At 26.1% G+C, this 115,343-nt stretch carries 107 protein-coding genes, 7 tRNA genes and 1 other annotated feature (1 of these 115 running past the window's edge); of the genes, 8 read left to right on the top strand and 106 right to left on the bottom strand.

The genetic code is table 11. The features are described 5' to 3' along the window. The 4 genes from KMP12_RS01815 to prmA form a co-directional block, all read right to left on the bottom strand. On the bottom strand, positions 1-1,232 hold part of the coding region annotated (locus KMP12_RS01815) for an exonuclease domain-containing protein (RefSeq protein WP_215756027.1) (this coding region is incomplete at its 3' end). Its footprint begins 241 nt before the window's first position; 1,232 of 1,473 annotated nt are visible. A gap of 2 nt (positions 1,233-1,234) precedes the next feature. After that, complete coding sequence (locus tag KMP12_RS01810) at positions 1,235-2,404, bottom strand: CCA tRNA nucleotidyltransferase (RefSeq protein WP_215756026.1); 1,170 nt, start codon at positions 2,402-2,404, stop codon at positions 1,235-1,237. Further along, positions 2,385-3,677 (bottom strand): adenylosuccinate lyase, encoded by a 1,293-nt coding sequence (gene purB, locus KMP12_RS01805; RefSeq protein WP_215756025.1) that lies wholly within the window; start codon positions 3,675-3,677, stop codon positions 2,385-2,387. Before purB ends, KMP12_RS01810 begins: the two co-directional genes overlap by 20 nt. Positions 3,678-3,797: 120 nt before the next feature. Further along, a complete protein-coding gene (gene prmA / locus KMP12_RS01800; protein WP_252344657.1) occupies positions 3,798-4,730 on the bottom strand; it encodes a 50S ribosomal protein L11 methyltransferase in 933 nt (310 codons plus the stop codon). A 174-nt stretch (positions 4,731-4,904) separates the two neighbouring features. On the opposite strand from prmA, the gene uvrB reads away from it, so the two are divergent. From uvrB to KMP12_RS01785, 3 genes are read left to right on the top strand one after another with little or no spacing between them, the layout of a single operon-like run. Then, complete coding sequence (gene uvrB / locus KMP12_RS01795) at positions 4,905-6,878, top strand: excinuclease ABC subunit UvrB (RefSeq protein WP_371741369.1); 1,974 nt, start codon at positions 4,905-4,907, stop codon at positions 6,876-6,878. Positions 6,879-6,931: 53 nt separating this feature from the next. After that, positions 6,932-8,002, top strand: a complete 1,071-nt coding sequence (locus KMP12_RS01790; RefSeq protein WP_215756023.1) for a D-alanine--D-alanine ligase — start codon at positions 6,932-6,934, stop codon at positions 8,000-8,002. Between the two features lie 8 nt (positions 8,003-8,010). After that, positions 8,011-9,375, top strand: a complete 1,365-nt coding sequence (locus tag KMP12_RS01785) for a UDP-N-acetylmuramoyl-tripeptide--D-alanyl-D-alanine ligase (RefSeq protein ID WP_215756022.1) — start codon at positions 8,011-8,013, stop codon at positions 9,373-9,375. Between the two features lie 23 nt (positions 9,376-9,398). Here the strand turns inward: KMP12_RS01785 and KMP12_RS01780 are convergent, their stop codons facing one another. The 56 genes from KMP12_RS01780 to mutS form a co-directional block, all read right to left on the bottom strand. Further along, positions 9,399-9,776, bottom strand: a complete 378-nt coding sequence (locus KMP12_RS01780; RefSeq protein WP_371821645.1) for a GNAT family N-acetyltransferase — start codon at positions 9,774-9,776, stop codon at positions 9,399-9,401. Between the two features lie 23 nt (positions 9,777-9,799). Then, on the bottom strand, positions 9,800-10,522 hold the full coding sequence (locus KMP12_RS01775; RefSeq protein WP_215756021.1) for a type 1 glutamine amidotransferase: 723 nt from the start codon (positions 10,520-10,522) through the stop codon (positions 9,800-9,802). 4 nt (positions 10,523-10,526) lie between these two features. Next, complete coding sequence (locus tag KMP12_RS01770; RefSeq protein WP_215756020.1) at positions 10,527-11,837, bottom strand: MurT ligase domain-containing protein; 1,311 nt, start codon at positions 11,835-11,837, stop codon at positions 10,527-10,529. 13 nt (positions 11,838-11,850) lie between these two features. Beyond that, positions 11,851-12,561, bottom strand: coding sequence for a response regulator transcription factor (locus KMP12_RS01765; protein ID WP_215756019.1), 711 nt, complete (start codon positions 12,559-12,561; stop codon positions 11,851-11,853). Positions 12,562-12,586: 25 nt separating this feature from the next. Then, positions 12,587-13,312, bottom strand: coding sequence for a pseudouridine synthase (locus KMP12_RS01760; RefSeq protein ID WP_215756018.1), 726 nt, complete (start codon positions 13,310-13,312; stop codon positions 12,587-12,589). A gap of 45 nt (positions 13,313-13,357) precedes the next feature. Further along, a complete protein-coding gene (gene scpB / locus KMP12_RS01755) occupies positions 13,358-13,864 on the bottom strand; it encodes an SMC-Scp complex subunit ScpB (RefSeq protein WP_215756017.1) in 507 nt (168 codons plus the stop codon). Positions 13,865-13,877: 13 nt separating this feature from the next. Continuing rightward, the gene (locus KMP12_RS01750) at positions 13,878-14,567 is read right to left on the bottom strand and encodes a segregation and condensation protein A (protein WP_215756016.1); all 690 of its coding nucleotides are present in this window, start codon (positions 14,565-14,567) and stop codon (positions 13,878-13,880) included. A 12-nt stretch (positions 14,568-14,579) separates the two neighbouring features. Further along, a complete protein-coding gene (locus tag KMP12_RS01745) occupies positions 14,580-15,473 on the bottom strand; it encodes a tyrosine-type recombinase/integrase (protein WP_215756015.1) in 894 nt (297 codons plus the stop codon). Between the two features lie 14 nt (positions 15,474-15,487). Next, entirely contained in the window at positions 15,488-16,192 is a 705-nt protein-coding gene (locus KMP12_RS01740) for a YoaK family protein (protein WP_215756014.1), read from the bottom strand. A 15-nt stretch (positions 16,193-16,207) separates the two neighbouring features. Then, positions 16,208-17,092, bottom strand: coding sequence for an NUDIX hydrolase (locus tag KMP12_RS01735; protein WP_215756013.1), 885 nt, complete (start codon positions 17,090-17,092; stop codon positions 16,208-16,210). A gap of 115 nt (positions 17,093-17,207) precedes the next feature. Continuing rightward, on the bottom strand, positions 17,208-17,768 hold the full coding sequence (gene lepB, locus KMP12_RS01730; RefSeq protein WP_252344656.1) for a signal peptidase I: 561 nt from the start codon (positions 17,766-17,768) through the stop codon (positions 17,208-17,210). 55 nt (positions 17,769-17,823) lie between these two features. Further along, the gene (locus tag KMP12_RS01725; RefSeq protein WP_215756012.1) at positions 17,824-18,669 is read right to left on the bottom strand and encodes a patatin-like phospholipase family protein; all 846 of its coding nucleotides are present in this window, start codon (positions 18,667-18,669) and stop codon (positions 17,824-17,826) included. 125 nt (positions 18,670-18,794) lie between these two features. Further along, a complete protein-coding gene (locus KMP12_RS01720; protein ID WP_215756011.1) occupies positions 18,795-20,243 on the bottom strand; it encodes a DEAD/DEAH box helicase in 1,449 nt (482 codons plus the stop codon). Between the two features lie 377 nt (positions 20,244-20,620). Continuing rightward, the gene (locus KMP12_RS01715) at positions 20,621-21,139 is read right to left on the bottom strand and encodes a ClbS/DfsB family four-helix bundle protein (protein ID WP_215756010.1); all 519 of its coding nucleotides are present in this window, start codon (positions 21,137-21,139) and stop codon (positions 20,621-20,623) included. 253 nt (positions 21,140-21,392) lie between these two features. Next, positions 21,393-22,004, bottom strand: a complete 612-nt coding sequence (locus KMP12_RS01710; RefSeq protein WP_215756009.1) for an NUDIX domain-containing protein — start codon at positions 22,002-22,004, stop codon at positions 21,393-21,395. Then, positions 21,997-23,067 carry a signal recognition particle-docking protein FtsY gene (ftsY, locus tag KMP12_RS01705; protein ID WP_215756008.1) on the bottom strand — a complete coding sequence of 357 codons (1,071 nt, stop codon included), beginning with the start codon at positions 23,065-23,067 and terminating at the stop codon, positions 21,997-21,999. The genes KMP12_RS01710 and ftsY overlap by 8 nt, the downstream gene beginning before the upstream one ends. After that, positions 23,060-26,611, bottom strand: a complete 3,552-nt coding sequence (smc, locus tag KMP12_RS01700) for a chromosome segregation protein SMC (RefSeq protein WP_215756007.1) — start codon at positions 26,609-26,611, stop codon at positions 23,060-23,062. The genes ftsY and smc overlap by 8 nt, the downstream gene beginning before the upstream one ends. Positions 26,612-26,622: 11 nt before the next feature. Beyond that, positions 26,623-27,327, bottom strand: a complete 705-nt coding sequence (gene rnc, locus KMP12_RS01695; RefSeq protein ID WP_215756006.1) for a ribonuclease III — start codon at positions 27,325-27,327, stop codon at positions 26,623-26,625. 116 nt (positions 27,328-27,443) lie between these two features. Then, positions 27,444-27,519: transfer RNA gene (locus KMP12_RS01690), tRNA-His, on the bottom strand. A 24-nt stretch (positions 27,520-27,543) separates the two neighbouring features. After that, a tRNA-Asp gene (locus KMP12_RS01685) sits at positions 27,544-27,619 on the bottom strand. 32 nt (positions 27,620-27,651) lie between these two features. Then, positions 27,652-27,726 (bottom strand) — tRNA-Glu (locus KMP12_RS01680). A gap of 7 nt (positions 27,727-27,733) precedes the next feature. After that, positions 27,734-27,821, bottom strand: a tRNA-Ser gene (locus tag KMP12_RS01675). Positions 27,822-27,824: 3 nt separating this feature from the next. Further along, positions 27,825-27,898: transfer RNA gene (locus KMP12_RS01670), tRNA-Asn, on the bottom strand. 67 nt (positions 27,899-27,965) lie between these two features. Further along, positions 27,966-28,466, bottom strand: coding sequence for a PH domain-containing protein (locus KMP12_RS01665; protein WP_215756005.1), 501 nt, complete (start codon positions 28,464-28,466; stop codon positions 27,966-27,968). A 2-nt stretch (positions 28,467-28,468) separates the two neighbouring features. After that, entirely contained in the window at positions 28,469-29,932 is a 1,464-nt protein-coding gene (locus KMP12_RS01660; RefSeq protein WP_215756004.1) for a PH domain-containing protein, read from the bottom strand. Beyond that, entirely contained in the window at positions 29,922-30,404 is a 483-nt protein-coding gene (locus KMP12_RS01655; protein WP_215756003.1) for a hypothetical protein, read from the bottom strand. The genes KMP12_RS01660 and KMP12_RS01655 overlap by 11 nt, the downstream gene beginning before the upstream one ends. Positions 30,405-30,431: 27 nt before the next feature. Then, positions 30,432-31,055, bottom strand: a complete 624-nt coding sequence (locus KMP12_RS01650) for an MBL fold metallo-hydrolase (protein WP_215756002.1) — start codon at positions 31,053-31,055, stop codon at positions 30,432-30,434. A gap of 96 nt (positions 31,056-31,151) precedes the next feature. Further along, entirely contained in the window at positions 31,152-31,895 is a 744-nt protein-coding gene (locus tag KMP12_RS01645; RefSeq protein ID WP_252344655.1) for a zinc metallopeptidase, read from the bottom strand. 88 nt (positions 31,896-31,983) lie between these two features. Continuing rightward, on the bottom strand, positions 31,984-33,828 hold the full coding sequence (typA, locus tag KMP12_RS01640; protein WP_215756001.1) for a translational GTPase TypA: 1,845 nt from the start codon (positions 33,826-33,828) through the stop codon (positions 31,984-31,986). Positions 33,829-33,954: 126 nt separating this feature from the next. Continuing rightward, positions 33,955-35,181, bottom strand: a complete 1,227-nt coding sequence (pepT, locus tag KMP12_RS01635) for a peptidase T (RefSeq protein ID WP_215756033.1) — start codon at positions 35,179-35,181, stop codon at positions 33,955-33,957. A 4-nt stretch (positions 35,182-35,185) separates the two neighbouring features. Then, complete coding sequence (locus KMP12_RS01630) at positions 35,186-35,686, bottom strand: acyl-CoA thioesterase (RefSeq protein ID WP_215756000.1); 501 nt, start codon at positions 35,684-35,686, stop codon at positions 35,186-35,188. A gap of 23 nt (positions 35,687-35,709) precedes the next feature. Beyond that, complete coding sequence (locus tag KMP12_RS01625) at positions 35,710-37,425, bottom strand: phospho-sugar mutase (RefSeq protein ID WP_215755999.1); 1,716 nt, start codon at positions 37,423-37,425, stop codon at positions 35,710-35,712. A 23-nt stretch (positions 37,426-37,448) separates the two neighbouring features. Further along, positions 37,449-38,159 carry a purine-nucleoside phosphorylase gene (deoD, locus tag KMP12_RS01620; protein WP_215756032.1) on the bottom strand — a complete coding sequence of 237 codons (711 nt, stop codon included), beginning with the start codon at positions 38,157-38,159 and terminating at the stop codon, positions 37,449-37,451. A 124-nt stretch (positions 38,160-38,283) separates the two neighbouring features. Continuing rightward, positions 38,284-40,116 carry an acyltransferase family protein gene (locus tag KMP12_RS01615; protein ID WP_215755998.1) on the bottom strand — a complete coding sequence of 611 codons (1,833 nt, stop codon included), beginning with the start codon at positions 40,114-40,116 and terminating at the stop codon, positions 38,284-38,286. A gap of 11 nt (positions 40,117-40,127) precedes the next feature. Beyond that, positions 40,128-42,296: a Tex family protein gene (locus KMP12_RS01610; protein WP_215755997.1), complete on the bottom strand. Its 2,169-nt coding sequence runs from the start codon at positions 42,294-42,296 to the stop codon at positions 40,128-40,130. Position 42,297: 1 nt separating this feature from the next. Beyond that, positions 42,298-43,434: an alanine racemase gene (gene alr / locus KMP12_RS01605; RefSeq protein ID WP_215755996.1), complete on the bottom strand. Its 1,137-nt coding sequence runs from the start codon at positions 43,432-43,434 to the stop codon at positions 42,298-42,300. A 1-nt stretch (position 43,435) separates the two neighbouring features. Further along, on the bottom strand, positions 43,436-43,792 hold the full coding sequence (acpS, locus tag KMP12_RS01600) for a holo-ACP synthase (RefSeq protein ID WP_215755995.1): 357 nt from the start codon (positions 43,790-43,792) through the stop codon (positions 43,436-43,438). Between the two features lie 89 nt (positions 43,793-43,881). Beyond that, entirely contained in the window at positions 43,882-44,475 is a 594-nt protein-coding gene (yihA, locus tag KMP12_RS01595; RefSeq protein ID WP_215755994.1) for a ribosome biogenesis GTP-binding protein YihA/YsxC, read from the bottom strand. After that, positions 44,469-46,775 (bottom strand): endopeptidase La, encoded by a 2,307-nt coding sequence (lon, locus tag KMP12_RS01590; protein ID WP_215755993.1) that lies wholly within the window; start codon positions 46,773-46,775, stop codon positions 44,469-44,471. The genes yihA and lon overlap by 7 nt, the downstream gene beginning before the upstream one ends. A gap of 11 nt (positions 46,776-46,786) precedes the next feature. Further along, a complete protein-coding gene (clpX, locus tag KMP12_RS01585; RefSeq protein ID WP_215755992.1) occupies positions 46,787-48,004 on the bottom strand; it encodes an ATP-dependent Clp protease ATP-binding subunit ClpX in 1,218 nt (405 codons plus the stop codon). Positions 48,005-48,115: 111 nt separating this feature from the next. Continuing rightward, the gene (locus tag KMP12_RS01580) at positions 48,116-48,334 is read right to left on the bottom strand and encodes a hypothetical protein (RefSeq protein WP_215755991.1); all 219 of its coding nucleotides are present in this window, start codon (positions 48,332-48,334) and stop codon (positions 48,116-48,118) included. Between the two features lie 16 nt (positions 48,335-48,350). Then, positions 48,351-48,524, bottom strand: coding sequence for a DUF6501 family protein (locus tag KMP12_RS01575; protein WP_215755990.1), 174 nt, complete (start codon positions 48,522-48,524; stop codon positions 48,351-48,353). 9 nt (positions 48,525-48,533) lie between these two features. Beyond that, positions 48,534-49,994, bottom strand: coding sequence for a sodium/pantothenate symporter (gene panF / locus KMP12_RS01570; RefSeq protein ID WP_215755989.1), 1,461 nt, complete (start codon positions 49,992-49,994; stop codon positions 48,534-48,536). A gap of 1 nt (position 49,995) precedes the next feature. Beyond that, positions 49,996-50,235: a DUF997 family protein gene (locus tag KMP12_RS01565; protein ID WP_215755988.1), complete on the bottom strand. Its 240-nt coding sequence runs from the start codon at positions 50,233-50,235 to the stop codon at positions 49,996-49,998. After that, positions 50,228-50,842, bottom strand: coding sequence for a phosphatase PAP2 family protein (locus KMP12_RS01560; protein WP_215755987.1), 615 nt, complete (start codon positions 50,840-50,842; stop codon positions 50,228-50,230). Before KMP12_RS01560 ends, KMP12_RS01565 begins: the two co-directional genes overlap by 8 nt. A 2-nt stretch (positions 50,843-50,844) precedes the next feature. Further along, positions 50,845-51,921: an undecaprenyldiphospho-muramoylpentapeptide beta-N-acetylglucosaminyltransferase gene (locus tag KMP12_RS01555; RefSeq protein ID WP_215755986.1), complete on the bottom strand. Its 1,077-nt coding sequence runs from the start codon at positions 51,919-51,921 to the stop codon at positions 50,845-50,847. A 2-nt stretch (positions 51,922-51,923) separates the two neighbouring features. Beyond that, positions 51,924-52,421 carry a pantetheine-phosphate adenylyltransferase gene (coaD, locus tag KMP12_RS01550; protein WP_215755985.1) on the bottom strand — a complete coding sequence of 166 codons (498 nt, stop codon included), beginning with the start codon at positions 52,419-52,421 and terminating at the stop codon, positions 51,924-51,926. A gap of 1 nt (position 52,422) precedes the next feature. Further along, the gene (rsmD, locus tag KMP12_RS01545) at positions 52,423-52,977 is read right to left on the bottom strand and encodes a 16S rRNA (guanine(966)-N(2))-methyltransferase RsmD (protein WP_215755984.1); all 555 of its coding nucleotides are present in this window, start codon (positions 52,975-52,977) and stop codon (positions 52,423-52,425) included. 17 nt (positions 52,978-52,994) lie between these two features. Continuing rightward, complete coding sequence (locus KMP12_RS01540; RefSeq protein WP_215755983.1) at positions 52,995-53,234, bottom strand: DUF2129 domain-containing protein; 240 nt, start codon at positions 53,232-53,234, stop codon at positions 52,995-52,997. 12 nt (positions 53,235-53,246) lie between these two features. Then, positions 53,247-55,334 (bottom strand): polyribonucleotide nucleotidyltransferase, encoded by a 2,088-nt coding sequence (pnp, locus tag KMP12_RS01535; RefSeq protein ID WP_215755982.1) that lies wholly within the window; start codon positions 55,332-55,334, stop codon positions 53,247-53,249. Positions 55,335-55,493: 159 nt separating this feature from the next. Then, a complete protein-coding gene (gene hemW / locus KMP12_RS01530) occupies positions 55,494-56,651 on the bottom strand; it encodes a radical SAM family heme chaperone HemW (RefSeq protein ID WP_215755981.1) in 1,158 nt (385 codons plus the stop codon). Further along, positions 56,644-58,461, bottom strand: a complete 1,818-nt coding sequence (gene lepA / locus KMP12_RS01525) for a translation elongation factor 4 (RefSeq protein ID WP_252344654.1) — start codon at positions 58,459-58,461, stop codon at positions 56,644-56,646. The genes hemW and lepA overlap by 8 nt, the downstream gene beginning before the upstream one ends. A gap of 12 nt (positions 58,462-58,473) precedes the next feature. Further along, positions 58,474-59,265 (bottom strand): regulatory protein RecX, encoded by a 792-nt coding sequence (locus KMP12_RS01520; protein ID WP_215755980.1) that lies wholly within the window; start codon positions 59,263-59,265, stop codon positions 58,474-58,476. Further along, positions 59,252-60,172, bottom strand: a complete 921-nt coding sequence (miaA, locus tag KMP12_RS01515; protein ID WP_215755979.1) for a tRNA (adenosine(37)-N6)-dimethylallyltransferase MiaA — start codon at positions 60,170-60,172, stop codon at positions 59,252-59,254. Before miaA ends, KMP12_RS01520 begins: the two co-directional genes overlap by 14 nt. Before the next feature lie 21 nt (positions 60,173-60,193). After that, entirely contained in the window at positions 60,194-62,086 is a 1,893-nt protein-coding gene (mutL, locus tag KMP12_RS01510; RefSeq protein ID WP_215755978.1) for a DNA mismatch repair endonuclease MutL, read from the bottom strand. A gap of 24 nt (positions 62,087-62,110) precedes the next feature. Continuing rightward, positions 62,111-64,642 carry a DNA mismatch repair protein MutS gene (gene mutS / locus KMP12_RS01505; RefSeq protein WP_215755977.1) on the bottom strand — a complete coding sequence of 844 codons (2,532 nt, stop codon included), beginning with the start codon at positions 64,640-64,642 and terminating at the stop codon, positions 62,111-62,113. A 93-nt stretch (positions 64,643-64,735) separates the two neighbouring features. Between mutS and KMP12_RS01500 the strand changes: the two genes are divergently transcribed. Next, the gene (locus KMP12_RS01500) at positions 64,736-65,902 is read left to right on the top strand and encodes an FtsW/RodA/SpoVE family cell cycle protein (protein WP_215755976.1); all 1,167 of its coding nucleotides are present in this window, start codon (positions 64,736-64,738) and stop codon (positions 65,900-65,902) included. A 49-nt stretch (positions 65,903-65,951) separates the two neighbouring features. On the opposite strand, the gene KMP12_RS01495 is transcribed toward KMP12_RS01500, so the two are convergent. Genes KMP12_RS01495 through KMP12_RS01480 form a run of 4 tightly spaced genes read right to left on the bottom strand, consistent with a single transcriptional unit; the run spans position 65,952 to position 69,937 of the window. Further along, positions 65,952-67,013 (bottom strand): M42 family metallopeptidase, encoded by a 1,062-nt coding sequence (locus tag KMP12_RS01495; protein ID WP_215755975.1) that lies wholly within the window; start codon positions 67,011-67,013, stop codon positions 65,952-65,954. 16 nt (positions 67,014-67,029) lie between these two features. Beyond that, positions 67,030-67,305, bottom strand: coding sequence for a hypothetical protein (locus tag KMP12_RS01490; protein ID WP_215755974.1), 276 nt, complete (start codon positions 67,303-67,305; stop codon positions 67,030-67,032). A 14-nt stretch (positions 67,306-67,319) separates the two neighbouring features. Beyond that, positions 67,320-68,189 (bottom strand): 2-oxoacid:ferredoxin oxidoreductase subunit beta, encoded by an 870-nt coding sequence (locus tag KMP12_RS01485; RefSeq protein ID WP_215755973.1) that lies wholly within the window; start codon positions 68,187-68,189, stop codon positions 67,320-67,322. After that, a complete protein-coding gene (locus KMP12_RS01480; protein ID WP_215755972.1) occupies positions 68,177-69,937 on the bottom strand; it encodes a 2-oxoacid:acceptor oxidoreductase subunit alpha in 1,761 nt (586 codons plus the stop codon). Before KMP12_RS01480 ends, KMP12_RS01485 begins: the two co-directional genes overlap by 13 nt. Positions 69,938-70,074: 137 nt before the next feature. Between KMP12_RS01480 and KMP12_RS01475 the strand changes: the two genes are divergently transcribed. Continuing rightward, on the top strand, positions 70,075-71,328 hold the full coding sequence (locus KMP12_RS01475; RefSeq protein WP_371821644.1) for a replication-associated recombination protein A: 1,254 nt from the start codon (positions 70,075-70,077) through the stop codon (positions 71,326-71,328). A gap of 26 nt (positions 71,329-71,354) precedes the next feature. Here KMP12_RS01475 and prmC read toward each other — a convergent pair whose 3' ends face one another. The 20 genes from prmC to KMP12_RS01375 form a co-directional block, all read right to left on the bottom strand. After that, positions 71,355-72,197, bottom strand: coding sequence for a peptide chain release factor N(5)-glutamine methyltransferase (gene prmC, locus KMP12_RS01470; protein ID WP_215755970.1), 843 nt, complete (start codon positions 72,195-72,197; stop codon positions 71,355-71,357). Further along, positions 72,197-73,285, bottom strand: coding sequence for a peptide chain release factor 1 (gene prfA / locus KMP12_RS01465; RefSeq protein ID WP_215755969.1), 1,089 nt, complete (start codon positions 73,283-73,285; stop codon positions 72,197-72,199). The genes prmC and prfA overlap by 1 nt, the downstream gene beginning before the upstream one ends. Before the next feature lie 12 nt (positions 73,286-73,297). Beyond that, complete coding sequence (locus tag KMP12_RS01460) at positions 73,298-73,879, bottom strand: thymidine kinase (protein WP_215755968.1); 582 nt, start codon at positions 73,877-73,879, stop codon at positions 73,298-73,300. 70 nt (positions 73,880-73,949) lie between these two features. Further along, positions 73,950-74,195, bottom strand: a complete 246-nt coding sequence (locus KMP12_RS01455; protein WP_215755967.1) for a type B 50S ribosomal protein L31 — start codon at positions 74,193-74,195, stop codon at positions 73,950-73,952. Positions 74,196-74,483: 288 nt separating this feature from the next. Continuing rightward, on the bottom strand, positions 74,484-76,841 hold the full coding sequence (priA, locus tag KMP12_RS01450; protein ID WP_215755966.1) for a replication restart helicase PriA: 2,358 nt from the start codon (positions 76,839-76,841) through the stop codon (positions 74,484-74,486). Positions 76,842-76,859: 18 nt separating this feature from the next. Beyond that, complete coding sequence (gene coaBC, locus KMP12_RS01445; protein ID WP_215755965.1) at positions 76,860-78,029, bottom strand: bifunctional phosphopantothenoylcysteine decarboxylase/phosphopantothenate--cysteine ligase CoaBC; 1,170 nt, start codon at positions 78,027-78,029, stop codon at positions 76,860-76,862. Between the two features lie 14 nt (positions 78,030-78,043). Further along, a complete protein-coding gene (locus tag KMP12_RS01440) occupies positions 78,044-78,349 on the bottom strand; it encodes a DivIVA domain-containing protein (RefSeq protein WP_215755964.1) in 306 nt (101 codons plus the stop codon). A gap of 16 nt (positions 78,350-78,365) precedes the next feature. Then, complete coding sequence (locus tag KMP12_RS01435; RefSeq protein ID WP_215755963.1) at positions 78,366-79,112, bottom strand: RsmE family RNA methyltransferase; 747 nt, start codon at positions 79,110-79,112, stop codon at positions 78,366-78,368. A gap of 39 nt (positions 79,113-79,151) precedes the next feature. Then, positions 79,152-81,107 carry a fructose-1,6-bisphosphatase gene (locus tag KMP12_RS01430; protein ID WP_252344653.1) on the bottom strand — a complete coding sequence of 652 codons (1,956 nt, stop codon included), beginning with the start codon at positions 81,105-81,107 and terminating at the stop codon, positions 79,152-79,154. Positions 81,108-81,210: 103 nt separating this feature from the next. Further along, positions 81,211-82,509 carry an RIP metalloprotease RseP gene (gene rseP, locus KMP12_RS01425; RefSeq protein WP_215755962.1) on the bottom strand — a complete coding sequence of 433 codons (1,299 nt, stop codon included), beginning with the start codon at positions 82,507-82,509 and terminating at the stop codon, positions 81,211-81,213. A 20-nt stretch (positions 82,510-82,529) separates the two neighbouring features. After that, on the bottom strand, positions 82,530-83,306 hold the full coding sequence (locus KMP12_RS01420; protein ID WP_215755961.1) for a phosphatidate cytidylyltransferase: 777 nt from the start codon (positions 83,304-83,306) through the stop codon (positions 82,530-82,532). Continuing rightward, positions 83,296-84,060: an undecaprenyl pyrophosphate synthase gene (locus tag KMP12_RS01415; protein WP_215755960.1), complete on the bottom strand. Its 765-nt coding sequence runs from the start codon at positions 84,058-84,060 to the stop codon at positions 83,296-83,298. Before KMP12_RS01415 ends, KMP12_RS01420 begins: the two co-directional genes overlap by 11 nt. A 113-nt stretch (positions 84,061-84,173) precedes the next feature. Continuing rightward, on the bottom strand, positions 84,174-84,431 hold the full coding sequence (yajC, locus tag KMP12_RS01410) for a preprotein translocase subunit YajC (protein ID WP_215755959.1): 258 nt from the start codon (positions 84,429-84,431) through the stop codon (positions 84,174-84,176). A 65-nt stretch (positions 84,432-84,496) separates the two neighbouring features. Further along, positions 84,497-85,651, bottom strand: coding sequence for a tRNA guanosine(34) transglycosylase Tgt (gene tgt / locus KMP12_RS01405; protein ID WP_215755958.1), 1,155 nt, complete (start codon positions 85,649-85,651; stop codon positions 84,497-84,499). A 14-nt stretch (positions 85,652-85,665) separates the two neighbouring features. Continuing rightward, positions 85,666-86,691, bottom strand: a complete 1,026-nt coding sequence (gene queA / locus KMP12_RS01400; protein ID WP_215755957.1) for a tRNA preQ1(34) S-adenosylmethionine ribosyltransferase-isomerase QueA — start codon at positions 86,689-86,691, stop codon at positions 85,666-85,668. A gap of 42 nt (positions 86,692-86,733) precedes the next feature. Continuing rightward, positions 86,734-87,936 carry an FtsW/RodA/SpoVE family cell cycle protein gene (locus KMP12_RS01395; protein WP_215755956.1) on the bottom strand — a complete coding sequence of 401 codons (1,203 nt, stop codon included), beginning with the start codon at positions 87,934-87,936 and terminating at the stop codon, positions 86,734-86,736. Positions 87,937-87,942: 6 nt separating this feature from the next. Then, positions 87,943-88,221 carry a DUF1507 family protein gene (locus KMP12_RS01390; protein ID WP_215755955.1) on the bottom strand — a complete coding sequence of 93 codons (279 nt, stop codon included), beginning with the start codon at positions 88,219-88,221 and terminating at the stop codon, positions 87,943-87,945. 18 nt (positions 88,222-88,239) lie between these two features. Further along, entirely contained in the window at positions 88,240-88,431 is a 192-nt protein-coding gene (locus KMP12_RS01385) for a YqgQ family protein (RefSeq protein WP_215755954.1), read from the bottom strand. Between the two features lie 5 nt (positions 88,432-88,436). Continuing rightward, the gene (locus KMP12_RS01380) at positions 88,437-89,876 is read right to left on the bottom strand and encodes a rhomboid family intramembrane serine protease (RefSeq protein WP_215755953.1); all 1,440 of its coding nucleotides are present in this window, start codon (positions 89,874-89,876) and stop codon (positions 88,437-88,439) included. 40 nt (positions 89,877-89,916) lie between these two features. Then, positions 89,917-90,297 carry a PTS sugar transporter subunit IIA gene (locus KMP12_RS01375; RefSeq protein WP_215755952.1) on the bottom strand — a complete coding sequence of 127 codons (381 nt, stop codon included), beginning with the start codon at positions 90,295-90,297 and terminating at the stop codon, positions 89,917-89,919. A gap of 279 nt (positions 90,298-90,576) precedes the next feature. On the opposite strand from KMP12_RS01375, the gene KMP12_RS01370 reads away from it, so the two are divergent. Next, positions 90,577-91,818, top strand: a complete 1,242-nt coding sequence (locus tag KMP12_RS01370; protein ID WP_215755951.1) for an aminotransferase class I/II-fold pyridoxal phosphate-dependent enzyme — start codon at positions 90,577-90,579, stop codon at positions 91,816-91,818. A 135-nt stretch (positions 91,819-91,953) separates the two neighbouring features. Here the strand turns inward: KMP12_RS01370 and KMP12_RS01365 are convergent, their stop codons facing one another. The 16 genes from KMP12_RS01365 to purR form a co-directional block, all read right to left on the bottom strand. After that, the gene (locus KMP12_RS01365) at positions 91,954-92,157 is read right to left on the bottom strand and encodes a hypothetical protein (protein ID WP_215755950.1); all 204 of its coding nucleotides are present in this window, start codon (positions 92,155-92,157) and stop codon (positions 91,954-91,956) included. Between the two features lie 21 nt (positions 92,158-92,178). Then, positions 92,179-93,045, bottom strand: coding sequence for a polyprenyl synthetase family protein (locus tag KMP12_RS01360; protein WP_215755949.1), 867 nt, complete (start codon positions 93,043-93,045; stop codon positions 92,179-92,181). Then, entirely contained in the window at positions 93,035-93,235 is a 201-nt protein-coding gene (gene xseB / locus KMP12_RS01355; RefSeq protein ID WP_215755948.1) for an exodeoxyribonuclease VII small subunit, read from the bottom strand. Before xseB ends, KMP12_RS01360 begins: the two co-directional genes overlap by 11 nt. 14 nt (positions 93,236-93,249) lie before the next feature. Next, positions 93,250-94,500: an exodeoxyribonuclease VII large subunit gene (gene xseA, locus KMP12_RS01350; protein ID WP_215755947.1), complete on the bottom strand. Its 1,251-nt coding sequence runs from the start codon at positions 94,498-94,500 to the stop codon at positions 93,250-93,252. 1 nt (position 94,501) lies between these two features. After that, positions 94,502-94,897 (bottom strand): transcription antitermination factor NusB, encoded by a 396-nt coding sequence (nusB, locus tag KMP12_RS01345; protein WP_215755946.1) that lies wholly within the window; start codon positions 94,895-94,897, stop codon positions 94,502-94,504. Between the two features lie 9 nt (positions 94,898-94,906). Further along, the gene (locus KMP12_RS01340) at positions 94,907-95,245 is read right to left on the bottom strand and encodes an Asp23/Gls24 family envelope stress response protein (RefSeq protein WP_215755945.1); all 339 of its coding nucleotides are present in this window, start codon (positions 95,243-95,245) and stop codon (positions 94,907-94,909) included. A 111-nt stretch (positions 95,246-95,356) separates the two neighbouring features. Continuing rightward, positions 95,357-95,430, bottom strand: a tRNA-Asn gene (locus KMP12_RS01335). A 108-nt stretch (positions 95,431-95,538) separates the two neighbouring features. Then, a tRNA-Gly gene (locus KMP12_RS01330) sits at positions 95,539-95,612 on the bottom strand. 114 nt (positions 95,613-95,726) lie between these two features. Beyond that, a complete protein-coding gene (gene srtB, locus KMP12_RS01325; RefSeq protein WP_215755944.1) occupies positions 95,727-96,527 on the bottom strand; it encodes a class B sortase, LPKTxAVK-specific in 801 nt (266 codons plus the stop codon). Positions 96,528-96,573: 46 nt separating this feature from the next. Next, complete coding sequence (gene lplA / locus KMP12_RS01320; RefSeq protein WP_215755943.1) at positions 96,574-97,563, bottom strand: lipoate--protein ligase; 990 nt, start codon at positions 97,561-97,563, stop codon at positions 96,574-96,576. A 175-nt stretch (positions 97,564-97,738) separates the two neighbouring features. Then, entirely contained in the window at positions 97,739-98,626 is an 888-nt protein-coding gene (locus KMP12_RS01315) for a YidC/Oxa1 family membrane protein insertase (protein ID WP_252344652.1), read from the bottom strand. Between the two features lie 83 nt (positions 98,627-98,709). After that, a complete protein-coding gene (locus KMP12_RS01310; protein WP_215755942.1) occupies positions 98,710-102,450 on the bottom strand; it encodes a PD-(D/E)XK nuclease family protein in 3,741 nt (1,246 codons plus the stop codon). A gap of 82 nt (positions 102,451-102,532) precedes the next feature. Further along, complete coding sequence (locus tag KMP12_RS01305) at positions 102,533-103,507, bottom strand: DHH family phosphoesterase (protein WP_215755941.1); 975 nt, start codon at positions 103,505-103,507, stop codon at positions 102,533-102,535. Positions 103,508-103,523: 16 nt separating this feature from the next. After that, entirely contained in the window at positions 103,524-104,831 is a 1,308-nt protein-coding gene (locus KMP12_RS01300) for a DRTGG domain-containing protein (protein ID WP_215755940.1), read from the bottom strand. A 111-nt stretch (positions 104,832-104,942) separates the two neighbouring features. Then, a complete protein-coding gene (gene glmU / locus KMP12_RS01295) occupies positions 104,943-106,328 on the bottom strand; it encodes a bifunctional UDP-N-acetylglucosamine diphosphorylase/glucosamine-1-phosphate N-acetyltransferase GlmU (protein WP_215755939.1) in 1,386 nt (461 codons plus the stop codon). Then, complete coding sequence (gene purR, locus KMP12_RS01290) at positions 106,321-107,184, bottom strand: pur operon repressor (protein ID WP_215755938.1); 864 nt, start codon at positions 107,182-107,184, stop codon at positions 106,321-106,323. The genes glmU and purR overlap by 8 nt, the downstream gene beginning before the upstream one ends. 193 nt (positions 107,185-107,377) lie before the next feature. On the opposite strand from purR, the gene KMP12_RS01285 reads away from it, so the two are divergent. After that, positions 107,378-108,676, top strand: a complete 1,299-nt coding sequence (locus KMP12_RS01285; protein WP_215755937.1) for a hemolysin family protein — start codon at positions 107,378-107,380, stop codon at positions 108,674-108,676. 145 nt (positions 108,677-108,821) lie between these two features. After that, entirely contained in the window at positions 108,822-109,808 is a 987-nt protein-coding gene (locus KMP12_RS01280) for a hypothetical protein (RefSeq protein ID WP_215755936.1), read from the top strand. A 58-nt stretch (positions 109,809-109,866) separates the two neighbouring features. Here the strand turns inward: KMP12_RS01280 and rpmA are convergent, their stop codons facing one another. From rpmA to KMP12_RS01250, 6 genes are all read right to left on the bottom strand, one after another. Then, entirely contained in the window at positions 109,867-110,148 is a 282-nt protein-coding gene (rpmA, locus tag KMP12_RS01275; protein WP_215756028.1) for a 50S ribosomal protein L27, read from the bottom strand. Between the two features lie 2 nt (positions 110,149-110,150). Beyond that, complete coding sequence (locus KMP12_RS01270; RefSeq protein WP_215755935.1) at positions 110,151-110,483, bottom strand: ribosomal-processing cysteine protease Prp; 333 nt, start codon at positions 110,481-110,483, stop codon at positions 110,151-110,153. Between the two features lie 2 nt (positions 110,484-110,485). Beyond that, complete coding sequence (gene rplU / locus KMP12_RS01265; RefSeq protein WP_215755934.1) at positions 110,486-110,794, bottom strand: 50S ribosomal protein L21; 309 nt, start codon at positions 110,792-110,794, stop codon at positions 110,486-110,488. A 16-nt stretch (positions 110,795-110,810) separates the two neighbouring features. Further along, positions 110,811-110,883: a sequence feature (ribosomal protein L21 leader region), on the bottom strand. A gap of 54 nt (positions 110,884-110,937) precedes the next feature. Then, complete coding sequence (locus tag KMP12_RS01260; RefSeq protein ID WP_215755933.1) at positions 110,938-112,365, bottom strand: N-acetylmuramoyl-L-alanine amidase; 1,428 nt, start codon at positions 112,363-112,365, stop codon at positions 110,938-110,940. 2 nt (positions 112,366-112,367) lie between these two features. After that, positions 112,368-112,823 (bottom strand): D-aminoacyl-tRNA deacylase, encoded by a 456-nt coding sequence (gene dtd / locus KMP12_RS01255; protein ID WP_215755932.1) that lies wholly within the window; start codon positions 112,821-112,823, stop codon positions 112,368-112,370. Positions 112,824-112,831: 8 nt separating this feature from the next. After that, positions 112,832-115,015: a RelA/SpoT family protein gene (locus KMP12_RS01250; protein ID WP_215755931.1), complete on the bottom strand. Its 2,184-nt coding sequence runs from the start codon at positions 115,013-115,015 to the stop codon at positions 112,832-112,834. Between the last annotated feature and the right edge of the window lie 328 nt (positions 115,016-115,343).

The raw sequence follows: 115,343 nt of genomic DNA, 5'->3' as shown, positions 1-115,343 counted from the left end.
AAATTATCCCTAAGGTTTTTTATTTTTAAATTATTATATTTAGAATAAACTTTATTTAACTCTGTTAATATATCTTTAAAATATATTTCTTCTGCAAAAAGTTTTCTAATTTCTAATCCCATTATATGTTTATCGTCAAATATTAAATTACAATCTTCATATTCTTTTTCAATAATTAAATTTAATAAACTTTTATAGTTTGTAACTAAAAAAGACGTGCTTTTAGAAACTTCTAATGCTTTATTGTAATAGTAATTTTCTTTTTTATTTTTAGCTCTAAAATAATCAACTATTACTTTCTCATTATAATCTAAATTTAATTCTGATAAATCTCCCTGTTTTGTTTCTGCAATCCAAACTAATATTTTCATGTATAAAAGTTGATTAATATTAGTATTAAAATCATATTTTTTCTCTATATTATCCAAAAAATTCAAGTTAATATATTCTGAATAATTTTTAATTATTGTATATGAATTGCTATCTTTAATACATTTACTGATATATTTTTCTTCTGGAATAGATGTAATATAAAGATTTTTATTAGAAATATTATTACCACTTTTTATAATTATTTTTCTAAAGCTGATATTATTTACAATAAATAAATCTTCTTTATAATTATTGTCTATAAATATCCCCTTATAATTATTTATAAAAAAATACATATCATAAGAATAGTTTTTCAGCAAATCAATTATTTTTTGATAATTATTCATTGGGAATCTTGCTATTTTTTTTAATATCGTAAATAATAATTCATAAGTTACAAAAGCATCTGTATCTGCCCTATGATAATCTCCATTAGCATTTATTCCTAAATTTTCAGCCAACTCTGATAATTTATAGCTACTTAAGGATGGAAAAAATATTTTACATAAGTCTACCGTATCTATCATAGACTTAGGCTTGTAATATATATTCGCTTTTAAAAATTCTTCTTTTAAAATTGAATAATCTTGTAAAACTCCATGGCAAATTAAACTTGAATTTTTTAATTTGTCATATATTTCTTCTGCCAAATCAGAAAAGCTTTTTTGGTTTTCTAACATTTCATTAGTTATACCTGTTAAATTAACCAAAAAGGGAGATATTTCATTTTTAGGTTTAAAATAATAATTAAATTCACCTATAATTTTCAAATTTTTATCTAAATTTAAAATAGCTATTTGTATAATTTCTTTTTCTTCCGTAACTTCTATATCGACTACTGAAAAAGAAGTGTTTATCATAACTATAACCTCACTTCTTTTTTTATAAATTCTTTTATTTTTTCATTTTTATTTTCTAATATTCCATCAAGTATTGCATTTACTACTATCTTATTAATATCTTTTATCCACGAACCAGGTTTTTTATTTGGAAAAATTTGCATTATTTGTTTATTATCAATATCAATATCAGTAAATGACTTTATTGGTAAATTTATATTTAAAATATCTTCTTCTGTACAAAAATTATAAATTTTAATTATAAATAAAACATCTTCAATATTATTACTATAAAGTATATTTTTTAAAGGTGTATTTTCTTCAAACATTTCTTTAATAGTAATATAGTTTTTAATTTCCTTATACTCATCTTTAGATAATTTTAATTTTTTGACATCAGCAAATTCAATATTATTTTTATCTAACAAATAAAATATTGCCTGCTCAAATTTAAAACAACAAAAATCTGTATATTCTTTAACTTTATTGAAAAAAGGAATGTATTTATTTAATTCACTTTCTATAATAAGTTTCATAGCATGTTTATTTGCACATCCTTGAAATAATTTTTTAAATTCAGCAACTATACGCTCTATTGATATAAATTTTATTAATTCTTTATTTTTGCATATCGCTAAATATGTATCTTGGTCAATACTAAAATTTAATTTTGCAACAAATCTAAAAGCCCTTAACATTCTTAAAGCATCTTCATTAAATCTTTCATTTGCTTCATTAACAGTTCTTATTATTTTATTTGATAAATCAGATTTTCCGCTATACAAATCTAATAAATTTCCATTTTTATCCAGTGTCATTGCATTTATCGTGAAATCTCTGCGTTCTAAATCAGAAGGTAAACTTGTAATAAATTCTACATCTTCTGGAAATCTGTGCTGAATATAATTTTTTTCACTTCTAAATGTTGTTATTTCATATTGTTGCTTATTGAATATAACTGTAACTGTTCCGTGCTTTATACCCGTATCAAATGTTTTTGGAAAAATTAATTTTATTTCTTCTGGTTTTGCTGATGTTGTTATATCTATATCAGAAAATTTTTTACCCAATAGATAATCTCTAACGCAACCGCCTACAAAATATGCCAAGTAACCATGATTTTCTAAAATTTCTAAAATTGGTATTGCATTTGAAAAATTATCTTTAAAATTTTTATCCAAACACTCTTGCATATATTTCCTCTAAGCTAGATATATGATATTTATAATTAAAGCAATCTTCTAACTCTTCACTCGATAAATAAGACATTATTTCATTATCTTTTATTAGTAAATCTTTGAATAAAATTTTATTTTCCCAAGCATGCATTGCCTTAGGTTGCACAAGGTCATAGGCACTTTCTCTTGAAACTCCTTTTTCTATCAATTTAAGCATAATTCTTTGAGAAAATATTACGCCATAAGTTTTATTTATATTTTCTGCCATATTTTCTTCAAAAACTGTTAAATTACTTATTGTATTTATAAATCTTGTAAGTTGGTAATCCATAAGATTAGTTGCATCTGCTGAGATAATTCTTTCTGCTGAAGAATGAGAAATATCTCTTTCATGCCACAAAGCAATATTTTCAAATGAAGTAAGCATGTAACCTCTTAATACTCTAGCTAAACCTGACATATTTTCTGATGATATAGGATTTCTTTTGTGGGGCATTGCACTTGACCCTTTTTGCCCTTTTCTAAAAAATTCTTCGACTTCTCTAACTTCAGTTCTTTGCAAATGTCTTATTTCTACTGAAAATTTTTCTATACTACTAGCTATTAAAGCCAATGTAGAATAATAATGTGCATGTCTATCTCTTTGTAGTACCTGTGTAGAAATTTTACTAGAATTTATTCCAAGTTTTTCACAAACATAATCTTGTATATATGTCGGAATGTTGGCGTAAGTTCCAACAGCTCCAGATATTTTACCAGCTTCTACTTGTTTTGCTGCGATATTAAAACGTTCTAAATTTCTATTCATTTCTTCATACCACAAAGCCATTTTCAAACCGAAAGTTGTTATTTCTGCGTGAACACCATGAGTTCTACCCATCATAAATGTATTTTTATATTGATAAGATTTTTCTTTTAAAACCTCTATTAATTTTATTATTTTAGTTCTTATTATTTCATTTGCTTGTTTGTATAAATAACCGTAGGCAGTATCAACCACATCCGTAGAAGTTAGACCGTAATGAACCCATTTTTTTTCTTGACCTAAAGTTTCACTTGCTGCTCTTGTAAAAGCTATAACGTCATGTCTAGTTTCTCGTTCAATTTCGTATATTCTGTTAATATCAAAAGATGCTTTTTCACGTAATGTAGCAACATCTTCTTTGGGGATTTGTCCTAAGTGGCTCCACCCTTCACAAGCAAGTATTTCAACTTCTAACCAAGCCTTAAATTTATTTTCTTCTGACCAAATTTCTTGCATTTCTTTTGTAGAGTATCTTTCTATCATTTTAATTCTCCTTTTAAATCATCAATATACAAACTATTTTAACAGATATTTTCTTTTATTAAAACAAAAAATAAACAATTTAAGTATTTATTTTATTTTTCTATTTATATCGTACGAGTTTTATTTTGTGAATATTAAAGAATACCACTCATTATCACTTGTTTCTTCAAGTAATTTAAATCCTACCTCAAGTGCTTTTTTAATTAATTCTTCTTTCTTATCTTTGATAATTCCAGATGTTATAAAATATCCATCTTCTTTCAAAAGTTTATAAACGTCATTAAGCATTAATTCTATTATGTGGGCTAGAATGTTCGCCACTATAACATCATAACTTGCAGTTTCATTTTCTAGTAAATTAGCTGCTTCTACTTCTACCCTATCAGAAATATTATTTAAAGCAAAATTTTCTTTTGCAACATTCACAGCCATTTTATCTAAATCTACTGCCTTTAATTTTCCTTTTGTTAAATGGCTAGCTGCTATGGTTAATATTCCACTTCCACAACCAACATCTATTAAGTCATAATCATTTTTTACATACTTTTCTAAATTTTTTATACATAAAGATGTTGTTTCGTGTCCTCCAGTTCCAAATGCCATACCTGGATCAATATTTATAATAAATTTATTATCCGTATTTTTATATTCACGCCAAGTTGGAACTATTACAAAATTTTTTCCTATATCTAACACATCAAAATATTCTTTCCAAGAATTTTCCCAATCTGCATCTTGAATTATTTTAGTTTTAAAACTGTAAAAATTTCCAATATTTATAAATTCTGATAAATTGTTAATTTCTGTTTTTAAATTATTAAAAATTTCATCTGTAAAATTTAATTCATTTATATAGCCTTTGACAATAACTCCTTGACTAGTAAAATCTTTTTTCTCTACACCGACTATTGTTCCAAAATTATCATCTAAATTTTCTGATAAGATAGATGGGTCTTCTACATAAATACCAGTAGAATTATAATCTAATAAAATTGCTTCTATTATTTCGCTCGCTTCTTTTGTAGTATGTATACTAATTTCAATCCAATTCATTATAATTTTCTCCTAAACAAATAATATTAAAATTATAACATTAAATAGACTATTTTTCATAATATTATTTTAAATTCTTTTCATAGATTTAGATGTAATTTCATTATATAATTATATGTGAAAAAATTTTATTAATTTTAGGAGTTACTATTGAATAAAAAAAATTACGACTACATATTAAAAAGTAAATATTCTCCCAAAGGAGACCAAGTACAAGCAATAGAAAAATTAACAGCAGGAATTATTGATGGAGAAAAATATCAAACCTTACTAGGTGCAACTGGAACAGGAAAAACTTTTACCATATCCAATATTATTAAAAATACTGGCAAGCCAACTTTGGTTCTTGCCCATAATAAAACATTGGCTGGCCAACTCTATAACGAATTAAAAGCATTTTTCCCAGAAAATAGAGTTGAATATTTTGTTTCTTATTATGATTATTATCAGCCAGAAGCCTACGTTCCTTCAACTGACACTTATATAGAAAAAGATTCTTCAGTCAATGACGAAATAGATAAACTTAGACACAGTGCGACAGCTTCATTATTTGAAAGAAATGATGTAATAATTGTTGCAAGTGTTAGTTGCATATACGGTTTAGGTTCACCAGAGGAATATCAATCATTGCAACTTCATCTAAGAGTAGGAATGGAAATTTCAAGAAATAAAATATTAGAAAAATTAATTAGTATTCAATATATTAGAAACGACATAGATTTTTCTCGTGGTAATTTTAGGGTGCGTGGTGATGTTATAGAAATTTTTCCAGCTTCCAAAAGTGAAAATTCAATAAGAATAGAAATGTTTGGTGATGAAATAGATAGAATAAGAGAAATAGATTCACTAACAGGAGAAATTTTATATGAGATGGAATATGTAACAATTTTTCCTGCAAGTCATTTTATTGCTGGAGATGAAACTACCAAAGAAGCAATTAAAAGAATAAGAAAAGAGCTAGACGAGAGATTAAAAACATTAAAATTAGAAAATAAATTATTAGAATATCAACGTTTGGAACAAAGAACTAATTATGACTTAGAAATGTTAGAAGAAATGGGATTTTGTTCAGGTATCGAAAATTATTCACTTCATCTAACTTTAAGAGATATCGGTTCTACTCCCTACACTCTCTTAGATTATTTTCCTGATGATTGGTTATTAGTTATTGACGAATCGCACGTAACAATTCCTCAAGTTAGGGGTATGTACAACGGAGACCAAGCAAGAAAAAAAGTTTTGGTCGATTACGGTTTTAGATTACCATCTGCACTAGACAATAGACCCTTAAACTTTAAAGAATTTGAAAAAAAATTAAATCAAGTAATTTTTGTTTCTGCAACACCAGGAGATTATGAATTAGAAATAAGTAACAATATTGTTGAACAAATTATAAGACCGACTGGATTATTAGACCCGATTATAGAAATTCGTCCTGTAAGTAATCAAATCTTTGACCTAACTAAAGAAGCAGAAAAAATAATTAAAAATGGAGAGAAAATTTTAGTAACCACACTAACAAAAAAAATGGCAGAAGCCTTAACAGACTATTTAAAAGAAAATGGACTAAGAGTAAAATATTTGCATTCAGATATTAAAACATTAGAAAGAACAGAAATAATTAGAGATTTACGTTTAAATAAATTTGATATACTGATAGGAATAAATCTTTTAAGAGAAGGTTTGGACATTCCAGAAGTATCTTTGGTTGCAATACTAGATGCAGATAAAGAAGGATTTTTACGTGGCGACAAAGCTCTTCTCCAAACTATAGGACGAGCTGCAAGAAATTCTAACGGTCGAGTAATAATGTATGCAGATACTATTACTCGTAGTATGAATAAGGCAATCAAAGAAACTACAAGAAGAAGAGAAATACAAGAAGAATATAATAAAATTCATAATATTACTCCAAAAACAATTATAAAAGACATAAGTGATTCTATAGGAGTTAAAAAAGAAAAATACAATGACCTCGAAGAAAAAATTGATAAATCAAAAGATAAAACTACAATTTCTGACATTAAAAAATATTTAGAAGAATTAGAAAAAGAAATGTTTACTGCGGCTGGTAATTTTGAATTTGAAAAAGCTGCAGAAATTAGAGATAAAATATCAGAAACTAAAACTAAATATAGTATTGAATAATCTTATTATATGATATAATAACACTTACAACTATAAAAAATTAGGAGAATAAAATGAAAAAAGAAAATATAGCAATAATTTATGGTGGAAAAAGTGCAGAACATGAAGTTTCATTACTTACTGCAAAATCAATAATAAATGCAATTAATAAAGAAAAATATAATATTTCTCCAATATTTATTTCTTATTCAGGGCAATGGGCAAAAGGAAAAAATATTACTGAAGAAATTAAAGATGAAAAAACTTTAATATTTGATAATTTTAATGAAAATATTAGTGAACTACTATTTTATGAAAATAAGAAATATGAGGTTGTATTTCCTGTATTACATGGACCTAACGGAGAAGACGGAACTATACAAGGATTTTTAGAAATAATGGACCTTGCTTATGTTGGGAATAACGTTTTATCTTCAGCAACTGGCATGGATAAATCAATAATGAAAAAATTATTTGCTAGTGCCAACCTACCTCAACTTTCTTATTATGATTTTCTTGCAGTTGATTGGAAAAATAATAAAGAAGATATTTTAAATAAACTTGAAGATTTACTACCTTATCCTATGTATGTAAAACCAGCTAATCTAGGTTCGTCTGTAGGAATAAGTAAATGTAATAACAAAAATGAATTAATAGAAGGAATTAATTCTGCATTAAAATTTGATAGAAAAATAGTTGTTGAAGAAGGTCTTGTCGGAGCAAAAGAAATTGAAGTAGCTGTACTGGGTTATAAGGAAATAAAAGCAACAGAGCCAGGAGAAATAATAAATATATCAACAACTGAATTTTATGATTACGAAACTAAATATACAGACGGACAATCAAAAATGGAAATACCTGCACAAATTAACGAAGATTTTTATCCAATCTTTAAAGAAATGGCAGAAAAAGCATTTAGAGTTTTAGACTGTTCTGGACTTGCTCGTGCCGATTTCTTCTTAACAAAAGACAATAAAATATTTATAAATGAAGTTAATACTATGCCAGGCTTTACCCAATTTTCAATGTTTCCAGCACTATGGGCTAACATGGGAATTAAATATGCTGATTTAATAGAAGAAATTATAAAACTTGCAAAAGAAAGATATGAAGAAAGAAAAGAAATTCAAAACGAATGTAAGTAGGAAAAAATATGAATTATAGTCTTAACGAATTAAATACAATACTTAATTCAAATAAACTAAATATAAAAAATGATATTTTTATTAAAGGAATTGCCATTGACAGTAGAAAAGTACAAAAAGGAGATTTGTTTATTCCTTTTATTGGAGAAAATGTTGATGGACATGATTACATAGATACAGCATTTAAAAATGGTGCTAGTGCTTCTCTATCTATGAAAAAAAATATATCCACGAAAAATAATATTATTTTTGTTGAAGATAGTCTAGTAGCTATCCAAAAACTTGCAGAAAATTATTTAACAAAATTAAATGCGAAAGTTATAGCAATTACGGGTTCAAACGGAAAAACAACTACAAAAGATATAGTTTCAGAAATTCTATCATCTAAATATAAGGTTAACAAAACAAGTGGTAATTATAATAATGAATTAGGTCTGCCTCTAACTATTCTAGCAACACCAGAAGATACAGAAATATTAGTATTAGAAATGGGAGCAGATGGATTTGGACAATTAGAATTTTTATCTAAATTAACTCAACCTGATTTTGCTATAATAACAAATATTGGTGAAAGCCATATTGAATTTTTTAAAGATAGAAGCGGTATTGCAAGAGGAAAATTTGAAATTACTTCACATTTAAAAAAAGACGGTTTATTTATTTATAACGGTGATGAAGAGCTACTAAATAATATTGTAAAATCTAGTAAAATAAATTACATTTCTTGTGGTATAAACAGTAATAATAAAGTAATTTTAGAAAATTATACACAAGAAAATGATATTATAAGATTTAATATAAGTAATATAGATAGTGAATTAAAAACTAAATTAAAAGGAAAACATAATCTTTTAAATATTATGTATGCTAGTGTTATAGCTAAATCTTTAAATATTAGTGATGAAAATATAATTAAATCTATTGAAAATATAAAAACAATAACAAAAATGCGATTAGAAAACATAGATTATGGCAATAATTCTTTAATAATAAATGACGCATATAATGCCAGCCCTACTTCTATGAAAGCTGCAATAGATGTTTTAGAAGAAATAAACGGTTATTCTTACAAAACAACCGTATTAGGTGATATGTATGAACTAGGTAGTAACGAAATTAATTTTCACAAAGAAATAGGATTATATATTTCAAAAAATAAAAATACTACTATAAATAAAGTAATTTCTGTTGGGAAATTAGGAAAAAATATTACTGACACAATTGATAATAAAAATATAGAAATAAAAAGTTTTACAACTACTAAAGAAGTTGCTGAATACCTAAAAGAAAATAAGAAAACAAATGAAATTATTTTATTTAAGGCTAGTAGAGGAATGAAGTTAGAAACTGTAATAGAAGAAATAAAAAAATAGATTGATACTTATCAATCTATTTTTTATACTTTTGTTAGAAAAGAATTTTCAGATTTTTCAAAACCAATATTACTATAATAGTTAATTGCATTAGGAGCAGCTAATAATACTATCTTTGTATCTTTCATTAATTTATTTTTAACTTCTTCTATTAACTGTTTACCTATTCCCTTATTTTGATATTCAACATATACTGCTAAGTCAGAAATATAACAACAATAATAAAAATCTGTTACACATCTTACTATACCTACTAAATTTTGATTCAAATAAGCACCTATTAATAAATTAGAATTATCTAATATATTTTTTATTCTATTTTTATCATTTACTGGTAGTCTTTCTCTTAATGTTGACTTATTAAGAATTTCAATAAAATCTTCAACAGAAATTTTTTCGATTATTTTATAATTAACATTATTAATTACTTACCTCTTAACTTGTTTGCTATAAACTTATTAGCAGTTAATTCCACGTCATTATTTAATTCTAAAAATTCGTAAGTTCCATATTTATTGTCTAAAGCAGCTTTTATTAAATAATCTGTTACATTAGGATTTTTAGGTAGTATTGGACCATGAAGATAAGTTCCTATTAAATTATTATAAAGTAAGCCCTCTTTTTTGTCATGGTCATTATTTCCATAACCTACTATAACATTACCCAAGCTATTATAATTATGATATGTTCTTCCTCCGTGATTTTCAAAACCAACTATATCTCCAAACTTTTCAGATTCTAATAATATATTTCCAACAAGTCTTGGTTTATTTGCAAGAGATTCTGTATAAAAATCTAAAATATTTAATCCCGCTAACTTATTTCCATCAGCAGTTTTGTAATATTCACCTAAAAATTGATAACCTCCACATATAGTTAAGGCTGGTATACCATCTTCTATCGCTACTTTAAATTCATTTTTTATTTTTACAAATTGTTCAGTAGCAATAGATTGTTCCCTATCTGAACCACCACCAATAAAAAACATATCACAATTAGAAAGTTTTACTCCCCTCGTATCAGTAATATTTTCTACTTCTAAATTTATTCCACGCCACTCGCAACGTTTTTTTAATGAGATGACATTTCCTATATCTCCGTAAAGATTTAACTTGTCTGGCATAAAATGATATAATTTTAAGTTCATTATCTTACCTACTTTCTAATTCTTTTTGAGTTTCTACCAATGCGGTGTAATTAGGTATTACAATATTGTATTCACTATTGAGATTTTTTAATTTTTTAACAGCTAATTTAATATTTTCTTCTACAAAAATTTCTGTTTTTATATCAGCATATTTAATTCTTAAAGCCAAGTCTTTAGCCCTTTTACCAGCACAAATAATATTAGCAATATTTTGCTTTTTTAAAATTTCAAAATTTGAATCCCATATCCAAGAAATATCAAATCCATCTGCCCCATTATCATTTAATACAATAAGATAGTTTATAGCTGAATTTTTATTAATTGTATTTGCCATAGATAAAGATACATTCATACCTGCTGGATTTTTTGCTAGATTTATTAAAGTCATGGCTTCTTTGGAATTTTTTAAAATTTGCATTCTTCCGTTATTAGAAGAATAAGTTGAAATTCCTTTTTTTATTTCCTCTTCACTTAAACCTAAAACTTTTAGTGTTGCATAGGCTGAAATTAAATTATATATATTAAAATCTCCTAATTGATTAGTTGAAAATAGCCCTTCATTATTTATTGATAAATTTATAATCGGATTAACTTCTGCTAAAGTTACTTCGTAATCTGGCTCTACTCTTTTAAAAGAACAATTATCACAAGAATAATTACCTAATTGACTATAATTAATATGAGAATAATTTAACTTATTAGAACAAACAGGACAAAATTTTGATTCAGTAATTCCAATATCTTGAAATTTATATGCCCCATCTTTTATCCCAAAATAAACATTATTTTTCCCGTATTTTGATAATCTATTTACAAAAGGGTCATCGCTATTTAGAATTAACTGAATATCTTTGTCTTTAATTTCATCAGCTATTGTATTTATTAATGTATCAATTTCTCCAAATCTATCAATTTGGTCTCTAAAAAAATTATTAAATACAAATTTTGTAGGTATTATATAGTTCATTACTTTTTTTATTGAACCTTCGTCAATTTCAATAATGGCTATTTTTGTATCTGGTTTACTTTGAATTGCAAACGTAGATATTATGCCATCTAGCATATTTGCACCTTCAAAATTATTAATAATATTAAAGCCTGATTTTTTCAAAGTATGGCCTATTAAGTTAGAAGTAGTTGTTTTTCCGTTAGTTCCTGTAATAAATACTATTTCATTAAATTGATTTGATAGTTTATTTAATATATTTTTATCTAATTTTCTCAAAATTTTTCCAGGTAAATCCGTTCCTTTCTTACCAACAAGTATGCTAGAAAATCTTATTAATTTTGCTAATACACTATAAAATTTTATCATCTTAACTCCTTAATTAATTTTTACTAGAATCAAACATATATCCAGTTCCCCAAACCGTAACAATCATTTTTGAAACTGCAGGAGAGTATACATTAATTTTTTTTCTTATACGTTTTATATGAGTATCGACAGTTCTTAAATCGCCATAAGAATCATAATTCCATACTGCTTTTAATAATTCAGTTCTGCTATGTACTTTATCGGGATATTTAGATAAAAATATTAATAGTTCAAATTCTTTTGGAGTTAAATTTATTTCATAACCTGAAACAAAAACTTTATGAGAATTAACATCAATTATTAATTCATTAAATACCAATACATCTTTAACACTAAATTCTGGCATATAAAAAACACTTTTTTTCGTTCTTTGTAAAATTGCCTTAACTCTCAAAACTACTTCTCTTGGACTAAAGGGTTTAATAACATAGTCATCTGCCCCCATTTCAAAACCGTCAACCCTACTTTGTTCGTCTCCCTTGGCAGAAATTATTATAATTGGTGTAGCCTTAGTAGTTCTTACTTCTCTTAATATTTTTATTCCATTTAATTTTGGTAAATGAATATCTAACAGAATACAAGAGTAATCAACATTTTTTAATTTTTCCAAACCCACTTGTCCATCACAGGCTTCGTCGACTATGTACCCCTCTCTTTCCAGGTACATTGTTAAAAGTTTTCTTATTCTTTCTTCATCATCTATTACAAGTATTTTTTCTGACATATATTAGTTCTCCAAATTCAAAAAATTATCCGTTTTTAGCTTTATTTATTAGTGATTTTACTTCATGAATAGTTAATGGACGATATTCTCCTATTTTAAGTCCCTCTAAATTTAAGCCCTCTATTGCTACCCTTTTAAGTTTGATTACTTCATAACCTAAAGCTTCAAACATTTTTCTAACTTGTCTATTTTTACCTTCAAAAATAGTTACTTGAATAAGTGTATTGCTAGACTTGTTCTTATTTTTTACAATACTTACTTTGGCAGGAGATGTTTTATAATTATCTATTCTAACTCCAGATTTTAAAATTTTTATATGTTTTTCGTCTATTGAACCCTTAATTTTAGCAATATAGGTTTTACTAATCTTGTGTTTAGGATGTGTAATTAAGTTTGTAAATTCTCCATCATTAGTCATAAGTAAAAGACCTGAAGTATCATAATCTAATCTTCCAACAGGAAAAACTCTCTCTGAAACATTTGTGAAAAAATCTTTTACACATTTTCTATCTTTTTCATCAAACATTGAAGTTATAACTTTTTCTGGTTTGTAAAATAAATAATATCTTTTATTTTCTTTCAGCAGCCTAATTCCTTCAACAATTATTATATCGCTAGAACTAGCTTTAGTCCCAAGTTCTCTAACAACTTGTCCGTTAACTGTAACTTTACCATCTTTTATTAATTCTTCAGCCTTTCTTCTAGATGTATAACCAGAAGCCGCTATTAATTTCTGTAATCTTTCTTCCATTTTTTCCTCCTACTATTAAAATTATAATTTCTCATTTATATTTTCTTATATTTTAGGTAATTCTTCTATTTTTTCTAAACCAAATATATCTAAAAATAAGTCAGTCGTTTCATATAATTTTGGTTTTCCAATTTTATCTAAAGTCTTGTTTGAAAAAATAAGTTCTTTTTCCAATAAATTATAGAGCATGCTATCACTATTAACTCCTCTTATTTCATCTATTTGAGCTTTAGAAATAGGTTGATTATAAGCAATTATTGCTAGTGTTTCCAAAGCGGCTTTTGACAATTTAACTAAATTTTTAGAAGACAATTTTTCTTTTATGAATTTATAAATATTATCCTTAACCAACATTTTATAAACACCACCAAATTTTTTTATGACAAAAACTTTGGAATTTTTATTGTATTCATTAAGAAATATATTTAAAATATTTTCTGCTTCATTTAAAGTAATATCAGAGAAAATTGAATAATATTCTATGGATATCCCTTCATCGCCTTTTATAAAAAATAAGCCTTCTAATATTTCTTTTGTATTATCTAATAACATAAATTTATTTTTACTAAATATCTTTAGCCGCGATATATAGTTTTTCTCCTAACTCATTACAAATAATTAACTGTTCTCTTAACATATCTAAAATACAAATAAAAGCTGCGACTAATTCATCTCTAGTTTGAAAATTCAAAATAAATTTTTCAAATTCAAATTTACTATCGTAAGATTTTATTTTGAAAATTATTTCTTCTCTAATTTTTTCTATGGATATTTCTTTCCTATAACGTATATTTTCTTCTAATTTTCTTAATTTATTGGAATTTTCTAAGATGTTTTTAAAGGCTACATATAGCTTTTTAGCAGGCATATTCATTAATTTGGAATCTAACAAGATTTCTTCATTTTCTTTTTCTCCAAAATTATTTCTTATTTCCTGCATTTCAGATAAAATACTTTGAATTTCCTTGTAATTCTTATAATCTACAAGTTTCGTTACTAATTCTTCTTCAATATAGTCGGCTTCTTCATCTTTGGGTAGTAAACTTTTACTTTTAATAAGTATTAGTGTTGACGCCATAACAATATAATCTTCAGCATTTTCTAATGAAATTTCGTCTAATTGCTTAATATATTCTAAATAACTATCTGTCAATTTTTCTATGGGTATATTATGAATATCTATCTCCATCTTTTCAATAAGGTGAAGCAGTAAATCCATTGGTCCTTGGAAAACTTCTAATTCTACATTGTACATTAAATATATTTCCTAACTATTAATTCTATTTCTAGGATGATTTTTTATAATTTTATTTATCTTTGAACTTTTATTCATACTATCTAAATAATTTTTTAAACTTTGAATTGTGCTTAATCCCAAAAGTTCCCTTACTTCGTCTATTGATATGCCATCTTCTAGTAAATGAACTGCCAAGGAATTTCTAAAAGTTGTTGGATTAAGGTCTTTTGTAATTGAAATATCTTCCGCTCTTCTCTTGAAAATTTTCCAAAATCCCTGTCTTGTTAATTTATCTCCTTTTGAAGAAACAAATAAATATTCCATACTATCAAATTTTTTATTACATTCAAAAATATATTTATGCAAAGAGTTTATAGTTTCTTTATTAAGTGGTACAGTATGAATAATATCTTTTTGTCCCTTATATTTTAAATAGCCTATTGATAAATTTACATCTTCATACTTTAAATTTATACAATCTGTTGGTTTTATTCCTATTGCATAAACCAATTCAAAAATTGCCTTATCTCGTAATTCAATAAAAGTATTTCCCTTAAAATTCAGAATTTCACTTATTTCTTCCCTAGAAAATATCACTATTTCTTCTTCAAGTAAATTATTTTTTTTTACTGGTAAGTCAATCTTTATCTTATTTGCAACAAGATTTTCTTCGAATAAAAATTTATTAAACATATTTATAGATGAAACTATTCTTGAAATTGTTGAAATTGAATAATTTTCTTTTTTTAAAAATAATAAGTATTTTTTTACGTCTTCGCTATTTGTTGTAAAATTTTCCAGTATTTTTTTTAATGAATAATTATTTAATTTTGTAATATCCAATATATAAGAGTTTATAGTATTTTTAGACAAGGACTTATTTTCTAAATATGTTCTAAATCTATCGATTATTTTTACAGTCATTAGACCTCCAATTATTAATTTTTATTAAAAATATACTTATCGTGTATGGTTGAAATAAAAAGATTAAATAATAATATCAATATTGTTAATAGTATTGCCCTATGCCCAAAGATATTAGAAAAAATTCCTCCTACTATTACTCCAGAAAAGAAAAACAATATTATTACAAAATACAATATTGATTTATTTCTACTAGCTAATTCTTTTTTATAAAAATATCTAAACAAATGTTCACTAGCCGACCTTAAATTTCCAGTACAGAAAATACTAGCAAAGGGTATTTTATTTACAGTTCTAAAACTATCATACTGCATGGCACAAACAAATGAAATAATAAGTGGTCTTATATCAAAAACAATAATATTAGGTACTAAATATACAATAACTAATAATATGGTCTGAATGATTAAGGATAAATTAAGATACCTAGCAATAGATAAATTTGAATATTTTGTTACAATATATTCATTAAAAATAACACCCATAATAAAAAATAAAACTGGTGGTACATAGTTAAAAGAGGCTAAAAAATCTCCTTTTGCAATTTCTAAACCTATAAATATTAAATTTCCTGTTTGAGCATTAGCAAATATTCCCTTTGAATTTATAAAAGTATAAGCGTCAAAAAAACCTCCAACAAATGTTAATAATAATGCTACCAATATTTGTTCATTACTGGGTAAGTTTTTATTTAAAATAATTAAATTTTTTATTTGCATAATAGATTATTGACCTTAGTCAAAAATAACCTCCCATTCATCAACATTTTTATAACATTCAAAACACATTTCTATCTGCTCTTTTGTTGTTCTATTTTGTGAAAGTTCAGGTAATTCATTTAACGAAAAAAATCCAACAGATTCTGTTTCTGTATTTTCTAAAAAATTATGACTTAAATAATCACATAAAACAAAAATTTTCATCATTCCCAAAGGAAATGAATATTCATGATGCTTATTATAATTTAATAGAGCTATAACTTTTATAGGATTTACTACTGAACCAGCTTCTTCATAAGATTCCTTAATTATATTTTCCCTTAATGTTTTATTTACATCTTGGTAGCCGCCAGGTAAAGCCCACTTTCCATCTATTTTTTCTTTAACTAAAAGTATCTTATAATCTTTTATTATAACTGCCCTATTTTCTATTTTAGGAGTTTGATACCCTACTTCATTTGCAAAAAAATTTTTTACTTTTTTTATTGGAAGTTTATATTTATAACTTATCATTTCACAAGCTATTTCTCTAATTCTTTCTGCTCTTTCAATATCAAACTGATTTTTACTATATGCTAGAGTATTTTGTGCTAAAAACTGTAATTCTGTCGCCCAAGAAACTAGCAAATCTGATTTGTATATTTTAATAACATCTTCTAAAAACTTTATACATATAGAATTTTTAATGTCTAAAAATTCATAATCATTCAATATTAGAAATACACTTTGACAATTACTTGTTATTTTATCTTTATTTGCAGTTAAATATAGAGTATTTTTTATGGGGCTATCAATCCTATCTATATAATCAAAATTAATATTATTTTCTAAATAAAGATTTTTTATATTGTTGTCAATTATATCTTTTAATTCAATATCTATTAATAATTTTTTAAACATTAACTAACACCCTACTATAAAATTAATATAATATATATTTTACATTTTTTTATAATTTATGTAAACTCTAAACTATTTTTAAATAAAATAAAAAACGAGATTAATTCTCGTTTTATTAGAATGTTTTAACAGATGTAAATGGATAATATCTTAGCATAACTTTTCCTACGATAGTGTCTTTTTTAACAAAACCAAATGACCTACTATCTGTGCTGTTTGGTCTATTATCTCCCATAACAAAATATGAACCTTCTGGAACAGTTTTTGATTTCGTGCTTATTAAGTATTCAATATTAAAATCTAGCGTAAGATTCACATTCTTAGAATTAGATTTTAACTCTGATTTTTTTTTCTCCAAATATGGTTCTTCAAATTTTTCACCATTAATGTACAAAACATCATCTATAACTTCTACGGTATCTCCAGGAATACCAATTATTCTTTTTATATAATCATCTGTTTCATTAGCGTGAAAGACTATTACATCTCCTCTTTCATAATTTTTACTAACTTTATTTATAAGCACTTTATCACTATCTGCGAATGTGTAATCCATAGAATGCCCTTTTACTGTATAAGGTGCTGCTGCGTAAGTTGTAATTGCAAAATATAGGGATAAAGATACAATTACAACTAAAATCCACTCTAATATTTCTTTTAAAAATTTCACTGTCATTCCTCTTTTATATAAAATTTTACTTTCTAATTATACCACAGTATATAAATTATTACTACACATTTAAGTATTTTTTTAAATCATCCATAATATTTTCAGTATCAGAAAAACCTAAATTATAAATTTTAGTAATTTTTTCTACATCTTTTTCCAACCTTTTTACTTTTAAGTCATAAGAGGGTCTTATTACAAATATTTCCTTGTTTTTTTCTAATTCTTCTATCTTATCTAGTGAATTATTATATACTTTAGCTCTGTTAAAAATAGTTTCAGCTAATTTTCCATATTTCTTTTCTGCAATTTTAAAAAGTATTGGATTTTTTTTAGTAGATTTTCTATATTCATGTGGTCTTGTTAAAACTACAATAATTTTATCATAACCCATTTCTAACATTTTATTTATAGGGATACTATCAGCTATTCCGCCATCTAAATATTTTTTACCATTTATCTCAACTACTTGTGAGAAAAAAGGAAGGGCAGAACTTGCTCTAAAGACTTCCATTTGCTTAAAAACATCTTTTATTTTTATATATTCAGCTTCGCAAGTTTCGATATTTGTAACAGTAGCAAAAAAATCAATATTAGAATCTGCAAATTTTTCTTGATTAAAAACATCTAATTTTTGAGGTATAGTATAATATGCAAATTCTTTATTCACTATATTTCCAGTTTTAATAAAAGATTTTAAACCCATATACATAGGATGTTTTATGTATTTTGTATTGTAATTTAAGGCTCTTCCCCTCTGCTTAGAAACGTAATTGACACCAAAAAGTGAACCTGCAGACACACCTATAATGCCATCAACTTTTATATTATTATCTAAAAAAGAATCTAAAACACCAGCAGTATACATGCCTCTCATTGCTCCGCCTTCTAATAATAATCCTACTTTCATAATAATCCTTTAAAAAATAATTTTAAAGATTATTCTAACACAAAAAAATTTTTTATGTAAGAAAAAAATATTTCTTAAATATAAATTTTCTTTATATTAATAAAAAAATAAATAAAACAAAAGTTTTATTTATTTTGCATTCTCTTTCCTCTTTTATCAAAAAATTTTTTATCACTATATTTTTTAGTGTATTTTTTATTATCATTCTTTTTAGATTTTTTGTATGAAGAATTAAATTTTTTATTTTTTTGTGATTTTTTAATTAAAGGTTTTTCATAAGATAATTCAATATCTATATCTTTTTTATCGTTTAATAATTTATTTAGTAAAGTTGTTATAATTTTTTCTGAATTTCTTTCAGCAACTAATTTATTAGCTAAACTTGCTAAACTTGATGTATCTTTTTCTAAATCAACAAGAATTTCATCAAATAATCTATTGTGACGTGATTTTTTAATTTCATCTTTTGTAAATGGACGTAACATTTTTAATCTTTCGCCTTTCATATCTTCTATATCACGAAGATATGGCATTTCAACAGGATTTATAAATGTTACTGAAACACCAGATTTTCCTGCTCGTCCAGTACGCCCTATTCTGTGTGTATAACTTTCTGTATCTTGGGGAACATCAAAATTATAGACATGGGTAACATCCATTATATCAATTCCTCTTGCAGCGACATCAGTAGCAACAAGTATTTGCAGAGAATTATTTTTAAATTTTTTTAAAATTTCTAATCTCTTTGATTGAGTTATATCACCATGCAAGCCTTCTGCTAAATATCCCTTAGCAATAAGGGCACTTGATAGTTCATCTACTCTTTTTTTAGTTCTACCGAACACTATTGCAAGATTAGGATTATGAACATCTAAAAAACCTACTAATGTTGATAATTTTTCATTATCTTTTACTATGGTTGCAAATTCTTCTATATCTGGATTTAATTCTTCTAGGCTCATTGTTTTTATCAATTTATAATTATTCATAAATTGTTTTGATAATTCTTTTATAGCATCAGGCATGGTTGCAGAAAATAATAGTGTTTGATGGTTAGTAGAAATTTTTGATAATATGTACTTAACATCATCAATAAATCCCATGTTCAACATTTCATCAGCTTCATCTAAAACTAAGTGAGTTAGGTTGAGTAATTTTAAAGTCTTTCTGTTTATGTGGTCTATAATTCTTCCCGGTGTACCTACAAGAATTTGCGGAGAATTTTTAATATCTTTAATCTGTCTTTCGATACTTGTTCCTCCAAATATTATAGAAATTTTCAATTTTTTATTTTTTGACATTAATCTTAATTGTTCACCAACTTGTTGAGCAAGTTCTCTTGTAGGTGTTAGAATTAATGCTTGAATATCCTTATTGTTTTTGATAGTTTCTATTATAGGTATTCCAAAAGCTCCTGTTTTCCCAGAACCTGTTTGTGCTTGTGCCAAAACATCTATTCCAGATAAGACATAGGGAATTGTTTCTGTCTGTATTCCTGTTGGCTCTAAAAAACCCATATCTAGTAAAGAACTTATAGTTTCATTACTAATTCCTAAATCTTCAAATTTTGTCATCTATTTCTCCTTAGTTTCTTTTAATTCTGTACATATGTATTAATATAACTTTATAAGTATACATTATATTAATATATTTGTCACACAATATGGATATTAAAGCAAAAATCAAGTGTTAAAATTACAATATAATTTTCAATACAGCAATAAAATATTTTATTTTTAATCATTATATATAAGTATTCTAAAATAAAAATTTAAATACTAATTTTTTATAATAATAGATAAATAGATTTTTTCTTAAATAAAATATTTCAAAAATATTTATTTTTTTGAATAGTTTTATTTATAAACTATTTCTGCTTTTAATAACAAGAAACAGCAAATTAAAATTTACTGTTTCTTAAATTACTATATTAAATTAGATAAAATATTATTTATAAAACTACCTTCTTCCATTTTCTAATTTTTGTTCTAAAAGTCCCAAAAGGTGCAACAGTATTTACATGAATAAACTTATACACCTCCCACGTAGCTGTTTTTGTAGCTTCATCAGCCCACTTTCTCATATGGGGTTTAAATAATTCTTCATCACTTAAAGAATTAATCATTGCATAAATAGAATTAACATTTTCATTTAATTTATCTTTTAACTCCTGCAAAGATAAATGAGCATAAGTTTCGTTAAACCATTGATACAATTCACCAAGTTGATTCCATTTGAATTTATCAGAAGGTGTTTTTACTTTAAGTCCCTTTCTTTCATCTTCTTCCCATTTTAAAATTAGACTTGTCCAGCCAACTTGATAAGCAAGATTTTCTGCTGGCGTTCTATCTACTTCATAAACTCTCTTATCCTTTAAACTTTCTGGAATATTATCAAATTCTGAAATATACTTTTCAAATTTTTTATTTATTTCTGCTATAAGTTCTTCTTTATCTTTATATACTCGCAAAAAATCATCTCCAAAACTTCTAATTTTAATTTTACAATTACAATATTATAACATATTTAATTTTAGTTTGATATTTTAACTAGTTCAACTTTTCTTTTCTTGCTTAATATTTTTTATAAATTTTTAATTTGTTAAACTTATTTTATCTGAAATTTTAGAATAAAAATTATTTTATATTTTCTTAAATAAAATAAAAAGACAACCTTGCTGTTGTCTTTTTATTTTGTTATTAAATTATAGAAAGAAAATTTTCCTACATTATAGGTTTTAAAAATTCAGACCATGACTCATAATTTCCTATATTTTTCGCCTTGTCTGAATTTAACCATTCAACTAGCAGAGTATCATCTTCTGTAACATTTATTTTTTCTTTATCTACTTTGACGATATATACTAAGCCTATATGCACCTTACCTACTTCTTCTTTATCGTCATTTATTAAACCGATAAATTCTATATTATCTAACACTTCTTGAAAATCTATTCCAATTTCTTCTTCAACTTCTCTTGATGCATTTATTTTTAAAATTTCATCAATATTTTTTTCAGCAACATTATTCATATGCCCACCAATTCCAACTGATGATTTACCGTGTAGTCTTGCTTCTCCTCCACCAATAAGCCTAGTATAGACGAGAACATTACCTGTTTTTTTATCTTTAACCAAAGTATAACTAATTAATTGTTTATATGAAGGGTCTTCTTCCATATCTCCACGTCTTTTTACTTGATAATTAGAAAATGTTTTTCTTATATTGCTAACTTTCTCATCAGATTTTGGTATAAATCCATAAAAGTTATTTTTTTCATTATCAAAAATAATATTTCTTTCTACAACTAATATTTGTTCATCCCACTTACTCATTACTATCATCCCCTATTCCTTTTAAAGTTTCTTCATTTTCTTTATAAAATAATCCGTATATATATTTTTCTGGGTCAAATTCTTCTAAATCGTCAATATTTTCTCCTAAACCTACAAGTTTAACAGGAATATTTAACTCTTTCTTTATAGCGATAACTATACCACCCTTAGCAGTTCCATCAAGTTTTGTTAAAATTACCCCAGTAACATCACTTACTTCTTTAAAAGTTTTTGCTTGTAAAATTCCGTTTTGCCCAGTTGTTGCATCTATCGTTAATAAAACTTCATGTGGAGCATTAGGAATTTCTTTTTTAATAACTCTGACAATTTTTTCTAATTCTTTCATAAGATGTTCTTTATTTTGCAATCTTCCAGCAGTATCACATAATAAAACATCATAATTTTTTGCTTTTGCTGATTGAATAGCATCAAATATTACAGAGGCTGCATCAGCTCCTTCATGAGATTTTATAATATCAGCTCCACTTCTTTTTGCCCAAACATCTAATTGGTCTATCGCCCCTGCCCTAAATGTATCTCCTGCGGCAATTAAAACTTTTTTACCTGACTTTTTAAAATTGTAAGCCAGCTTCCCAATAGAAGTTGTTTTACCAACACCATTAACTCCTACAAAAAGATAAACTGATAATTTATCTTCATTATTAGTTTTCAATTCAACCTTAGTAGTTCCATCCATATAAATTTCTACTAATTTTTCTACAATCATATCTTGTAATTGAGCTGGTTCTTTTAAGTTTTGACGTTTAGATTCTATTTTTAAATAGTCTACTAAATCTAAAACAGTATTATAACTAACATCTGATTGAATTAATAATTCCTCTAACTCTTCAAAAAATTCTTCATTAATTTCTCTATAAGAACTTATTAAAATATTTAAAGCATTGGAAAAATTATCCCTTGATTTTTTTAAACCTTTTTTAAATTTTTCTGTTATTAATTGACTTTCGACTAACTCTTCATATTCATCTAAAGAAATTAGTTCTTCTGTTAATTCTTCTCTTTTAGAAAATTTTTCTTTTAATTTTTGAAAAAAACTACTCACTTACATAATCCTCCTTTAATATATTATCTAAATCAAGTGGCAATAAATAACTTATTCCCTTTTCTTGCATAGTTACTCCGTATAATTTATTCATTGCTTCCATAGTTCCTCTTCTATGGGTAATAACTAAAAATTGATTTTTTTCTGAATACAATTCTAAAAATTTTGCAAATCTATTAACATTAACATCGTCTAAAGCTGCTTCAACCTCATCTAGTATGACAAAAGGAGAATGTTTTATTTCTAATATTGCAAAAAGTAAACTTATAGCCGTTAATGCTTTTTCTCCTCCTGATAAAAGAGATAGTTTTTGAAGTTTTTTCCCTGGAGGGCTTGCTTCTATATTTATTCCAGTATCTAAGATGTTATTCGGCTCTTCTAATATTATCTTGGCATTTCCCCCCTTGAATAAAGCACTATATATTCTATTAAAATTATTTGCAACCTTATTAAATGTATCTAAAAATCTGTCCTCTACCTCTTTATCAATTTCTTTAATAGTAGATTTTAATTTTTCTTTAGAATTAATTAAATCTGTTATTTCTGAATTATAGAAATTATATCTATCTGAAACTTCAGCAAATTCTTCTATTGCATTCATATTAACATTACCTAAGCTAGAAATTTCTGCTTTTATTTTTTTTACATCTTCCTTGTAGCTAGAAAATTCTTTAGAGCTTATATTTGTTAATAATTCTTCAGATTTTTCATAAGTTACACTATAATTATTACTCAAATACTCTATTATTTCATCTAATTTAACTTCTAATTTTGTTGCTTTTAAATTAGTTTTTTCTAAATTTTTATTATATTCTTTTAGTTCTACCAATTTGTTTTTATATTGATTATTCAATAAATTATCTTCTGAATATAACTCTTCTCTTTTATGTTTTAATAAGTCTATATCCTTATGTATTAAGTCTAAATTTTCTTGAATTTTCTTAATTTGAAGTTTATAACTTTCTTCATCATCACTAGATAATTTTTCATTTTCTATATTCTTTTCTTCATAATTTATTTTTAAAATTTGAGAATTAATATAATCTAAATCTGTTTTTGTATCTTCTAAAATATATTTTTTATTTTTAATATTTTCTGCAATTTTTGACTTTTCAATATTTAGTTCATTTAAAGTATTTTTACTATCTTCTTCATTCTTAGAAACTAATATTTTTTTATTGTTTTCTTCATTAATTTTATCATCAATTTCTGCTAAAGATTTTTTTATTGCTAATATTTCTTCAGCAATTTTTTCTTCGTTTAAATTATTATTATTTAGTTTATTTATATCATCTAATTTTAAATTTTCTATTTCAATAGCTGATTTTATATTATCTATACTTTCTAATAATAAATTATTTTTAAGACTTAATTCTTTAATTTCTATTTCTAATTTTGAACGAATAGTTACATTATTTTCAATTTTTTTACTAAATTTTATTAGATTATAATCACAAAGTTCTAAATCCTTATTAAAACTCTGTACTCTGTTTTCTATTTGTAATATTTTTTTATTCAAATCTTCAATTTCAGATTTATTTTTTATTATTGAATTGTTATTTTTAAATATTGCTCCCCCTGTTATTGAACCGCCACTATTAATAACTTGACCATCTAAGGTAACTATTCTATATTTATAACTTATTTTTTTTGCTATTTTGTTACCATTTAATAAGTTATCTACTATAATAACATTACCTAACATATAAGAAATTATATTACTATATGCTTTTTCATAACTTAGTAAATTAGAGGCAATATCAATAAATCCATTTTCAGTAGAAATTTTTGAATAGATATCACTATCTATAAATTTCTTTTTTATACTATTTATAGGTAAAAATGTCGCCCTCCCCTTAGAATTATTTTTCAAGTGTTCAATACATTTTTTAGCGACATCTTCATTATCAACAATAATATTTTGCTGAGAAGTTGACAGGGCAGTATCTAATGCTATGGTGTATTTATTATCAAACCTAATTATATCAGCTATCGTATTATGAACACCTACTATATTACTTTTATTTTTTAATATTTCCTTAACGCCAACATTATAATTATTCAAATTATTATTTTGATTATCTAAAAAGTTTTTCTTATGAGTTAAATTAGTTAGTATTTCTTTTTCCCTATAAATATTTTTTACCAACTCGTCTTTATTTGCTAATTCTAGCTTATATTCAGAATTACAATTACTTATTTTTATATCTAAAGCAGTAAATTCTTTATTTTTTAATAACAAGTCCTCATTAATATTATTTAATTTATTCTTTTCATCAAGTAATTTATTTTCAAGTATATATATTTCTGAATTTATTTTATTGATATTTTGCTTGTTATTATCCTCTACTTTTTTAGAAAATTCTAAATCATTGCGTAATTTTCCTTCTAAACTAATTAACTTAAAATATTCATCTTTTAAATTTTCAATATTATTTTCTATATCAGATACTGATAAATTTGATTTTTCAGCAAGTAAAATTTTAAGTTTAGAAGATACTTCAGCAAGATTATTTTTTAAAATATTAATTTCTTCTTCTAAATTATTAATTTTTTCTTCAATAATATTTTTTCGTGAAAATAATTCATCTCTTTCCTTATTTATCTTTAATAATAAATTACTCTTATTATTTGCTCTTTCTTTATGAAGATTTAACAAAGAATTAAATTGTTCTACTTCCTTAATTAATTCTACTTCTTTTTCTTTTTTTTCAGTATAATCCTTATCTAAAGAAACTTGATTTTTTTTTATATCAGAAACATTTTTCTCTAAAGATTTTATATCTTCTTCTAAAGTATATATATTTTTAAGATATAAATCAGCCTTACTTTTCAAATCTTCTAATTCTAATTTATAATTTTTAGCATTTAGTGCATTAACTATTATATCTTTTTTTCGTAATTCGTCTTTTAGTTTTGTATACTTTTCAGTAAGTTCTTTTTGTTCATAAAGAACATTGTAACGTTCCTTAATTTCTATAAAAATATCATTCAGTCTTTTTATATTATCTTCAGTTTTTTCTAGTTTTAAATTTGTTTCCTTTTTTTTATTCTTATACTTTAAAACACCAGCAGCCTCTTCAATAATTATTCTTCTGTCTTGAGGTTTTGATGATAATATACTTTCAACTTTACCTTGTGTAATTATACTGTAACTCTCTTTATTAATTCCTAAATCAAAATATATATCCGTAATTTCTTTTAATTTAGATTTTTTTCCGTTAATTAAGTATTCACTATCACCATTTCTATATAAACGTCTAGTTATTGTTTTATCTTCTTTATTTACAGAAAAAGTTATAGATACTTCAGCAAAATTTTTCTCTCTTTTTTCTTGAGTTCCAGAAAAGATAACATCTTTCATGCTACCACCTCTGAGATTTTTGGCTGATTGTTCTCCTAAAACCCATCTGATAGCATCAATGATATTACTTTTACCAGAGCCATTTGGACCTACTATTCCTATTAAATTACTATCAATTTTGAAAATAGATTTAGACCTAAAAGACTTAAATCCATTAATTTCAATACTTTTTAAATTCATTAATTCACCTTTTAAATAAAATTAAGTTTTTGTAAAGCTAATTTCGCTGCAATTTGTTCAGACTCTTTTTTTGTTTTAGCTGTGCCTTCCCCAAATTTTTTCTCGTCTATGTATATTGCACTAACAAAAATCTTTTCGTGAGAAGGACCAATGGAAGAAATAAGTTTATACTCTATAACTCCTAATTTTTCCTTACTTATATACTCTTGTAAGATTGTTTTATAATCAATAAACGTGCTATAATCTTCGTCTTGTATTTCTTTAAACAATGTTTTACTCAAGAAATTTTTTACACTTTCTAAACCTTTATCAAGATAAAGTGCACCAAGAAATGATTCAAATATATCTGCTAGCAAAGCTGGTCTATTTCTTCCACCAATTTTTTCTTCACCCTTGCCTAGAATAATATATTTGTCAAATCCTAATTTTTTAGCTTGTTTTACTAATGATGGCTCACAAACTACCGAAGCCCTTATTTTTGTTAATTGCCCCTCTGAAAAATTCGGGAATTTTATATATAAATACTCACTGACACTTATTTCTAAAGTTGCATCACCTAAAAATTCTAGTCTTTCATAACTATCATGTTTGAGTAAATTTTTTTGTTCATTTATATACGAAGAATGGGTAAATGCCATTTCATAATTTTTATTATAATTAATCTTCATATCATAAATTTTATTTAGTTCATTAATTAATTCATTGATTCTATTCATTTTTTCTCCTTAAAGCACCTTTATTGATTATAACATAAACACTAATTATAAGCGATACAGGATATTAAAAAAGTTCTAACTTAGATAACTAAATTAGAACTAGATAAATTCAAAAATGGGGCGGCTGACGGGAATCGAACCCGCGTATGTCGGAACCACAATCCGATGCGTTAACCACTTCGCCACAGCCGCCATAAATAAAAAAAGAAATTATAATGGCGGTCCCGACGGGAATCGAACCCGCGATCTCCTGCGTGACAGGCAGGCGTGATAACCGCTACACCACGGGACCAAAACGATATTATAATCTCTAAAAAATTCAAATGGTGACCCGTACGGGATTCGAACCCGTGTTACCGCCGTGAAAGGGCGGTGTCTTAACCACTTGACCAACGGGCCAAAATAACGGAGCAGGAGGGATTTGAACCCTCGCGCCGGTTTCCCGACCTACACCCTTAGCAGGGGCGCCTCTTCAGCCTCTTGAGTACTACTCCAAGCTCCACAGGCAGGACTCGAACCTGCGACCCTCTGATTAACAGTCAGATGCTACTACCAACTGAGCTACTGTGGAATATAACGTTCAACAGAACATTTATAATTATACAAATTTTATATCCGAATGTCAATAGTAAAATTAATTAATATTTCAATTTATATAAATTTTTATTATTTAATATTTGTTCCTTTATTTTTTCAAGATTTTCATTTTTAATATAATATATTTCAATATTTTCTTTTAAAGTTTTTATATCAATATTTGAATATCCAAATTTTCTAATTATAGGTCCTTTATTTATATCCACACTCTGAATAATATTATAGGGTATAAATATTTTTGATTTAATAAAAACACCTGATACAATTATAATTCCCTCATTAGATATTGTATAAGAATAAATTTTACAAAAAACATTAGTTTCTATTAAGATATATGCTATTATTAATAAATTTAACACAAAATAAATTATCAAAAAATTTTTAAAATTTATTACTGAAATTTTGTTAGAAATTATCAAATATGTAAAAACACTAAAAATTATTAAAGAATATACAGCAAGAGGTATAAAATTACCTATTCTTATAACTTTTAAACTTTCTTTATCAAGTTCTATATTTTGTTTTTTAAATATTTCTTTCATAACTACTCCTTTTCTAAATAGGTCTTAACCTTATCGACAAAATTTTCTTCATAATAGGGTAATATCAAGTCAGAATTTTTACCGATAGAATTTATAACTATATGACATAATTTTTTCTTTTTCAAAAACACATTACTTTTTATTGAAATACTACCTACCTTAATGGACTTTAAATAATCTATTCTTTTATTAAAATAAAAAGTATCTTTTTTTATAATCATATTTTCTGACAAACTTATGGCAAGATTTTTAACATTATACTTGTAAGTTCCTATGGCAAAAACTACTAGAATTAAAAAAGCAAAATGGCTTATAAAATATATTGAAAAAACAGAAAGTTTCCATTTTTCTATTGGTAAAACAAGCAAGCAAATATTAATTAAAACTAAAACAGTAAAGCAACCAATTATTCTCCAACGTAAAATAATTTTCTTAGCCCTAGCAGGTGTTTTTTCATAATTTTCTTTTTCATAATTAGCAGTATCTAAGTATAAAACTTCTTTTAAAAAATTATCAATAAATTCTTTTTTAGCTATAGGAATTAATATTATATTGTTTTTATTTTTAGATATATCATCAATTACATTACTTGCAGTAGTAACTATTTCCAAACTTGCTAACTTGAATAACCTAGATTTATAACTTTCTATTATCGAAATTTTTTGTATCCTTTCTTTTTTAATAACTAAAGCATTTTTATTTACTAAACCGTATTTTAAAATAAGTTTATCCTCTTTATTTTGTAAAGTGAATCCATAAAATTTAATCATTGCTAATAAAAATGAAATGATAAAAATAATAAATAAAATAAGGAACAAGGCAGATATAAAAGATATAATATCTATAGGATAACCCTCACCTTTAGAAAGTAAATAATTCTTTAAATTAAAATCAAAAAAATCTTTAAAAAAGTCTGCAATTTTATCTAAAAAAGTCATAATTATAAGAATTGTTGCTATTATCTTAGATTCTAATAAACCTAAAAGAAATAAATTTTTTAATGTTAGTTTAAAAGTTGCATCATCTTTTGCTAATAAATTATCTTCTGATGGCAATTTATTTACATTATGTATAAGACTATTTGCTTCGTTTCTTGTAATAGGAGATAATTTAACATTTTCATTCAAAATATTAATATCTAAAGATACTAAACCAAATAATTGATATAAAATATTAGCTGAAGAATCTATATTTTGAATATTTGAAAATTGTATTATTTTTATTTCTTTTTTTATAAAACCATGATTATATATCAAAGAATCTTCTTTTAACTCATAAAAAGTATTAACATAACTTAAAATTTGATAGGCCAAATTTATTAACCCAAATAATAGTAACATAAGCAAAAATTCTTTTGAACTTTTAGTATTTTTAATATTAAATAAGAATAGTATTAACAGCTTATAATTTGAAAAAAATCTAAAAAGAATATAAAAAGGACTTAATTTTATTTTCTTATTCTTCATAATTTTCCTCCTTTATAATATTTTTATTAATATAATTTTTTATAATTTCTTCAATTTGATATATCTTGGTTTCTTCCACATAAATACTTGTTGTGTCAGATGAAGATGATATTGATAATTTATATAAAGAAAAATATTTCATAATAAAACCTTGTCTTATTTCATAACATAAAATATTTTTAGTAGGTATTATATCCTTTTTAAAATAAAATGTATAAAATCTATTTATATTATTAATAATTTCTATATCACTTAAAGTTATATATGTATTTTCTTGATATTTTTTAAAGAAAATTTGATAAAAAATAATATTAAATATCATAATACAAAATAAAACGATGAAAAATAACAATATATATAAGTAAAAATTAAAAATTTTAACAAATAAAAATGATATAAAAAAAATAATTAAAGAATTAATTATACCTTTTAATAACTTATATTTTCTAATATTCGGTAAATTATACTTCATAAACCTTCCTCCTTATGAATTAAAATTTTATATTAAATTTAAGTCTTTCTCTCTTTTTATATAAGTATCATAGCCATGTCCTGGATAAACTTTTTTATTTCCATCTAACTTAAATAATACATTATGTATAGAATTTTTTAACTCCTTATAATCTGAACCAGGTAAATCGTATCTACCATAACCGCTCATAAATAAAGCATCTCCTACTACAACAAAATCTCCAAAGTCAAATGACAGTCCTCCTGGCGAATGCCCTGGTGTAGGTAAAACTTTAAATGTCATACCTGCTAAAGTATATTCTTTGTAATTTTCAAATTCAAATTCTGCTGGGAAAGTTTTAATACCATTTTCTATACCCGCAACAGAAGATAAATTTAATTCTGGAGAAGAAAGCCAATCACTTTCTTTTGGTGAAATGTAGACCGGAATTTTATAATATTTTCTACATTCATCTAGTCCAGCTATGTGGTCAAAATGTGCGTGTGTTAAAATAATAGCTTCTACATTCAAAAATAATCTATCTATTTCTTTTTTTATTTTTTTAAAACCATACCCTGGGTCTACAATTATTGCCCTCTCATCTTTATGAATGATATAACAATTTTCATCAATCATATCCATTACTAATCGTTCAACTTTTATATTGTTCATGTTACCTCCAAATGTAAAAAATTTTTTCAATATAATTATAGCACAAAAAAAAATTACTTAAAATAAATTTATTAATTTTAAGTAATTCTTGTATATTTAACTTCTATTATTATTTACATTTAAAATTATCAAGATAAATCTCATTAATTCCATTAATGCAACAACTGCAACTGCAACATAAGTTAGGGCTGCTGCTGTAAGAACTTTCTTACAGTGTCTGTGTTCTTGACTGTTTACTATTCCTAAATCAACTACTTGCTCCAAAGCTCTTTTTGAAGCATCAAATTCTACTGGTAAAGTTACAATTTGAAACAGAACCGCAAACAACATAAATAGAACACCAATCCATGCTATATAAATACCTAAGCCTCCTGTCATAAAGTAAGTCAAACCTAGACCTACCATTATTAAAATCATAGATAAATTACTTCCTAAATTTGCAATAGGTACAAGTGAATGTCTTAATCTCATAGGCTTATAGTCTGCAACCTTATCTTGAATAACATGTCCAATTTCGTGTGCTGCTATGGCGACAGAAGCCACCGTTGGTTGTGAATATACTATCGGAGATAATACAACTAAGTTTTCTTTAGGATTATAGTGGTCTGATAGTTCAACTTCTCCCCTAACAACTTTAACGTCTGTTATTCCATTAGCTTTTAATATTACTTCTGCTACTTCTTTTCCTGTAAGTCCAGATAAAGTTTTTACTGTTTTGTATCTACTATATGTGCTTTTAACCTTCATTTGTGCCCAAAGTGGAATTATCATAAGTAAAGCAAAATAAAGTAAATAAGTTCCTGATATTCCATACATTCCAAATCCATAAATATTTGGCATAATTCATACCTCCTATGAATAAAATTATGAATAGATTATAACACATTCTTTATTTATTTTCTAGTTTTTAAACTTTAGCTAATATCTTTTATTCTTCAGAATATTTAGCTTTTCTTGCCATCTTTTCTCTGACAGCTTTATCAAGTTCTTTTTTCCTTAATCTAATAGATTCTGGAGTAACTTCTAAATATTCATCATCATTTAAGTATTCTAAACTTTCTTCTAAAGTCATTATTTTTGCTTTTTTCAATGTTACAGTTTGGTCTTTTGTTGATGAACGAACATTAGTTTGTGCTTTTGCTTTTGTGATATTTACTGTTAAATCATTTTCTCTATTATTTTCACCAACAATCATACCACCATAAACATCTGTTCCTGGTTCAACAAATACAATACCCCTATCTTCTAAACTTGATATTGAATAAGCTGTAGTCTGACCGTTTTCAAGGGCAACTAATACTCCATTTCTTCTACCACCGACACGCACTTTTTGCATAGGCTGATAAGAATCAAATGTATGATTTAAAATACCATATCCTTTAGTTAAAGACATAAATTCTGTTCTATATCCTATTAATCCCCTTGCTGGAACATTAAATATAAGTCTTGTTTGTCCATTTCCGTCTGATTGCATATCAACCATATCACCTTTACGCTGACCGATAGATTCTATTACAGCTCCAACACAATCTTCAGGAGTATCTATTTGTACTCTTTCGATAGGTTCGCAATCAACGCCGTCAATATTTTTTATTATTACTTCGGGCTTAGAAACTTGCAATTCAAAACCTTCTCTTCTCATATTTTCTATTAATATTGACAAATGCAATTCTCCACGTCCACTAACAACCCAAGAATCACTACTTGCTTGTTCTACTCTTAAAGAAACATCAGTTTCTAACTGTTGCATTAATCTATCTTCAATTTTTCTTGCAGTTACCCATTTTCCTTCTTTTCCTGCAAATGGTGAATTATTTACTAAAAATGTCATCTGCAATGTCGGTTCGTCTATGTACAGAACTGGCAAAGGCTCTTGACAATCAATAGAGCAAACTGTTTCCCCAACATTAATATCATCCATACCGCTAACTGCAACTATATCTCCTGCTTTAGATGTTTGTATTTCTTCACGTTTCAAACCAAAATATCCAAATATTTTTGTAACTCGGAAATTCTTAACTGTTCCGTCTAATTTTATCAGTGTAACAGAGTCCCCTAGACTCATTTGTCCTCTAAATACACGACCTATTCCGATACGTCCAACATAATCATTATAATCTAATAGGGCTGTTTGAAATTGTAAAGGTTCTTCATGATTGTCTACTGGTGCTGGGACATATTTTAAAATTGTTTCATACAGACACTTCATGTTGCTATCTTGTTTACTTGGGTCGCTATCTAAAGAAGCAGTTCCATTAATTGCTGAAGCATAGACAACTGGAAATTCTAATTGGTCATCATCTGCTCCTAATTCAATAAATAAATCTATTACTTCGTCCACCACTTCTTCTGGACGAGCTGAATCTTTATCAATTTTATTAACAACAACTATTGGTTTTAAGTGTTGTTGCAAAGCTTTTTTTAATACAAATCTTGTTTGTGGCATTGTTCCTTCATAAGCATCTACTACCAAAAGGACACCATCAACCATTTTCATTATTCTTTCTACTTCTCCACCAAAATCGGCATGTCCTGGAGTATCTAGTATATTAATTCTTTTTCCGTCATAATCAATAGCAGTATTTTTTGCTAATATTGTTATACCACGTTCTCTTTCTAAATCATTAGAATCCATTGCTCTTTCTTCTACATGTTCATTAGAACGAAATATACCCGATTGTTTTAACAATTCATCAACAAGAGTTGTTTTACCGTGGTCAACATGGGCAATAATAGCTATATTTCTAATATCTTCTCTAAATTTTTTAGACATTAATCTTCTCCTTAAAGTTTACTAACCAAACAATATTAACATAGTTATTTAATAATGTAAATATATAATTATAAAATAAATAAGCTGGGTAAATACCAGCTTATTTACTACACCAACGTATTGGTTTTACTTTTTTGCTAATTTTGCTATCTCCACTATTACATCAGAAGCTTTTTTCATATGTTCTAAACAAGAAAATTCATATTGTCCGTGGAAATTTTCTCCTCCAACAAAAATATTAGGAGTTGGAATACCCATATATGATATTTTAGAACCGTCTGTTCCCCCACGAATTGGTATAATTATCGGAGTAATATCTAAATTTCTCATTGCTAGTTCAGCTTTATTTACTGAACGTTTATCACTTTTTATTATATCTCCCATATTGTAATACTGGTCAAAAAGGTCGTACTCTACTACATCGTCATATTTTTCATTAATTTTTTTAGCAACTTCTTTACAAAACTCTTTTCTCTTATTGAAATTTTCTTTGTTAAAATCTCTGATTATATAAGTTAAACTAGCTTCTTCGATTCTTGCTTCCATGTTGTGTAATAAATAAAAACCTTCATAACCTGAAGTATGTTCTGGGACTTCTTTTTCTGGGAACATTGCTGCTAACTCAACTGCTATTGTATTAGCATTTTTCATTTTATCTTTTGCTGTTCCAGGATGAACACTTACACCTTTTATTTTATAAGTTATTTGAGCAGCATTAAAACTTTCAAACTGTAATTCTCCCAAAACACTACCGTCCATAGTGTATGCATAGTCAGTTGCAAAGTGTTTTGCATCAAAATTATCAGCCCCTCTGCCTATCTCTTCATCAGGACCAAATGCTATTCTTATATCGCCATGTTCTATTTCTGGGTGTTCTAGTAAATATTTAATAGCTTCTACTATTTCAACAAGACCTGCCTTATCATCTGCTCCTAAAAGCGTTGTCCCGTCTGTTGTAATCAAGGTTTGTCCAGCATAATTTAATAAATTCGGAAAATCTTTTACTGACATAATGATATTTTCTTCTTTATTTAATATAATATCTTTTCCGTCATAATTTTCTATAACGTTTGGTTTAATTCCAACAGAATTAAAATCGGCAGTATCAACATGAGCAATAAATCCTATTTTGTCGTAAGGTTTATCTGTATTAGCTGGTAGCGTCGCAGTTAAAAAACAATTTTCGTCGTTTAAATATATATCTGCTAAACCTAATTCTTCTAGTTCTTTTTGAAGCATTTTTAAAAAATCTTTTTGTTGCGGTGTAGATGGTATTGTGAAATTTTTAGCATCAGACCTAGTTTCAAATTTTACATAATTTAAAAATCTATTTAACATAGTTTCATATTTCATATTTTTATCCTCTGTAATATTCATTAAATTTTTCTATATAGTTTTTAGTAAATTCTCTTATAGAAACTTTATTTTCTTTTCTATCATTATAACTCTCACAAACAAATTTTTCAAGTTTCGTTTCATATTCTACATCTTCTAGTTTAGAAAATTCTTTAATATCTTTTCTTATAGAAAAAGTTGCAAAAGAAATTCCTACTAATCTATTTTTTCTTTCTTCTGCATTGTAGGCTGTTACTTCTCCAAAAACTTCAACACTTTTGTTACCTACTCTTGTTACATAAGATTCTATTTTTAATAATTCATTATTTTGTACAGGTTCTATGAATTGATAAGTATCTATACTTGCTGTTACAAATAATGTTTTAGAATATTTTCTTATAGTCATTCCCATAACTTCATCTAACCAAAAAAGAATTTGACCTCCGAATAAAGTGTTATGCCTATTCAAATGTTTTTTATAAACTGTATAATTACTTATTATTCTTGTATCACTTATTTTCATTATAACTCCTTTATTATTTATAATTACTCTATTGAATATAATAAATCAAGAACTGTTTTTTCTACTAAAGATATTTTACTTTCAGCAGATTTTTTGTCGTTTCCTTTTGTATATATATATAATTTTATTTTTGGTTCTGTTCCACTTGGTCTTAGGGTGTACCAAGTTTCATCAGAGTAATAAAATTTTACAGCATTAGTTTTTTCAATATCTATTGATATTTCTTTTCCACTTGCAATGTTATATTCTTTTTCTTCTAAATAATCTGTTACAGAAACTATATTAGCTCCAGAAATTTCACGAGCATAAATATTTCTTATTTCGGTCATCATACGACTTATTCTTTTAGCACCAGCTACACCTTCTAAAGTAACTGATATTGTTTTATCTAAATAGTATCCATATTTTTCATAAAATTCTTCAATTACATCAATTAATGTTTTCCCTTGTAATTTGTAGTATGCTACTGCTTCTACAAGCATCATTGCTATGGTAACACCATCTTTATCACGAACAAAAGTTCCTACATTATAACCTATACTTTCTTCATAACCCATGACATAATTTTTTTCTTTTGTTATATCAAACTTATTAGGTAGGGCGGCTATATTTTTAAAACCTGTTAAAACATCTACAACTTCTATTCCGTATTCTTTACAAAGTTGTTCTATCATCTTAGAAGTAACTATTGATTTTACAATTACAGGATTTTTTGGTAGTTTGTCTTTTTTATGTAAATTTTCAACTACATATTGAACTAAAATTGCTCCAGTTTGATTTCCATTAAGAGCAACTATTTCTCCATTATGTAATACTTCTACTGCAAGTCTATCGCAGTCTGGGTCAGTGGCAATAAGAATATCAGCATTAACTTTTTTAGCTAATTTTTCACTATATTCAAATGCTGTTAAATCTTCAGGGTTAGGATATTCTATTGTTGGAAATGTCCCATCAGCTTCTTTTTGTTCTTCTACAACATGAACATTTTTAAAATTTCTTCTTTCTAAAACTGTAGTTACTGCCTTATATCCTGCTCCATTTAATGGCGTGTAGACTACACTAATATTTTTATCAACATTATCGTCATTAATAGATTGGGATAAAACTTCTTTATAGAACTCTTCGTCTATTTCTTCTCCAACATAAACTAACAATCCTTGTTTTATAGCTTCTTCTTCAGAAATATTTACATATTCTTCAAATATATCCATTTCATTGATATATTCTAATACTTTATCGCTTATATTTGATTTTATTTGAGAACCTTCTTCCCAATAAACTTTATAGCCATTATATTCTTTAGGATTATGGCTGGCTGTTATATTTATTCCACTAGCAGTTTTTAAATAACGAATTGCATAAGATAATTCTGGGGTCGGTCTTAAATCTTCAAAAAGATAGGATTTAATTCCATTACTTGCCATTACTAAGGCTGATAATTTGGCAAATTCTTTAGAAAATAACCTACAATCATGGGCTATAACTATTCCTTTTTCTTGTAAGCCACTGTTAATTATAGTTTTTGCCGTTGCTTTTGTTGCTCTAGCAATTACAAATCTATTCATTCTATTTGTTCCCATGCCTACTTTACCACGCAAACCAGCAGTGCCAAACTCTAACTCTTTATAAAATCTATCTTCTTTTTCAGTTTCATTATCAGAAATAGATAGTAATTGTTTTTTTTCTTCATTTGTTAGTGCATCACTATTTATCCACTGTTCAAATAATTTATTAAACATTATATTGTTACCTTTCTTAAATATTATGCTAACTCTAAAGCTATTTCCATCATTTTAGTAAAAGCAGTTTGACGTTCTTCTGGTGTAGTTTCTTCTCCAGTAACTAAAGAATCACTAACTGTCAAAATAGTTAAAGCATTAACTCCAGCGGCCATAGCTGTTGCATATAGGGCTGTACTTTCCATTTCAACACCAAGAAGCCCCATCTTCATCCAATTTTTCATAGCGTCTGGGTCTGCATTGTAAAATACATCGCTAGATAAAATATTTCCTACATGAACATTTACATCTTTTTCTTTAGCAATATTATGTGCTTTAGATAACAAATCAAATGATGAGTGTAAACTTAATTGACCAGGCAATCTATATTGATCTGTAAAGTTAGTTGTTGTTGATGATGCCATACCTAAAATAATATCATATATTTTTACATTCTCTTGAAGAGAACCACAAGTTCCTATTCTAATTAAATTTTTAACTCCAAAAAAGTGAATTAATTCGTAAGAGTAAATACCTATACTTCCTGGTCCCATTCCTGTTCCCATTACAGATATTTTTTTGCCTTTGTATTTTCCTGTATATCCAAGCATACCTCTCACTTCATTAAAGCAAACAGGCTCTTCTAAAAATTTTTCAGCTATAAATTTTGCTCTAAGTGGGTCGCCAGGTAATAGTATAGTTTCTGCAATCTCTACACCATTTGGTTTAATGTGAGGTGTTTGTAAATTTTTCATCATTATTATTCTCCTGAAAATATTTTATATTTTTTAATTATACATTTTTTTTTAGTATCTAACAAGTATATTATTAATATAAAAAATCTCAAAATTATCTTTAAATTTTGAGATTATTTATAATTTATTGAGTTGGCGTTGTCTTTACTTGATATTTTAAATTTTTTGAAATTAAATCTGCCATAGCAGTAACACCTTCTTCTCTAAGATGAACATTATCAGGTCTAAAATATTCAGGATGATTTTTTGATTTTTTATTCCAATCTATTAAATTAAAATTTTCATATTTTGTTTTAGATTCTTCTAAAAGTTTATTATTTCCTTCTTCCCAAGCTCTAGGAACATTTATATTTACAAAATAAACATCAGATTTTTCAAAAGTTTTAATTAAACTTTCAATATGTTTTTCTGTTATAGTTCCATTAGTACCTAATATGAATATTACAGCTGCATTCTTATCATTATAATTTTCATATTTTTTTGCTACTTCAACAGCCTCTGCACCTTGTCTACTTATTCTACCGTCTATAACTATTTCTGGATATCTTGTTGTCATCTCTTCCCCAATATTAACAGCAAGAGAGTCACCTATTAATAAGATTTTATTGTAGAATGTTTCTTCAGAATTAGCATCATTAGATTTATCTTCTTTTTTATTATTATCTTTATTGTAGTTATTATTTTCTGCATTGTTTGTAACAAATGAACTAGATAATTCTACACTATTATCATTTGCAAATTTTGTAGAAATATAAGGAAATGCCTTACCGAACAAGCCCATAACTAGTAAGATAATTATTAATGAACTTGTTAATAAAGCAGATATTTTTATGTTTTTTGACAAGTTGGAAATTTTTTTGAATATATTTTTTAAATAATTGGCAAATCCAAAATATCTTATCGGTGTTTCTAAAAATTTATAACTTATCCAAGATACTAGAAATATCAATACTAATCTAGCTAAATTAAAAAATAAATTTGGATTTCCAGATTCGGAAGCAGGTCTTGTCAAGATAATTATTGGAAAATGCCACAAGTATAAACTATAAGAAAATCTTCCAATATATACTAAGGGTTTAAATGACATTATTTTTGAAATATAGGTATTTTGATGTCCCGTGCTTATTAAAATAATCAAAAACAAGCAAGAAAATAAGAAAAATCCACCGTAATATAAAAATTTACTGTATTCTGATACATAAAACATTGATATTATAAAAATTAAAATGGAAACTAGCGAAATTAATGTGTAATTTTTATTTTCTTGTAAAGTTACTTTTTCTGTCAATTTTGAAAGTGGAAAATAAATTGCTCCTAAAACTCCCACTAAAAGCCCAAAAGCTCTAGTATCAGTACCATAATAAACACGATTTATATTGTCTATATCAAATAAAATTATATGAGTAATTAATGACAATAAGCTCATAAAAATTATTGAATAAAAAAATATATTCTTGTTTTTAAATTTACTTGATATTTTTTGCAATATAATAAATATTAAAGGAAATATCATATAAAATTGTTCTTCTATTGCTAAAGACCATAAATGTTTATATGGACTTATAGAATAAAAAGAATCAAAATAATCTAATTTATGAAACATATACCACCAATTACTAGAATAAATATAACCGAATATTGCATCGAGATAACTTTTTTCCAGAATATATTTATTGAACAAAACCATAATAATTAATATTATACTTATCATTAAATATACAGCAGGTAATAGTCTTCTTGCTCTTCTTATATAAAATTTTGAAAGTGATATTTTTCCTGTTTCTGAATACTCTTGCATAATTAACGAACTAATTAAATATCCAGATAGTACAAAAAACAAGTCTACTCCTAAAAAACCACCTGGCAAATGATTAGGCATCATGTGATAAATTATTACCGAAATTACTGCCAAGGCTCTCAAGGAATCTATACTTGGTAAATATCTATGTTTTTTCATACATTACCTCACTAATCTTTAATCATTGATAAGGACACCCTTCCTCTTTCTTTGTCAATATCAATAACATAAACTTCAACAATTTTTCCTACATTTAAAACTTCTAGTGGATTTTTTACAAAACTTTTACTGATTTTTGAAATATGAACCATTGCGTCTTGTTTTAGACCAATGTCAACAAAAGCTCCAAATTGAGTAATATTTCTTATTGTTCCACTTAATTTGTCGCCTATTTTAAGGTCTTCAATAGTTAAAATATCTGATTTTAATAATGGTTTTTCAAAAGCATCACGAATATCTCTCATCGGTTGTTTTAATTCTTTAACTATATCAAACAAAGTTTCATAACCACAACCTAATTCTAAGGATACCTTATTCAAATCTAAGTTATCTAATTTTTGACTTAATTCTTTAGTTCCAATATTTTTTAATTCAATTCCATAACTATTTATTATTTTTTCTGCAATGTGGTAACTTTCAGGGTGAATACCAGTAGAATCTAAAATATTATCACCATCAACTATTCTAAAAAATCCTACACATTGTTCGTAAGTTTTTTCACCTAGTCTTGAAACTTTAGAAATTTCTTTTATAGAAGTAATTTTCCCATTTTCTTTTCGATATTTTACAATATTTTTAGCTATCTGTCTATTTATTCCAGACACATAAGATAAAAGAGGAACAGAAGCTGTGTTTACATCTACTCCAATATTATTAACCACAGTTTCTACAACAAAATCTAATTCTTTTCCCAAATATTTTTGATTAATATCATGTTGATACTGACCAACTCCTATTGATTTAGGGTCTATTTTTACTAACTCACTTAAGGGGTCTTGTATTCTTCTTGCTATTGATACTGCACTTCTTTCTTCAACATTAAAATCTGGAAATTCATCTCTAGCAATTTCACTTGCAGAATATACACTAGCTCCAGCTTCATTAACTATACAAAATTCTATTTTTAATTTGTTATCTCTCAAAGTATTATAAACAAAAGTTTCAGTTTCTCTTGATGCTGTTCCATTACCTATGGCAATTAAATTTATTTTATTTTTAGTAATTATATCAATTAATATTTTTTCAGCTTCTTTTTGTTTTTCTAAATTTGCTGGTTTGTGAGGATATATCACATTTTTACTAATAAAATTTCCATATTCATCAACCGCAGCTATTTTACAACCTGTTCTAAAAGCAGGGTCAATACCTAAAACTCTTTTATCTTTTAATGGCACTTGTAATAAAAGTTGTTTTAAATTTTCGGAAAAAATTATTACTGCTTCTTCTTCAGCTTTTTTCGTCAAATCACTTCTAAGTTCTCTTTCGATTGATGGAAATATTAGACGTTTATAAGAATCTTCTATACAAGTTAATAAAATTTCCTTAATTTCTGTATCTTTATTTTTTATAATATCTCTTAAAATATAAGTACATAATATTTCTTTGTCATTATCTATACTTACTTTTATTATATCTTCTTTTTCTGCCCTATTTACTGCTAATATTCTGTGAGAAACTATTTTTGAAACTGGTTCAGTATAATCATAATAATTTATATAAACTTTATTTTCATCTTTTTCTTCAGAATTTTTTTTGACTTTAGTTATTAATTTTCCGAATTTACGAGTGTTTTCTAAGATATATTCCCTATATTTCGCATTATCAGAAATATTTTCAGCTATAATATCTAAAGCGTAATTTATTGCTTCCTCTTCATTATAAACTTCTTTTTCTTCATTAATATATTTACTAGCTTCTTTATTCAATACTATTTTAGTTTTTGGTAATGTTAGTATAAATTTAGCTAACTCTTCTAGTCCTTTTTCTTTTGCTATCCTTGCTTTTGTTCTCTTTTTTTCTTTGAAAGGTCTATACAAATCTTCTACACGTTGTAATTTTTCTTGAAGATTAATTGTCTTTTCTAACTCTTCTGTCAATAAACCTTTTTCTTCTATCAATCTAATAACTTCTTTTTTTCTGTTTTCTAGCGTTTGTAAATAATTATATTCATCTTGTATTTGCTTTATTGCTACTTCATCTAAAGAATTTGTCATTTCTTTTCTGTATCTAGCTATAAAAGCAATAGTATTACCTGCTTCTAACATATCAAGAACATTAATAACATATTTTTTATCAACTTTTAATTTAGCAGCTAAATTTTTTATTATGCTTTCTTGCATTTTATATCTCCACTTCTTTATTAGCTATAAAATATTTTCTTGGAACTCTCGAACCTATAACACAAAAAATTTCATAGTGAATAGTATTTTGATGATTAGCAAATTCTTCAACATCTAAAGTTTGATTATTATGAGAACCATAGAACAATACTTCATCTCCCACTGAAACTTTTTTAGGACATCTAACCATTAATTGATCCATACATACTCTACCAACAATTTGGCATAAATTACCATTTATCATTACAGACCAACCTTGTGCCCTTCTAAGTAAACCATCCCTATAACCTATTGGTATAGTAGCTATAAATTCTTCTTCAGAGCTTTCATATGTACAACCATAACCTACTTTTGTATGTGGAGCTATTTTTTTAACATGAATAACTCTACTAATAAGTGAAGACACATTTTTTAATTTTACGTTAGAAATTTTTTTAATTTCTTCACTTGGATATTGCCCAAAAATAGATATTCCTACTCTTGCCAAATTAAAATTATAATCATTTTTTACATATCTAAGTGTTGCTGCAGAATTTTCTTGATGAATATATTTTGCTTTTAAACTTATATTTGATACTAAAGAATTAAATTTTTCTCTTTGCTTAATATCATAATCAATATTACTGTCATCAGAGTTTGCATAGTGGCTAAAAATTCCTTCTAATTCTATTCTACCATCCTGTAATAAATTATTTATTTCAATAGCTTCTTCTTCAGTAGTTATACCTATCCTAGACATACCGCTATCTATTTTTAAATGTAATTTAAGTTTTTTTGAAATATCATCTAAATATAAAATAACTTCTTTTAACCAATCTACTGATGGACAGCAAAGTGATATATTTTTATCAGTTGCATATTTTATATTTTGTGGATTTATTACCCCTAAAACTAAAATTAAAGGTTCATCACCAACATTTTTTCTCAATTCTATGGCTTCTTCTAGTGTAGTAACTGCAAAATATTTTACTCCATTATCATACAGATATTTACCTACTTGTTTAGCACCTAGACCATAAGCATCAGCTTTTATAACTGCCATAATTTCTTTGTTATCAAATAATTTTTTTATTTCATTATAATTAAATAATATATTATCTAAATCTACTTTTAAATATGTTGGTCTATCCTGTATCATTTTATTCATCCTCTTTCTCTAATAAGACAAAAGCAACTACATTATCTTTATTATGACTAATCGTAAGATGTACAACAAAATTTTTATATTCAATCATTGGTTTTCCTAAAATATCTTTTTTTACTTCAACGTCTTTAAAAGAAAAATATTTAGAAATTCCAACACCCAATGCTTTACTCATAGCTTCTTTAACTGCATATCTACTTGCTAAAAATTCTGCTTTTCTCCTAGAATTATTTATACTATTAAATTCTTCTATTTCAGATTGTGTATAAATTTTTTCTATATAATTTTTTTTATCAAAAAATTCATAAAATCTTTCTATGCTTTCTATATCAGTTCCTATCCCGTATATCATAAATTATACCTCAAATAATAATTTTATCATAATAACTTAAACTAATTTTATCAAAAAATAAACAAAGCACTAATAGTGCCTTGCTTATTTTACTCGACAACTTTATTAATTGTAGATAATACTTTGTCAATATTTAATTTTTTTACAGCTGAAAATGGAATTATATCTATATTATTTGTTAAATCTAAAAATTTTGTAATTTTGTTTTTATTTTTTAATAATTCATTTTTAGAAATTTTATCTGTTTTTGTTAATATTATAACAAATGGTATTTGATAATAATTCAAAAATTCATTCATCATTATATCATCTTCAGATGGAGTATGTCTGCTATCCAATAAATGTAAGACAAATTGTAAATTACCCCTATTAACAAAATACTCTACTATCATATCATATAATTTCTCTTTTTCTTTTTTTGATAGTTTTGCATAACCATAACCAGGAACATCTACTAAAACAAGTTTTTTATCTATATCAAAAAAATTCAATGTTCTTGTCTTACCCGGTTTTGCTGAAACACGAGCATAGTTTTTCCTATTTAAAATAGTATTTATAAAAGAAGACTTGCCAACATTTGACCTACCACACATAGCTACTTCTGGAAGAACATATTCTGGATACTGTTTTTTAGAAACGGCACTAATTATTAATTCAACATTATTTATATTAAATTTTAGCATCTAATCTCCTTTTTAAAAACTATTTCAAAAACTTCAGAAATATTTTTAACAAAATAAATATTTAGGTTTTCTTTTATTTCTGAGGGTATGTCGCTTAAATCTCCCTTATTTTTAAAAGGTAAAATAATAGTATTGATACCCATTTTCTCAGAACTAAGAACTTTTTCTTTAACTCCACCTATTGGCAAAACTTTACCATGAAGAGTAATTTCTCCAGTCATAGCAATATCGTTATTAACTCTTTTATTGGTTAAAGTAGAATATAATGAAGTTGTTATTGCTATTCCTGCAGAAGGGCCATCTTTTGGAATAGCACCCTCTGGCACGTGCAAGTGTATATCGATTTTATTAAAATCAATATTATCAAATTCTAATTCTTTAGAATGTGAACGCAAATAAGATATGGCAGTTTGTGCAGATTCTTTCATAACATCTCCAAGTTTACCTGTTAGAATTATTTTTCCATTTCCTTTAGATATACTTGTTTCTATTTCTAAAGTATCTCCTCCTACTGTTGTATATGCAAGTCCATTAACAATACCAACTTCTGGTTTTGAATTTTTTTCTTTTAAGTCATACCTAGCATAACCTAAAAATTCTTCAATCGTTGCAAGTCCTATTTTGATTTTTTCCTCACCCTTTAATATTCTTAAAGCTGCTTTTCTACAAACTTTTCCTATCAATCTATTTAGATTTCTTACACCAGCTTCATAGGTATAACCATTTATAATTTTCAGGATAGCTTGCTTACTAAATTTAATCTGATTTGCTGTTAAACCATTTTCTAAAATCTGATTCTTTATCAAATACTTAGTTGCAATATTTTCTTTTTCTTTTATTGTATATGATTCTAACTCGATTACTTCCATTCTATCTCTTAGTGGTGCTGGAATAAGGGATAAATTATTAGCAGTAGCTATAAATAGTACTTTTGACAAATCAAAAGGAATATCTAAATAGTGGTCTGCAAATTCATAATTTTGGTCTGGGTCAATAACTTCAAGCATGGCAGACGCAGGGTCGCCTTTTATATCAGAAGCCATCTTGTCAATTTCATCAAGTAATATTACAGGATTTTTTGTTTTAACTTTTTTTAAAGATTGAATTAATTTACCTGGCATAGCTCCAACATAAGTTCTTCTATGACCTCTTATTTCAGCTTCATCTCTTACTCCACCTAGCGACAATCTTATAAAATTTCTGTCCATAGCCTTTGCTACTGATTTTGCAAGTGAACTTTTACCTACTCCAGGAGGTCCCACTAAACATAATATTGGAGATTTCATATCATTACGCAATTTCTTAACTGCTAAAAACTCTAAAATTCTTTCTTTAATTTTTTCTAAGCCATAGTGATACTCATTAAGTATTTTCTCAGATTCTTTAATATCTATTCTATCTACTGTTTCTTTATTCCAAGGTAGCGATATTATTGTTTCTAAATAACTTCTAATTATAGAATTTTCAGGAGCTATAGCAGGCGTTTTTTCTAATCTATTTAATTCTTTAAGAAGAGTATCTTCATCATTTTTATTTAATTTTAACTCAAGTATTTTCTTTCTTAATAACTCTATATCATCTTCATCTGGAGATAATTCTTTTAGTTCATCTTGTACTACCTTCATCTGTTCTCTTAAAAAGTATTCTTTTTGCTGATTATCTATATTAATACGAACTTTATTATCAATATCTCTCTTATAAGTAGAAGCTGAAGTTATATTTTCTATTGATTTTATAATAATGTCTGTTTTTTTTTCTAAGTCGGTAGTAAAGACAACTCTTCTCATCATTAAAATATCTAATGGAAAAAATTTTAAATTTTTATTTATAAATTTTTCTAAATTTTTAATATTAAATATTCCTAAATCCAATCTTTCCAAAGTTAAAAATTCTTTAAATATTTTTTTCAAAACTTTCAACTTTTTTTCTTGGTCGAAGTTAATATTTGTTGTATTTTTTTGTGCAATTTCTAAATGTTCAACTCTATCATCTTTATAAACGCCACTTAAAACATCTGCAACACCTTCACAAATATATGTGTATAATTTGCTATCTTTAGCATATTTCAAGCTACCATATGTACCATAAAATTTATTAAAACCATTTTCATCATAAATATCTAAATCTTTGTCACCATTAAAACTATCCATAGGTTTCCTATTAATTGTTACAAAAATTCTAAATTGTTTATTTTTAATATTTTTTATGGTACTTAAAAAATATTTATCTTTTATTTCTATATTATATATATTATCAGGAATAAAAAGTTCCTTATGTTCTAATAAATAATACTTAGTCAATTTTTTTCTCCTTAAATTAATTTAGGACTTGTTTTTTTAATTACATTGTCTTTGGATACTATACATTTTTTAATATTATCTCTACTCGGAATTTCAAACATAGTATCCATCAATATTTCTTCAATAATTGAGCGTAATCCTCTAGCACCAGTTTTTCTGCTTATTGATTCTTTAGCAATTTCTTTTAATGCCTCATCTTCAAATATCAACTCTACATTATCTAATTCAAATAAATACTTGTATTGTTTAACCACAGAATTTTTTGGTTCTAGTAGTACCCTAACTAAATCTTTTTCATTAAGTTCATCTAATGAACAAATTAGGGGTATCCTTCCTATAAATTCTGGAATAATACCAAATTTAACCAAATCTTCTTGCTTAACTTTAGAAATTATAGTTGCACTTTCTGAAGTTTTGTGTAATTCATCATTATTTGAAAAACCTATTACCTTATCTCCCAGACGTCGTTTTATAATTTCCTCAATTCCTGCGAATGCTCCACCTACTATAAATAAAATATCTTTTGTATTTATTTTTATCATTTCTTCTCCGGGATGTTTTCTTCCTCCCTGTGGTGGAACGCTTGCTACAGTTCCCTCTAAGATTTTAAGTAATGCTTGCTGCACTCCTTCTCCTGATACATCTCGTGTGATAGAAACATTTTCACCTTTTTTAGCAATTTTATCAATTTCATCAATATAGATTATTCCTTTTTCTGCTCTTTCTATATCATAATTAGCATTTTGAATTAATCTTAATAATATATTTTCTACATCTTCACCTACATAGCCAGCCTCTGTTAATGTAGTTGCATCTGCAATAGCAAAAGGAACATCTAACATTTTAGCTAAAGTTTGAGCTATCAAAGTTTTTCCAGAACCAGTACAGCCTATTAATCCTATATTGCTTTTTTGTAAATCTATATCAGAATTATTTTTATCTGAAGTTATTCTCTTATAATGATTATACACAGCTACTGCTACTGATTTTTTTGCCTTATCTTGACTAATTATATATTCATTCAAATTTTTTAAAATTTCTTTTGGTTTTAACAATTCAAATCTTTTATTATTATATTGTTTTTCTGCATAAATTTGTTCGTCTATAATATCAGAACATAATTCTACACATTCATCACAGATATATACTCCATTACCTGCTATTAATTTAAAAACATCTTCTGATTTTTTACCACAAAATGAACAATGAAGTTCCTTATCTTTATCCATAATTTTTACCTCGCAAAATATTTCTAATTATACTATAAAGAAATTACAAAGTCAAAATATCAACGATATAACAAAAACACAGTTTAAATTATTAAACTGTGTTTTATATTTTTAACTTTTTTTATTTGTAGAATTTGCAGCTGGAATGCTGTTTTCTTTTTTTGCTTCTTCAGGGACTTGATTAGCAATTTTCACTTCTGAAAAATTATTTATTGTAATGTTTTTTTTAGAAATAGTATTAGCTAAAGTAGTTATTAAAAATAATAATACAGGTATTATTATAACCGCAATAATAAGTAATACATAATTTTTAAAATTAAAATTTTCCATTAATAATACCTAAATTTTATTTTATTTCTTCAAAATAATCTTTATAAAATCCTGCTATTTCTTCTGTATTATCTTTAACAAAAATATATTCTCCCGTTTCATTAACTACTTCATATTCTTTTCCTACTGTTAAAACATTGCTTACAGTAAATTTTTCTGCATTTGTATTTGTTACTCTTACTTTTTTCATAATTTTCTCCTAAATTAAATTTTTATTTTTATTTATATTTGATAAAATTGATACTATTAAAAATGCTATCAAAGATATTGCTAAAGATATAACTACTGGTTCAATAAAAGTTATTTTATAAAATCTTTTAAATATGATATAACTTGATAAACCTAAAAATATTGAACTTAAAGCTCCAAATTTTTCTGCTTTTTTCCAATATAAACCTAAAACTATCGGCCATAAAAAAGTTGCTTCTAGACCTCCAAAAGCAAATAAATTAATTTCTACTATAATAGCAGAAGGATTAATACTTAAAATTACAGCCAGTATTAAAATTATTATATTTACAGAATAAACTAATATCGGTATATTTTTTTCCGAAATTTTATCTTTTATCCCTCTTATATTTAAAATAATATCTTTTGTTAAATTAGATGATATTAATAAAAACTGTGCATTTACAGTAGTAATTATTGCCGCCATTGGTGATGATAATACTATGGCTGTTAAATACCAAGGTAATATTTTAATTGAAACAATGGGTATTAATGAATCATAATCTGTAATATCTGAAAATAAACCTCTTGTTATAACTCCAATAAAATGAACTCCAAACATTACTATAAATATTACTATTGTTCCTATTATTATAGATTGTTTTAAACTTTTTTCATTTTTATAAAGCATAGAATTAATAGCGATATGTGGAATACCTACTAAACCAATACCAACTAAAACCCAAAAAGATGTTACATACATGGCTGTTAAACTTCCGTTTGAACCGTAAGGAGTTAATAAATTTGGATTTTGTGCATATAAGTTATTCATTATATTTTCTATTCCCCCACCATAACGTAAAACAGAAATAAATAATATTATCGTCGCAAAAATCATTATTAAACCTTGTATCATGTCCGTTATTAAAATATTTTTAAGACCACCAAAAACTACACAAAACAATATAATTACTGAAACTATTATAATAGCAAATTTATATTCAACACCAAAAAGAGCAGATATTAACTTAGCTCCTCCTATCCATTGACCTGACATGGCTGCTAAAATAAATATTATCATTGCAAAAGTTGCAATATAAGCCAATAAATTTGAATTATATCTATATTTTAAATAATCAGTTATTGTAATTGCATTGATTTTCTTAGCAATTTTTTGAAATCTTCTTGCCAATACCAGCAATACAAAGTAGCCAGCAGTAACTTGAATAACCGCTAATAAAACCCAACCAAGACCTAATTTATAGGCTACACCAGGACCTGATAAAAACGTAGAAGCAGAACCATAAGTAGACATAAGGGTGATTGCAAGAATTACACCACTAACTTTTCTATCTGCTAAATAATATTTTTCAAAAAAAGTTCCATTATTTTTATTAATATTTAATTTATTTAAAATAAGCGGAAGAAGTATTATAGTTAAAAATATTACAGAAAACAATAAAATTACTTTAATATTATTTACGTTATTCATATTATTTTAAATCCTCAGAAATATCTTCACTAAATATTTTTCTACAAAATAAAATTAGTAGTAATATTACAAAAATACTTGTTACAACTGAACTATAAAAAAACCATTCTGGTATTCCTAAGATATACTTATAATCTTTAACTTCAACACCATAATATCTTATGTATGCAAAATAATACCATAAAGAAAAGTGTATGAATACTAAAATCAAAGCATATACATAATCCTTATTTTTATTCATCTTCTAACCCCGTTATATTTGAAAAAATTGTATAAAGTTTAAGATAATATTCTTTCATTAAATCTATAAATATACTTCCCAAAAGCATACCAGCCAAAACGTCTGTAAAATAATGAGCCCCAAGAACTAACCTTGAAAATCCTATTAATATAATTGATACAGTAAAAAGTTTTTTCAATAGATTTTTTTTGTTAATAACAAATATTAAAGCCATAAAGAAAACTACAACTACAACAGAATGCCCACTAGGAAAACTTCCACCAGAAAAAACATCTGGTAGTGGTCTAACTCTACCAATAATATGCTTTAAAATTAAAGTTATGCTAGCAGAAAAAAATGCACTCCCTAAAATAAATATAGATTTCTTGTATTCTTTTATAAAAAATAAAAATATACCTAAAATTCCCATTAGTAAAAGTAAAATCTTATCATGAAGTAAATGTGAAATGAATTTTGCTAGCGTTAAAAAAATACTGTTTTTAAAAATAGATGTAATCATATCCGTTAAAATAAAATCAAATAAATTTTTAGGATATATTATTGCAATAGCCATTAATAAAATAAAAAATATTATTTTGGCATAAGTTAAAATTTTTATATTCTTCACTTCTAATCCTCCAATATATCAAGTATTTTATTATAAAATTTCTTAGAAGTATTTATAATATCTTTTTCTTTCTTATAATTTATCATATTGTTTTTAATAGTTGGTATGTTAGATGAAAAATCATCAAAGTATTTTGTATCTAAGTTAGGTAAATCATTTTCGTTTATAACTTTTGCAAAATTATTTTTTTCAAAAAAACTTGCATTTTCTATTTGGTCGCCACGACTTTGATTTTTTCCTAAGGGAATTAAAATAGATGGAATATTTAGAGCTAAAAATTCATAAATTGAATTTGCACCTGCCCTTGATATTGAAAAATCTACAATTTGAAAAATATCAAAAAGTTCTTTATTTAAAAATTCATATTGAACATATCCATTACCTTTAGCATTTTTATTATATAAATCTTTTCCTACCAAGTGGATTATTTGGTATTTCTCCAATAATTTTGATAAGTTATTCCATATATATTCATTAATGATTTTAGAGCCTAAAGACCCTCCCATAACCAAAATTATAGGTTTTGCCTTATTTAAGCCAGTAAATTTATATGCTTTTTCAGCTTCACCAGTATATATATCATCTCTAACTATAACACCTATTAAACTTGATTTTTCCTTTGGTAAGTAATTTATAGTTTCTTCAAAAGTTGTAAATATATGTTTGCAAAATTTTATATTTATCTTATTTGCAAGTCCTGGACTTAAATCAGATTCATGTAGTAATGACGGTATTTTTAAAATTTTTGCTGCTATACATACTGGAACACTTACAAAGCCACCTTTTGAAAATACAAAATTCGGCTTTTCTTTTTTCATAATTATTATAGATTCAATTATTCCTTTTAGAACTCTAAAGGGGTCTGTAAAATTTTTAATAGAAAAATATCTTCTTAACTTTCCTGAACTTATTTCATAATATCTTACATCAGAAATACTCTCTATCATTTCTTTTTCTATACCACTCTTACTACCTATGTATGAAATATTGTATCCAAATTTTCTAAATTCTGCTATTAGGGCTACATTTACAGCGACATGCCCTATGGTTCCACCACCAGTAAATAATATTTTTTTCACTTCTATTCCTCTTTCAATTTTTGTTCTAATTTTTCTGCAACTAATTTAGGAACAAATTTTGTCAAATCCGCACCAAATCCTGAAACCCCTTTTACTATACTAGAACTAATAAAAGAATATTTTGTATTTGTCATCATATAAAATGTTTCTATATTTTCATCTAATGTTTTATTCATTGATGTAAGTTGCATTTCATATTCAAAGTCTGAAACTGCCCTTAGTCCCCTAACTATAACATTAGAATTTACTTTTTTTGCATAATTTACCAACAATCCAGAAAAACTATCAACCCTAACATTTTTCATTTCAGGCAAATTAGATACAATATTTTCTATCATATCTACTCTTTCTTCTCTTGTAAATAAATAATTTTTGTCAGGATTAACCAATATAGCTATTATTATTTCATCAAATATTTTGCTACTTCTTTTTATAATATCTAAATGCCCATTAGTGATAGGGTCAAAACTTCCTGGAATTATTGCTATTTTCTTTTTCACTTTAATTCTCCCTATATTCAAAAATTGTAATATTTATTTTTCCATATTTTTTTTCTTTATAAACTGATAATTTTTTACTATCAAAATTAATTTTTTCTTCTGAACTATATTCACATACAATAAGACAAAAATCCTTACATAAATTCAAATTTACTATATTTTCTAATGCAGAATCAATTAACTTTTTTTTGTAGGGTGGATCTAAGAATATAATATCAAATTTTTCATTTTTTTTTGAAAATATTTTTAAAGACCTTAGGTAATCATTTTTAAAAACATTGAATAACTCATTATCAACATTACATTTTTTTATGTTACTATTAATAATTTTTATTGCCAAAGAACTACCATCTATAAATGTTGTGTGCCTAGCACCTCTACTTATTGCTTCTATTCCTAAACCACCACTACCAGCAAATAAATCTAAAATTTTCATGTTGTAGCAGTCAATCATATTAAATAAACTTTCCTTTACCTTACAAGTTGTAGGTCTTGTAGTCATTCCTTCTAGGCTGTTTAATTTAATAGATTTATATTTTCCTGATATTACTCTCATAATTCCTCTATATACATTTATTTGTGAAAATCAATATTTAGTTCTGCCAATTCAGAGAAAATTATTTTTTTTACAAACTTTTTTTCTTTAAGTTCAGCAACAACTTTATTTGCCTTATTTTCATCTAAATAAAAATAAATATATCTATTTTTTTTTGAATATGTTATTACATTGCCATATTTTTCTAATTTATTTATATCTCTAACATGTTTAAAATAAACATATATGCCTTTTCTTTTGTTTGAAAATAATTGCATAAATAACCTCTTTTACTCAAAGTTAGAAGTTGCATCAACTCTTCCTTTTTCATCTATTTTAGTTACTTTTACTTTAATGGTATCTCCTATTTTTACAACATTCTCTACTTTTTCTACACGTTTATCAGAAAGTTTTGAAATGTGTACTAATGCATCTGTACCTGGGAATAATTCAACAAACGCTCCAAATTTTTCAATTCTTCTAACAGTAGCTAAATATACTTCGCCTACTTCTGCTTCCCTAACAATGTTTTCTATTATTTCAACAGCATGATTTATATCTGAAATATTTTGTGAAGAAATGAATACATCTCCATTTTGCTCAATATCAATTTTTACGCCAGTCTTATCAATAATTTCATTGATAGTTTTTCCACCAGAACCGATAACATCTTTAATTTTATCAGGTTTAATTTTAATAATTTTAATTTTTGGTGCATACTCTGAAACTTCCAAACGAGGAGAAGATATGATACTATTCATGTGGTTTAAAATTTCTAATCTTCCTATACGAGCCTGTTCTAAAGATTCTTTTAATATTTGTTCACTAAGACCATCAATTTTTATATCCATTTGAAGAGCGGTAATTCCATTTTCAGTTCCTGCTACTTTAAAATCCATATCTCCTAAGTGGTCTTCCATACCTTGTATATCAGTTAAAATAGTATAATTTTCATCTTTTTTAATAAGTCCCATAGCAATACCTGCCACTTGCGATTTTATAGGTACTCCTGCAGCCATAAGAGCCATTGAACCTGAACAAATAGTTGCTTGAGAACTTGAGCCATTAGATTCTAAAATTTCTGATACTACACGTATAGTATAAGGAAATTCTTCTTTAGAAGGGATTACTTGTTCTAATGCTCTTTCTCCTAATGCCCCATGACCTATTTCTCGTCTACCAGGTGCTCTACTAAACCCTATTTCTCCAACAGAAAACGATGGGAAGTTATAGTGTAACATAAATCTTTTATTTTCTTCTTGTGTTAAATCATCAATTATTTGTTCGTCTGAAATATTACCTAAAGTTACAACTCCTAATGATTGTGTTTGACCTCTAGTAAATATTGCTGATCCATGCGTTCTCGGTAAAATATCTATTCTTGATGACAGTGGACGAATTTCTGTTAGTTCACGACCATCAGGACGAACTTTATCTTCAGTTATTTCTCGTCTAACTTCATTTTTTATAATTTTATCTAAAGAGTCTTTGACTTCTTTTATAGTTTTTTCTAAATCTTCTAGTTCTAATGTTTCATAATATTCAATCACTTCATTTTTAACTAGAGAAATAGCCTCATCTCTACTTTGTTTATCTTTTATAGAAATTGCAAATTTCATTTTTTCAATTACTTTATTATAAACTTCATTGTATATTTCTTCATCAAGAACTTTTAGAGTTACCTCCATTTTTTTTTGTCCAATTTCTGATACAATTTCTTCTTGAAATGATATTAGTCTTTTTATTTCTTCATGACCAAATATTATGGCATTTAACATAACTTCTTCTGATACTTCTTTAGAACCAGCTTCAACCATATTTATAGCATATTTAGTACCTGCTACTTTTAAATCTATTAATGATTTTTCTAATTCGTCAACAGTTGGATTTATAATATACTGACCATCAATATATCCAACTGTAACTCCAGCTATCGAAGATTTAAATGGTATATTTGATATAGATAAAGATAAAGAACTTCCCAACATAGCTGCCATAACTGGATCACAATCATATTCTACTGAAAGAACTGTTGAAACTACCTGTACCTCATTTCTAAATCCATCTTCAAAAAGTGGTCTAATTGGTCTATCTATTAAACGTGCCGCTAAAGTTGCTTCCGTTCCTGCACGTCCTTCTCTTCGTAAAAAACCTCCTGGGATTTTCCCAACAGAATACATTTTTTCTTCATAATTAACAGTTAACGGGAAAAAATCTACATCTTTTGCTTCTTTTGATGCTACTGCTGTTGTCAATACAACCGTATCTCCATATCTTATTAAAACAGAAGCATTTGCCTGTCTTGCCAATTCTCCAATTTCTACTATTAATTCTTTACCAGCTAATGTAGTTTTATATATTTTTTTATTTTCAAACATTATATTTACCTTTCAATTTCAATTAATTTTATTTAACTTATCAAATAATTTTTATTTTAATGCTAGATTAGTCTATAAATTCACTAACATATTATACTATGTATTGTTTGAAAATACAATAATAATAAAGATTATCATATAAAAAATGAGTAACTTTCGTTACTCATTTTCTGAAATAATTATAAAATCTGAAAAAACATCATTTCCATAAAATAAACCCTTATAAGTTAGCTTAATTATATTATTTTCTAGCGATAAAAAATTTTTACTTATGTTACTCTCAATACTATTCATATATATTTCTCTGGAATTAATATTATATTTTTTATCAATTTCTAATAAATTAATTCCACTAAGCAATCTTAGTCCTAAAAAAAATTCTTCTTCTATTTTTTCTTTTTTTGAAACTTGCGTTATCTCTTTACGAGCATGACCATTTTTTTTCATACTATCAATATAAAACTTAACAGGACCATGATTAGAATATCTAACTCCATCTATATAGCCATGAGCCCCAGCACCGAATCCGTAATATTCAAAATTTTTCCAATAATTTGTATTATGAATACTCTCGTAACCTTTTTTCGAAAAATTACTAACTTCATATTGAGTGAAGCCATTGTTTGTTAAGTAGTCGATAACAGCTGAATACATTTTTTCTTCTACTTCGTTAGTTGGTAATATAACGTGTTTATTTTTCACTTGATTATACAACTTAGTTCTTTGTTCAAGAATTAATGAATAACAAGAAATATGAGGTATATCATAAGAAATTATTTTTTTCATAGTTAAATACAAGTCTTCCATTGTTTGATTGGGTAAAGAAAACATCAAATCAACATTTATATTTTTTATGCCAACTAATTTTAAATTTAAGATTGCATTTTCTACATCACTTTCTTTATGACCTCTGCCAATTACTTTTAGTAATTCATCATTTAAGGTTTGAACTCCCATACTCACTCTGTTAATTCCAAATTTTTTTAAGATATTCACTTTATCTAGTGTTAAATCTTCTGGGTTAGCTTCAAAAGAAAATTCTCTTAATTGATTTATATCTACTACTTGACTAACCGCATTTAATAACAAAACTAACTGACCATCATTAAGAGCACTTGGTGTGCCTCCTCCAATGTATACTGTTTCTATTTCATTCTTATCTTTTATATTTTGAATTTCTTTTATTAAATATTTTATATATTCATCAACTGGTTGATGTTGAATATAAAATTTATTAAAATCACAATAAGAGCATATATATTTACAAAAGGGAATATGTATATATATTCCCTTTTTATTTTTTATTATTTTATTCATCGTCCATTTTTAAAACTGACATAAATGCATCTTGAGGAACTTCTACACTTCCTACTGCTTTCATGCGTTCTTTTCCTTTTTTCTGTTTCTCTAATAATTTTCTTTTCCTGCTAATATCTCCACCATAACATTTTGCCAGTACATTTTTTCTCATAGCTTTTATAGTTTCACGAGATATAATTTTATTACCTATTGCTGCTTGAATTGGTATTTCAAATTGTTGTTTCGGAATTAATTTTTTAAGTTTTTCAACTATAACTTTTCCTCTATTATATGCAAATTCTCTATGCACTATAAAACTTAGTGCGTCAACTTGTTCCCCATTCAATAGTATATCCATTTTTACCAAATTACTTGTTTTATAACCGGTCATTTCATAATCGAAAGATGCGTACCCCTTAGTATTAGATTTTAACTGGTCAAAGAAATCAAATACAATTTCTGATAAAGGCATATCGTAGATAATATTTACCCTTGTTGCGTCAATGTAATCCATATTTATAAAAGTCCCTCTTTTTTTCTGGCACAGTTCCATTACTGAGCCAACATAATCATTAGGTGCCATAATACTAGATTTTACATAAGGCTCTTTTATTTGATTTATTTTTTGTGGGTCGGGCATTTCTGAAGGATTGGAAACATCAATTTCACTTCCGTCAGTTAATTCAACCTTATAAACAACAGAAGGAGCAGTAGCAATAATATCTATATTAAACTCTCTTTCTATACGCTCTTGGATTATTTCCATATGCAACATTCCCAAAAATCCACATCTAAAACCAAACCCTAGGGCTTGAGAAGTTTCAGCATCATACTGCAAGGCAGAATCATTTAATTCTAATTTTTCTAAAGCTTCTCTTAAATCATTATACTTAGCTGAATCAATCGGATATAAACCACAATAAACCATAGAATTTAATTTTCTATAACCAGGTAAGGCTTGGTTAGCTGGATTTTTTAATAACGTTATAGTATCTCCTACTCGAGTTTCACTAACATTTTTTATAGATGCACAGATAAAACCAACATCTCCTACTGTAAGTTCATCAATAATTTTTTCTTTAGGTGTGTGTATCCCTACTTCTGTAACATCAAAAACTCCACCTGTTGCCATCATTTTAATTTTATCACCTGCTTTAACAGTACCGTTTTTTATTCTTACTGATACTATAACTCCTCTATACGGATCGTAAACAGAATCAAATATTAAGGCTTGTAGAGGAGCGTTAGAATCTCCCGTAGGCTCCGGTATATATTCTACAATTTGCTCCAAAATTTCTTCGATACCAATACCTGCTTTAGCAGAAGCTAGAACTATATCGTCTGTTGGTAAACCTATTACATCTTCTATTTCTTTTTTTACTTTTTCTGGATTAGCGGCAGGTAAATCAATTTTATTAATAATTGGAATAATTTCTAAATTATTATCAAGTGCTAAATAAACATTAGCCAAAGTTTGTGCTTCTATGCCTTGTGCCGCGTCAACAACTAAGATAGCTCCTTCACAAGCAGCCAAAGAACGAGATACTTCATAGGTAAAATCTACATGTCCTGGTGTATCTATTAAATGTAGTATGTATTCCTCATTGTTTTTTGAAGTATATTTTAATTGAACTGCATTCAATTTTATTGTTATACCTCTTTCTCTTTCTATATCCATAGAATCTAAAAGTTGAGCTTTCATTTCTCTAGACTCTATAGCTTTAGTTTTTTCTAAAATTCTATCTGCCAGCGTTGACTTGCCATGGTCGATATGGGCTATAATAGAAAAATTTCTTATTCTTTTTTGTCTTTCTTTTCTTTTATCCATCAATTTAATCCTTTAAATTCCAATTTTTGAAAAATAGTCTTTAATATCATTATAAGAAAAACCATCTCTTAACAACTTCTCAAGTATTTTTTGTTTTAAAATATACTTGTCTTCATAATTTTTACTAAATTTTGTATATGCTTTATCATAATATTTTTTTATTATAATTTCATCATTATTTTCTTCAATATTATCTTCAAAAAAAATTTTAAAGACAGAATTTATTATATCAAAATTATAGCCATTTGAATAAAGTTTATTTGTTATTTTTTGAATTTTTTTATTTTTTGATTCTGAATTTTTAAGATATTCTTTTTTTATAATTGAATAAATATTATCGCATTGGATTTCATAAGTACAAATTTTTAAAATAGAACTATCTATATAAGATTCTTTTATTCCTTTTTCTAGCAATTTTCTTTTTATATAGCTAGGCCCTTTTTTCTTTATAGTAACACTATCTTTAGTATATAAGTCTGTAAATTTTATATCATTAATATAATCTAATTTCTTTAATTTTTCAATAGCGTATTGTATTTGATTTCCTAAAAAATTATTTTTAATAAGATAATTTTCAATTTCCTGCTCTGTACGTAAACCATAACTTAAATAATTTAGACCTTTAGAAAAGGCTTGTTCGTTTTTTTCGTCTGATAAAATATTTAATAATTTTTCTTCTGATATTTCACCTTTCTTTATTAAATTATTATTCAATAAAGTATTTTCAGAGATAAATATGGGTTCTCTACTATCAAAGTCAAGTTTATATTTTTTTTTAAATTTTATTATATTAATTATTTTCATTATTTTTTACCATTAAAAAATTTTCTACATCAGGATAAATACTTTCTATTTCTTCGATATTATCTATATTATACCAATGTGTATCTGGCATTTTATTTCTAAACCAAGTTATTTGACGTTTGGCAAATCTTCTTGAGTTTTTTGCTATATCTTCTTCAAGAAATTCAAGATTTTGATTATTATTTAAGTAATTAACTACTTCTTTGTAGCCAATAGAATTAAGTGCTTGAAGTTTATTGCCATATTTATTTATAATAGATTTTACTTCTTCTACAAGTCCTTCTTTTAACATAATATTTACTCTAACATTTATTCTATTGTAGATAATTTCTCTTTCTCTATTTAAAACTATGATATGAGGATTGTACCTATAATAAATTTCTGTTCCCTTATTATTTTCTATCAATGATTTACTTTCGTAAATAGCATATTTATAAGCATTAACTATTCGACGCATATTTTTTTTATCAATTTTTTCGTAGGTTTCTAAAAAATTTTCTTTTAGATATTGTAACATCTCTTCTAGGGATATATTATCAATATTAAAATCTTTATTATAATTTGAAAATTCATAATTATATAAAATAGCATTCATATAATATCCGGTACCACCAACTAAAAGAGGTATTTTCCCCCTTGAGTAAACTTCTTCAATTTTTCTTCTAGCTAGATTTTGAAATTCATATACAGATAAATTTTCTATTGGGTCTAATTCATCTATCAAATGATGTTTTATTCCTTGCATTTCTTCTTCTTTTATTTTTGCCGAACCTATATTGAAATCTCTATATATTTGAACGCTATCCACAGAAATTATTTCACAATTAAATTTTTTTGCTAGTTCTATACTAAGATTTGTTTTTCCAACTGATGTTGCTCCAACAATAGCTATAACTGGTATATTCATCTTTTCTTCCTACTTATATTATTAAACTATTCTTTTAAACATTTTTTCTAAATCTTTTTTTGTAAGTTTACTTATTATCGGTCTGCCATGAGGACAAGTAAATGGATTTTTACAAGAATATAAATCTGAAATTACTTTTTCCATTTCTAAATGTGTTAAATATTGATTAGCTTTTATAGAAGCTTTACAACTAGCCATTGCTATGGCATCATGTCTAAGTTTTAATATATCAATATTTTTATCAGAAGAGACTTTGTCAATAATACTTCTTATGATATGCTCTGCGTCATTTTCTATCCAAGTCGGATATTCTCTAACTATATAAGAATTATTACCAAATTCTTCAATAACAAGACCTAAGCTATTTAATTTTTCAGATATATTTTTTATATTTGCCACTTCTTCGACTGAAAAATTAAAAGTTATAGGTATTAATAATTGTTTGGAAATATTTTTTGATTCTGAAAATATTTTTTGAAATTTCTCAAAATTGTAACGTTCCTGTGCTGCGTGCTGGTCTATTAAATACAAATTCTCTCCAGCTTGTGCCAATATATAAGTTTTAAATATTTGTACTAAAACTGATAATTGAGGTAAATTTATTTTAGTATATTTAGAATTTTTTTCCTCAATATTGCTTAAATATCTGTCCTCAATTTTTTCTTCTACCTTTAGAGTATTTTCTTCAAAATTAATATTATAATTTTTATAAGATTGGTCTGTAAAATTATCAAATTTATCTTCTGTATTTATTTCTACATTTTTATCACTTATCCTTTGATTGTAAGAAATATTATTAATTATTGAATCTAAATAAGGACTATCTTTGGCAACAAATTCTTTATCCAAATCATTTGAAAAATCTAGTTGCTTAGAATAATCTTTACTTTTATTACGCAAAACATTATTAATTCCATCTGGTATATAGGTGTTTTCTGATAATCTTTCTGATATAGCATCTTTTATTAGTGAAATTAATTCATATTCTTTTGAAAGTCTAATCTCTTGTTTTGTTGGGTGAACATTAACATCTAAGAGAATAGGATTCATATTTATATTTATAACTGCAATAGGAAACCTGTTTTTCATCAAAAATGTTCCGTAGGCATCTGTTATAGCATTTTGAATAGCATAATTTTTAATATATCTACCATTAATAAAAATATTTATATAATTTTTATTCGCCCTAGTTTCCTCTGGTTTTGACACATAGCCATCTATTTTATAGTCATCACTTGTTGCCTTAAATTTAAGCATATTTTTTGCAACAGTAAGACTATATATTTTAGAAATAATTTTATGAATATTATTATCTCCGTATGTTTTTAACAATATTTTATCATCAACTATTACTTCAAAAGCTATATTAGGATAAGATAGAGCTAGCTTATTAACTACATTCATTATATTTGCTTGTTCTGTATAAGAATTACGTAAATATTTTAATCTAGCTGGAGTATTATAAAATAAATTTTTCACGCTAATATCTGTTCCTTGTATAAGGGCATAATATTCTGTTTTTACAATTTTACCACCTTCTAGTATAAGACGCTTACCTTGTTCATCAGAAGCACAACTTTTTATATCAATATTACTAACAGAGGCAATACTTGCTAATGCTTCTCCCCTAAAACCCAAAGTTTCTATGTGGAATAAATCATAATCTGTACGTATTTTACTTGTTGCATGCCGCATAAATGCTTTTTCCATGTCATTATTACTAATGCCACTACCGTTATCAATAATTCTTATTTCTTCTATTCCAAATTCTTTTATTATAATTTTTATGTTTGTACTCCCAGCATCAATAGAATTTTCTAGTAATTCTTTGACAACTGAGGCAGGTCTTTCAACAACTTCTCCTGCTGATATTTTATTGGAAAGTTCAGCTGATAAAATATTTATTTTGCTCATTATTTACCTCCCTTCTATTCCTATTTATTCAATTAATTTATTTTTCAAATCATTTAACACTTGTAATGCGGCTAATGGCGTTGTGTTAAACAAATCTAATTCTTTTAATATTTTTTCGATATACTGATATTTTTCATTATTATCATCTAAATCAAATGATAACATCTTGTATTCATTAGAAATATTTTCATTTATCTTAGAAGTATTAATATCTTCGTTATCTTTTTCTAAGTTTGTTAATATTACATTTGCTTTATCTATAATTTCTTCTGGCAAATCAGCTAATTTAGCAACATGAATCCCGTAACTTTTTTCTATTGCTCCTGGTATCACCTTGTATAAAAATATGAGTTCTCCCTTATCTTCTTTAGCTGAAACGTGAATATTTTTAATTCCTGCTACCTCTTTTCCTAATTTCGTCAATTCATGATAATGAGTTGAAAATAAAGTTTTACACTTTATATTATTATTAATATATTCTAAGATAGATTGTGCTAGTGCAATACCGTCGTATGTTGATGTTCCTCTACCTATTTCATCAAATATTAATAAGGATTTGTCAGTTGATTCAAGCAAGGCATTTTTAGCTTCCATCATTTCAACCATAAAAGTTGATTTTCCACCAGCTAAGTCATCAGATGCCCCAATTCTTGTAAATATTTTATCAAATATTGGTATATTTGCACTACTACATGGAACATAAGAACCTATTTGTGCAAGAATTACTATTAATGCTAATTGCCTCATATATGTTGACTTACCAGACATATTCGGACCTGTAATTAATAAAACATTATCTTTAGTATCAAAAACACAATCATTGCTAATATAAGATAAATCTCCTACCATTCTTTCTACTATAGGATGTCTACCATTAACTATATTTATACTTCTATCACTATTAAAAATAGGCTTCACATAAGAAAATTCTTCTGAAACATTGGCAAGAGAAATATATACATCTAAATCGCTAAGTCTATCTGCAAGTTTTTGTAAATCTTGGATATAATCTCTTGTCCTTGTTTTTATATCTTGAAATAATGCTAATTCTAAATCTTCAATTTTAGAATTTGAATTTAATATGTAATCTTCAACCTTTTTAAGTTCTTCTGATATATATCTTTCACAATTAGAAAGTGTTTGTTTTCTAATATAACCCAAACTTTCTATATCAATATTTTTTAAATTTGCATTAGATATTTCTATAAAATAACCGAAAATTTTATTGTATTTAATTTTTAAATTTTTTATTTCTGTACGCTCTTTCTCTCTAGTTTCTATTTCTATAAGCATATTATTACAATTTTCTTGAGCGTTTCTATAATTATCTAATTCTACATTAAAACCTTCTTTTATTACATTACCACTCTTTACTGTTTGACCAGCATTATCACTTATTGCTTTTTGTAAGTATTCTTTTAAGTTATCTAGTTCAAAAATTTTATTATTTAATCTTGTTATATTATCAGATTTAATACTAGAAAGAATATTTTTTATCTCTGGTATTTTTTCTAAGGTAGTTTTCAAATTAACTAGGTCTTTAGGCGAAACAATATTATAAGAAATTTTTGTCGCTATTCTTTCTAAATCATAAACTTTTTTTAAAAAGTTTTGAATTTCCATTCTTTCAAAATAATTTTCAATAAAATCTGTAATAATATTTTGGCGATTTATAATTTCTTCTAAATTAATTAAGGGATTTTCTAGCCATTTTTTTATTTTTCTAGCTCCCGTAGCTGTTTTTGTTCTATCAATAACGCTTAAAAGAGAACCTTTTTTAGAACCGTTTGCCATATTTCTTGTAACTTCTAAATTTTTTATAGAATAATTAGTCATATAAACGTAGTTATTTTTAAAGTATACTTCAAAATCTTTTATGTTGTCTACATTCATATTTTGGGTTTCTTCTATATATTTTAGCAAGTTATTAGCAGAAATTTTTAAATAATTATCAGAAATAAGTTCTGTTTTACTAAAATGTAAATCTTTATCTAAATTTATTCTAGTTATATATAAATTTCTTAAAGTCAAATTTTCTATATTAATATTTAAAATTTCTTTTATATTATTTTTTAATATTTCATCAAGTAAATCATCAATATTATTTAATACTGTGCCCCTACTATCCCCAGTCATAATATCTATAAAGACTAAATAATATTTATTATCAAAAAAATAAACACAACCTATATAATTATTTTCATCTAAATTTTTATAGTTCATGTATGTCCCAGGTGTTATAACTTGAACAACTTTTCTTTCAACAATTTTGCCTTGTCCTGCTTGTGAAACTTGTTCACATATAGCTACCTTATGACCATTATTAACTAAAACATCAATATAGTTAGAAGCAGAGTGAAATGGGACACCACACATAGGTATTTTAGATTCTACTCCTGCATCTCTTCCAGTCAAAGTTATCTCTAAAATTTTTGATGCTTCTATTGCATCATCAAAAAACATTTCATAGAAATCACCTAGTCTATAAAATAAAAAAGTATCCTTATAATTTTCTTTAATTTTTAGATATTGTTCAATCATGGGAGTATATTTCAAAAAAATCACCTCTTTATTATCTGTATTCCATTATCTTTTATTGAATTAAAATTTACTCTATTGTATAATTATTGCAAAAAAGGAGTTGAAAATTTGAAAAAGTTTATTTTAGAAAAAAGTAATATCTCTTTATTAATACTTTATTTTTTACTATCCTTTATAAGCATAAGTTCAATATTTTTTGCTGAATATATTAATGAAAAAACTCCAACCTTATTTTTAAAACAACTTGTATTTTATATTGTAAGTTTCTTCTTAATATATCTTATACAAAAAATTTCTATATCAACATACGAGAAAATGAGTATTTTATTTTATCTATTTACAACAGTTATTCTTGTTTTATTAATATTTGCACCTGAATCAATAGCTCCTACAATAAATGGAGCAAAGGCTTGGTTTAACTTCGAAATATTAACCATTCAACCGTCTGAATTTGCAAAAATATCAACACTTGCTATTTTAAGTTACTTAATAATACAAGAACATTTTAAAAAAATTTCTGATATTGCCAAACTACTTGAACTAGGTATTATAATATCTATTCCATTAATTCTTATCATTAAAGAAAATGATTTAGGTAATGGATTATACTTTATATTTTTATTTTTAGCACTAGTCTTTTTAGTTTGCAGTAGAAGTAAAACACTATTTATTATATATAGCAGCATTTTAGGATTTATAGCTTCAATAATATTGCTTGCAATTTATTTTCCTACTTTTTTAAGTAATATAGGAATAAAACCATATCAATTAAAAAGATTATTGTCATGGTTAAGACCAGAAGATTTTACCTATAATTTTTCATATCAAATAACTCAAGTTCTTAATGAAATGTCTACTGCTGGTCTTTATGGTAGTTTTTCAAAAAATATCAACTATATAGACGAGCAATTTAATGATTTCATTTTTTCTGTAATTGCTAAAATTTATGGTTTTGCAGGTGCTACAATTTTTATTTTTATATATTTTATATTTTTATACAAAATAATAAGAATTTCTAAAAAATGTCAACACGGCAATTTTAGTTACTATTTTATTTTACTAACTGTCTTTAGTTTCAGTTTTCAATTCATAATAAACACATATTCATCAACAGGATTAATACCTGTTATCGGTGTTAGCTTACCCTTTATAAGCTACGGAGGAAGTTCACTTATAGCTAATTCTATATTATTTGGTATTATTTTAAAGATAAATAATACTATCTACAAAGAATTAGCTGAAGATGAAGAAAACGAAGAATATATTGATTATTAAAAATAATTTTAACAGGATAATTTTTAAAATTATCCTGTTTTTATATTACTTACAAGCGAATTTCAGAAATGAATTTTTCATCAACAGACGTTAAAACTTTTTTTATTATTTCTTTAGCTGATAAGTAATCTCTAATATCAATTATTGAATTGGGTGTATGAATATATCTACCACATATTCCTATCACAGCTGTTGGAATACCTAAAAGTGATTTATGTATTTCTCCACCATCTGTTCCACCAGGAGATGTAAAATACTGATATTTTATATTATTGTCTTTAGCTAAACTAACTATTTTTTCTCTAAGGTTAGCTCTTAATACCATAGTTCTATCCATAAGTCTTACTAAAAATCCTTCTCCTAGTCTCCCGTTTGAATTTTTGTTGCCGTCCATATCATTTGCAGGACTACAGTCAACAACTAAACATAAATCTGGTTGAACTTTATTAGCAGCAATTTTTGCTCCACGCAAACCTACTTCTTCTTGAACAGTAGCACAGACTACTAAATTAAAGTCTAATTCAATATTATTTAATTCTTTTAATAAGTCTACTATCATGACACAACCGTATCTATTATCAAATGCTTTTGCCATTAAACGATATTGTGATAAGCGTTCAAATTCTGTTCTAGGTGTAGCGAATGCTCCCTCATTAATACCCCATTCCCTAACTTCATTTTCAGAACTTGCACCTATGTCTAATGTCATTTCACTAATTTTTACTGATTGCTGACTTCCTCCTACAAAATGTTTAGGTATAGACGGAATAACTCCTACAAATTTTTCTCCGTGATAATTAGTTATAGTGAATTTTTGTGAAAGTAATACATCTTCTCTAAAACCACCTAAAGGTTCAAATTTTAAAAACCCATTAGATAATATTTTTGTTATCATAAATCCTACTTCATCCATATGGGCAGCAATTAAAACTGTTTTTGACTTAGGATTTTTTGAATCTTTATATGCGTATACTCCGCCTAAATTATCTCTTTCTATCCTGTCAACATAAGGACTTAAATTTTCAATTAAATAATTTGCTACTTCACTTTCAAATCCTGATGTTGCATCTAAATCTGTTAATTCTTTAAAAATTTTTATTGAATTCTCCATGTTTCCCCTTAATTTTTTATACTTCTTTTATTGAAATTATTTTATTTTCTAATTTATTGAAAACTACTGTATAATTTTTATTTTTGTAATCCGTAAACGAAAATTCTAAGTAGTTGTTTTCAGGTAAATTAAAACACCAACTATCTCTTATTTCATAGCCCATTTCTAATATAGTTTTTTTACATTCTATTATATAATCATCTTCTTTTTTCAAATTATTTATTTTTTTATATACTGGATAAGTACATAAACCTAAAGCACATAATAAAGCTATTTTTTTTAACTTACTCATAACAAACATCTCCTTTATCTAAATTCATCACACAAGATAGTAAAAATTTTCTCGTCAAAAGATATATCTTGTTTTGATATGGATTTAAATCCTTCATTTTCACTTAAATTTTGTTCGAAAGCTTTTTTATTATCGTTTTTATATATTATACCTGTAACTAAATCATTATACTCATCTAAAATTCTGTATGCTTCATACTTATTAGTATAATCATAATTTTCAAGACTATCTAATTCTGTTAAATTTTCTTTAAACCACTTAGGAGTATTCTTATAATTATAAGTATGGCAAGGACTAAATACATTAACAAGAGAAAAGCCCTCATGAGCGATAGCTTGCTCTAAAATATTTACTAGTTGTTTCATATTACCAGTAAATGCTTGGGCTACGAAAGTCACATCAGCTGAAAGAGCAATTTTCATAGGAGATATAGGGGTATCTAATGAACCGTCTAAGGTAGTTGTTGTTACAAAACCTAAATCAGACCTTGGAGAAGCCTGAGATTTTGTCAAAGCATAAAGTTGATTATCCATAACTACATAAGTAATGTTGATATTCCTACGCATTGCATGAATAGCGTGATTTAAGCCGATAGCATAACCATCTCCATCACCTCCCATAGCAACAACTGTCAAATCTTTATTTGCTAACTTTATTCCTTGTGCCACAGGCAGAGACCTTCCATGTAATCCTTGTACTCCATAAGCTCTAGTGTAACCACTAATTTTCCCTGAGCAACCTATACCAGCAGAAATTACCAAATTATGTGGTTCTATTCCTAAACCTACTACTGCCTTATTTATACCAGCAAGGACAGAAAAATCTCCACAGCCTGGACACCAATCAGGTTTAACATCATTTCTATAATTTTTTAATGTAACCATCTATTTTCCTCCCTAGTAATTTCTTCTATAATTTCATGACAATAAAAAATATCTCCATTATATTTTCTTATGCTATTTAATTTTTTTGCTAAATCTAAATTAGCTTCTAAAATTGTTTTTAATTGAGCATTATAATTATGCTCTACTACATATACATTTTTATATTTATTTATTATATCTTCTATTTTGCTAGAAACAGGAAAAATTTGTCTTATGTGTAATGTGTCAACAGAAATATTTTTTTCTTTAAGGAGGCTTGATACTTCATCTATTGTGCCACAAACAGAATTAATACCAATTAACAAAATATTATTTTCATTATCATAATTTTTATATACAAAAGGTTCTTTAGCAAATGCCAAAGCTACTTTTTTCATTCTTTTTTCTGTTTGTTTTTGACGTATTATTGGATTTTCAGAAGGTAACCCATATTCTGAATGTTCCGAACTATTTGCATTGTGAATACCTCCTATTTGTCCTGGAATTGCCCTATTAGAAACTAAGTCTTCTAAATCATAACGTTTGAAATAAACTGTATTTTCTAGTTCAGCTATTTCTTCTTCTGTCAGCAATTTACCCCTATTAATTTCTACATTAGAAAAATTAAAATATTTAACCGTTTCTTTATTCATAGAAAGTTGTAAATCAGATAAAACAACTACTGGGCTTTGATAAACTTCTGCTAAGTTAAAAGCTTCTATCATTATATTAAAACTATCTTCAACACTTGTTGGAGCCAAAACTATTCTTGAAGCATCACCTGCACCACCATAAACAGAATGGAAAATATCTGATTGTTCAATTTTTGTTGGTAATCCAGTTGCAGGTCCGCCCCTTTGAGCGTCATATATAACGACAGGCTGTTCACTTATTGTGGCTAAACCTAAAAATTCTGTCATCAATGCCATACCTGGACCAGATGTTGCTGTCATAGCTCTAGCTCCTGCATAACCTGCTCCCAAGACTACACCAAGTGCCGCAAGCTCATCTTCTGTTTGAATATAGGCTCCGCCAAATTTACTTAAATTTTCAAACATATATTCCATAACTTCTGTTGCAGGAGTAATTGGATAACCTGCGTAAACTCTGCACCCAGCAGCCAAAGCACCTATAGCTGCAGCATGATTACCTATTAACCACATATTATTTTTTTCTTTTTTATGTAAAACTTTCAAATAATATTCATCAGTAATATTATTTTTTTCCACGTATTCAGTCATTATTTCACGACCTACTTCAAAGGCTTTAATATTACTTTCTACTACATCTTGTCCCTTGCTAGAAAATTTATTTTCAATCATTTCTAAAAAAAGATTTGTTTCTATATTTAATAGCTTTGAACATATTCCTAAAGTAATTAAATTTTTAATTATAGGACTTGATATTTCTTTAGCTAATTTTGTGATTGGAAATACAGCAACTCTACAAAAAATATTTTCAGGAATTATTGGTTTTATATTATCATCAACTATAATAATACTATTATCATGTAATTCATCTATATAATTTTCTAGTGTAGCTTGGTCAAAAGCTAATAAAATATCAGTTTTATATTCAATAGATTGTTTTTTAATTTCATTAATACAAATTTTACTGGTGCTATGCCCACCCTTAATTCTACTCGAAAAATTTCTTGTAGAATACATATTATATCCCAAACTATTTATTACAGTAGAAAAAATTTCAGCCGTACTCTCAAGACCTTCGCCTTGTTCGCCACCTATTTTCCAAGATAATTTATTTATCATTCCAAATCTCCTTCAATAGAAATTTTAAAATTTAAAAATAATAACTATTTTATTAATTATTATTTACATTATTCAGTACTTATAATATCATTACATTATAGCATATTTTATTTATTTTTTCACTTTATTTAGAAAGGATAACTATGAGAAATTTAATAAATAAACTACGTCCAAAAACTATAAGTGAAGTTGTCGGACAAAAACATCTAATCGGTGATGGTAAAATATTAACTAAAATTATCCAAACAAATAATATGTTTTCTTTTATATTATACGGGCAACCAGGAATAGGAAAAACAACAATAGCTTCAGCCTTAGCTAACGAATTAAATTTTAAATTTAAAATTTTAAATGCTGTAAATTGTTCTAAAAAAGATTTAACAGATGTTATAGAAGAATCCAAAAGATTTAAAAAAATTATTTTATTATTAGATGAATTTCACCGTTTAACAAAGCCTCTTCAAGATATACTATTACCAGAAATAGAATATGAAAATATATTTGTTATAGGCTGTACAACACAAAATCCATATCACAGTGTAGCACCTGCTATTAGGTCAAGATTAAAAATATTTGAATTAAAACAAATTGAGAAAAAAGAAATATATACTTATTTAAGAACAATAAGTAATAACATTGAAATTTTTAATAAAAATATTAATATAGATGATGAAGTCTATAAAATAATATCACAAAATTCTTATGGAGATTTAAGATTTGCTATTAATACCTTAGAAATAATATATAATATTTCTGAAGAAAATGAAGTTATAAGTAAGGAAAAATTTTTATACTTATCCTTGGGAAATTTTAAATCTTATGACAAAGATGGAGATTATTTTTATAATGCTATAAGTGCCTTACAAAAATCAATTAGAGGTAGTGATGTTGATGCTGCCCTTTATTATTTAGCACTGCTAATTGATAGTGGAGATTTGGAAACTTTATGCAGAAGATTATATGTTATAGCTTATGAAGATATTGGTTTAGCTAATCCTAATATTGGTTCATTCGTTCATGCAGCAATAGAATCTTCAAAATCATTAGGCTTGCCAGAAGCAAGAATACCACTTGCTAATATAGTAATTCAACTTGCTTTATCACAAAAATCGAATAGTGCTATGGTGGCAATAGACAAAGCACTAACAGAAATTAAAAACAATCCTAAATTTGAAATACCAAATCATTTAAAAGATAATCATTATAGCGGAGCAGAAAAACTAGGTGCAGGTCTTGGTTATAAATATCCTCATAACTATCCTAATAATTATATAAAACAACAATATCTTCCTAATAATTTAATTAATAAAAGATTTTATGAACCTAATATATCAAATAAAAATGAAAAAATTTTAAAATTATATCAAGATTTTCTTAAAAGTTTAAAATAAAAGTATTGCAATAAATTGCAATACTTTTATTTTTTTATTCTTATAACTATGGCTATTCTAGCCCTACCATTTAAATCTTTTAAAATTTCAGCATCAAAATTATTTTTTTTCGCTAAATCTATAATTTTATTTTTTTGATTAAATCCAATTTCAAAAAATATTAAACCCTCTTTAGTTAAATAATTTTCTGCTTGCTCTAATATTTTTCTATAAAAATATAAACCATCTTCATCAGCAAACAAGGCTATATGAGGGTCGTAGTTTATAACATTATTTTCTATACTATCTTTTTCCGAATAAGAAATATAAGGCGGATTAGAAACAATAATATCAAATTTATCTTCTATATTTTCAAAAATATCAGACTGTATAAAATCTATATGAGCTTTTAGATTTTTTGCATTTTCTTTTGCAACTGACAAAGCATCACAACTTATATCAGAAGCTGTTACTAATAAACTCGGTATTTCTTTAGCTAAACTTATTCCTATTATTCCAGAACCTGTACATAAATCTAATATTTTAATGTTATTATTTTCATTCTTTCTTATATAATTTATTACGGTATAAACTAACTCTTCTGTTTCCATTCTTGGAGAAAGAACAAATTTATTTACTATAAATTTTCTATCAAAAAAATAATCAAAACCTACTAAATGACTTAAGGGTTTATCTGTTAATATATGCTCATTTATTAAATTAAAATATTTTTCTTCTAATTTTTTTTCTAATTCTAAATTTATATTATTATTAAATTTTCTAACATCTTCATCAAGTAAATACATCAATAAAAATCTAGCTAGACTTTCTTCTTTTGCCTGTTCTCTTAAAAGAAAACAAGCTTTTTCTAAAGCTTGTTTTCTTTTCATTATAATTCATCGCCTTTATTTAATTCTGCCATTTTTTCAGTTTGTTCAGCTATTCTTAAAGATTCCATTATTTCATCAAGTTTTCCTTCCATAATTTGATCTAACTTTTGAATAGTAAGACCTATTCTGTGGTCAGTAACCCTGTTTTGAGGATAATTATAAGTTCTTATTCTTTCTGAACGGTCTCCAGTACCTACTTTTGATTTTCTTTCAGCATCAAATTTTTCTTGTTCTTCTTGTTGGAATTTATCATAAACTCTAGCTCGTAAAATTTTCATTGCCTTTTCTTTATTTTTTATTTGTGAACGTTCATCTTGCATAGAAACTACAACTCCAGTAGGTATGTGTGTTAATCTGACTGCTGACATTGTTGTATTTACTGATTGTCCTCCTGCACCAGAAGATGCAAATGTATCTACACGGATATCATTTTCATTAATATCTACTTCTATTTCTTCAACTTCAGGTAATACTACTACTGTTGCGGTAGATGTATGAATACGTCCACTAGATTCTGTTGTCGGTACACGTTGTACCCTGTGTGCCCCACTTTCAAATTTCATTTTAGAATAAACTTCTTCTCCCGACACAAGGAAAGTAGCTTCTTTAACTCCACCTATTCCAATTTCAGTTCTTTCTAAAATTTCAACTTTCCAACCTTGAGATTCTGCATATCTAGTATACATTCTTAACAAATCTCCTGCGAATAATGCAGCCTCATCTCCACCAGCGGCACCACGAACTTCAACAACAACATTTTTGCTGTCATTTGGGTCTTTTGGTAACAATAATATTTTTAATTCTTCTTCCATAGGTGAAAGTTTTGGTTCTAATTCTTTTAGTTCTTCTTGCATCATTTCTTTCATTTCTTTATCATCTTCTATCTCTAAAAGTTCTTTTGTTTCTGCAATTTGTTGAACTATTTTTTTATATTCTCTAAAAACTATTACTGTTTTTTCAATAGAGCGTTGTTCTTTAGAAAATTCCATTAATTTTTTAGTATCGCTCACTACATCTGGATCACTTAACAATTCATTTAATTTTTCATAGCGTTCTTCCACTATTTCAAGTTGACCTAGTATTTCCATGTCTATCTCCTATTAATCTCTTTTTATTTCATGACAATGTCTACATCTAGCTTCATAAGATTCACTAGCTCCAATTACAACAACAGGGTCATTATATTTTGCTGGTGTTCCATCTATTAATCTTTGACTAAGACTTGCTTCACTCCCACACTTGCTACATACTGCATGTAATTTCGTAACTATTTCACTAACAGCCATTATATCTGGCATAGGATAAAATGGTTCAGCCTTAAAATCCATATCCAGACCAGCGACTATAACTCTTACCCCGTTATTTGCTAAATCATTTATAACTTTTAATATATCTTTATCAAAGAATTGCACTTCATCAACTCCTATAATATCATAATTTTTATTTTTTACATAATCATAAATTTTCGATGACGACTTTATAGAAATTGATTCGTAACTATTTCCATTGTGTGTCGATATTTTATCTTTACTATATCTATTATCAATTTCAGGTTTAAATAGTAAAACTTTTTGCTTGGCAATTACTCCTCTTTTTATTCTGCGTATTAATTCTTCTGATTTACCAGAAAACATACTTCCACAAATACATTCTATCCAACCCGTTTTTCTATATTCAAACATACATTCTCCATTTTTTTAATAATATAGAATAAAAACAGACAATCTTTGCAGTTGTCTGTTTTTAGAATTTTTACTTGATTCCGTATTTTTTGTTGAAACGTTCGATACGTCCATCTGCCTGAGCAAATCTTTGACGTCCTGTGTAAAATGGATGAGTGTCTGAACTAATTTCCACTTTTAGTAATGGATATTCATTACCATCTTCCCACACAATTGTTTCTTTAGCTGGTTTAGTTGACCCGCTTAAAAATTTGAAACCACTTGTTGTATCCATAAATACAACTTTACGATAATCTGGGTGTATTCCTTGTTTCATTTTATATCTCCTTTTGCCCTGAACACTTAAAATATGAACAGAGTTATTTTGAGTGAATATAATTCACATACCAAATCATTATAAATAATTATTCCAAAAAAATCAAGATAAAAATATCTATTTTCGTAAATTTTTTTAATTTATACATTTTAATTAAAAGAATTAAATTTTTTTAGTATATTAAATTAATTTTATTTAATAACTATATTTTAAATTATTAATAGTAAACTTAAAAATTTAAAAAATTATTTTTATTATTAATTATATCATTTTTAAAATTTTAATTACTTAAATATAATCTTGGACTGAATTATCTATCACTATTGATATTTTATCTTTTATATAAACTTGTTGGAAATAGTTATTTATATATTTTAATAATTTATGTAATTTATTGTAGTCTTTTTCTTCAAAACGCACAGCTATATTAAATCTATATTCATTATTTATTTTATAAAAATTACTTTTATTAGGTCCTAATATTTTTTCTTTATAATAATTCTTATGTAAAAAATTATAAATTGTTATAGCTGCTAGCTTTGTTTTTTCTTCATCACTACCCTTTATCATAATAAAAGATATTTTACAAAAAGGTGGATATTCTATAATTTTCCTTCTGTTTATTTCGTATTCATAAAATTTTTCATAGTCTGCATTTACGGCATAAGTTACAATATTACTATCAACATTAGATTGTAATATTACTCTACCTTGCTTATCCTTACGTCCAGCTCTACCAGAAGTTTGAACCAAGAGTTGAAATAATTTTTCATTTGACTTAAAGCTAGGAATTGCTAACATACTATCGACAGATAATATACCTACAAGAGTAATATCTGGAAAATCAAGCCCCTTAGAAATCATTTGCGTTCCTAACAATATATCAGCTTTCTTATTTTTAAAATCTGTTAATAATTTTTCATACATACCTTTTCGTGAAGTTGTATCAGAATCCATTCTTATTATTTTCGCTTCTGGTAATTTACTTTTAATATATTCTTCAACCTTTTGAATGCCAAATACACCTGATACTAATTCTGGATTTTCGCAACATTTTTTTATAGAAAATATTTTTTTTCTATAACCGCAAAAATGGCACTGTAAACTTTTATCATTTTTATGATAATTTAAACTTATATCACACTTTTCACATTTATAGATATGACCACAAGTAAAACAACGTATGAAATTAGTGTATCCCCTCTTATTAATAAGTAAGAGAACTTGCTCATTTTTAGAGATAGTCTCCTCAATCATACCAAGTAATTTTTCATCAATAACATTTTCCTTATTTTCTAAAGAAATTACATCTATTATAGGAGATTGATTATTAAATCTTTTAGATAATTTCAACAATCTATTTTTTTTGAAATTTTTAAATTCATAGTATAAATCAACTGACGGAGTTGCACTCGCATAAAGTAGTGTTGCTTTGTTAAACACAGCTCTTTTTTTAGCTATATCTTTTGCATCATACCTAGGAGATTCTTGTTGTTTATAGGAATTTTCATGTTCTTCATCTATTATTATCAATCCTATATTTTCAAAAGGAGCAAATATTGCTGACCTTGTTCCTAAACATATATTAACTTTCTGTTCTTTTATTTTTTTCCATTCATCATATTTTTCTTTTTTATTTAATCTGGAATGCAAAACAGAAATATTATCGCCAAAAACTTTTTTAAATTTTTCTTCAATTTGAGGTGTTAGTATAATTTCAGGAACTAAAATAATAGCTTGTTTACCTAAATTTATACAATCTTTAACTAAATTTATATAGACTTCTGTTTTTCCCGAGCCAGTAACTCCATGTAGCAAATAATCTGCAAATTTTTGATTAATAAGACTTTGTCTTACAGTATTATAAACTCTAGTTTGTTCTTCATTTAAAATATTCTTATTATTATAAGTATATTCATTAGCTTCAAATATATTTTCTTTATAAATATATTTTATTATATCTTTTTCTAATAAATTTTTTATAACACTTTCTCCTATTTGGAGCTTATCTTTTATCAATGATTTTTTTATATCAATATTTTTTTCTAAATAGTCTATTAATATTTTTTGTTTAGCGGTAAGTTTTATATTATTGCCAAAATTATTTAAAGTAACATATTTTTCATTATTAGATTTTAATTGTTCTTCTACGATACTAATTAATTTTATTATTTTATTAGAAATCAAATATGATAACTCTTCTGAATCTAATAATCTTTCTAATTTATTTTTTTCTACAATTCCTTCATTAGAAAAATATTTTTTATATTGAAAAAGTGTTAAATCATCAGCTGCTAATTTATAATATTCTTTATACTTATTTTTTAATATTGTTGGTAACATAGCTTCTATAACTTGTATCTGAGTACAATATAGTTCATCAGCCAAAACAGAAGATAAGAGTATTAATTCATTATTTAATACTGGATAATCATCTTTTATTTTTTTAATTTCTTTTATTTTAGCTACATCAAAATTAGGGTTTTCTTTTTGTTCAACAATATATCCCTGAATAATTCTACTACCAAAAGGTACTTCTACCCTATATCCAAGTAAATTTTTGTTGATATATTTTTGAGGAATTTTATAATAAAATTTTTTATCAATTCTACTGTTTTTCACATCAACTATTACTTGAACAAACATAAAAGTACCTTTCTCTAATTAATCTATTAATTTTGATATTAATGATTTCGCAATATTTGTTTTACTTGTTTTATTTATCTTGTAGATATTATCATATTTATCTATTATAGCAACTTCATTATTGTCTGATGCAAAACCTATATCTTTTTTAGAAACATCATTAGCAACAATAAAATCTAAGTTTTTCTTTTTAATTTTTTCTTTAGCATAATCAATTACATTATCCGTTTCCGCCGCAAAGCCTACTAATATTTGATTATCTTTTTTATTTTGACCTAGATAATATAATATATCATCTGTTCTTTCTAATTCTATTTCGATATTACCAAGTTGTTTTTTTACTTTTCTATCATACTTTATTACTGGAGTATAATCAGATACAGCAGCTGCTTTTACTACAATATCACACTCTTCATAATATTTTTTTATTTCTTCAAACATATCATAAGCAGTAACTATACTTATGACTTCAATATTTGAGTTTATAGGGCTATAATCAGTTGCAGTTATCAAATAGACTTTTGCTCCTTGATTAGCAAATTCCTCTGCTATTGCAATACCCATTTTACCACTAGAGGGGTTGGAAATAAATCTTACAGGGTCTATATATTCTTTGGTTGCTCCAGCAGTAACTAATATAGTTTTATTACTAAATTTCTTTTCCACTAAAACAGAATTAATTATTGTATCCGTATCTGATAACTTGCCTTTGCCCTCATCGCCACATGCTAAAATCCCCGAAGCAGGTTCTATAAAATTAAATCCTAATTGCTGTAATTTAAAAATATTTCCTTGAGTTATTGGGTTATTATACATATTTGTATTCATAGCTGGTGCTATATATATTTTAGAAAAATCATTTACTGCTAAAATTAAAGTGCTAGCTAAATCATCAGCTATTCCGCTAGCTATTTTGGCAATAATATTAGCAGTAGCAGGAGCAATTATTATTTTATCTGCCCATTTATTTAAGTCTATATGCTGTATTTCTTTTTCGTTTTTTTCTATGAATGTATCAGTATAAACAAAATTTTTTGATATTGTTTGAAATGACAATTCTGTTACAAACTTAGCAGCATTTTCTGTCATTACAATTTTTACATTATGACCACTCTTAGTTAATTTACTAACTAAATCTAGTGATTTATAAGCTGCAATTCCTCCAGAAACTATATGTAATATATTCATAAAATTCCACCTATTTATTCATTATTTTTTCCAAATACTGCTTGTTCTAACCTAGATATTCTTTTTAATATATCTATATTACTAGATGGTGTTGATACAGATTTATCAACTTCCTTACTTGTTGTTTTTAATGCACTTATTTTTATTTTAAGATTTTGATTTTCTATTTCTAACTCTTTTAATTTTATAAGAGTTTTTTCCATAAACATATAATCTTCTATAATAAGGTCTAAATAGTTATTTATATCTTCAATATCATATCCCTTATCTTTACTTTTTTTAAATTCTTTTTCGTATATTTCTATAGCCGTTAAATTCATAATAACAATCTCCTTATTAATTTATTTCTGAAAAATAAGCAACACAACTTAAAAAATAAAGTGGTGCTGTTTCAGCCCTTAGTATTCTTCTACCCAAACCAATACTACTATAACCACAATTGTTAAATTCTAAAACTTCTTTTTCTGAAAAACCACCCTCACTTCCAAAAACAGCTATTACACTTTTTTCAAATAAATCAGAATTTAATAGTTTTGATAAATTATTATTATTTTCATTCTGCGATTCATTTTCATAAGCTATAACCTTATAATCAATATCTTCATTTTCGTTTATTAAATTTCTTATTGAATCTACATATTTAATACTTGGTATAAGGCTTCTTTTAGATTGTTCCGAGGCTTCTTTAGCAATTTTTTCCCAACGTTTAAGTTTTAAATTTAATTTATCTGATTTTATTTTAGCAATATTTCTTTCAGAATTAAAAATAATTATTTCTCTAACTCCTAATTCAGTAGATTTTTGTATCAGATATTCTATTTTATCACTCTTAAGTGGTGGTATTGCTATTTTTGTTTTAGTAGGTAATTCTGTTTTATCTGCTACTGCTGATATTGGTAATATATTAACACATTTATTGTTAATATCAACTATACTACATACATACTTTTTTTTATCAGAAAATACTATATAAATTGAAGCACCAACTTTTTTTCTCATAACTCTTAATATGTGAAAGCTATCATCTTCATTTAAAGTAAATTCTTTTTCTTCAAATTTTTCATCTAAAAAATATTGTTGCATAAAACACCTCAAATAAGTATATCTATATTATACCATATATTACATTATATTATTCTTTTCTCTGATTTCTCCAGATTTGTAATTTTCTAATAAAATTTTTAGAACTTTTATCTGATTTTGTAACTCTAAACCAGTATCCGTATCCTTTATCATTTTTCTATTTAAATTTTTATCAACAACTCGTCTAGTAGAAACAATATCAGTTTCTAATTTTATTGCTTCGTCCCTACTTGTAAAAATATCGTGTTTCATTATTTGAAGTCCATAAGAATTATATGTCAATGTATATCCACCATGACCTGTTGTTTTATTATATGCCTTAGACATACCTCCATCAATTACAATAGTTCTTCCATTAGCTTTTATCGGGTCTTCTCCCTTAGTTGCCTTTACTGGTGTATGACCATTGATAATATGACCATCCTCATTAAGTCCAAATTCTTTCAATAATTTTTTAGAAAATTCTTCCCTATCTCGTAATTTATAATACGGATTTTTAAGTTCTATATGAGATTCTTTATCATCAATAAAATATCTTTCAAATGTAGTCATATCTTTTTTACCGAATAATGGAGAATTTTCTCCCTGCCATAGATACAAAAATATACCATGCCCTTTTTGCTCTTTGCTATAATATGCTTTTCTAACCTTACTATCAAAAAAATCTAACATCTCTTTACCCTTGTAAAGTTTATTTTTATAGTTCACTCCTTTGAAATCCCCATTTTCATCAACCGGCATACAGCCATGCAATAATAAATTTCCATTATGGCACTTGTACATAGCCCCGCTATTAATCATAAAATCAATATGTTTTCTTAATTTTTCACTAGATACAAAAGATTCTCTTAATTTTTCTATTAAAATTTCTTCATCTTTATTAAGTTTATAAGGATTTTCTATATCAACCGTTGGAAAATTACAACTACTTAATTTGAAATTATTTTCTCCAATTTGAATATTACCAGTTTTGTAATCTATTTTATCTAGTAATAACCTACTGCTTAAATTAAATTCTGGATATTTATCAATGAAATATTTTTCCAACTTAAATTGGATTATAGCAATAGCCTTGTGCATTTTAGCTATTTGTAGAACTTCTCTTTTGCTGTATTTGTCATATTTTGTTAGTTTTGGTAAAAATTCTATACACTCATCATCAGAATAATATAACTCAGCAACGTTTAGCAAATTTCTTAAAGAAATACCATATCTATCTTCTATTATATCTAAATTATCATATCTAGCACATATTCGTAAAACATTTGCTATGCAAACTAAATCACCACAACTTGCTCCTATCCATAGCATATCGTGATTTCCCCACTGAATATCAACAGAATGATAATCAATCAGTCTATCCATTATTTTGTCAGGATAAGGTCCCCTATCATAAATATCTCCCACTATATGCAAGTGATTAACTATTAATCTCTGTATAGAGTAAGATAATTTTATAATAAATGTTTCCGAAATATCTAATTCAAAAATTGTTTCTATTATTTTATCGTAATACTTTTGTTTATCAGAATTAAATTCCATTTTATAAATTAATTCTTCTATTATGTAACTAAATCCTTCAGGTAAAATTTTTCTTACCTTAGAGCGAGTATATTTTCTTGCGGCAACTTTCACAACTTCTAAAAGATTAAGTATTAAATCTTTTTTTAAGTTTTTATAATCTTTATTAGCATATTCTTTTTTTAACAATAGTAATTTATCTTCTGGATAATAAATTATTGTAGCTAATAAGTTAATATCATTAGCAGTCAAATTATTTTCAAAAATTTCTTTTAATTTTTCCTTTATCACTCCAGAACCATTTCTTAAAATATGGTCAAAAGCTGCATACTCCCCATGTATGTCACTTATGAAATGTTCTGTTCCTTTTGGAAGAGATAAAATAGCTTCTAAATTAATAATCTCCCTAGTTACTTCATCAATACTTTTAAAATTTTTTGATAATAATTCTAAATGTTCTTTTGAAATATTCATATTATTCTCCCTTTAACAAAATATTTTATTATATTTTAACATCTAGCAATTTCATTTTCAAATAAAATAGAGATGATATAAAATCATCTCTATACTATATTTTTTAATTAAATAATCTTGATATATCATTCCATGTAACTGCAAGCATTAATATTATTAATAACACACTAAAAATAGCAGTAGCATAATATTGAGCTTTTTTACTTATTGGTTTGCCGAAAGCAGCTTCATAAAGTACAAAAATTATTCTACCTCCATCTAAGACAGGTATTGGAATAAGATTCATCAAACCTAGATTTACACTAAGTAATCCTACCCATCTTAAAGTTGTGATAAATCCATTTTTAGCTGCTTCAGTTGTCATTTCATATATGGCCACCGGTCCACCTAATTGGTCTAAATTAAAACCACCACTAAAAACAGAAACAAAAAGTCTTACTATACCAGTAAATATAAGAGTACCGTAATATAAGGTTTTACTAAGTCCATCTTTGATAGAATTAAGTATATTATGGTCGTATTTTACTTCTATACCAATAGAATATTTTTTAGTTTCATTACCATTTTTATCTTTGACAATTTCTGTCTTTGGCGTAACTTTGATTATTTTTTCTGTTCCTTTTCTATCTACCAAAGTAGTGATTTCTTTACCCTCATATTTAACAATATTTTCCCCAATTTCAAGCCAAGTATTTATAGGAACACCATTAATTTCTTTTATTACATCATCAGCTTGGAATCCTGCTGAATAAGCTGGAGTATTTTCAACTACCTTACCTATAATTGCTTTATTTATAGGAACACCATTACTAATAGATATACCAACAAAAATAATTGCCGCCAATATAAAGTTCATCAAGGGACCAGCAAATAGAGTTAGAAATTTTTTTTGCCAAGAATGTGAAGAAAACATTCTTTCTATGGGAGCTATTTGTTCTTCCATACCACTAAATACAACACAAGCATCTTTTCTGACTGAAAATTTTTCTAAATCTTGTCCACTGTTTACAAAACCTTCTATAAATAAATTATCTGTTAAATCATATTCATTTACTTCGATAGGGAATAAATCAACATCATTACTTTTATCTAAAATTATTTTTTCTACTTTATCTTCAGAATCTAATTTTAAAAAAACTTGCATTCCCTTTTTTATATCATAAGGAGAAACTTCATTATTAAAATCAAAAACATTGTCAGGCATTTTTACATAGCCACCTATCGGCAATAATCTAACTGTAAAATTTGTTTCTCCGATTTTTTTATGAAATATTTTAGGACCAAAACCTATTGCAAACTCTTGGCACAATATACCTGATTTTTTAGCAACAATAAAGTGTCCTAACTCATGAACTGTTACTACAACAAAAAATACTAATAAAAAAACAATTATTCCTTGCATTTAATTCCTCTTTTCTAAATTTATTTTATTAATTCCAAAAGAATTAATAAGAATGGAGCTGATAATATTAAAGAATCAAATCTATCAAATATCCCTCCATGACCAGGCAATATATTGCTACTATCTTTAACATTATATTCACGCTTATAGGCTGATTCTACCAAATCTCCAATTTGTCCTATTAGGCTAATAATAATAGTAACAGATATTGCTATTAAAATATTACTGAATATATCAGTTGTTAAATAAAATATAATAGCCACAATAATAGATAACAAACTTCCTATTATTGAACCTTCTATTGATTTATTAGGACTGATATTTGAAGATAACTTTCTTTTCCCAAATCTCATACCTCCAAAATAAGCCCCGCTATCAGTTACCCAAATAGTTAGCAATAAATAAAATAATAGTGATAAACTTATCTCTCTAATTGCATTTAAAGAATAAAATCCTAATGTTATGTAAAACGATAAGAAAAATACATTAGCAATATCAACTAATTTAATTTTATGATTACTTATAATTATATTTAAAAATAATAAAAAAATAATTATTAATAAACTTAAAGTTAAAATTTCATTACTAAAATATTTTTTGAAAAAAAATCCTAATACGAATAATGACGATAAAATAAAAACACCAATATTTATTTTACCAAAAGTAATTTTTACTATTTCATAAACTGATAAAAAACTAAGAACTAAAGAAGCAAATAAAAAATAATTTCCTCCTAATACTAAAAATGGCACAAAAAGTATTAATGCTACAACAGCTGTCTGTATTCTAGTCTTCATTTAAACCTCCAAATCTTCTATCTCTAGCTTGATATTCTTGTAAAGATTTATAAAATTCTTCTTCTGTAAAATCTGGCCAAGCAACTTTAGTAAAGATAAATTCACTGTAAGCTATCTGCCATAATAAAAAATTAGAAATTCTTTGTTCACCTGATGTTCTTATCAATAAATCTGGATTAGGAAAATCTTTTGTGCTCAAATAATTAGAAAAAATTTCTTCACTTATTTTGTCTAAGCTTATAACATCATTTTTATAATCATTAACTATATCTTTTACTGCATTTAATATTTCTAATTTAGAGCCATAATTAAGTGCAAAAATTAATTTTAAACCAGTATTGCTTTTTGTTTCTTCTATCGCCTTATTAATTGCATTTTTAGCACTGTCAGGCAAGTCTGCTACATTACCTATAACTCTAACTTGCACATTATTTTCCATGAGTTCAGGCATGAAACTAGAAAACATTTTTTCTGGCAAACCCATTAAATAATTAACTTCTTGTTTTGGTCTAGACCAATTTTCTGTTGAAAAAGCATAAAGAGTTAAATATTCTATTCCCAAATTTGATGCGTATTTTGTAATTTTTTTTACAGTCTGCATTCCTTCATAATGACCTTTTATTCTCGGCAAATTTCTTTTTTTAGCCCATCTTCCGTTACCGTCCATAATTATTGCGACGTGTTTAGGAATTTTTTTTATAATTTTGTCTTCTAGTTTTTCTTTTTTATTTTTTTTAATAAAAAACTTAAACATAAATACTCCTAGCTTTTTATAAAGTAATTCAAATAATTATAACATAAATATTTATAGTCAACAATTATTATACAAATAAAAAATAAAAACAGCAAATTTTTGCTGTTTTTATTTTAAGCTGCTAATCCTTTAATTGCTACTCTTTCTAATTTAATTTCTGTTTTTGGTGCAATACGCAACACCACAGTAGCAGTTCCTATTTCTACTATTTCTCCATAAATTCCTGCAAATGTAACAACATTGTCTCCAGGTTTTAATGAATCCTGTAATAATTTTAATTCTCTATTACGTTTGTTTTGTGGGCGTATTATTAAAAAATACATAAAAGCAAAAATCACCACAAACATTAAAATACTATATAAATTCTGCATAATTTTCTCCTATAAATTTTATAATATCTATTTTACTATACACTAATAAAAAAATAAACTATTTTTTAAAAATTTTTAGGATTTTCAACATTTAATCCATATTCTTCAAAAAATTCTTCTTTATAATCTAGTAGTCTATCTTCCATTATTGCTTGTCTAATATTTTTCATCATATTAAGTAAAAAGTGAATATTGTGTGTTGTTGCCAATCTAGCCCCAAAAATTTCATCAGCTTTAAACAAGTGCCTTAAATAAGCCTTAGTATAATTTTTACAGCAATAACAAGTACAATTTTGGTCTAGAGGAGTAAAATCTTCAGCAAATTTTGCATTTTTTATAACAATTCTTCCTTTACTCGTCATACAAGTTCCATTTCTTGCTATTCTAGTAGGTAGGACACAATCAAACATATCAAGACCCCTTATTACTCCTTCAAAAAGGGCATCAGGAGAACCAACTCCCATTAAATATCTAGGTTTATTAGTTGGTAATAGTGGCATTGTTTCTTCTAAAACTCGGTACATAACTTCTTTAGGTTCTCCAACAGATAAACCTCCTATTGCATAACCTGGAAAATCCATACTAACTAAATCTTTGGCGCTTTGTTCTCGCAATTCTTTAAAACCTGCTCCTTGAACTATACCGAATAAACTTTGATTTTTATAATTAGTGTGAGCTTTTAAACATCTTTCTGCCCATCTTGATGTTCTTTCGACAGATTTTCTAATATATTTATAATCGTGATTAAAGTCTGGGCATTCATCAAAAGCCATCATAATATCACTACCTAATGAAGTTTGTATACTAACTGCTTTTTCTGGTGATAAAAATAATTTTTCTCCTGATAGGTGATTTTTAAAATGTACTCCTTCTTCTTCTATTTTTCTAAAATCACTCAAGGAAAATACTTGAAATCCGCCAGAATCAGTTAGAATACTACCATCATAATTCATAAATTTGTGTAAACCACCAGCTTTTTCTATTATCTTTTCTCCTGGTCTTAACCATAAATGATAAGTATTAGATAATATTATGTTAGCTCCCATATTTTTCACTTCTTCTGGAGACATAGTTTTTACTGTTGCTTGTGTTCCTACTGGCATAAAAACAGGAGTTTCAAAACTTCCATGAGGTGTGTGAACTATACCTAATCTTGCACCTGATTGTTTACAAGTTTTAATATGTTCATACCATACTGCATTATTTCTTACGTTTTTCATTTATTCCTCCAAAATTAATATATATACATGACATCTCCAAAACTAAAGAACCTGTATTTATTTTTCACTGCAATATCATATAATTTTAACATACTTTCTCTATTATAAAAAGCACTTACTAACATCAGTAATGATGATTTTGGTAAATGAAAATTTGTTATAAGTCCATCAATACATTGAAATTTGAAACCAGGATATATGAATATATCAGTCCAACCTGATGTTTCAATTATTTTTCCTTTATTATCTCTAGCTATAGTTTCTAATGTTCTTGTAGTTGTTGTACCAACAGAAATTACTCTTTTCCCCTTACTTTTAGTTTTATTTATAATATCTGCTGTTTCTTGATTAATTTCATAATATTCTGTGTGCATTTTATGAGTTTTTATATCTTCAACTGCTACTGGTCTAAATGTTCCCAAACCCACATGTAGTGTCAAATAACAAATATTTACACCTTTTTTCTTAATATCTTCTAACAATTCTTTTGTAAAATGTAAACCAGCTGTTGGAGCTGCAGAAGAACCTATTTCTTTAGAATATACAGTTTGATATCTTTCTTTATCTTCTAATCTTTCTTTTATATATGGGGGCAAAGGCATAAGACCTAACTCATCAAGTCTTTCTTGAAATATCCCCTTAAAAATAAACTTTAATTCTCTAAAACCGTCATCTTTTACAGCTATACACTCAGCCTGCATTATACCACCAAAATCTAAAATAGTACCAACTTTTACTCTTTTTGCTGGTTTTACCAAACATTCCCATTTTGTATCTACTTTATTTTTTAATAATAAAACTTCTATACTAGCCTTAGTATCTATCTTTTCACCAAATAATCTTGCAGGCATAACCCTAGTATTATTTAAGACTAGAGTATCTCCACTATCAAAATAATTAACAATATCAAAAAAATTTTTATGACTATAAGAATTATCTTGTTTATTAATAACCAATAATTTACTATCATCGCGTTTTTTAAGTGGGACTTGTGCAATTAGATTTTCTGGTAAATAAAAATTAAAATCTTCTAATTTCATTGTATTCTCCTAATATAATCATTTTCATTATAAAAAGGCAGCTTAATTGCTACCTCTTACATATTTTATATGCGAAAGCAAATTCATTATTATTCCTAAGGTAATACTAAGAATAAACATAGAGCTACCTCCAAAGCTAAAATAAGGAATAGGAACTCCGGTTAATGGAAGAGAAGCAGAAACTCCTCCCATATTTATTATAGTTTGAATAAATAATAATGCCGCAAACCCAAGAGCAAAAAGAGATTCAAAAGTTTTTCCTGCTTTTAATCCAGTATATATAATTTTTAATATTATTATAGACAAGAGTAAAACTAAAAATAATACTCCAAAGTAGCCCAACTCTTCAGCAGTTATTGCTAATATGAAATCTGTATGTGCCTCTGGTAAATATCCTAACTTCTGTATAGAATTTCCTAAGCCTCTTCCAAATAGTCCACCATTGCCAAATGAAATTAAAGAATTAACAACTTGACTATCTGAACTACTTTTTCCATAAAAAGGGTCTAAAAATGTTTTTATCCTATTTACTCTGTATGAACTACCACTAGAAAAAATAACTATTATTAGTAAGAAAAACAATGCTCCAAAAGCACCTAAAATTGAAATTTTTATAATAGTATAAATATTTCTAAAACTTATATTAGCACATAAAACCATGACAACTAAAACAAAAACGGTTATTAACATTGTTCCAGTATCATTTTGTAAAAAAATAAAAACTAATACTGCTAAAGGAACTGCAAAAATGCTGGCTAATTTTTTAAGTGGAGTGGGTCTTAAAAGAGTTCTCTTCCTCGATTCTAATATCAAAGCCATATAAGCAATTATAAAAATTTGAGCTATCGTAGATGGCTGAAATGTAAATCCAGCTAAATTTATCCAAGAGTGAGCACCGTTTACTGATGCTTGAAATAGTGGAATTATTAAAAGTACTATAATAAATAAAAATCCAGACGTATACATATTTTTATTTTTAAAAATTTCATATGGAATTATAGTTGCAAAAACAAGATAAGCACATAAAGAGATTGTTGCCCAAATTAGCTGTTTTATTAGAAAATAATTTGCAGCAACTGGAACATTACCTGTGAACATTCCGTACTTATTACCTATCATACTAGCACTATAAACCATTATACAGCTAAAAACAAATAAAATTATTAGAGATAAAGTTACAAATATATCCAATTTCTTATAGCGTTTTTCTTTTGCTACACGTTTTAATATTTTTTTTATATTCATATAGGTTTAATTAATTTTTCTTTTCTCAATATTAAGATATAGATTATTAAGTTTATTCTCTAAATCTTCTAAAACTTCTTTGCTATAACTTTTTGTAACAAATCCTATCTCAACTGCAAGTTCTAACTCTTTTGAAATCCCATAAATTTGAGTGTCTATTACATCCTGATAAAGAGGACACTCTCTATATTTTTTTACAGATAGCTGAGCTTCAATAAGTTCTTCTACCTTTTTTATATCTTGTCTGATTTTATTAATTACTTTTATTTTCAAAATATTGTCCATATTCATTCTCCTAACAATTTATTGTAAAAGTCTTTGCTCTTTTTTTATAATGGTTACTGCTCTTAGATAAGTATCTTGAGTAATTAAACCTAGTCTATATAACTCCATTATCTCAAATTTTGTTAATTGAAGCAAGTGCAGTCTATTTTTCATATAAATAATTATATCAAAAGATTTTAGTAATTGCTGTATATCGAAAAAATCCTTCATGAAATCTACCCCTTACTATTTATTTCTTCTCTAAAGTTTAAATATTTAATATCCTTATCTAATTTAATAGCTTTATCTATATATTCTAAACTTTTACTATAATTACTTTCCTTGTATTCTATTAAGGCTAATTGATAATAGATTGGTGCGAATTTATCATCAAAATTAATTCCATCTAAAAACACTTTCTTAGCTTCTTGTACTGTTGATGTTGTTATTTTCATCATACCTAATTCATAGTATGATAGTATTGATTTATTATTAGAATTTATTTCTAATTCTAATTTTTCTGTTGAAGTATATCTGTTCACCTTAAGCAATCTTTCATTTACTGAATTTAATCTATAATTATTAATTGAACTTTTCATATCTATACCAAAAATATTAATAAATATTCCTAAAACCACAACTAATGAAATTAAAAATATAGCAAATTTACTGTTTGTTCCTTTTAATAGTGCTATCTGAACAAATATTCCTAAAATAAAGGCAAACATATACATACCTATTGATATTTTAAAATCTGAAATTAAATTGAGTAAAATTAAATATATAATAGGCATTACAGCTGTATAAATAAATTTAAGATTATCATTTCTTTTATTAAGTTCAAAAATAAACATAGCACCTAACAAACCAAAAAATGATAAATTTATTGTGTTGGTATATTGTATTTGGTTAAGAATTAAAAATAAATTACAAAATAAAGAAACAGCCAACAAAATTATTATTGAATTTTTTAAACTTAATTCTTCATTTAATAAAACTGAACACAGTACGATAAATCCAACTATAAAAATTAAATGAAGTGAATTTTGAAAAATAAATATGTCCGTATATAACCTATAAAATTGACCACTTATAATATTTTGATAATTATACTCAAAATATTTATATATACCTCCCTTGCTATAATAAAGCAAAATATAATTTAATAAAAATAATAAAACAAAAAATATTGCTATTAAATTAAAGTAAATATTTGTAGATTTTAGTTTTTTATCTTTATACTTGTATCTGTCAACTACCCTATTCTGGTATCTATCGCTATCCACAGATATATCAACAAATTTTATATCACCTTTTTTTATAAAATTATGTATGTTTTTCTCCGATACAACTACTCTTTCTACAAGTAATTCTTCTGAAACCTTATATTTTTTATATTCTTGAATATCATTCTCTTCTTTAGAAAAATGTAATATCTTTATTTTTAAGCTACTTAATTTAAAATGTTTTTTTAATCTTTTTTCGTTTTTTATAATATTATAAACATTAGCATCTACTGTCGGATTGTCTAGCTTGTCATTATAAATTAATCTGGTAATCTCATTTTCATGATTTATCAACCAAATATCTTGTTTTTCTTCTCGATAATACAAAACTTCATTATTATATTTTGTTGTATATAGATAAACTATTTTCCAAAATTTTTTATCATCCATAATTAAGTTATCCTCAATTAATAAACTTAAACAGCTCTTGCTATTTAAGTTTAACTAATAATATTTTCTCATTATATTCTAACTTTCCATCTTTTTTTAGAAATATTAAGTCTGAAACTAACTCCATGTTAGTTATTATACACGGTATAAGTGTAGATTTTGCTTTTTCTTTTATTAAATTCAAATCAAAGGTAACTAAATCTTGTCCACTTTCTATATCATCGCCAACATCTACATGAAATTTAAATCCCTGAGCTTGCAAATAAATTGTATCCAAGCCTATATAAATAAGTAATTCTATACCTGAATTTGTTCTTATCATCATAGAGTGTTTTGTTGGAAATATATTTATAATTTTTCCTGCAACAGGCGAACATAGTTTATTTTTTGATGGAAGAATAGCAAAGCCTTGACCTAGCATTTTTTGAAAAAACTGGGTCTGGAATATCTGCTAGTTTTACAAATTCACCTTTGACAAATGAATTTATCATTAATTCTGAAAATATATTTTTTTCTTAAATAACTTCAAAAATAAATTCATACTAAAATGACCCTTAAACTTAACCTACTCTACAATTTTAACATATCTAAGTATAAAACTCAACAAAATTAAGTAGCTAATACCGCTATATTAAATTTGATTTTTTTTAAATAAATAATTATAATTATTGCATATAGATAAAATTTTAAGGAGAATATTATGTCATTTTTTTCAAAAACAGGTAAGGATATTATTTTACCTAAAGATGTTCTTATTCAATCAAGAGAAACTGAAAATGTCAAGGGAGCTATAAACTCTACAATAGGCATGGCAACATTAAATAAAAAAGTAATGTACCTGCCTATATTGAGGGAGATAATAAAAAATTTATCCTATGAAGAATATTTACCCTACTCCCCAACTTCAGGTCATCCTACAGTTAGAAAATTATGGAAAGAAAAAATAATTAGAGAAAATAATAAAATTATTCCTGAATTTCTTTCTGAACCCATAACGACAGCTGGGATTACTCAAGGTATAGACCTTGTTGCAAATTTATTTTCTGATAAAGACGATGCTTTAGTATTACCAGACTTATACTGGCAAAATTATTCTCAAATATTTTCAGTAAAACTAAAAAATAAAATTTATAAATATCAACAATTTGAAAACGGACTTTATAGCATAGCAGGAATAAAAAACATATTGGAGAATTTACAAGAAAATAAAATATCAATGATATTAAATTTTCCAAATAATCCAACCGGCTACACACCTTCAAAAAAAGAATTTTCAGAACTAAAAGAAGTTTTAAAAAATTTTTTAAGTGCTAACCCTAATAAAAAATTAATTTTAATATGTGATGATGCCTACTTTGGATTATTTTTCGAAGAAGATAACAAAAATTCTACACTAAATGAATTTGCTGAATTAGTTAAATATGATAACTGCATAATCGCTAAATTAGACGGTATTACTAAAGAATTTTATGCTTGGGGCTTTAGATTAGGATTTTTAACCTATTATGTTAGTGATGATAAGTTGCGTAACGAAATCCTTGAAAAATCACAAGGTTTTTTAAGAAGTACAACATCTTCAGCTTCTAGTATTGCTCAAAAAACTTTAGAAATCTTGTTAAAAGATGATAAATACATAAATGAAAAATTAAAAAATGACAAAATAATTGAAAATAGATATAAAAAATTAAAAGAAGTAATAGAATTAGAAAATTTAGAAGAATACACAGAAATTTTGCCATTTAATTCAGGTTATTTTTTCACTATAAAGTTACCAGAAAATATAAACGCTCATGAATTTAGAATTAAACTTTTAAATGACTACAAATTTGGTGTGTATTCAATTGATAATTCTCACATAAGAATTGCATTCTCTTGCTTAGATGAAGAATATATTCCTATGATTATTAAAAGCATAAAAGAATGTATAATATCTTGGAAATAAATTTTTAAATTCTATTTACAAAACTTATAATAAATATTAAAAATAAAACTATAAAAGATAATTTTTCCTTTTATAGTTTTTTATTATCAAAAAAAGACTATTGATTTTATTTCAATAGTCTTAAAATATAAAATTTTAATTTTTGCCTTTTTTATTAATTCTTTTCATTATTTCTATAAAAATAAAATTAAATACTAAAATTAAAACTGATATAGCAAAAATATCTATATGTGTTATTGTATAATTTATCTCTAATACTTTACAAATATTTATATACAAGTAAGCTGAAATTACATAAATTATACTAGGAATTATTATAATATACTTTTTGTAAAACAAATAAATTTCCTCCCCTAAAAATTATTTTTTTCTATTTAAAAGTAAATCAGCTAATTCTATTAGCAAATTATTATTTAATGTATAAGCTGTATTCTTGGCTTTTTCTGTATGCTGTTCAAGTAAATTTTTACATTTTTCTATACCGTAAAAATTTAAATATGTTATCATATCTTCATCACTTGACATTTTCCCTATATTTTCAAATTCTCCGTAATAATCTAGGATATCATCTTTTATTTGATATGCTATACCTAATTCATTGCCAAATTCTTTTAATAAATTCAAATCTTTTTTGTTATTAGAAACTAAAGCTGAAAATAGGAGTGGTAAAATAATTAATTTACCAGTTTTTAACCTGTGCATATTTTTCAAATATTCAGCGTTAACTTTATATTTTTCTTGCCTAACGTCATATACTTGACCAGCTATCATGCCTTTAATCCCAGAAAAATTAGAAAGCAGTCTTATTAATTCTATTTTTACATCATTATCTAAAAATTTATTATCTGCGATTAACTCATAAGCCCAAGTTTGCATGGCGTCTCCTGTGAGTACAGCCATATCTTCTCCAAAAATTTTATGATTTGTTAATTTACCCCATCTATAATCATCATTATCCATAGATGGTAAATCATCATGTAGTAAAGAATATGTATGAATAAGTTCAATAGCCAGTGCCACATCCAAATATTTTTTGTAATCAATACCGTAATAATCTAGTAACAATAAAAATATAAGGGGACGTATTTTTTTACCCTCATTAACCAAAGAATATTCTATTGATTGTTTCAAATATTCTGATGTATTTAATTCAGAAATATTTTTTTTAGCAAAATCATTTATTAATTTTTTATTATCTAAGAAAAAAATATCAACTTTACTCTTCATTATCCAATTCCTTTTTTAAACTTAAAACTTTTTTTTCAGCTTTTTTAATTATATTGTTACAAGATTTTATAATATCTATTCCGGCTTTGTATTGCTCTAAGGCATCATCTAATGTTAATTCATTACTTTCTAATTTTCTTACTATATTTTCCAAATCTAATAATTGTTCTTCAAAGTTCTTTTTTTCCATACATAACTTCTCTCTTATAATAATTTATCTACTCTTGCTAATATATCCCCGTCCTTAACAGAAATTTTTATTTCATCATTTACTGACAAATCTGCAACAGAAGATATTTTTCTACCCTCTTTATCCTTAACTATGGCGTATCCTTTTTTTAATATATTTATAGGAGAATTATTTTCTAAACTATCAACTAAAGAATAGTAATTACTCTTATACTTTTCTATAATATCTAACCTTTTTAAAAGTTCTTTATTTTTAATAAGATTATCTTTTTTAATATTTATTGTATTTTTAATCAAGATATTTAACTTATCACTATAATTTTCTAATTCAGAATAAAAATAATGATAATTTTTTTCAAAATTTCTTATTTGATAAGTATTAGCCAAAGAAGATAACATATTTTTTTTGAAATTTATTTTTTCAACAATAAGTTTTGATATTAAATTTTCAGTATCTAGCAAATGATTTTTTAAATCTTCGATTGTAACTGATGTTACTATTTCGGCTGCCGCTGTCGGTGTAGAGGCTCTAACATCAGCTACAAAATCTGCTAAAGTAGTATCTGTTTCATGACCTATTCCAGTTATAATAGGAGTTTTACAATTAAATATTTCTCTTACTAAAAGTTCACTATTAAAACTCCACAAATCTTCGATACTTCCTCCCCCACGAGCTAAGATAATAACATCATTATCTTGCTCATCTGCCAATTTTAAATTTTTTATAATATCGTCAGTAGCATTTTCTCCTTGAACCAAAGATGAATAAATATTTATTTCAGCTAATGGATATCTTCTAGTGATAGTTCTTTTAATATCCTGTATAGCTGCCCCACTACTTGCTGTAATTACGGCTATATTTTTATTAAATTTTTTTATCAACTTTTTGTGTTCTTGTGAAAATATTCCTTCACCTTGTAACTTATCTTTTAATTCAATATATTTTTGAAATAAATCACCAATACTATCTTTTTTAATTTCATAAACTATTAATCTATGATTGCCATAGGGAAAATAAAAATTAAGTTCTGCCTTTATTAATACATTATCTCCATCTTTTATATCTACATTCGTAGAATTAAACTTTAAGGCGTTTATTCTAGTATTAGAATCCTTTATAGAAAAATAAAGTGTCCCATTTGTATGTAATTTACAATTAGACACTTCTCCTTTTAAATATATTTCCTTTAAGTAGGGGTCATGAACAAATTTTCTTTCCAAGTATTTATTAAGGGCAGTTACTGTTAAATATACTCTTTCTGACATTTTATTGTTCTTCTTTCTCTACAAAGCCTTTTAAAACACCATTAACAAATTTATAACTATCATCACTTTCACTATATTTTTTTGAAAGTTCAACTGCTTCATTAATTGATACCTTGTAAGGTATATCACTATAAAGTATTTCGTAAATAGCTATTCTCAATATTTGTCTATCCATCTTGGACAATCTTTTAATAGTCCAACCTTTTAAATTTTCAGAAATAATTTTATCAATACTTTCTTTTTTATTTATTATTTCTGCTAATGTAGTTATTATATAAGAATTATTTTTTATATCTTCAGTTTCAAAATATAAAATTTCATCAATATTTAAATATGTATTATCTAACTGAAATAATATTTTAAATACAATCTCACGTAATTTATGCCTAGTTTTCATATTATTCTCCTAGTAGTCTATACCAACAATATTTACATTAACATTTTTAGCCTTAATTTCTGTCATATTAAATAAAGTATTTCTAACATTATATTGTATTTTTCCTGCTACCTGAGAAACAGGATAACCAGATTTTAATTTGCAAGAAATTTCTACATTAAGTTCCTTATCATCAAAAGAAAGTTTTACACCTTTTGAATATTCTTTTTTGCCCATTTTTTCTAAAGTATTATTTTTAAAATTACCCACAAGTTTAGAAACTCCTTCAACTTCAGATGTCGATATGCTTACTATTACAGCTAAAGCCTGTGGTTTTATTTCTATATTTCCCAATTTATTCTGCATCATCAATATATCTCCTATATTAAATATAATATGTTCAATTATACTATAAAAATATTTACTTAGCAAATTTATAGAATAAAAAAAGTTGATACAAGAAATGTATCAACCTTAATACTCCACAGGCAGGACTCGAACCTGCGACCCTCTGATTAACAGTCAGATGCTACTACCAACTGAGCTACTGTGGATAAATGTAGGAGTAAGGGAAATTTGCTCCCTGCGATCTTTTATACTCCTATTGGTTTTCAAGATGAATACCTCCAGGCAGACTTAAATATTCCTCCTAAATAAAAAAATGGAGCGGGTGATGAGAATCGAACTCACAACATCAGTTTGGAAGACTGAGGTTTTACCACTAAACTACACCCGCATATCATTTATTCATTTTATTTTTTTATTATAATAAAATTTAATTTTATTGTCAATACTATTTTTAAAAATTTATAAAAATCGACAAGATACTTCTCGTCGATTTTTTAATTATTTATCTAGTTTTAACATAAGATAATTTCTCTGCATTTTTTTCTAAAAAATTTGGCAATTCATCATCTGGAATTTGACGCAGGTATAAATTAGATCTTATTATTTCATCTTCTTCACGACAAGTAGATAATACTAAATACCTATCTTTAGAATCAATTTTTATATTAGGATTTTTTGTAGTGGCATCTTTGCTAACTGCTGTTAATTGATTTGCAAAATCTGCATCACTTTCAAAAGTAGTTCTATAAAAAGCCGTAGTTTCTGGTACTATTATTAAGAATGCTACTTCATAATAATATTTTCTTTGAGGAGTTTCTATTACTACATAAGGATGTTCATCAAAAAAATCTTGTTTGTCGTAATAATTAACATCATTAAACATTCTTTTATCTGGTGCTTGACTTCCTCTGGCGTGAGCAAATAACCATGTTAATTTATCTGAAAAATTTTTATTATTATCCATATCCATAAAAACAGCACCTAAAAGTGGGACATCATTTCCTTCAAAAGTTTTAACTAAATATGTATAATTATCATTAGTTTGAACTATGGGTTCATCTAAATTAGTATTTGGAGCATATATATATCCTATCGTTTCTTTATTGATACTTAATAAGTTATCAAATCTTTCTTTTAGATAAGTTTTTTCTTCTTCACTTACTTTATATGAACTTTCTGCGGCTTCAACTTTATTAGAAATATTTTCTTTAATATTTTCTTTTTTACTACATCCCGTTATGACTAAGCCTAATATTAATAAACATAGTAAAAATATTTTTTTAAAATTAATATTTAATTTCAATTACATCACCTCCAATTTCATAATTTATACCTTATTGAGATATTTGTTAATCTACTATTATATCTACAACTTCTTCTAATTTTGCACCTAGGAAATATGAGTTTATGTCTTCTTTTTCCAACACTTCTGAAATATCTTTTTTACTATATCTCACACCTTCTAATTTTTTAGATATATCCTCTACATCCATAACTCCAAAGAAATCTCCAAAGAATTTAACATTAGTTATATGACCATTATCCACTTGAATATTTGCTTCTATTTTTCCAGTTGATAATCTTCTATTTCTCTTAATATTAAATTCTGGATTTTTTCCGTATACCCAATCCCAAGAATCATTTTTTTCTGTTTGAATTTTTTTAATTTCTGTTAATTCTTCTTCTGATAAAACATAGCTTGTCATGCCAAATTTTTCTTCCATGTGAAGTCTAAGTGATTCTTTAAAATCTTGAACAGTCATTTCTTCATTAGGAACATATTCTTTAATGTTAGTAACCCTTGAACTAACAGATTTAATTCCTTTTGATTCTATTTTATCTTTTGAAACTTTTAAAGCTTCTGATAAAACACTTGTATCTACATCAAACATCAAACAACCGTGATGCATTATTCTTCCATTTCTAACATATTGGGCATTACCACAGAATTTTCTTCCATCTATTTCCAAATCATTTCTACCCGTAAAACTTGCAGAAACACCTAGAGTTGCCAAGGCATCAATTACAGGTTGAGAAAAACTTTTGAAATCAAATGCTTCTCCACTTCTACCATTTGAAATTATAGTATAATTCAAGTTATTCAAATCGTGGTAGACTGCTCCACCACCGCTAACTCGTCTTACTATTTCAATTCCTTTTTCATCACAATATTTTTGATTAATTTCTTCCGTAGTGTTTTGATTTTTACCTACAACTATACAAGGTTTATTAATCCAAAGAATGAAAACATCATCTTTTTTAGCCAACTCATTAAAAGCGTAAAATTCTACTGCTGTGTTAAACTTAGGGTCATTACTTTTTGTATCTATATATATCATATTAAGTTTCCTCATTTATTAATAATACTAATATTATATAATTAATTTTCTAATTATGCAATTAAATATTATTTTTATAATTTATTTTAAAAAATTTTTTAAATAATATAAAGAAAAAATTTACAATAAATATTTAGCCTAAACATTTATTGTATAGAATAAATATTTTAAATTTTTATTTTTTTCTTTTTTTGTTTGAAACTAAAGTTACTTTGTTAGAATCAAAATTTTCTTTTGTTTTTGGAGCCTTATAAGGTGGGTAAAGTTTATAACCTATAAAAGTTTGAACTATCATAAATAATCCCCCAACTATATAATAAACTCCGACAGCTCCTGCAACCGTAAATGAAATAACTGAAATCATTACTGGTGTTAACCACTGAATCATTTTCATTTGCTCAGCCATAGCTTCTTGTCCTGGTTGAACATTAGTTTGCGGCATTAACTTCATAGTCAAATGTGTTTGATAAGCATAAACTATGAAGGCTATAACTGGTAATACATAAGACCTAGTCCCTAAACTGAAAACACCTAAAAAAGTAGAATCAACAATTCCAGCAGAATGTGCTGGATTTAATAAAGTAAAGTATATACCTGTCAAAAAAGGTGCTTGGATTAAAATAGGCAAACAGCCCCCCACACTTATTGGATTGGCATTGTATTTTTTCATTATTGCCATTTGCTCACGTTGCAAATCCATTTGAGCTGTTCTTATTCTTATTTTATCTTCTTTACTAATAGCCCTAACCGCTTCTTTTTTTAATTCCTCTAATTTTTCTTGAACTACAGATAATTCAGGTTTAGCTTTTTCCATCCCTATTTTAGATTCTCTTTGCTTTTTATAATTATTAAGCATAAAAGGCATTATTACTAATCTTAAAATAAGTGTTATTATTACTATCGCAAGTCCCCAGCTACCCACTATGTCATAAATAAATTTTAAAAATTTATCCATAGGTTCTACAAATCCATCGTAAAACCAACCGCTTCTATCCTGAGCAGAACATCCAGTAAGAGTAACCATTGAAACAAGACCTGCTACTATTGCTATTATCTTTTTCAATATATTTCTCCTTTAAATTTTTTACTTTTCAATTATAACAAATATATATTCTAGCGTCAATTATATATTTATTCTTTATCAAGTTATAATTTTTTTAAAATTAATTTTCTTAAATCTTTTTTACTTATATTTTCATAATTTTTTTCTAGTGGTTTACTATATGCATTTGCAAAATTATATAAACTCCTTAATTCATCATCTATTTGAAAATCAAAATTATATATTTTTTCTACAATACTTAATAAATTATCAATATTTATAGCTATTAATTTTTCCATTTCATTACTATTATATGCCTTATGAGCATCAGCGGCATTAATATCTCCTCTTTTTGTTACTCTTGTAAATATTAAATTACTATAATCTTCTTGAAGAAACAAGTCTTTATTTACTAAACCTCTTAGTCTATACTCTTTTTTCTCTTTTCCGTTATAAATTTCTCTATAAAATGCCCCAAAAATATTTTCTGTTTTTTTATTTAATATTAATTGTAAGGCTAAAATATAACAAAGTATTTGAGATATTTCCCCATTATAGAATTTATTTAAGTCAAAATCATTTTTACTACTCTTATAATCAATTATTAAATAATTATCACCTTTAAAATCAATTCTATCTATTGTTCCTTTAAATACAATATTGGGAATATTATATTGTCTAGGTAAAGTTTTTTCTATAACTTCTTTACCTTGTTTATAAATTACACTATCCTTAGAAAATTCCAATTTAAATTTTTTTTCTGTATCATAAAATTTGAATTTAGAAATTGCCATATAGTTTATCTCAATTTCAATAGCAAGAGTCAACCTAGTAATAATTTTTTCCATAATATAATTATTAGTTTTTAAAGATGATATCAGTATAAGATAATCCCTTATACTTTTATTATTACTATTGTTTATTTCGTTAATTAGCATTTCTCTTATATTTAATTTAGCAATTTCTATGCTATACTCATCTTCTTCATACAAGCTAGAAATTAATTCTGACTTTTCTAAAATATAATTTTTTACAACTTTATTATCCATAATTGCATGAAAAAAACTACCAGTATTTAAGAAATTAATATCATAATTTTCAACATCACTAACACCTAATATTCTTCTAAAGAAAAATTTATAGGGGTTATTTACATATTCTGATATTTTAGAAGAGCTATACTCATTAAAATTATCTTTACTTTTGATAAAAGTTTCTCTTAGTTCATCAGAAATAAAAAATTTATTTATATCTAATAATTCATTATTATAAAAAATATTATTGTTAATATCCTTATAAAATAACTCATCTGTTAATTCTATATTTAATCCTACATTATCTACTTTATTACTTAATAAATTATTATTTAAAATTTTATTATATGTATTTATTAAGAACATCAATTTTTTAATTATTTGGCTATTTTCTTTGGAATTAGTACTAATTAAACTTTTATAAGATTGAATAAATTTCATAAATAAATAATTTGCTTCTTTATAAGAATAAATTTTATCCAAATTATTCGTATAATAATCTAAATTTTTAATTTTATATCTTAAAATATCGTCTACTTTATTAATTTTTAAACTTGGAAAAATATTTTTTATTGTATTTAAGTATATTGAAGATGATGTTTCCTTAAAATCATTACTTAACTTCGTATAACTTATAAAAATTTTATCACTTACTCTACTAAGTGAAATATAACTAACAAATTCTTCATCAATAATCATACTTTTATTTGTAGGAGAAATTATTAGCCTTGAATTAAATAGTTTATCCTTATCACTATCATCTAATATACTTTCACTAGCCTTGGTTTTTGGTAAAATATCCTTATTAAAACCTATAATAAAGGCAATTTTTTTATTTTCTACCTTTGCCAAATCCATTTTTGCCATAATTACCGAATTTAAAATTTCAGGAATATTTCTATATTTTATTTTGTTAATTGCTAAAAATAATAATTCTTTAAAATCATTATAATCTATAGTTTTGCTTCCTACATTTTTATTAATACTTTCTAATATATTTAAAAATTTAGTGTAAACTTGTCTATCAATGCTTTCTTGTTGTAAGTCATCTACACTATCATAATGTTCTAAATATCTATTCAATAACATTTTTATATCAAAATAATTCAGTAATTCATCCAGGTTAGATATATAATTTTTTACTTTTTTCGATAATATAACTTTTTTTATTTTAACTACTATTGTTTCTAAAATTTCTTTTACAATTTCTAACTCAAAAGTTTTATATTTACTATTTTTAGACTCTAATAAATAATATTCCGAATGTAAGTCGTCATATTTTTTTACAAGTTTCATCTTTAAAATATTTTCTACATCTAAAATATTAATTATTCTACAATTTTCTAAACTAGGAATATCATTATTTTTAATATATTCTTTTAAGTCTTTATCTGGCACTTTAATATCATTAAAAATAATATATTTCAATAATAACTCTTTATATATATTTTCAAAATTTGTAAGTTGAGTTTTTAAAATATTTAAAATTGAAGTTGTAAAATCTTCATCTCTATAATTAAAAATATTAAATATTAATTTTATTAATCTATGGTTAGCAACATCTAAGTCTTTATCTAAATGAATTTTTATGCCATAATCATTAAAAATATTAATAAAATCTTCATAACTATCATCACGATAAAGAATTACAAAATCTCTATCATTCATATTATTTTCTTTTTTTAAGTTACATATATTTCTCGCTACTTGCTTAACTTCTAATTCTATATTTTCTGCCTCGTAAATTTTTAAAAACTCATCAGTTTCAAACTTATAAGATTTAGATACTTTAGGATACTCTGCCACTAAATAATTTAAGCTGTTATTTTTATACCTATTAGCATGAACATTTATAATATTAAAATCTAGTATCTTATTATTTTCCACATTGAATTTTATAGTATAATTATTTTCTTTATATTGATGAATAGCTAGCAAATTAAAAGATAATATTTTATTTCTTTTAATAATATCATTAATATAGGCTACTACTTCATGAGATTTTCTAAAAATATCCAAACTATACTTAAAATTATTATTTAAATCCTCTAATGTTAGTAAATTGTATTCTAAATTTTCAATATTATACTCTTCAATCAAGTGTTCAACTTTAAAATTAGTATATCTGTCAATATCCGATATTAATGAAATAGTAACTTTTTTAGATTTTTGTAATAATTTTTCAATAAAAGCATAGTGCATAGAAGAAAAATTATAGTAAGCATCAATATAAAATATGTAATCAGATAAATCCAAATAATCCATATAAAAAGTTATAATTTTGAAAAAATCAAACTTATCATATTTTTTATCCCTATCTAAAAATAACAAGTATTCTCTATATATTTCTAGTATAGCAAAAATTTTTTCTTTGTGATTAGCGTCAAGAGAATTATTATAATGATTTTCCAACATTTCTAAACTAATATTATATTCTTTAAATTCAGAAATAATATTATCAACAACAGAAATAAAATTAACATCTTGTAGTATTCTAGAGATTAAAAAATTATTACTATTTTTTAATCTCTCTGCTATATCAAGATAATAAAATAATCTTGCTTCCTCTTCCAATATTTTATTATCTATATTCAATTTTTTTGCAAAATTTTTTGCCATAGAATTAAAATTCATTACATCTATATTGAAAGTACCCTTAAATCTATCACAAAGCAATTTTTCAAAATTGTAACCATTTTGTTCCGGAGTTAAAACAATTATTTTATTGTTTTTTTTATTTTTTTCTATATCATCTAATATATAAGATGTTTTTCCAAGTCCACTAGGTGAAACTAAAAATTCTAAATTCAATTTTAAATCTCCTAAAATAAAAATACTAAATAATTTCTCTTAACAATTATATTATTTTTAAGAAAAACTATCTAGTATTTAATCATTTATTATTTTTATATTCTTTTACAACTTTTTCTAAATCATCTAACAAGTCATCAAATTCGTCCCAATTTTTTACCGTAGCCCCACTAGCTAGAGGATGACCTCCACCGTTATATTTTTCTGCTAAATTATTTATTACAGGCCCTTTGGAACGTAATCTAATTCTTATTTTATTACCTTCATCTATGGCAAAACACCAAGCCAACAAACCATCAAGTGTTCTTAATAAATTAACTCCACTAGAAACTTCACCAGCCTCTATCTTGTATTTTTCCATATCTTTTTTAGTAATTTTTAAATAAGCAACTCCATCATTATAAACTGAATAATTTTTAAATATGAAGGCTCTGAACCTCATCATTTTTTCTGATGTTGTATCAAGAAAATCAATAACTTTTGACATATCAAAATTATGCTTAATTAATTCAGACGCAATAAGCAAGGTATTTGAAGTTGTGTTAGGAAACAAAAATCTTCCAGTATCACCTACTATACCTACGTATAATAATTCAGCTGCCTTATCAGTAATGATAAAATTATATTTTTCATTTAGATAGCAATAAAAATCATAAATTAACTCACTACAAGATGATACAGTCGTGTCAACTAAATTAATGTTCGCATAATTATCTTTAGGAGGATGATGGTCGATTTTTATAAGGAAATTTTCTCTAGTAAATAATTTACCGTCTATCCTAGGAAAATTTGCAGTATCAGTAATAATTACCAAAGCTTCTTTGTAATCATCTTCTACCAATTCTTCTGTTGGAAATAGAAAAGATAGCGAGGGAGATTCTTTTCCTACTAAAAAAACTTTTTTTTCGGGGAAATTAGCTTTTATAATTTCTGCTAATCCTCCTTGTGAGCCGTATGCGTCTGGGTCTGGTCTTTCGTGTCTATGAATAATAATTTTATCATTTAATTTTATTTTTTGATAAATTTCTTCATATAATTCTACATTTTCTTTTATCATTGTTTTCTTTCTCTATTTAGTTTCTTCGGAACACTTGACAAGTTACCAAGGCTTTTGTAACCAAATCATTTTTATCATAAACTTCAACATCAAACCTAGCTGATTTTCTTCCAATATCCATAATCATAACCTTAGTAGTTATTATCCTATCTAAAGGAACTGTTTTTAAAAAATAAACATTTACATTCTGCATAAGAACTTCACTCTTATTGTAATTATGGCTAACTATATGTATTGATTCATCAATTATGCTTAGTAAAGCTGAACGTGAAAATGTACCAAACTGATCTAACATTTGAGGAATTACCTTTATTTGCAAACCTTCTGCTCTAGGAACTATTCCTTTTCTTATAATTTCATCAAATGTATCGCTATTTTGCGATTCTTGATACCTATTATTAGCTAACATTGAATTTATAACTATTTTTCTAGTAACTATTCCTAATAAAGTATTCTTGTCATCAGTTACGGGCATTAATTCAAATCCTTCAGACAGCATAGTATTGCCTACAGAGGATACAGGAGCGTCAAGTTTTGTTGTCATAACATCCCTTTCCATAACATCACGCATACTTGCTTCTTTTTTTTGTAAAAAAACATCACGAGCCGTTACTATACCAACAAGTTTCCCATATTCATTTACTACTGGAAATCTCGTATGACCAACTCTTAATTGTAATTCATACCAATCTTTTACTGTTGCTGATATATCAATTGTATATATATTTTCTCTTGGTATATAGATACTTTCAACAGTAACAATATCTCTCTTAATAATTTGGTCATTAGTTACACGATTTATCAAATGTGCTACTGAAAATGAGTCATGAGGTGTAACTATCAAAGGAAGATTTTTTATGTCTGCTACTTTTTTAATTTCTTCGCTAGGCATATAACCACCTGCAACCAAAATAGCACAATCTTTTGATAATGCCATAGAAATTATATTTGGTCGATTACCCACTATTAATAAAGTACCTTTTCTTATATGTTGGCCTATTTGTTCAGCATCCATTGCTCCTATTGCAAAATCTTGAACTATTTCATGTACTCCGCCACGTCCTGCTATAAGTTGACCCCCTACAATATTAACAATTTCAGAATAAGAAAGTTTTTCTATATTATCTCTTTCTTTCTTCTGGATTCTAACTGTCCCTACTCTTTCAATAGATGACACAAAGCCTCTATTTTCTGATTCTTTTATAGCCCTATAAGCTGTTCCTTCACTTACTCTTAAATCTTTAGCTACTTTACGGACAGATATTTTTGAACCAATAGGCAAAGATTTTATATACTCTAAAATTTTCTGATGTTTTGATTTCATATTAATCACTCCTAAAACTGTTTCATTATAAATCTGTATTACTATATATTATAAAACTTTTCAATAATAATTACAACTGTTTTATAATCTGTTATATAATTGTTTTAAAGCTTATTTTTCAACTGTTCGCCTTGATGGCAATTTTTTAGCATAACCTTCTTTATTTTCTTGTTTTACTCTTGCAATAGCTAGTGTATCATCTTTTATATCTTTAGTTACCGTAGTACCCGCGGCAACGACCACACCATTTCCTATGGAAAGAGGTGCTATAAGATTGGAATTACAACCTATAAAAGTATCATTGCCAATAGATGTTTTGTATTTATTTTGTCCATCATAATTCACAGTTATAGTTCCACAGCCTATGTTAGTATTATTTCCTATTGTAGCATCTCCTATATAACTCAAGTGAGCTGTTTTAGAATTTTTACCATAAGTAGAATTCTTAATTTCTACAAAATTCCCTATACGACTATTCTCTCCTACTTCAGAATTATTTCTTAAATGTGCATAAGGACCTATACTAGAATTTTTTCCAACTTTTGAATTTATTATAGTTGATTGCAATATATCTACTCCATCTTCTATAATTGCATTTTCTAAATAAGAATTTGGTTTTATCTTACAATCTTCACCAATTATAGTATTAGATTTTATAGTAACATTTGGATATATAGTTGTGTCTTTCCCTATTAAAACATTAGGTGCAATATATGTTGATGACGGATCTACTAATGTAACTCCTTTTAGCATATGTTCATTATTTATTCTACCTCTCATAATATTTTCTGCATAAGCTAATGCTACCCTGTCATTAACTCCAAAAGTTTCATCAAAATCATCACACACATAAGTTTCTATTTTTTCATTTTTTTCTCTAAGTAGTGATAAAACATCAGGAAGATAATATTCTCCTTGATTGTTATTATTTTTTACTAAATCAAGCATTTCAAATAATAATTTATTGTCAAAACAGTATATTCCTGAATTTATTTCTTTAATTTTTTTCTCTTCAGCTGTCGCATCTTTTTCTTCTACAATTTTTACTAAATTTGCATTTACATCTCTTATAATTCTTCCGTAAGAGTAAGGATTTTCTGCGTATGCTGTAAGAACTGTTGCTTTAGCTTGAGTTAATTCATGATGATTTAACATTGCATCTACTGTTGATGATTTTATTAGTGGTGTATCACCATACATAACAATAGTTGTTCCTTCTTTATCTGCAAGTTCTGACCTTGCCATTTTTACTGCATGAGCTGTGCCTAGTTGTTCGGATTGTAAAACAAACTTACTTCTATCTCCCACTACACTTTTCACTTGCTCTGCCCCATGTCCAACTACGGTAATAATTTCTTTCATACCTAAATTTTTAACACTATCTAAAACCAACTCCACCATAGTCCTATCACAAACCTTGTGCAATACCTTATATAATTTTGACTGCATTCTTGTTCCTTTTCCAGCAGCTAATATAACAACATAACGACTAGTCATTTTTTTCCTCCTTATCTTCCTTAAATTTATTTTTTAATAATTGTTTTAAAGCATTTCCTTCTTTTATATCAAATTCTCCCGTAACTTCATTTATATTAGTTAACTTGGCTAAATAAGTATAATTTTTATCAAAATCATTATCAGAGTCAAAGCATTCAGCTAGAACTGCCTTACCTACTACTTCAGCATCAAATTCTCTCATAAGAGTTTGCATACCGTTCATAACGCCTCCTCCTCTTAAAAAATCATCTACTAAAAGAACTTTAGAACCTGATGCTAAACTCTTCTTAGAAAGCACCATTGTTTCTATTTTTCTTCTTGAACCTGAAACAAAATTAATTGCAACAGTAGTTCCTTCTGTAACCTTATTATCTTCTCTAATAATTACAACTGGTTTATTTAATACCGAGGCTATGGCGTAAGCAACGGGTATTCCTTTTGATGCTACTGTTACTACTGCGTCAATTTTCCTATCTTGATAAATATTCGATATTAAAATACCTAGCCTATTCATTAAGCTAGTATCCCCTATTATGTCAGACATAAAAATATAGCCCCCAGCTAATAATCTATCACTAGACTTAAGTCTTTCTAAGAAATCTGAAACAACCTCTTTAGCTGCTTCTTCACTAAGTATTGGCTGAAAGATAACTCCACCATTAACACCAGGTAAGGTATTAATTATACCAATATTTTCTTCTTTAAAACTCGTTTTTATAATAAATATATCTTCGCTTATTGAAGATTTTGCTTGATTGAACTTAGAAACAAAATAAGTAAGTGGTATTAATTTATTAGGATTTTTTAATAAATATTCAGTCATTACCACAATACGTTCACTTCTTTTTAATTTCATATATTCCTCCTAAAGTTCGAATAATATACGAATAATATAACACGAACGTTCGTATTAGTAAAGAAATTTAATTAAATAATAATTTTAGTAACAAAAAACTCAAAATTTTAGCAGAAAATTATTAAATTGAATTTTTATTAAAAGTATAGTACAATTACTAATAATTATTTATATATTGAAAGGTAAATTATACATGGATCTCAGTATCTCATTAAAAATTTTATTAATAGTAATATTGTTATTAGGTTCTGCTCTTTTTGTTATGGCAGAATTTTCACTTGTTAAAATAAGACCTACTAGAATAGAAGAATTATCCAACAAAGGTAATAAAAAAGCAAAAATATTGAGTGAAATGGTTGCAAATCTTGATAATTATTTATCTGCCACTCAATTAGGCATTACCATAGTATCATTAGGATTAGGTTGGGTCGGGGAAGCTACTTTTTTTTCTCTCTTTAATCCCTTATTCATAAAGTTAAGTATAAGCGATACCATAACTCATTCTTTATCCTATGTCGTTTCATTTTCATTTATGACTTTACTCCATGTTGTTTTAGGAGAATTAGTCCCAAAAACTATGGCCATTCAAGCCGCTGAAAAAACTGCTTTTAGAATAGCCAGACCAATATTTATATTCAATAAAATAATGAAGCCTGTCGTCTGGTCTCTTAACTCATTAGCAAATATTATTTCAAAATCACTTGGTTACGACAATTTAAGTGAACACGGCGATATACATAGTGAACAAGAATTAAGAACCATAATGCGTTCATCAAGAGCCCACGGTAAAATTAATGACACCGAATATAGATATGTAGAAAGAGTTTTTGAATTTGATAATAAAATAGCCAAAGAAATAATGACACCAAGAAAAGAAGTTGAAGCCATAGATTTAGATGATTCGCTTGCTGTAATAATGAGACAAATTAAACAAGAAGAATATACTAGGTATCCTGTTATTAAAAATGGAGATAAAGATGATATTATAGGTATTTTGAATGTTAAAAAATTATTATTTACAGATAGTAAGTTAGAGATTACAGAAGATTTAGAAGAATACATTAGTCCAGCAATAAAAGTTTTTGAACATACTCCAATATCACAAGTTTTACAAAAAATAAAACAAAATCGTGAACACATGATTGTTGTTACTGATGAGTACGGCGGAACAAGTGGTGTTGTTACCCTAGAAGATATTGTTGAAGAACTTACTGGCGAAATAAGAGATGAATTTGACGAAGACGAACAAAGTCTTATAAAAAAATTAAAAAATGGTCATTATTTAGTGGACGGTTGGGTTGCCATTCAAGACGTAAATTCTTTATTTAACATTGCAATTCCTCATGAAGAAGTTGATACAATAGGTGCTTATATTTATATGATAAAATACGAAGCCAAAATCGGTGCAAGCTATGAAATACAAAATGTAACATTCAAAGTTCTCTCTACAACTGACCATCAAATAAGACAAATAGAAATTTGGAAAAACTAAAGGAATAAAGCCTTTAGTTTTTTACATATCATAAATATAATTTTATGATATAATATTATTATATTTAGAAAGGATTTTACATATATCTATCTGATAATATAAAATTAAAAAACAAAAATAGATATGTAAAATTGAAAGTGAATTTATGAACATCTTAAAAGAAATGCAAAAGGAAATAAAAAAAGACAGCTATTCTATATTTTACTTAAAATACCGAGATGAAAAGAAAAACATATTTAAAGTTGCCTTAGATAAAATATATTTTTATATAGTAAAATACATACTAAAAAAAGAAAATAAAAAATTAGAATATACAAAAAATTTTAAAAATAATTTTAAAGTGGATACAGTTATTTCAATTCTTTTATCAGCAATATTAATGTCTTCAATCTTTCTTATTATGAAAATTACAAGTATAAATAAAGAAAATTATGGAGATTATGATCTTATACAAAATAATACAAAAAATATTGAAATTGGTGAAAATAACACAAGTGAAAATATGAATAATACTTCATCTATTGATAGGATAGATGAAAGGGCATTAGAAGAAGAAATTGAAGCACAAGCCTCATATAAAAACACTTCATATTCATTTAATGTTGCAAGAAACATAAAAACTATTGCTAAAATACACTTATTTAATTCTGCTAATTGGTCAGATTATAAACAAATAATTCCTGAAAATACAGAATTTGAAGTTAATTATATTGTTTCTCCTGGTGGTTATATGATGTATAAAATAGCTAGTGGAGATTATGCAGGATATTTTATAACGGCTAATGAAAAATTAATAATGGTAGATAGGGTAAATGATAATTTAGACTTGAAATTTATAGCTAAACCAATTGCTATAAAATTACAAGCTAATCAAAATACTTATAAAGAAGCTACTTTGAAAAATGTTAAAGCTATTGCATATAAAAATGTAGTTTTAAATATTAAGGGTTATGGAGCTGAAAACAACAGACTAATATATTATATAGAAGATGGTAGTTTTTTACCTATCGACTTAACAAAAACTGTCGAAACCCAAAGAAAGAGCGATGAAAATGCTTCTAATAATAAAAATAAAAGTAAAAATAATTCAGCAACTAAAAAAACTACAACTACTAAGAAAAAAACATCTTAAAGTTTATATTAGTTTATCAAAAATAAAAAACATAAGTTTTTAACTTATGTTTTTTATTTTATACTTGTGGATATACAGAAACTTTTTTACGGCTACGTCCATATCTTTCAAAACGAACTACACCGTCAACTAATGAAAATAGGGTGTCATCTCCACCTTTACCTACATTAGTTCCTGGATATATCTTAGTACCACGTTGTCTATAAAGAATAGAACCAGCAGTAACAAATTGTCCATCAGCACGCTTAGCACCTAATCTTTTAGATTCAGAGTCACGACCGTTTTTAGTAGATCCTACCCCTTTTTTAGATGCGAAGAATTGTAAATTTAATTTTAACATCATCACTGTTTCACCTCTCTTGTTTCAATACTTATATATTTTGAATAATTTTCTTCAATACTTTGTAATGATATGACCATTGATTTTAAAAGAAGTTGTTCTTCATAGGTTGGTTTAATAGACCGATATGTGATATAACCAGCAGTGTCTTCATTTGCTGAAACATCAAAAACTACTTTATCATCTAATTCATCTATTGCATTTATTCCTCCAATTACAACTGCTGATACTCCCGCACAAACAATATCCAAACCTTGCTTGGCATAATTAGCATGTCCATCTACACTAATTTCAAGTATCCTATCTTCTTTTTTTACAATTAATACATTTATCATTATTATGCCTTAATTTTTTCTACAACCAATTTAGTGAAAGGTTGACGATGACCTAATTTACGGTGACTGTTTTTCTTAGCTTTGTATTTGAAAACTGTAATCTTTTTACCCTTGCCGTGAGCAAGAACTTTTGCTGTTACTCTTGCACCATCAACGTAAGGTGTTCCGATTTTAGTTGATTCTCCTCCAACTAATAAAACTTTATCAAAAGTGAATGTAGACTCTTCTTCTGCGAATAATTTTTCTACAAAGATAGTTTGTCCTTCTTCAACTTTTAATTGTTTACCACCTGTTTCTATAACTGCGTACATATCTGCACCTCCTTAATTTTTTACTAAGACTCGCCAAATAAGGTGGACTAAGCACTTTTATACCTTATTTTGTGCGGTTGTAGTAGCAAGGTGCTACTGCAACATTACAATTCTAACACATTAAGTTTCTCTAGTCAATTATTTTATTTATAAATTATCCAAATTTGTGTTGTTGCTTTTTCTATTTCTTCTTTAGAAAACCCTCTATAAGTATTTAATTTAATATCATCATCTGCTGGATCGTTTAAGTAATATTTACCATCTTCTAAGCCTCTGATAACTTTAAAACTTGGTCTATCCAATTTAAAGCTACCTTTTCTTGTTTGAATTAAGACAGGTTTATTATCTTTAAGAGCCTCATCTATTTTATTAAATTGATTTTTTCTAACATCATTTACTTTTAAATTATACTTATCAGCGAAATTTTTTACAATTTTCTCTGAAGTTCCTTGACCGCTAACATAATATTTATCACCAGCCCAATCAACAATTTCTTTTATACTCAAACTGCTATAAGGATTTAGGTAATGCTCTATCATGGCTAAAGCTATTATAGCATCTCCATTTTCTGATATTTTTTTATTATTATCTGTTCCATAACTTATATCTTTAACATCATCATTTTTAGAGTAATAAAAAGGTATATTCATACCACGATGAGGTGCATTAATAAGTTCTTCCCTTACTTTTTCATTATAATTGTCTACACTTATTAAATAGTATAAATATTCTTCTACACCTCTCGTTATAGCCATGACATAATCATTTTTATAAATTTCATTATTTAAAATATCTAAATCAATTTTGTTTTTTAAATTCCCAGCTGAAATAAGAACTTCAGGAACTTCATCTTTTAACTGATTTACTAAGATGTCATTTTTTTCTGACGTATTAACATTTAAAACATAATTACTATTCAAATTTTTTTCAATATATTTACTTAAAAGTCTTGATATTTGTTTTCCGTAATTTAGAGAAACACCACTATTTGCTTGATCATTATTATAAATATTTATATTCAAAACCAAGCTAATATTATTGTCATTAATTAGTTTAAGCTTGTTTTCTTCTTTTGCCTCATTATTATCCATTCTCGAAATATGGACTTTTATTCCCAATTTTTCCAACTCTTCCTTTAATTTATTAGCTGTTTCTAAATTATAGTCTTTTTCTGTATCTACTACTAAAGGATTTAATAGTACGGAATAATTACTTAATTTTTCTTTCATCTTTTCTTCTGGACTTTTTATTTGTGAACCAGACACATTCCAACCAGCAACCCAACCTATTAGATTATCTGCTGTTCTTACTTCTATCCATTCATTACTTTCAGAATATTTTTCTAAAATTGTTCCTGCTAATAATAATTTTATTTCTGGATAAATATCATCTGGCCCTGTTCTAAGTTCAGTTTCTTTAGATAAGGCTATTTGATTTTTGGTGATTTTTCTTTTATCTATAATATTTTTATTGTATTTATAATATAAAATTGCAGAACCTAATAGCAATACTCCCATAGAAAAAATTAAAATGCTAAGTAGACTAATTTTCTTTTTTCTTTTTATTCTCATACTTATACCTTATTATTTGATAATTTTTCAAATATTATTGTTACTGGACCGTCATTTACTATCTTGACTTCCATGTGTGTCTGAAAAATACCAGTTTGTACTTCCAATTCTTCCTTGCGTAAATATTCATTAAATTTTAAATATAATTCATTTGCTTTTTCAGACCATGCCGCATCAGTAAAACTTGGTCTTTTGCCCTTTTTAGTGTCTGCATATAGGGTAAACTGAGAAATAGATAGTATTTCTCCCTTCACTTCTTTTATTCCTAAATTTATTTTTCCATTTTCATCTTCAAAAAGTCTGGCCTCTGCTATTTTTTTTGCTAAATACTTTGCATCTTCTTCGGTAGAATTTTTATGTACTCCTACTAATAAACAGTAACCCTTATTTATAGAGCCTACAATTTTTTCATCAACTATTACTGAAGATTTTTTTACTTTTTGTAATACTACTTTCATAACTACCCCTATTTAACAATTCTCTCTACGCTATATATATCAGATATTTGACGTAATTTTTTCATTATAAAATTACATTCTTCTATATTTTTTATCAGAATACTAAGGTCAATTATGCAAGTCTTATCTAGCTTAGATTCTGAATTAAGTTTTGTTATTGCAATTTTACTTTCATTAAGTTTTAATAAAACATTACTAAGTAATAAATCTCTATCAAAACCATGTAGATGTAAGCTAACGGCATAATCTCTTTTATGTGTGCTTTGCACCCATTCTACATCGAGTATTCTATTTTTATCTTCATTGGCTATATTAGGACATTCTTCTCTATGAACAGTTACACCACGACCTTTTGTTATAAATCCAACAATATTATCCCCTGGTATAGGTTTACAGCATTTAGACAATCTAACTAGTATATTGTCAACTCCTTTTACATAAACACCAGTATCCGTAATTATTTTTTTATTAGTATCCTCGCTTGCATTTATGAGTTTATCCAATTTTTCTTGGGCTAATTTTTCTTTTCTTAATTTTTCAGTTAGCCTCATGAAAACTTGATTAGCTGTTAATGCTCCGTAACCTATTGTGCGATAAAGGTCTTCTAGGTTAGCAAATCTATATTTATTTAAGACTAACTCAATAGCTTCTTGAGTCATTATTTCATCAATATCAAAGCCTTGTGCTTTAATTTCATCTTTTAGTAAAATTTCACCCTTTGCAAGATTTTCTTCTCTTGCAGCCTTTTTAAAAAAGGATTTTATTTTTGATTTTGTTTGTGAAGAAGTGGCTAGATTTAACCAATCTCTACTGGGACCAGATGAATTTTTGCTAGTTCTAACATCACAGATTTCTCCAGTTGATAAAACATAATCAAAAGGTACAATTTTATCGTTTATTGTAGCCCCCACCATCTTATTACCTACTTCGGTATGAATTGCATAAGCAAAGTCTACTACACAAGAACCCTTTGGTAATTCTATGATATCACTATTTGGTGTGAATACATATATCTTATCACTCAATAAATCCACTTTTAATGAATCCATAAAACTTTCTGCAGTAGCTTCTGTTTCATCCCCTTCTGCAATTTTTTGGAACCAATTTAATTTTTGATAAAAATCATCTTGTTTATTGGTTTTTCTACCCTCTTTATAGGTCCAGTGGGCGGCAATGCCCTTTTCTGCTATCTCGTGCATTTCATAAGTTCTAATTTGAACTTCGAGAGGTTGTCCAGCAGGAGAAATTAAGGTCGTATGCAGTGATTGATACATATTAAGTTTTGGCATTGCAATATAATCTTTCATCCTGCCAGGAATTGGTAGCCACATATTATTTACAAGTCCCAAAGTTGCATAGCAATCTGCAACACTATTTACTAAAACCCTCACTGCTAACAAGTCATATATTTCTTCAAAACTTTTATTATTTTTTTGCATCTTTTTATAAATACTATAAATATGCTTGGGCCTGCCATTTACTCCAGCAACAATATTATTTTCTACTAAAATTCTCATTATATCTTCAGAGGCTTGCTTTATACTCTCAACACGAAAACTGCGTTTTTGTTTCATCATTCCCACTATTGAAAAGTATTGTTCAGGATGTAAATATCTTAATGACGTATCTTCTAATTCCCATTTTATAGAACTAATACCCAGTCTGTGTGCCAAAGGGGCATAGATTTCCAAAGTTTCACTAGAAATTTCTTTTTGTTTTTCTTCACGCATATGCTTTAAAGTTCTCATGTTGTGAAGTCTGTCGGCAAGTTTCACGAATATAACCCTTATGTCGCTAGCTATTGCCATAAATAATTTTCTGTGATTTTCTGCTTGGGATTGTTTTTTCGAGGTGAATTTCACCTTATCTAATTTAGTAACTCCGTCAACTATTATAGAAATATCTTCAGTAAATAATTCTTTAATATCTTCTAAAGTATACTCTGTATCTTCTACAACGTCGTGTAAAAATCCAGCACAAACAGTGGCATAATCAAGTTTTAATTCTGCCAATATTCCTGCAACTTGAATGGGATGCATTATATAATCTTCGCCAGATTTCCTCTTTTGCCCTTCGTGAGCTTTTTTAGCCAGCAAAAAAGACTTGTCAATCATTTCTAAATATTTTTCTGGAATATATTCTCTACAAATTTTAAAAACATCTTCATAAGTATAGGGATATTCTAAATTCATCTAGGCTAGCTCCTTCCATAAATATTTATATACTATAATAACACATTAATACAATAAATTCTAGATATACTAAGTTAATAAATTAAAATAATTATATTTTTTATTAAATTCATATATAACTTTTATAATAGTATTAATGATTTTTTTATTTTTAATTATATAAAACTTGAAATTTTAAATCTTTTATTTTTTAATTTTTATTTTAATTTAATAAAATTTTTGCCTAAATAGCAAATAAGAAGCCAATATATTGGCTTCTTATTTTTATTTGTGGTCATAATTATTTTATTATTTTATGACCCTATTAAATCCTAGCTCTCCTAGACTT

It is taken from the genome of Gemella sp. zg-1178 (genome assembly GCF_018790995.1).
Taxonomy (GTDB): Bacteria; Bacillota; Bacilli; order Staphylococcales; family Gemellaceae; genus Gemelliphila.
Note: the sequence above shows the minus strand (reverse complement) of the source record. Positions and strands in the feature narration are given on the sequence as shown.

Excerpts from the sequence above, each read along its gene's own strand:
- KMP12_RS01565 (WP_215755988.1), bottom strand. The coding sequence starts at position 50,235 with ATGAATAAAAATAAGGATTATGTATATGCTTTGATTTTAGTATTCATA.
- xseA (WP_215755947.1), bottom strand. The coding sequence starts at position 94,500 with ATGTCAGAAAGAGTATATTTAACAGTAACTGCCCTTAATAAATACTTG.
- priA (WP_215755966.1), bottom strand. The coding sequence starts at position 76,841 with ATGTTTGTTCAAGTAATAGTTGATGTGAAAAACAGTAGAATTGATAAA.
- KMP12_RS01790 (WP_215756023.1), top strand. The coding sequence starts at position 6,932 with ATGAAAAAAGAAAATATAGCAATAATTTATGGTGGAAAAAGTGCAGAA.
- KMP12_RS01260 (WP_215755933.1), bottom strand. The coding sequence starts at position 112,365 with ATGAGAATAAAAAGAAAAAAGAAAATTAGTCTACTTAGCATTTTAATT.
- KMP12_RS01460 (WP_215755968.1), bottom strand. The coding sequence starts at position 73,879 with ATGTTTGAATATAGAAAAACGGGTTGGATAGAATGTATTTGTGGAAGT.
- KMP12_RS01480 (WP_215755972.1), bottom strand. The coding sequence starts at position 69,937 with ATGATAAATAAATTATCTTGGAAAATAGGTGGCGAACAAGGCGAAGGT.
- KMP12_RS01395 (WP_215755956.1), bottom strand. The coding sequence starts at position 87,936 with ATGAATATAAAAAAAATATTAAAACGTGTAGCAAAAGAAAAACGCTAT.
- mutL (WP_215755978.1), bottom strand. The coding sequence starts at position 62,086 with ATGAGCAAAATAAATATTTTATCAGCTGAACTTTCCAATAAAATATCA.
- KMP12_RS01455 (WP_215755967.1), bottom strand. The coding sequence starts at position 74,195 with ATGAAACAAGGAATACACCCAGATTATCGTAAAGTTGTATTTATGGAT.
- KMP12_RS01655 (WP_215756003.1), bottom strand. The coding sequence starts at position 30,404 with ATGAAGTATAATTTACCGAATATTAGAAAATATAAGTTATTAAAAGGT.
- KMP12_RS01540 (WP_215755983.1), bottom strand. The coding sequence starts at position 53,234 with ATGCAATTATTTTCAAACAAAAGAAAAGGCATATATGTTTATTTTAAA.
- KMP12_RS01250 (WP_215755931.1), bottom strand. The coding sequence starts at position 115,015 with ATGAATTTAGAATATCCCTATACTTATGAAGATGTTTTTAAAATTTGT.
- KMP12_RS01360 (WP_215755949.1), bottom strand. The coding sequence starts at position 93,045 with ATGAAGAGTAAAGTTGATATTTTTTTCTTAGATAATAAAAAATTAATA.
- prmA (WP_252344657.1), bottom strand. The coding sequence starts at position 4,730 with ATGAATTGGATTGAAATTAGTATACATACTACAAAAGAAGCGAGCGAA.
- scpB (WP_215756017.1), bottom strand. The coding sequence starts at position 13,864 with ATGTTATTAGATAATACAAAAGAAATATTAGAAGGCTTATTTTTTATA.
- smc (WP_215756007.1), bottom strand. The coding sequence starts at position 26,611 with ATGAATTTAAAAAGTATTGAAATTAATGGATTTAAGTCTTTTAGGTCT.
- alr (WP_215755996.1), bottom strand. The coding sequence starts at position 43,434 with ATGATACAGGATAGACCAACATATTTAAAAGTAGATTTAGATAATATA.
- KMP12_RS01440 (WP_215755964.1), bottom strand. The coding sequence starts at position 78,349 with ATGAATTTAACGGCTATAGAAATATACGAAAAAGAATTTAAAAAAAGT.
- prfA (WP_215755969.1), bottom strand. The coding sequence starts at position 73,285 with ATGGAAATACTAGGTCAACTTGAAATAGTGGAAGAACGCTATGAAAAA.
- purB (WP_215756025.1), bottom strand. The coding sequence starts at position 3,677 with ATGATAGAAAGATACTCTACAAAAGAAATGCAAGAAATTTGGTCAGAA.
- KMP12_RS01720 (WP_215756011.1), bottom strand. The coding sequence starts at position 20,243 with ATGACAAAATTTGAAGATTTAGGAATTAGTAATGAAACTATAAGTTCT.
- rplU (WP_215755934.1), bottom strand. The coding sequence starts at position 110,794 with ATGTACGCAGTTATAGAAACAGGTGGTAAACAATTAAAAGTTGAAGAA.
- clpX (WP_215755992.1), bottom strand. The coding sequence starts at position 48,004 with ATGGATAAAGATAAGGAACTTCATTGTTCATTTTGTGGTAAAAAATCA.
- pnp (WP_215755982.1), bottom strand. The coding sequence starts at position 55,334 with ATGTTTGAAAATAAAAAAATATATAAAACTACATTAGCTGGTAAAGAA.
- KMP12_RS01415 (WP_215755960.1), bottom strand. The coding sequence starts at position 84,060 with ATGTTTAAGTTTTTTATTAAAAAAAATAAAAAAGAAAAACTAGAAGAC.
- KMP12_RS01625 (WP_215755999.1), bottom strand. The coding sequence starts at position 37,425 with ATGTTTAATAAATTATTTGAACAGTGGATAAATAGTGATGCACTAACA.
- KMP12_RS01575 (WP_215755990.1), bottom strand. The coding sequence starts at position 48,524 with ATGAAAAAAGTAAGAGTAACAAATACAAATGCAGAAAAATTTACTGTA.
- queA (WP_215755957.1), bottom strand. The coding sequence starts at position 86,691 with ATGAAATTAGAAGATTTTAATTTTTATTTACCAGAAAATCTAATTGCA.
- tgt (WP_215755958.1), bottom strand. The coding sequence starts at position 85,651 with ATGAAAAACGTAAGAAATAATGCAGTATGGTATGAACATATTAAAACT.
- KMP12_RS01740 (WP_215756014.1), bottom strand. The coding sequence starts at position 16,192 with ATGCAAATAAAAAATTTAATTATTTTAAATAAAAACTTACCCAGTAAT.
- yajC (WP_215755959.1), bottom strand. The coding sequence starts at position 84,431 with ATGCAGAATTTATATAGTATTTTAATGTTTGTGGTGATTTTTGCTTTT.
- KMP12_RS01375 (WP_215755952.1), bottom strand. The coding sequence starts at position 90,297 with ATGCTAGGTCAAGGCTTTGCTATTCTTCCATCAAAAAATAAACTATGT.
- KMP12_RS01300 (WP_215755940.1), bottom strand. The coding sequence starts at position 104,831 with ATGAAATCAAAACATCAGAAAATTTTAGAGTATATAAAATCTTTGCCT.
- KMP12_RS01370 (WP_215755951.1), top strand. The coding sequence starts at position 90,577 with ATGTCATTTTTTTCAAAAACAGGTAAGGATATTATTTTACCTAAAGAT.
- prmC (WP_215755970.1), bottom strand. The coding sequence starts at position 72,197 with ATGAAAAGAAAACAAGCTTTAGAAAAAGCTTGTTTTCTTTTAAGAGAA.
- rpmA (WP_215756028.1), bottom strand. The coding sequence starts at position 110,148 with ATGTTAAAATTAAATTTACAATTCTTCGCATCTAAAAAAGGGGTAGGA.
- KMP12_RS01775 (WP_215756021.1), bottom strand. The coding sequence starts at position 10,522 with ATGAACTTAAAATTATATCATTTTATGCCAGACAAGTTAAATCTTTAC.
- KMP12_RS01495 (WP_215755975.1), bottom strand. The coding sequence starts at position 67,013 with ATGGAGAATTCAATAAAAATTTTTAAAGAATTAACAGATTTAGATGCA.
- KMP12_RS01745 (WP_215756015.1), bottom strand. The coding sequence starts at position 15,473 with ATGACTGTAAAAATAATCGATAGATTTAGAACATATTTAGAAAATAAG.
- KMP12_RS01380 (WP_215755953.1), bottom strand. The coding sequence starts at position 89,876 with ATGGATGATAAAAAATTTTGGAAAATAGTTTATCTATATACAACAAAA.
- hemW (WP_215755981.1), bottom strand. The coding sequence starts at position 56,651 with ATGAATAAAATAATAAAAAATAAAAAGGGAATATATATACATATTCCC.
- KMP12_RS01340 (WP_215755945.1), bottom strand. The coding sequence starts at position 95,245 with ATGATGCAGAATAAATTGGGAAATATAGAAATAAAACCACAGGCTTTA.
- rsmD (WP_215755984.1), bottom strand. The coding sequence starts at position 52,977 with ATGAGAGTAATATCAGGAAAATATAAATCTATTAAATTAAACAGCCTA.
- yihA (WP_215755994.1), bottom strand. The coding sequence starts at position 44,475 with ATGCTAAAATTTAATATAAATAATGTTGAATTAATAATTAGTGCCGTT.
- KMP12_RS01270 (WP_215755935.1), bottom strand. The coding sequence starts at position 110,483 with ATGATAAATGTATTAATTGTAAAAAAAGAAGATAGGATACTTGAAATT.
- KMP12_RS01650 (WP_215756002.1), bottom strand. The coding sequence starts at position 31,055 with ATGAACAATATAAAAGTTGAACGATTAGTAATGGATATGATTGATGAA.
- pepT (WP_215756033.1), bottom strand. The coding sequence starts at position 35,181 with ATGAAATATGAAACTATGTTAAATAGATTTTTAAATTATGTAAAATTT.
- rseP (WP_215755962.1), bottom strand. The coding sequence starts at position 82,509 with ATGCAAGGAATAATTGTTTTTTTATTAGTATTTTTTGTTGTAGTAACA.
- KMP12_RS01725 (WP_215756012.1), bottom strand. The coding sequence starts at position 18,669 with ATGAAAGTAGGATTATTATTAGAAGGCGGAGCAATGAGAGGCATGTAT.
- KMP12_RS01760 (WP_215756018.1), bottom strand. The coding sequence starts at position 13,312 with ATGGAAGAAAGATTACAGAAATTAATAGCGGCTTCTGGTTATACATCT.
- lepB (WP_252344656.1), bottom strand. The coding sequence starts at position 17,768 with ATGACAGTGAAATTTTTAAAAGAAATATTAGAGTGGATTTTAGTTGTA.
- panF (WP_215755989.1), bottom strand. The coding sequence starts at position 49,994 with ATGAATAACGTAAATAATATTAAAGTAATTTTATTGTTTTCTGTAATA.
- KMP12_RS01615 (WP_215755998.1), bottom strand. The coding sequence starts at position 40,116 with ATGAAAAAACATAGATATTTACCAAGTATAGATTCCTTGAGAGCCTTG.
- KMP12_RS01520 (WP_215755980.1), bottom strand. The coding sequence starts at position 59,265 with ATGAAAATAATTAATATAATAAAATTTAAAAAAAAATATAAACTTGAC.
- KMP12_RS01435 (WP_215755963.1), bottom strand. The coding sequence starts at position 79,112 with ATGCAACAATATTTTTTAGATGAAAAATTTGAAGAAAAAGAATTTACT.
- dtd (WP_215755932.1), bottom strand. The coding sequence starts at position 112,823 with ATGAAAGTAGTATTACAAAAAGTAAAAAAATCTTCAGTAATAGTTGAT.
- nusB (WP_215755946.1), bottom strand. The coding sequence starts at position 94,897 with ATGAAAACTAGGCATAAATTACGTGAGATTGTATTTAAAATATTATTT.
- KMP12_RS01785 (WP_215756022.1), top strand. The coding sequence starts at position 8,011 with ATGAATTATAGTCTTAACGAATTAAATACAATACTTAATTCAAATAAA.
- KMP12_RS01810 (WP_215756026.1), bottom strand. The coding sequence starts at position 2,404 with ATGCAAGAGTGTTTGGATAAAAATTTTAAAGATAATTTTTCAAATGCA.
- typA (WP_215756001.1), bottom strand. The coding sequence starts at position 33,828 with ATGTCTAAAAAATTTAGAGAAGATATTAGAAATATAGCTATTATTGCC.
- KMP12_RS01735 (WP_215756013.1), bottom strand. The coding sequence starts at position 17,092 with ATGTTTAAAAAATTATTAATAGATATTGAATTAAAAGATATAATTGAC.
- KMP12_RS01710 (WP_215756009.1), bottom strand. The coding sequence starts at position 22,004 with ATGAGTAAGTGGGATGAACAAATATTAGTTGTAGAAAGAAATATTATT.
- deoD (WP_215756032.1), bottom strand. The coding sequence starts at position 38,159 with ATGAAAAATTTACAAACACCTCACATTAAACCAAATGGTGTAGAGATT.
- KMP12_RS01765 (WP_215756019.1), bottom strand. The coding sequence starts at position 12,561 with ATGTCAGAAAAAATACTTGTAATAGATGATGAAGAAAGAATAAGAAAA.
- rnc (WP_215756006.1), bottom strand. The coding sequence starts at position 27,327 with ATGAATAGAATCAATGAATTAATTAATGAACTAAATAAAATTTATGAT.
- KMP12_RS01610 (WP_215755997.1), bottom strand. The coding sequence starts at position 42,296 with ATGCAAGAAAGCATAATAAAAAATTTAGCTGCTAAATTAAAAGTTGAT.
- lplA (WP_215755943.1), bottom strand. The coding sequence starts at position 97,563 with ATGATATATATAGATACAAAAAGTAATGACCCTAAGTTTAACACAGCA.
- KMP12_RS01660 (WP_215756004.1), bottom strand. The coding sequence starts at position 29,932 with ATGAAGAATAAGAAAATAAAATTAAGTCCTTTTTATATTCTTTTTAGA.
- purR (WP_215755938.1), bottom strand. The coding sequence starts at position 107,184 with ATGAAATTAAAAAGAAGTGAACGTATTGTGGTAATGACTGAATATTTA.
- KMP12_RS01490 (WP_215755974.1), bottom strand. The coding sequence starts at position 67,305 with ATGAGTAAGTTAAAAAAAATAGCTTTATTATGTGCTTTAGGTTTATGT.
- xseB (WP_215755948.1), bottom strand. The coding sequence starts at position 93,235 with ATGGAAAAAAAGAACTTTGAAGAACAATTATTAGATTTGGAAAATATA.
- KMP12_RS01280 (WP_215755936.1), top strand. The coding sequence starts at position 108,822 with ATGAACATCTTAAAAGAAATGCAAAAGGAAATAAAAAAAGACAGCTAT.
- KMP12_RS01665 (WP_215756005.1), bottom strand. The coding sequence starts at position 28,466 with ATGAAAGAAATATTTAAAAAACAAAATATAGAACTTGATAAAGAAAGT.
- KMP12_RS01285 (WP_215755937.1), top strand. The coding sequence starts at position 107,378 with ATGGATCTCAGTATCTCATTAAAAATTTTATTAATAGTAATATTGTTA.
- KMP12_RS01750 (WP_215756016.1), bottom strand. The coding sequence starts at position 14,567 with ATGTACAATGTAGAATTAGAAGTTTTCCAAGGACCAATGGATTTACTG.
- acpS (WP_215755995.1), bottom strand. The coding sequence starts at position 43,792 with ATGATATACGGGATAGGAACTGATATAGAAAGCATAGAAAGATTTTAT.
- glmU (WP_215755939.1), bottom strand. The coding sequence starts at position 106,328 with ATGACTAGTCGTTATGTTGTTATATTAGCTGCTGGAAAAGGAACAAGA.
- KMP12_RS01485 (WP_215755973.1), bottom strand. The coding sequence starts at position 68,189 with ATGGTTACATTAAAAAATTATAGAAATGATGTTAAACCTGATTGGTGT.
- lepA (WP_252344654.1), bottom strand. The coding sequence starts at position 58,461 with ATGGATAAAAGAAAAGAAAGACAAAAAAGAATAAGAAATTTTTCTATT.
- coaBC (WP_215755965.1), bottom strand. The coding sequence starts at position 78,029 with ATGAATATATTACATATAGTTTCTGGAGGAATTGCAGCTTATAAATCA.
- KMP12_RS01770 (WP_215756020.1), bottom strand. The coding sequence starts at position 11,837 with ATGATAAAATTTTATAGTGTATTAGCAAAATTAATAAGATTTTCTAGC.
- KMP12_RS01390 (WP_215755955.1), bottom strand. The coding sequence starts at position 88,221 with ATGGACAATATTTTGAAAATAAAAGTAATTAATAAAATCAGACAAGAT.
- miaA (WP_215755979.1), bottom strand. The coding sequence starts at position 60,172 with ATGAATATACCAGTTATAGCTATTGTTGGAGCAACATCAGTTGGAAAA.
- KMP12_RS01430 (WP_252344653.1), bottom strand. The coding sequence starts at position 81,107 with ATGAATATTTCAAAAGAACATTTAGAATTATTATCAAAAAATTTTAAA.
- KMP12_RS01305 (WP_215755941.1), bottom strand. The coding sequence starts at position 103,507 with ATGATAAAAGAAAATGTAGAATTATATGAAGAAATTTATCAAAAAATA.
- KMP12_RS01385 (WP_215755954.1), bottom strand. The coding sequence starts at position 88,431 with ATGAAGGATTTTTTCGATATACAGCAATTACTAAAATCTTTTGATATA.
- KMP12_RS01645 (WP_252344655.1), bottom strand. The coding sequence starts at position 31,895 with ATGCCAAATATTTATGGATTTGGAATGTATGGAATATCAGGAACTTAT.
- KMP12_RS01580 (WP_215755991.1), bottom strand. The coding sequence starts at position 48,334 with ATGGAAAATTTTAATTTTAAAAATTATGTATTACTTATTATTGCGGTT.
- KMP12_RS01630 (WP_215756000.1), bottom strand. The coding sequence starts at position 35,686 with ATGAAAATAAGTGATACAAGAATAATAAGTAATTATACAGTTTATAAA.
- KMP12_RS01420 (WP_215755961.1), bottom strand. The coding sequence starts at position 83,306 with ATGAAGACTAGAATACAGACAGCTGTTGTAGCATTAATACTTTTTGTG.